This is a genomic window from Sphaerisporangium rubeum, from assembly GCF_014207705.1.
GTDB lineage: Bacteria > Actinomycetota > Actinomycetes > Streptosporangiales > Streptosporangiaceae > Sphaerisporangium > Sphaerisporangium rubeum.
In genome coordinates this window covers 7,104,905-7,220,247 of the sequence record NZ_JACHIU010000001.1, presented here as the reverse complement: position 1 = coordinate 7,220,247, position 115,343 = coordinate 7,104,905, and the positions used below count along the sequence as shown (strand labels likewise).

Below are 115,343 nucleotides of genomic sequence, written 5' to 3'. Positions count from 1 at the left end.
CCCTGAACGATGATGTATCGACTGCTCTTCGACCTGGTGCTCAGGCGGATGGACGCCGAGGCCGTGCACCACGCGACCATCCGGGCCCTGCGTGTGCTCTCGGTGGCGCCGTTCCTGCGGCGCAGGCTGTACCGCGCGCTGGCCCCCGGGGACGAGGCGCTGCGCGTCCGGGCCTTCGGGGTGCACTTCCCGAGCCCGTTCGGCCTCGCGGCCGGCTTCGACAAGGACGCCGGGTGCGTGGAGGCACTCGCGGCGTTCGGCTTCGGCCATGTCGAGGTGGGGACGATCACGGCGCACGCGCAGCCCGGCAACGCCAGGCCGCGGCTGTTCCGCCTCCCCGCCGACCGCGCGATCGTCAACCGCATGGGGTTCAACAACGCGGGGGCCGCGCGCGCCGCCAGGCGGCTGCGCAGGCCCCGATCGGTGCCGGTGGTGGTCGGGGTCAACATCGGCAAGACCAAGGTCATCCCCGAGGAGCTCGCGCGCCACGACTACGTGACGGCGGCCCGCCTGCTGGCGCCTCTCGCCGACTACCTCGTGGTCAACGTCAGCTCACCCAACACGCCTGGCCTGCGCGACCTGCAGGCCGTCGAGCTGCTGCGGCCGCTGCTCAAGGACGTACGGCGGGCCGCGGGCCGCACCCCGGTGCTCGTGAAGATCGCGCCGGACCTCGCCGACGCCGACGTCGACGCGGTGGCCGACCTCGCGGTCGAACTCGGCCTGGCCGGGGTGATCGCCACCAACACCACGATCGCGCGTGCGGGCCTCGCCGACGCGGCGGCCGCCGAGACCGGCGGGTTGTCCGGCCGGCCGCTCAAGGCCCGTTCACTCGAAGTGCTGCGCCGCCTGAGGGCCCGCGTCGGCGACCGGCTGACCCTTGTGTCGGCCGGCGGCGTGGAGGACGTGGACGACGTCTGGGAGCGTCTGCTCGCCGGGGCCACTCTCGTGCAGGGCTACACCGGCATGATCTACCACGGGCCGCTGTGGGCCTGGCGGATCAACCGCGACCTGTCCCGCCGCCTGCGCCGTCACGGCCACACGACGATCGGCGAGGTGATCGGCCGGCTGGACCGGCCCGCCGAGCCCGCCGGGACCGCCGAGCCCGCCGTCGTCGCCGGGGTGCGGGCTCAGGAAGCCAGGTAGGAGCGCAGGCCCTCGGCCAGCGACACGGCGATGCGCTGCCGGAAGGCCGGGTCCTTCAGCCGTGCGGCATCCGTGGCGTTGCGCATGTTGCCGGTCTCGATGAAGATCTTCGGCACCGTGGAGAGGTTGAGCCCGCCGAGATCGTTGCGGTAGTCGAGCGCGTCCTTGCCGATGTAGTTCGAGTACGGCAGACCGGTGCCGTCGTGGAACGCCTTGCGCACGGCGAGGCCGAGGCGCTTGGAGTCGCCGACCACGGGATCCACCGGCCCGCCGATCTTCTTCGGCATGATCACGTGGAAGCCGCGGTTGCCGGCCCCGGCCCCGTCGGCGTGCACGGAGATCGCGGCGTCGGCGCGCGCGTCGTTCCCGATGGCGGCACGCTCGGTGATGCACGGCCCGACACCGTTGTTGTCCTTGCGGGTCAGCTTCACCGTGGCACCCTCGGCCTTGAGCAGCTTGACCATGCGCTTGGCGACGTCCCAGGTGAAGGCGGCCTCGGAGTACCCGTCGTCGGTGGAGGTGCCGGTGGTGTCGCACGGCTTCCACTGGGTGAGGACGTTCACCTTCTTGTTGACGGCCGCGGGGTCGCGGTAGTTGCCGCCGTTGTGGCCGGGGTCGATGACGATCACCTTGCCGTCCAGCGGCCGGTCAGGTGTCGGCGCGGCCTTCCGGGCCGGTGAGGCGGCGGCAGGAGGCGGCGCGGCGGCCGTCTCAGGCGCGCGTGCGGCGGGGCCGGCAGGAGAGGCGTCCGCCGCAGAACTCGGCGTGCCTCCGCAGGCGGCGGCCCCCAGCCCGGCCAGGGCCAGGCAGGCGGCGGCGAGTACTCGGCTGGTCACGAAAGATCCCTCCGCAGGTGACCTGTTCGCATCCAACCTACGCGCCTCGGTCCGATGACCAGGACGCTTCACCGCATCACGACGCTCACCAGGCGCGTTCGCCGAGCGGCTGCCGCTGGAGCAGCGCCGCGAGGTCACGCGCGTCCTCGGCGTCCAGGCCGAGCACCACCCGGGGCCGTCCCCAGGGGTGGTCGATGGAATGGGCGACGTAACTGGCGACGGACTCGGTCGCGCTCTCGCCGTCCTTGCCTCGCGCGGCCCGCCAGTGCGCCCAGGCGCGTTCCAGCTCGGCCGCCGCGCGCTGCGCGCAGGACACCAGTTCTGGATCACGCATGTCTACCCTCCGGTCCGGTGCCGACGCTTCACGTCAGTCAACACCGGCGAAAGGCCGTAGTCGTGGAGGTTGACCTACTCTTGGGGCTCTTGGGGCTCGCTTGGCACCGGGCCGGTGCTGTGCCGGACCACCAGGCGAGGGGTGACCTGACGCAGCCTCGCCGCTTTGCCGGGGTCGGTGATGCGGTCGCTCAGCAGGGAGGCGGCCGACCTCCCCATGGCCCGCCGCGGCTGGTCCAGGCTCGTCAGGGAGATGTGGTGGATCGCGGCGAGATGGGTGTTGTCGTACCCGACGACCGACAGGTCCTCCGGCACCCGCAAACCGAGCTCACTGGCCGCGACGAGCACGCCGAGCGCCGCGACGTCGTTCGCCGCGAAGATCGCGGTCGGCCTCGGGGAGCGCTCCAGAAGCGAACGCGCGGCCCGCCGTCCGCCTTCCTCGGTGAAGTCGCCGTGCTCCACCATGATGTGCGGCGCGAGGCCGTGCCTGCGCATCGCCACCAGGTAACCCTCGCAGCGGAACCGCGCCGACGACGAGGGGGTCCCCTCGATGTGCGCGATCCGCCGGTGACCGAGCTCCACCAGGTGGTCCACCGCGAGCCCGGCGCCGAGCTCGTCGTCGTCCACCACGATGTCCACGCTCTCCAGCTCGACGTCGCGCTCACCCACCACCACCGTGGGGGTGTACGCCGCGGCCTCGGCGAGCGTCTCGCTGGAGGGGGACACGCCGAGCAGCACCAGACCGTCGACCCGTAGCTCCAGGAACGCCTCGACGGCCTCCTCCTCGAACGCCGGGTCCCACCGGCCGCTGCCGATCAGCAGCCGCAGTCCGTCGCCGTGCAGGCTCTCCTGCAACCCGTCGAGGAACTCCGCGTAGAAGGGGTTGTGCAGATCGGCCACCAGAGCCCCCACCAGGTGGGTGCGGCCCTCGACCAGGCTGCGCGCGACCGCGTTCGGCCGGTAGCCGAGCTCTCGCGCGGCCTGCAGCACCGCTTCGCGCCTGTGCTCGCTCACGTGTGGCGACCCGCGCAACACCAAAGAGACCAGCGACTTGGAGACACCCGCCCGCTCGGCCACGTTGCGGATCGTCGGCCGGGGACGCGGCCCACCGGCGTCCCCGAGGGCCGGGGCGGCCGTGCCGAGATCCGCTCTATGGCGGGAGGTCGTCTGCATGGACGGTCCTGACATGGTTCTCCCCACGCTGAGTGGATGTGCACCTGTCAGACCAAACGATCGAGTGGCTCCTAGGGTACGGGTGTGTTGCGCGCCGAGGTGATGGTCGTTCTGTGCGCGTTCGTCCGGCGCCTCTCGGTTAGGGTGCGCAGTGTGGGTGCGACATCACGAACCGCGGACGCGCACGACCATCCACCGCACGGTTCGCGGCCGACGAGGCGGCGGCTCAGCGTGGACCGGCGGCGCGAGGAGCTGATGGCCGCGGCGCTCGAACTGTTCAGCAGGCACGACGCCGAAGACGTCTCGGTGGACGACGTCGCCTTCGCCGCCGGCGCGTCACGCGCGCTGGTCTACCACTACTTCGGCGGCAAACAGGAGCTGTACGTCGCGGCGCTGCGCAGCGCGGCGGCGGAGCTCGAGGCGCGGCTGCGGCCGGCGTCCGGCGGCGGCAGTGCCCTGGAGGAGATCGCCGACGGGCTGACGCGGTACTTCGATTTCGTGGAGGACCACGCGGCCGGCTTCGCGGCCCTGCTGCGCGGCGGCCCGGCCAACCGGACCGGCGAGGTGGGGGAGATCGTCGAGAGCGTGCGCCGCCGCCTGCTGCGGATGATCACCAATCGCATGCGGGTGGAGGAGCCCGGAGCGACGCTGCGGGTGACGCTGCGGTCGTGGATCGCGTCGGTCGAGATCGCGGGGCTGGACTGGCTGGAGAACCGTGACATGGACCGGGCCACTCTGGAGAGCCTGCTGGTGGACCAGATGACGGCGCTGCTCGCCGTGGCCGCCAGGCACGATCATCAGGTGAACGCGCTGCTCGCCGACCTGCGTCCCGCGCAGGCCCAGTGACCCCCCCCGGGTCTGCGGCCTGCCGTCACGTTCTCGTCCCGGTACGGGCCCAGTGAGGTGGCGCCGGCGCGGTCGGCGCCTCCACACCGGCCCGTAGGCCCTGACCTGCCGGCGGGCCGTGAGAAACCGGCCCGCGTGGCGCAGAGCCACGGCTGTGCGGTGTTGATGACGCGCTCACATACGGGACGCGAGCGCGCCGGTTCTCCCCCCTAGCAGGTCCGTGACGGACCTCGCGTCACTCCGACCGCTGCTGCGGGATGCCCGCGAGCAGCGCTCGGACCTCGGTCTCCCGGTAACGCCGGTGACCGCCAAGGGTGCGGATGGACGTCAACTTGCCCGCCTTCGCCCACCGAGTAACGGTCTTGGGGTCGACGCGGAACATGGTGGCGACCTCCGCCGGGGTGAGCAGTGGCTCGGCCTCGGGTGTACGAGCTGACATTTGTGCGGCCTCTCCTCCGTGGACCGGCGACAGCGATCCTGCGACTTGTGTTGGCGCTTCGTCACGGATGTCCCACTGTGGCCCAGTTAGTGCGGATTTTTCTGGACCACATGTGGTATCACCCGATGTGACCATACAGCCACGTAGAGCGATTGGCGAGACCTGAAAGTACAACGCCTTGTCCACGGGTTGATGTCACGCTCGGTGATTCTAGCGACACGGTTCGTGGTATCGCAGTGAAAACGGCAAACTACTCAGTTCGCAGAAGCGAGCTGGTGACTCCCGTTACCTACTTTTGCAGGTCACGTGCATGATTTGCGGTTCAGTTCGCCGATTCGAGGGCTTGTATTGACTTCCAGCGCAGGATCACGCGCTGATACATGGCGAAGGCCAGCTCTTCTTGACCCGTGTCCAAACCGGTCAGCGCCGCGGCGAGCTCGGCGGCGGACTGGTCGGCCTGCAGCGTGGCGTCGTCCATCAGGTGCACCAGGCCGCCGTAGTCGAGCTCGACCAGCGAGTGGGGATGGAAGTCCTCCAGCCACCTGCCGACCTCTTCGACCTCGGTGAGCGTGCTCACCTCACCCACGTGGCGCCGGATCACGACGAGCGCGCGGGCCACCCGCCTGCGGGCCTGCGCCATCGAGGTGACGTACAGCAGGTTGCGCGCCGGAGCGGTGGTCGTGGCGGCCGACGGCTCGGTGGGGTTGTCCTCCTGGCGGCCGAGCACGAGCCAGCGCTCGGCGGAGTCGAACGGCACGAACCACGGCGTCGGGACGTGCCACCTGCTGGTGCGGATGTGCGTGCGCAGCGCCGCCGAGCCGCCGCTCTGCTTGAAGCGGTCGAAGTCGTCCGCGGTCTGCTCGGCGATGGCCCGGGGGACGAACCGGTCGGCCAGACGAGGTGGCGTGCCGCCGCGGAACCTGGCGAACGACAGCCAGGAACGCAGTCGGCTCTGCCACGGACACACGTACAGGGTTTCCTCTATGCGGCGCAGGTAGGCATTGGTGCTCTCGCCTCCCGGCGCGGGCATCGGGGAGACCCCGAGCAGCCGGCGCACCGCCTCGGCGTGCTCTGCCTCCAGAGCGAACGCGCGGCGCGGCCGGTCCTTGGAGTCCGCGTACGCCGCCCAGTAGGCGCGGTCGCGCTCGGTGAACGCGGACAACGGCTCGTAGACACGGAGATAGGCGGCGTAGGGCAGCACATCTCGAATGGTGCCATGGAGCGGTGAGCGGACGCGAGCGAGCACGGCGGGACGAGCGGGACACCAGAGGTGGGGCGGTGCGGCGAGGGGCCTCCAGGGAGGTTTGCGGCGCTCCACGGCGTGCCGGTCCCGGCTGGTGATCAAAGGCGGGGCCGGAGGCCGCTCGATAGGGTGGTCTCCTGGATCCGCCGCGACGGGGCGGCGGACGAAAGATGACTGGGAGTCACCACCGTGACCGACGTCTTCGGGTCGTCCCACAAGGACACAGATCCCTCACCTGACGGACAGGCTCGCCACGAGCAGGTCGTCTTCTGCGCCGACGACCGCAGCGGCCTGCGGGCGATCATCGCCATCTACAGCACCGCGCTCGGCCCCGGCCTCGGCGGCACGCGCTTCTACCCCTACGAGAGCGAGCAGGCCGCGCTGTCGGACGTGCTCAACCTCTCACGCGCCATGGCGTACAAGAACGCGCTCGCCGGGCTCGACCTCGGCGGCGGCAAGGCCGTGATCATCGGCGACCCGGCCAAGGACAAGAGCGAGGCGCTGCTGCGCGCGTACGGCCGCTTCGTGCAGTCGCTCGGCGGCCGCTACTACACCGCCTGCGACGTCGGCACCTACAGCGAGGACATGGACGTCGTCGCCAAGGAGTGCTCGTTCGTGACCGGCCGCACCGTGGCGCACGGCGGAGCGGGAGACTCCTCCATCCTCACCGCGTACGGCGTGTTCCAGGGCATGCGCGCCGCCGCGAGCCACACCTACGGCAGCCCCTCCCTGCGCGGCAGGCGCGTCGGCGTCGAAGGCGTGGGAAAGGTCGGCCACCGGCTGGTCGAGCTCCTGCTCGACGACGGCGCCGAGGTCGTGATCTGCGACGTCAGCGAGCAGGCCGTCGAGCGGGTGCGAACCCGCCACCCCCAGGTGGACGTGGTCGCGGACGCCGCGGCGCTGAAGGCCGCCGACATCGACGTCTACTCTCCCTGCGCGCTCGGCGGGGCCCTGGACGACGAGACGGTCGCCGGCCTGCGTGCCGCCATCGTCTGCGGCGGCGCCAACAACCAGCTCGCGCACACCGGCGTGGAGAAGCAGCTCGCCGAGCGCGGCATCCTCTACGCTCCCGACTACGTCGTGAACTCCGGCGGCGTGATCCAGGTCGCGGACGAGATCGAGGGCTTCGACATGGACCGGGCCAGAGCAAAGGCAACGCAGATTTTCGACACGACATTGAAGATCTTTTCGATGGCGGAGGAAGAAGGTGTTCCCCCGGCGGTGGCGGCCGATAGGCTGGCCGAGCGCAGAATGTCGGAAGTCGGACGGCTTAGGGCCATTTGGCTCGGCCGCTGACCGCGTACGTCCATACGGCGTACCGACTGGAGCGCAAAACAGGTACGGTTGTAGTCGAACGAGAGCTGACGTCGGAAGTCAGGCGGCGTCAGCGCGTGGTGCGTTAGCGACGAGGGGTCGGCCACGACCCCGCATGAGGGGGTCGAGCCGATGGGGCGCGGCCGAGCCAAGGCCAAGCAGGTGAAGGTTGCCCGCCAGCTCAAGTACAACAGCGGCGGCACCGATCTTGACCGTCTTCGCGAGGAGCTCGGAGTCAACCACGACTCCAACCAGGACGTAGACGACGCCGTCGACGATGAGCTGGCCGATCGGTACGCCGATTACGCCGACGACTTCGACGACGACGATGAAGAGGACCCCAGGTCCCGGCGCCGTTAGGCGACCACCGGGTTGAACGTTGGCAGGGCACCCGGCGAGCACGTCTCGCCGAGTGCCTCCTTCGTGCTATCTGAAGAGCTCCTTGCCACCTACCGGCAAGGAGCTTTTCGTCGCGCTTTCCGCACCACGTGACCAAGCTCACCCCAGGCTCACCAGGACTCGGTGCTCACCTGGGGCTCACTCAGTGCTCACCCGGGCTCGAGCAAGATGTGGCCCCCGCGCCACCACCTCACCTGTGCACCGTGACCGGCCGCCACGTGGCCGCTCCCGCCGGGCCGGCTCAGGCCCGGAAGCGGGCCTCGCCGGACCCCGGCACGATCTCGCCGAGCACCCACGCGTCCTGGCCGCGGGCCGCGAGCGTGGCCAGGGCCACGTCCGCCACACCGGCCGGCACGACGGCGCACATGCCGACGCCGAGGTTGAACGTGCGGTCCATCTCCTCCTGCGGCACCCGGCCGTACCCGGCGATCACCTCGAAGATCGGCTGAGGCGTCCAGGACGAGCGGTCGAGCACCGCGTCGGCCCCCGGCGGCAGCGACCGCGCGAGGTTCGCGGCCAGGCCGCCACCGGTGATGTGCGCGAACGCGTGCACCTCGACGGTACGCGTCAGCTCCAGGCAGGCCAGCGAGTAGATCCGCGTCGGCTCGAGCAACTCCTCGCCGAGCGTGCGCGCCAGCTCGGGAAGCTCACGCTCCAGGCCGAGACCGGCGGTGGCGATCACGTGGCGGACCAGCGAGTAACCGTTGGAGTGCACCCCCGAGGACGCCAGCCCGAGCACCACGTCCCCCGGCCGCACCCGGTCGGGACCGAGCAGTTCTGCGGCCTCCACGACACCGGTGCCGGCGCCGGCGAGGTCGTACTCGTCCGGCCCCATCGCCCCGGGGTGCTCGGCGGTCTCCCCGCCGACCAGCGCGCACCCGGCGAGCCGGCAGCCCTCCGCGACCCCGCCGACTATCTCGGCGATCCGTTCCGGCACGACCTTGCCGCAGGCGATGTAGTCGGTCATGAACAGCGGCTCGGCCCCGCACACCACGAGGTCGTCGACCACCATGCCGACCAGGTCGATGCCGATGGTGTCGTGCTTGCCGAGCGCCTGCGCCAGCATGACCTTGGTGCCGACGCCGTCGGTGGACGTCGCGAGCAACGGCCGCTTGAACCTCAGCAGCGCCGACACGTCGAACAACCCGGCGAAGCCGCTGGCGTCGTCCACGACCTCGGGCCGCCGCGACCGCGCGACCTTGGCCTTCATCAGCTCGACCGCGCGCTCACCGGCCTCGATGTCGACACCCGCCGCCGCGTACGAGGCCGTCACCTCAGGGCTCATGCCCGCGCCTCCAGCACGAACTTGCCGACGTTGTCCTGGTCGATGGGGATCGGGTACTTGCCGTCGAAGCACGCGCGGCACAGCCGTCCCGCCGGGATCGTGGTGGCCTCGGTGAGCCCCTCGAGCGAGATGTAACCGAGCGAGTCGGCGCCGATGGACTCCCGGATCTCCTCCAGGGACCTGGTGCCGGCGATCAGCTCCGCCTTGGTGGCGAAGTCGATGCCGTAGAAGCACGGCCAGCTCACCGGCGGGGACGAGATGCGCACGTGGACCTCGGTGGCCCCCGCCTCGCGCAGCATCTTGACGATCGCGCGCTGCGTGTTGCCCCGCACGATCGAGTCGTCCACGACCACCAGGCGCCTGCCCTGGATCACCTCGCGCAGCGGGTTCAGCTTGAGCCGGATGCCGAGCTGGCGGATCGTCTGGGACGGCTGGATGAACGTGCGGCCGACATAGGAGTTCTTCACCAGGCCCTGGCCGTACGGGATGCCGCTCTCCTCGGCGTAACCGATCGCGGCCGGGGTGCCGGACTCCGGGGTCGGGATCACCAGGTCGGCCTCGACGGGGTGCTCCCTGGCCAGCCGGCGGCCCACCTCGACCCGGGTGGCCTGCACGCCGCGGTCGGCGATCGTGGTGTCGGGCCGCGCCAGGTAGACGTACTCGAACAGGCAGCCCTTCGGCTCGGCCAGCGCGAACCTGCGCGACCGCACCCCGCGCTCGTCGATCACCAGCAGCTCACCCGGCTCGATCTCACGGGTGAACGTCGCACCGACGATGTCCAGCGCGGCCGTCTCGGACGCCACCACCCAGCCGCGCTCCAGGCGGCCGAGCACCAGCGGCCGGATGCCTTGCGGGTCACGCGCGGCGTACAAGGTCTTCTCGTCCATGAAGACCAACGAGTAGGCACCCTTGACCTGTGGCAGCAGGTCGGCCGCGGCGTCCTCGATGGACCGGCTGCGGTCCTGCGCGAGCAGCGACGTGAGCACCTCGGTGTCCGTCGTCGCACGGATCGTCGCACCCGTCAGCCGGCTCGCGAGCTGCGGCGTGTTGATGAGGTTGCCGTTGTGCGCGAGAGCCAGCCCGCCACCCTCTGTGGAACTGAGGGTCGGCTGAGCGTTCTCCCAGACACTGGACCCGGTGGTCGAGTAGCGGCAGTGGCCGATCGCGAGATGGCCGCGCAACGTCCCGAGCACCGACTCGTCGAAGACCTGAGCGACCAGTCCCATGTCCTTGTAGACGAGGATCCGGCTGCCTTCGCTGACCGCGATGCCCGCGGACTCCTGTCCGCGATGCTGCAACGCGTACAGCCCGTAGTAGGTGAGTTTGGACACTTCCTCGCCCGGGGCCCAGACCCCGAAGACGCCACAGGCATCCTGAGGCGCGCGGTCACCGGGGTCAAGGTCATGGCCGAGTCGGCCGTCGCCCTTTAGCACGTGCTTCAGTCTAAGTCGGCCATCTCGACCTGTGGTAACCCGGGGCCCGGCGAGCCCTCCCCGCGACCGCGCACCGGCCCGCCGCACGTACGCGCGGACCACCGCACCGGCACTGCTCACGCCGCCGAACGGCCTCGCTCAGACCGCCGTGCCGGCGCCGCTCACGACCGGTACGGGCCTGCTCGCGCCGCCGATACCCACGGTTTCCTGGCGCCATGAGGTAAAGATCCCCGCCTTTTGCCGTTCCCACTTCCTTGGTGACGGTGTGGCGGGGGATAGTAGGTGTTCATCGCTGCCCGCGACCGGCCGGAAGGGCTTGACCACGTGACCACACCTGGTGATCCACACGACCCCCAGTCCCGTCCCGGTGGTTCCCCTTCCTCCGGCGAGACCCCCGGCGGCTACGGCCAGCAGCAGCCCCCGCAGTACGGCGGCCCGTACGGCGAGACCCCTTCGTCCCCGTACGGTGAGCAGCCTCCCTACTACGGCGGCCCGCCGCCGTACGGCCAGTACCCGCCGCCAGGCGGCCAGAGCGGCGGCGGGCTCGGCACCGCGTCCCTGGTCCTCGGCATCCTCAGCATCGTGCTGCTGCTGGTCTGCGGCATCGGCCTCCTGACCGCGATCGCCGGCCTGATCGTGGGCTTCATCGCGCTGGCCCGCCGCTCCAACAAGGGCCGCGCCACCGTCGGCCTCATCCTCAGCGGCCTGACCCTCCTGCTCGGCGTCATCGCCTTCATCTGGTTCGTCAACACGTTCCAGGAGTGCCTCAACGCGCCGACGCAGGCCGAGGCCCAGTCCTGCGTGGAGCGTAAGCTCGGCGTGCAGCAGCCGGTCGGCCCCTAACCCCGCAGCGGCAGGTGCTCTGACAGGTCGGCCCGCGCGCCGCTCGCGCTGATCTTCCCGGCGTCCATGGCCTCGGCCCAGGTCGTCCGGCCGAGTGCGAGCTCAAGCCAGGTGCGCGGGTCGGTCTCCACCACGTTCGGCGGTGTCCCCCTGGTGTGCCGGGGTCCCGCCACGCACTGCACCGCCGCGAACGGCGGCACGCGCACCTCGACCGTCCGGCCGGGGGCCTCGGCCGTCAGGCGGTCGAGCAGGAGCCGCGCCGCGAGCCGCGCCGCGTCCCGTTCCGGCCGCAGCCCCTTCTCGTAGACGCCGAGCACGACGTGCGCCACAGCGTCCGTGAGCCCGTCAGGCGGCCCGTCGTACGGCGGCTCGCCGAGCTCGGCGAGCTGCGCGTCCAGAGCGGCGCGGATCTTCTCGGGGTCGGGTCTCCTGGTTGCCACGATCTCCATCCTGCCGCGCCTCACCATCAGGCAGTTCATTCGATGGGAGGCTTTCGTTCATCTGGTGTTGTGGTGGCGACCGTACGGTCCCGACGACGCGTCTTCTTCCGAACGATATTGGAGGACCTGTGGCGAACCCGTCATCCCGCAGGCTGCCGATTCTCCCCCTTCTGCCCCCCGTCGGGGGCCGCGACGCCATGACCTGCCGGTTCCGCTGCGGTGACGCCTGTGCTCACGAAGTGGCCAACACCAGCGGCAACCCGTACTTCCAGGACCTTCTGCCGGCTGTCATCTCCCGCCGCGGCGCGCTGCGCGCAGGCGCGCTCGGCGCCGTTGTCGCCACCGCGGCCGTCACCGGAGCCGTCCCCGCCGCCGCCGATCCCGCGCCGTCCGGGGCCGGCGGCCGCGGCCCCGGCCCTGGCCATGGTCCCCGTGGCCTGGCCTTCACCCCGGTCCCCCCGAACTCGCTGGACGCGCTCACCGTCGCCGACGGCTACCGCTCCGCCGTCGTGGTCCGCTGGGGTGACCCCGTCCTGCCGGACGCGCCGGCGTTCGACTTCGAGAACCAGTCCGCCGCCGCGCAGGCCGCGCAGTTCGGCTACAACTGCGACTTCGTCACCTTCTTCCCGCTCGGCGACGACCGCGGACTGCTGTGGGTCAACCACGAGTACACCGACGAGAACCTCATGTTCCGCGGCTACACCAACGGCGACACCGCACCCCTTGAGCAGATCGCCATCGCCATGGCCGCGCACGGCGGGTCGGTCGTCGAACTGGAGCGCGCCGGCCGCACCGGCCAGTGGAAGCTCGTCACCCGGGGCCGGCGCAGGTACAACCGCCGCGTCACCGTGCGGACCAAGATGCGTCTCACCGGTCCCGCCGCGGGCTCCGCTCTGCTGAGCACCGCCGCCGACCCTCGGGGCACCACCGTCCACGGCATGCTCAACAACTGCGCCGGCGGCACCACCCCGTGGAACACCGTGCTCAGCGGTGAGGAGAACTGGAACCAGTACTTCGTCGGCGGCGACGGCGTCCCCGAGGCGCAGAAGCCGTACCTGACCCGGTACGGCGTGAGCACCACCGCCGCCGTGCCGAGCGGCAGCCGGCGTTTCGACCGGGTGGAGGAGCGGTTCGACCTCGCCAAGCACCCGAACGAGATCAACAGGTTCGGCTGGATCGTCGAGATCGACCCGTTCGACCCGCAGAGCACGCCGATCAAGCGCACCGCGCTCGGCCGCCTCGCGCACGAGGGGGCCACCACCACTCTGGCGAAGGACGGCCGCGTCGTCGCGTACATGGGGGACGACAGCCGGTTCGAGTACATCTACAAGTTCGTCTCCAAGGACCGCCACATCCCCGGCTTCGACCGCCACAACCGGTCGCTCCTCGACGAGGGCACCCTGTACGTCGCCACGTTCACCGGTGACAGCCCCGGCCAGATCGACGGCGCCGGCACCCTCCCCGCCGACGGCCGCTTCGACGGTACCGGCGCCTGGATCCCCCTGGTCAGCGGCGACCGTTCGTTCGTCGAAGGCATGACCGCCGCCGAGGTCCTCGTGTACACCCGCGTCGCCGCCGACAAGGCCGGCGCCACCAAGATGGACCGTCCCGAGGACATCGAGCGCAACCCCGTGAACGGCGCCGTCTGCGTGGCACTCACCAACAACACCGCGCGCACCGCCGCGCAGGCCGACGAGGCCAACCCCCGCGCCGCCAACCGCCACGGCCAGATCCTGGAGATCGTGGAACGCCGCGACGACGCCGCCGCCACGACCTTCACCTGGTCCCTGCCTCTGGTCTGCGGCGACCCCGCCGACCCCTCCACGTACTTCGCCGGCTTCGACAAGACCAAGGTCTCCCCCATCTCCTGCCCCGACAACGTCACCTTCGACGCCGACGGCAACCTCTGGATCTCCACCGACGGCAACGCACTCGGCAAGAACGACGGCCTTTTCGCCATGCCTCTCTCCGGCCCCGACCGCGGCCACGTCCGCCAGTTCCTCACCGTCCCCTACGGCGCCGAGACCTGCGGCCCCCTGATCACCGAGGACCAGAAGAGCGTCTTCGTGGCCGTCCAGCACCCCGGCGAGATAACCGGCGCGACCCCCGACACCCCCGCCAGTCACTGGCCGGACGGCGGCACTTCCCAGCCGCGTCCCTCGGTGGCCGTCGCCTGGCACCCCCAGGGCAAGAAGATCGGCTCCTGACCCCCAGCCGCTGGGACGGCCCCACCGGACGGGTCCGGTGGGGCCGTCGTCTTTCAGGCCACGGATTCGAGCAGCTTCGGCGGCTCGGGGACGACGGGAGAAACCGGGTGACGGCGTAGCGTGAGCAGGCTCAGGGGTACGCCTACGGCCATGATGGCGGCGGCGATGGTCAGGGCGAGTTGGTAGCCGTCCAGGAAGGCGGTCAGGGGGGTGGCGCCGGTGGTGAGGGACGTGTTCTGGCGCGCGTTGAGTATGGCGCCGAGGACGGTGATGCCGAGGAGGCCGAAGACCTCGCGGGAGACGTTCAATGTGCCTGAGGCGACGCCGGCGCGGCCTTTCTGGAGGGTGTCGAGGATGGCGTTGGTCAGGGGTACGAGCAGGCCGGCGCCTAGGCCGTACATCAGGAACCACGGCAGCAGGTCGCGGTAGGCGCCGTCCGCCCCGGTGAAGGACAGCGCGAGTACCGAGCCGGACATCAGGGCGAGGCCCGCCGCGACGGTGGGGGCGGTGCCGAACCTGGCGGCGAGGCGGGGGGCCACGGTGGCGACGGCCGCCATCAGCAGGGCCATGGGGATGAACGCCGAGCCGGCCTCGATCGGCGAGTAGCCGAGCACGTTCTGCAGCCAGAGCGCGGTGAAGAAGTAGATGCCGAACACGCCGAAGGCCCACAGTCCCATGGCGGTCAGGCCGCCGCTGAAGACCCGCTCGCGGAACAGCGACAGGTCGATCATCGGCTGTGTCACGCGCCGCTCGATCATGACGAACAGTGCGGCGGCCGCGGCGGCCACAGCGAACGAACCGAGGGTGACCGCGGACGTCCAGCCCTGGCTCTCGCCTTCGATGAGCGCGTACGTCAGAGCGAACAGTGCGGTCGCTGAGGCGGCCAGGCCGGGGAGGTCCAGGCTGGAGCCCCTGGAGCGCGCCGAGTCGCGCGGCAGGGCCCAGAGGCCGAGCGCGAGGGTCAGTGCGCCGATCGGGACGTTGATCAGGTAGATCCAGCCCCAGTGCCAGTTCTCGCTGATGAAGCCCCCGGTGAGCGGCCCGAACGCCAGCGCGAGCGCACCGACGGCACTCCACAGGCCGACGGCCGTGTTGCGTTCCCGCGTGTCGGGGAAGATCCGCGGGATCAGGCTGAGCGCGGTGGGTGTCAGCAGGGCCGCGCCGACTCCCTGCACGCCACGGCTGAGTACCAGCATGGTGCCGTCGGTGGACAGTCCGGCGGCCGTGGACGCGAGCGAGAACACCACGAGTCCGAGCACGAAGATCCGCCGTTGACCGAACACGTCGGCGAGCCGTCCGCCTGCCAGGAGCAGACCGGCGAACACCAGGATGTAGCCGCTGACGATCCACTCCAGACCGGAGATGGTCAGCCCGAGATCACGCTGAATGGTCGGCAGCGCCACGTTGACCACGTTGTTGTCGAGATACGTCATGAAGGTGGCCAGGGAGACCGCCACCAGGGCCCACCATCGGCGATTCATCAGAAAAGTCTCCTCTACGGAGTACATGTACGTCGTACAAGTACGGTGTACAGGAGAACCCGTACGGCGTATAGTTGTCAAGTGGCCGCAGACAAGCTCACCCGGGACGCCGTGATCGACCAGGCGATGGCACTGGCCGACGAGGAAGGCGCGGACGCGGTCACCGTCCGCCGGCTCGCCGCGCGGCTCGGTGTCACACCCATGGCGCTGTACTGGCACTTCAAGAACAAGGAAGAGCTGATGGCGGGCCTCGCCGAGCACGTGCTCACCGGGGTCACCGCGGGGTACGCGGCAGGCGACCCGTGGCGTAAGCGGCTGCGGCTGCTGGTCGAGGCCGTGGTGCACGCCATGCGTGAGCATCCCTCACTGCCAGGCATCCTCGCCGCGGTGGGGGACAAGCACTGCGTCGACAGTTTCAACCGCGCCACCGAGGCCGCGCTCGACGTGCTCACCGAGGCGGGGTTCACGCTCAGCGAGAGCTTCCACATCTCGTCATACCTGCTCAACGGGGCCATCGCCTTGGTCAACGGCCGTCCGGAATGTTCGGCCGACCCCGAGGACGGTGCGGCGGAACGGCGACGGCAGCGTGCGCTGCGCCTGGAGGCCATGCCTCGTGACCGCTTCCCGCACGTCGTCGAGTACGGCGCGATCGCCGCCGCGCCGCCGGACGTCGAGCACTACTTCGCCTTCGGTGTCGATCTGCTGCTTCGCGGCGTCGAGGGCCTGGCGGCCGATCGGGGCTAGGCCTCCGGGGCCGGCACTGCCGCCTGCGGTCGAGCGAGTGCGGCGAGGGTCAGGCCGGCGGTGGCGACGGTGGCGAGGACCGCGTAGGTGCGGGTGAAACCGGTCATCAGGTGGTCCACGGCGACGGGGGTGAGGCGGGAGAGGGTGCCGGCGTAGACGAGGTCGCGTAGAGCGGGGGGGAGGGTGCCGGTCAGCACGGTCAGGGTGGTGGCGACGCTCAGCACTATGCCGACATTCATGATCATCAGGCGGAAGCCGTTGACGACGCCGAGGCCGCCGGGGGGAAGTGCGGACATCACCTGGGTGGTGTTGCCGGTGAGGAAGGCGCCGTTGCCGGCGCCGGCGAGGAACAGGCCGAGGCCGATCAGCCAGTACGGGGTGCCGGTGCCGGTCGAGAAGGTCAGCACGAACAGGCCGGCGCAGTTCATGGCGCAGCCGGTGACCGAGAGGGTGTACGGCGAGAGGCGGCGGCCGAGCGCGCCTGCCACCGGGGACGCCAGGGCCATGCCGACGGGGACGGGGAGCACGCCGAGAGCGGCGGTGAAGCCGTCGGCGCCGCGGGCCGCCTGGAAGTACAGCGAGACCAGCAGCACCAGCGCCGACCTCGACAAGGCGGTGCAGAACGATGCCAGGTTGGCGTAGGTCAGCATGCGGTGGCCGAACAGCCGGGGGTCCAGGACCGGGTGGGAGGCGCGGCGCTCGGCGGCGAACAGCAGCGGCAGGAGCACCAGGAAGATCGCCAGACCGGTGAGCGTGACCGGTCCGCCGACGCCGTGCGAGCCCGCGTCGGACAAGGCGGTGAGCAGAGCGGTCAGCGCGGCGAAGACGAGCAGGTTGCCGGCCAGGTCGATGGGGGTGCGCGGGCCGGGTGGCACGCGGCGCAGCGTCGTCCAGGCCCAGGCCAGGCCGAGGACACCGGGGAGGACGTTCACCCAGAAGACCCACTGCCAGCCGAGTGAGTCGGCGATGAGCCCGCCGAGGGCCGGCCCGGCGAGCTGGGCCACCGAGAGGGTGCCGATGTAGACCCCCATGCCCTGACTGAGCCGGTCAGGGGGGAAGGCCGCGGTGATGATGACGGTGCCGTTGGCGAGGATCATCGCCGAGGCCAGTCCCTGGAGCGCGCGCATCGCGATGAGGAAGCCGACGTCCGGCGACAGGCCCGCCAGCAGCGAGCACAAGGTGAACAACGCGAACCCGGCGAGGTAGACCTCACGCCGTCCCACCAGGTCGGCCACGCGGCCGAAGAAGACCAGCGTGGTGGTGTTGACCAGCAGGTACGCCAACAGGATCCACGAGGAGGCGAACGCCGAGGCGTCGAAGTGACGCACGACCGCCGGCAGCGCGACGTTGAGGGTGCTGGCGTTGACCCCGATGAGCACGAGCCCGAGGCTGGTGACCGAGCACACCCGCCACGCGTGGCGGAGCCTCCTGGCGTATTCGGGTGTCCCCGGCAGGGGGGTGCCGGTCTGGGGGAGGACGACCATGAGTACAAGTCTGATGTACGGCGTACTACCGCTTTGATGGGGTTTCGGAACGGCCTGGTCAGCGGGCTCGGCGGCGAAGGGCCTGGAGGTCGTGGATGGTGACCCGGCGGCGGCCGGTCTCTATGAGGCCGCGGTCGCGGAGGGTGCGGAGGGCTTTGCTGACGGCTTCGCGGGAGGCGCCGGTCCAGCCGGCGAGTTCGTCCTGGGAGAGAGGGAGGGCTATCTTGACGGCGGCGCCGGAGGGTTCGCCGAAGCGTTCCGCCAGTTCCACGAGGCGGGTCGCGACGCGGCCTGTGGTGTCGAAGGCGCCGTACTCGACGCGTTTGCGGTCGGAGTCGCGCAGGCGGCCGACGACCAGTTTCAGGAGCAGGACGGCGACGCGGCCGTGGTCGTTGAGGAAACCGGCGAAGTCGCGGACCACGTAGCCCTCGACGGGCTCAAGAGCGGTCACGGTGCCGGAGCGGGGCTCGCCGCTGATGACGGACATGTCGCCGAGCAGGGAGCCGGGGCCGCGGATGGCGAGCACGACCTCGTTGCCGTTCGCGGTGTGCGACGACACCTTGACCCGGCCGGAGGTGAGCACCAGGGCCCAGTCGGAGGTGTCGCCTTCCGACATCAACGTGGCGCCGCGGTCCCAGCGCCGTAAGCGGCCGATCTCCCGCAGGTCCGCGACCTCGTCCTCGCTGAGCAGCGCGAGGAACTCGCCAGGTTCCGGCGAGGACGTCATGGTGCCTCCAGTGTCGTGCGTCCGCGTCTCGCGGCGGTCTCAGTCCAGAGCGGTGAGCACGTACGCCTCGACGCTGTGCTCCTTGCCCTTCAGGGCGAGCGGGCCGAGCGGCCGCACCTTGGCGGCGTCGCCGATCTGCTCACGGGTGGTCGCCCCGATCACCACGGTGCCGGGCTCGGCGAGCGCCTCGAAGCGCGCGGCGACGTTCACCGCGTCACCCATGGCGTTGAAGCCGCGCAGTTCGGGGCTGCCGATGTTGCCGACCAGCGCCATGCCGGTGTTGATGCCGATACGGAACCTCGGGTAGCCGGGGTTGCCGGCGGCGATCCTCTCCGCCGCGGCCTGCATGGCGAGCCCGGCGCGCGCCGCCATCTCGGCGTGCCGTTCCTGGCCGGCCGGCGCGTTGAACAGCGCGAGCAGCGCGTCCCCGACGAACTGCACGATCGTGCCGCCGTGCCGCAGCACACACGGCACGGCGGCGGTGTGGTACCGGTTGAGCATCTCGACGATCTCGCCGGGTGAGACCTTCTCGGAGAAGGACGTGAACCCCTTGAGGTCGGCGAACAACGCGGTCAGCTCGACGAGCGACCCGCCGAGCGCCGCCTGGCGGGGGTCGGCGAGCAGGGACGCCGCGACGTCCGGCGACATGTACTGCCGGAACAGCGTCTCCAGTTCGCGGTACAGCCGCGCGTTCTCAAGCGCGATGGACAACTGGCTGGCCAGGGTGGCGGCGAGAGCGTCGTCCTGGCGTGTCGTGCCGACCGGCACCTTGAGCACCCCGGCGAGCACCCCCTTGACGGTCAGCGGGTGCATCACCGCGCCACCGGCGGCCACCGGCTCGCCTCCCGCGAAGTCCCCGGCCCCGAACGACCGGCCGCCGATCTCGACGCGGCCCTCGTGCACGAGCCCGAGACGCACGTCGCCGTACGCCTGCCGCACCCGCTCCAGCGCGTCGCGCAGCAGGTCCTCCTCGCGCAGCCCGACCCGCGCCTGCCGTCCGACGTCGACCAGCGCTCCGAGCCGCAGTGACAGCTCACGCTCGGCGGCGAGGGCCTGGCCGGCGCGGTCGAGCACGGCCGCCTGGCCTTCGCTCAGCCGGAACTTGCCGGCCAGGCGGGTCGCGAGCGGCGCGTCGTCCGCGCCTCGCTCACCCATGCGGCGCAGGTGGCCGACGAGTTCCTCAAGCGCCTCGTCGTACTGCGCCTGGATGCGCCGCACCGTGGCGGCCAGCGCGACCGAGTCGAACAGGCCGTGGCTCGAGCCCTCGCGGCGGAACTGGATGTAGGCGCTGTACGCGACGAACGCGAACGCCATGGTGAGCAGCAGGTGCCACTCCCACCACGTCAGCAGCCAGTTGGGCCGGAAGAACCCGGCGATCATGGACTCGGACAGCAGCGCGTACGCCGTGACCAGGCTGACCAGCATCGCCGACGGCCGCCGCCGGTGGATGCGGAACATCTGCAGCGCCGCCACCCCGAACAGCGCGGCGCCGGCCCACGACAGCGCGCCGATGGTCGCGCCGCCTTTCGGCGGCGGCGCGCTGAGCGGCGTGAGACCCTCCACCAGCGAGGCGCACCCCCACAGCACCAGCACGACGACGAGGCCGGCCCGCAGCAGGTCGGCCCGGGCTATGACCGCTCTGGCGGCGCGCTCGCCGAGCGGCAGGGAGGAGGTGAAGGCCAGCGCCGACGCCATGAGCAGCCCGACCGGCTGACCGATGTCGAAGCCGTAGCTGCCTCTGGCCAGGATGATCGTGGGGGTGGCGAGCCCGTGCAGGAGGAAGAACCCCGCGCAGGTCAGGAAGACCAGTGACACCAGCAGCAACCGCGCGTCGTCCCGCCGTGCGGCGGCCCGGCTGATCATCAGGCCGAGCACGACGTTGACCCCGGCGATGCCGACGATCAGCGCGAAGTGGCTCACCGGGTGTTCCCACGCGATGTTGAGCCGCTCGGCGTACGCCAGCAGCAGCCACAGCGCGAGCAGCGGCACGAGCATGTGGAAGGCCCACACGACGCCGCGGACGGGCTGGGTGGCGGGGGGGAGGTGGGGGTCCGCGACGGCGACGTGAGCGTCGCCGGCCGGGTGCGCGGCCACATCCGGGTACCCGGTCGATTCCCCCTGCACGTGGCCGATTATCCCGTTCCATCGCACAGGCGGGGAGCACACGGGAAACCTGAGTGGATATCGAGATCCAACCGAGCTGTAGGCGGTTAACGGCCGGACCGAAACATTCGATACTTTTGGCGCGCCGACCGTAACGCTCACCGGCCGGACCGCACGGCGGTGGCTCCGTGGGGGAGCCACCGCCACAGAGGGCTCCGCTCCTAGCCGAGCACGGCCGGCAGCGGCGCCTGGTGCGTCTCGCGCAGTTCGGTCACCGGGACCGTGAACACGTCCTCCACCACCAGCGCGTCCCCGCCGGTGGCGCCGAGCCCGTAGCACGGCACACCGGACGAGGCGGCCAGCTCGGCGAACTCCTCGAACACCTCCGGCCGCACCACGACGATCGCACGGGCCGCGGACTCGCTGAACAGCCCGGTGAACGGGTCGTCCACCGGCAGCCGCACCGAGGCCCCGACCCCCTGCGCCAGCGCGCACTCGGCGAGCGCGACGCCGAGGCCGCCGTCGGACACGTCGTGCGACCCTTCGAGCAACCCGCGCGCGGCGGCCGTGACGAGCACGTCGGCGAGCGCGCGCTCGGCCTCCAGGTCGGCGGCCGGCGGCAGCCCGCCGAGGTGGCCGTGCGCGCGGTGGGCCCACTCGGAGCCGCCGAACTCGTCGTGGGTCTCGCCGAGCAGCAGGACCTTCAGCCCCGGGCCGGTGAAACCGTGACGTACGCGGCGCGCGACGTCGTCGAGGACGCCGAGCACGCCGATGATCGGCGTCGGGTGGATGGCCGTCGTGCCGGTCTGGTTGTAGAACGACACGTTCCCGCCGGTCACCGGCACGCCGAGCGTGCGGCAGGCGTCGGCGAGACCGCGGACGGCCTCGGCGAACTGCCACATCACCTCGGGGTCCTCCGGCGAGCCGAAGTTCAGGCAGTTGGTCACCGCGAGCGGACGCGCACCGGTGACCGCGACGTTGCGGTACGCCTCGGCGAGCGCGAGCTGCGCTCCGGCGTACGGGTCGAGCTTGGCGTAGCGGCCGTTGCCGTCGGTGGCGAGCGCGATGCCCCTGCGGGTCTCCGCGGCCCCCGGCATGACCTCGCCGACCCGCAGCACCCCCGCGTCCGCCGGCATGGCGAGCACGGTGTTGCCCCGGACGTACCGGTCGTACTGGGAGGTCACCCACTCCTTGGACGCGACGTTCGGCGAGCCGAGCAGCTCAAGCAGCGTGGCGCGCAGGTCGGTGGGCCTCGGCAGCCGTGCGGTGTGGTCGGCGTTGAGCGCCGCCTGACCGGCCGGCTCGTGGAAGGGCCGCTCGTACACCGGCCCCTCGTCGGCGGCGGTGCCCGGCGGGATGTCGACGATCGTCTCGCCGTGCCAGTCCATCACCAGGCGGCCGGTGCCGGTGACCTCGCCGATCACGGTGGCGGGGACGTCCCAGCGCGCGCAGATCGCCATGAAGGCGTCGATGTCCTCCGGCGTGACCACGGCCATCATGCGTTCCTGGGACTCGCTCATCAAGATCTCCTCGGGCCGCAGCGACGGGTCGCGCAGCGGTACGAGGTCGAGGTCGACGTGCATGCCGCCGGTGCCCTTGGCCGCGAGCTCGGTGGTGGCGCAGGAGACCCCGGCGGCGCCGAGGTCCTGGATGCCGACCACCACGTCGGCCTCGAACAGCTCGAGGCAGCACTCGATGAGGAGCTTCTCCATGAACGGGTCGCCGACCTGCACGGCGGGCCGCTTGGCGTGCGACTCGTCCTCGAAGGTCGCCGAGGCGAGCACCGAGGCGCCGCCGATGCCGTCGGGGCCGGTGCGCGCGCCGAAGAGCACGACCTTGTTGCCGGGGCCAGGCGCGGTGGCGAGCTTGATGCGGTCCTTGCGGAGCAGGCCCACGCACAGTGCGTTGACCAGCGGGTTGCCGCTGTAGCAGGGGTCGAAGGCCACCTCGCCGCCGATGTTCGGCAGGCCGAGGCAGTTGCCGTAGAAGCTGATGCCGTCCACGACGCCTGGCAGCACGCGCCGCGTGTCGGGTGCGTCGAGCGCGCCGAACCGCAGCGCGTCCATCACGGCGACCGGACGGGCCCCCATGGCCATGATGTCGCGGACGATGCCGCCGACGCCGGTGGCGGCGCCTTGGCGCGGCTCGACGTACGACGGGTGGTTGTGCGACTCGATCTTGAAGGTCGCGGCCCAGCCGTCGCCGATGTCGACCACGCCGGCGTTCTCACCCATGCCGACCAGCAGCGCCTCCGAGCGCGGGGCCTTGTCGGCGAACTGCCGCAGGTGGACCTTGGACGACTTGTAGGAGCAGTGCTCGCTCCACATCACCGAGTAGATGGCGAGCTCGGACGACGTGGGCCGGCGGCCGAGGATGTCGCGCACCCGCGCGTACTCGTCGGCCTTCATGCCGAGCTCGGCGTAGGGCTGGGGCTCCTCGGGGGTCTCGGTGGCCCGCTTGACCGAATCGATCATCTGCTCTCCTCGCGCGCCGGACCCGGTCGTGTGCGCCGGTGCGTTCACAGGTTGGCGAACCTCTTCAAGATGGAGGTGAAGAAGCCGAGGCCGTCGACACCAGGGGCTCCGGTGAGCTCCTCGACGGCGTGCTCGGGGTGGGGCATGAGACCCACGACGTTGCCGGCCTCGTTGCTGACGCCGGCGATGTCGTTCATGGAGCCGTTGGGGTTGCCGCCGACGTACCGGAACAGCACGCGGCCGGACTCCTCCAGCTCGGTGAGCGTGGCGGCGTCGGCGACGTACCGGCCCTCGCCGTGCTTGACCGGCAGCAGCAGCTCCTGGCCCTCGGTGAAGTCGGACGTCCACGGCGTGGCGTTGCGCTCCACCCTGATCCGCTGGTCGCGGCAGACGTAGTGGAGGCCCTCGTTGCGGGTGAGCGCTCCCGGCAGCAGGTGGGCCTCGCAGAGGATCTGGAAGCCGTTGCAGGTGCCGAGCACCGGCAGGCCGGCCCGCGCCGCGGGGATCAGCTCTTCCATGAGCGGAGCGAACCTGGAGATCGCGCCGCAGCGCAGGTAGTCGCCGTAGGAGAACCCGCCGGGCAGGAACACCGCGTCGACGCCGCGCAGGTCGTGGTCGGCGTGCCACAGGGGGACGGCCTCGCCGCCGGCGTTCCTGACGGCCCGTGACGCGTCCTGGTCGTCGAGAGTTCCGGGAAAAGTGACCACGCCCACCCGGGCAGCACCCATGGCTTTCTTACCCCTCCGCACGCGAGCGCCGCTCCGCGCGTCTCACTCATCGGACGGCGGTGTGCGGCGGTACGCTTCAGGCTACCCGCGGCCCGGTGCCACGAGTACACCGCCCCGAGCGGGCCGTGCCGTCAGACCGCCGCCAGCTCACGGTCGTGGTGGGCCAGGAAGTCGGCGTCCCAGTCGAGCTCTTTGCGCAGCAGCACGGTGGTGCCGCTGCCGGGGCTGCTGTGGAAGGAGATCTCGTCGACCACGGCCTGCATGATCATGATGCCGCGGCCGTGCTCGGCGTCGCCGGACGGGAGCTGGCGGGGGATGGTGCCGAGCCCGAGCCCGCCGTCCACGATGCGCAGCTCGCACCGGCCGTCGCCGATGGCGGCGCACACCTCGTACCGTTTGGCGGGCCCGCCGTGCCGAACGGCGTTGGCGCACGCCTCCGACGTGGCGAGGAGCATGTCCTCCACGCAGTCTTCGGACACACCGATGCAGCGAAGCGTGTCTCCCAGGACCCGCCGCACCATGGGGATGCCGATGGCATCCCGCGGCAAGGCCAACGAGAACTCAATGTCCACCGCACCCCTCCGTGGCGCCGAAAGTCACGTTGGGGAGGTTCCCCGGAGAATCAGGGCTAACCGCAAAATCACGCTGCTGTTATTTACTGTTGGTCAGACGCTTGCGTTCAGGTCGACCAAAAGTTCCTTTTGCGGTGATTTGCGTGCGCGGTGGTATCGCTGTGCGCGCGGTCCGCTACTCTTCGACCCGCACAGCGTAGTCCTCGATGACGGTGTTCGCCAGAAGGGTTTCGGCCATCTTCCTGACCTGCGCGAGTGCGGACTCGTCCGCGGGCCCGTCGAGCTCGACCTCGAACCGCTTGCCCTGCCGCACCTCGGCGACCCCGGGGAAGCCCAGCCGGGGCAGCGCGCGCGCGATCGCCTGCCCCTGGGGGTCGAGGATCTCCGGCTTGAGCATGACGTCGACGATGACGCGTGCCACGTGTCCCTCCCAGTTCGTCCAACGTCCTCTGCCTGACCGGCGCGACCAGCCTAACGTGTGCGGAGGGAGCGACCGGGAACGGGGGAAGTGTGGACGACAGCCATCATGGCCTTGCGCAGGGGCCCGTGACTTCTGCCACGATGTCCACAAACGCCTACGTACCACCACCAGCTGGTACTAAGCGCTCGTTAACCGGCCGATTGACGGTGGCGATCCCACTGGTAAGGCCCCGAACGCGCAGGAGCGGCACGTGACAGTCGACGCCTCTCGTGGTGCCGAGGCACCCCCGGAGCTCGTCCAACTGCTGACCCCCGAAGGTGAGCGGGTCGAGCACCCGGACTACGACATCGACCTGACCCCGGAGGAGGTCCGTGAGCTGTACCGCGACCTGGTCCTGGTACGGCGGATAGACATGGAGGCCGTCGCGCTGCAACGGCAGGGCGAGCTCGGCATCTGGGCCTCGCTGCTCGGCCAGGAGGCCGCGCAGATCGGCTCGGCGCGCGCGCTCGCCGACAGCGACATGGCCTTCCCCACCTACCGCGAGCACGGCGTGGCCTGGTGCCGCGGCGTCGACCCGCTGTACCTGCTCGGCCTGTTCCGCGGCGTGAGCAACGGCGGGTGGGACCCGGCCGACCACAACTTCCACCTGTACACGATCGTGATCGGCGCGCAGGCCCTGCACGCCGTCGGGTACGCCATGGGGGTGCAGCGCGACGGCGCCGACGCCGCCACCATCGTCTACTTCGGCGACGGCGCGACCTCGCAGGGCGACGTCAACGAGGCCTTCATCTGGGCCTCGGTCTTCAACGCTCCTGTCGTGTTCTTCTGCCAGAACAACCAGTGGGCCATCTCCGAGCCCCTGGAGAAGCAGTCGCGGATCCCGCTGTACCGGCGGGCCAGCGGCTTCGGCTTCCCCGGCATCCGCGTGGACGGCAACGACGTGTTCGCCTGCCTCGCCGTCACCCGCCAGGCGCTGCGCAACGCGCGCGAAGGCCAGGGCCCCACGCTCATCGAGGCGTTCACCTACCGCATGGGGGCCCACACCACCTCCGACGACCCCACGCGCTACCGCGTCGCGGGTGAGCTGGAGGCGTGGAAGCTCAAGGACCCGATCGAGCGGGTCAAGGCGTACCTGTTCCGGAACCAGCACGCCGACCAGGACTTCTTCGACGCCGTGGACGCCGAGGCCGGCCGCCTCGGCCGCGAGGTGCGCAAACGCTGCCTCGAACTGCCGGACCCCAACCCCCTCGACATCTTCGAGCACGTCTACGCCGAGCCGAACGCACTGCTCGCCGAGGAGCGGGAGCAGTTCGCCGCCTACCTCGCGAGCTTCGAGGGAGGCGAGTCATGACCACGCTGACCCTGGCCAAGGCGCTCAACGAGGGTCTGCGCAAGGCGATGGAGGACGACCCCAAGGTCCTCATCATGGGTGAGGACGTCGGCAAGCTCGGCGGCGTCTTCCGCGTCACCGACGGCCTGCAGAAGGACTTCGGCGAGAGCCGCGTCATCGACACCCCGCTGGCCGAGTCCGGCATCATCGGCACCGCCATCGGCCTCGCGCTGCGCGGCTACCGTCCGGTGTGCGAGATCCAGTTCGACGGCTTCGTGTTCCCCGCCGCCGACCAGATCATCACCCAGCTCGCCAAGATGCCGCTGCGTTCCCTCGGCAAGGTCAAGCTCCCCGTCGTCGTGCGCATCCCCTGCGGCGGCGGCATCGGCGCCGTCGAGCACCACAGCGAGTCCCCCGAGGCGTACTTCACCCACACCGGCGGCCTGCGGGTCGTGGCCTGCTCCAACCCGGTGGACGGCTACCACATGGTCCAGCAGGCGATCCGCAGCGACGACCCCGTCGTGTTCTTCGAGCCCAAGCGGCGCTACTGGGACAAGGCCGAGGTCGACAAGGACGCCGCTCCGCTGCCGATGGGCCGCGGCCGGGTCGTGCGGCCCGGCGCCGACGTCACGGTGCTGACGTACGGCCCGATGGTGAAGACCTGCCTGGAGGCGGCCAACGCCGTCGAAGGTGAGCGGTCCATCGAGGTCGTGGACCTGCGGTCGCTGTCCCCGCTGGACACCGAGCTCGTGTTCGACTCGGTGCGCCGCACCGGCCGTTGCGTGGTCGCGCACGAGGCGCCGATGTACAACGGTCTCGGCGCGGAGATCGCGGCCCGGGTCACCGAGGCGTGCTTCTACCACCTGGAGTCCCCGGTGCTGCGGGTCGGCGGGTTCTCCACGCCGTACCCCCCGTCACGCCTGGAGGACCACTACCTGCCCGATCTCGACCGCGTGCTCGACGCCGTCGACCGCACGTTCGCCTTCTGAGGAGGGGCCGGTGCTGAGAGAGTTCAAGCTCCCCGACGTAGGCGAGGGCCTCACCGAGGCCGAGATCATCAAGTGGCACGTGGCCGCGGGTGACACGGTGGAGCTCAACCAGACCATCGTCGAGATCGAGACCGCCAAGGCCGTCGTCGAGCTTCCCTGTCCCTTCGAAGGCGTCGTCGGCAAGGTCATGGTCGCCGAGGGCCAGACGGTCGACGTCGGCACGCCGATCATCGCCGTGGACACCGGCGAAGGCGCGGACACCACCCGCGAGACGGCCCTGGCCGACGACATGGTGCCGGCCCCGCCGGCGGAGCCGGAAGGCGGCGAGCCCAAGCGCACGCCGGTGCTCGTCGGCTACGGCGTCAAGGCCGGCGCCACGACCCGCCGTCCCCGCCGTACCGGCTCGGCCCCGGCGCGCACCGCGCCACCCCCGGCCCCCGCGCGGCCCGCACCCCAGCCGGCCGTGCAGCCTGCCGTACAGCCCGCCGCACGCACCGGTGTGCTCGCCAAGCCGCCGGTGCGCAAGCTCGCCAGGGACCTCGGCGTGGACCTGACGGCCCTCACCGGCTCGGGCCCGCAGGGCTCCATCACCCGCGACGACGTGCACGCCGCCGCCGAGGCCCCCGCCGCACCCCCGCAGGTGCGAGCCGTCCCCGGCGAGCGTGACGAGCGCGTCCCGGTGAAGGGTGTGCGCAAGGCCACCGCCGCCGCCATGGTGACCTCGGCGTTCACCGCGCCGCACGTCACCGAGTGGCTCCAGGTCGACGTCACCGGCACCATGGACGCCGTGCGGCGCCTGCGCGAGCTGCCGGAGTTCGCCGAGGTCAAGGTCTCGCCGCTGCTGCTGGTCGCCAAGGCGCTGCTCACGGCGGTCCGCCGGCACCCGCTCATCAACTCCACCTGGGCCGGTGACGAGATCGTGGTGCACAACTACGTGAACCTCGGCATCGCCGCCGCCACACAGCGCGGGCTCGTGGTGCCGAACGTCAAGGACGCGCACGCCAAGACGCTGCCTGAGCTCGCCGCCGCGCTGGCCGCGCTCACCGAGACGGCGCGCGCCGGCCGTTCACAGCCGGCCGACCTGACCGGCGGCACCATCACCATCACCAACGTGGGGGTCTTCGGCGTGGACGCCGGCACCCCCATCATCAACCCCGGCGAGGCCGCGATCCTCGCCTTCGGCCAGATCCGCGACCTGCCGTGGGTCGTGGACGGCCAGATCGTCCCCCGCAAGGTCACCACGCTCGCCCTGTCCTTCGACCACCGCGTCGTGGACGGCGAGGTCGGCTCCTACGTGCTGCGCGACGTCGGCGCCATGCTCCAGGACCCGCTGCGCATGCTCGCCTGGGGCTGACCCCGGGCCCACGAGGGCCGGGGGACGCCGTCCCGGCCCTCACGTGTGCCCGTACGCTGTCGGCAGCCGTTCTAAGGAGACATCGTGTTTCGGCATGTCGTGATGTTCACGTGGATCGCGGGGACCACCGAGGAGCAGAAGACCGAGCTCGTGACCGAGCTGAGCAAGCTGCCGGGGGCGATCCCGGAGATCCGCAGCTACGAGATCGGTGCGGACGCGGGGATCAACCCGGGTAACCACGAGTTCGTGGTCGTCGCGGACTTCGACTCCGCCGACGACTACATCGCCTACCGGGACCACCCGGTGCACCGCGACGTGATCGAGCGCGCGATCAGGCCGATCATGGCGAGCCGTGCGGCGGTGCAGTACGAGCTCCAGGCGCTCGGGGAGCGGTAGACCGCCGGCCGGCCGGGACGGCGCCTAGATCGTCGGAGGATTGCGTTCGTGGTCCAGCAGGGAGTCCTCGGACGTCCGGCCGCGGCGGTTCATGAACACGATGCTCAGCAGCAGGCCGACACCGCCGACGACCATGAAGATGATGCCGATGACATTGATCTTCACCGCGCTGCCGAGCACGTCTGGCTCTATGGCGAATGTCAGGATCGCCCCGATGGTCAGGAAGAACATGCTGACCCCGATGCCCATGTAGTCCTCCGGGACTCGACGGTTCGGTAAAGAGCGCCTAGAGGCAGCGTAATACGCCGCCGCTTCGGCTCCCAGCACCGAATTCCCGGCATCCCCGACATTCCCCGCATTACCCGCATTCCCCGGCGCACACGGCGATCCGGCGCGGCGTGCAGCCGCCGCGCCGGATCGGTCGCCGCCGGGGGACGGCCTAGAAGGCGTCCTCCGGCAAATCCATCAGGCTCTGGTCGGTGGCGGCCGCGACGCGGCGCTCGGCGGCGAGGCGCGGCAGCACGGTCTGCGCGAAGAACGTCGCCGCGGCCACCTTGCCGGTGTAGAACGCGGTGTCCTTCGCCGGGCCCGCGAGGGCCTTCAGCGCCACCTCGGCCTGCCGCAGCAGGAGCCAGCCGATGACCAGGTCGCCGAGGGCCAGCAGGAACCTCGTGGTGTTCAGGCCCACCTTGTAGATCTCCGCGGGGCTCTCCATCGCCGAGATGGCCCAGCCCGCCATGGTGTCGGCCATCGCCTTGACGTCGTCGGCGGCCTCCTGCAGCAGGGCCCGCTCCTGCTTGAGCCTGCCGTTGCCGGCCTCGGAGCCGGCGAACGCCGTGATCTCGCCGAGCAGTGTGCCGAGCGCGACCCCCTGGTTGCGCAGGATCTTGCGGAAGAACAGGTCCTGGCCCTGGATCGCCGTGGTGCCTTCGTACAGCGAGTCGATCTTGGCGTCCCTGATGTACTGCTCGATCGGGTAGTCCTGCAGGTACCCCGAGCCGCCGAGCGTCTGCAGCGACCGAGCGAGCATCTCGTACGACCGCTCGGACCCGACACCCTTGACGACCGGCAGCAGCAGGTCGTTCATGGCCTCGGCCGCCGTGTCCTCGGTGCCGGCGGCCTCGGCGATCTGCACGGCGTCCTGGAAGGTCGCGGTGTACAGCACCAGGGCCCGCATGCCCTCGGCGTACGCCTTCTGCAGCATCAGCTCACGCCGCACGTCGGGGTGGCGGGTGATGGGGACGCGCGGCGCGGTCTTGTCGGCCATCTGCGCGAGGTCGGCCCCCTGCACGCGCTGCTTGGCGTACTCCAGTGCGTTGAGGTAGCCGGTGGACAGGGTGGCGATGGCCTTGGTGCCGACCATCATGCGCGCGTGCTCGATGACCATGAACATCTGCCGGATGCCGTCGTGCGCGTCCCCGACCAGCGTGCCGATCGCCGGGTGCTTCTCGCCGAAGGTCAGCTCGCAGGTGGTGGAGCCCTTGAGGCCCATCTTGTGCTCGACGTTGGTCACGTACGCGCCGTTGCGCTCGCCGAGCTCACCGGTCGCGAGGTCCACGTGGTACTTCGGCACGAGGAACATCGACAGGCCCTTGGTGCCGGGTCCCGCGCCTTCCGGCCGGGCCAGGACCAGGTGGAAGATGTTGTCCGACAGGTCGTGCTCGGCGCTGGTGATGAAGCGCTTGACCCCCTCGATGTGCCACGTGCCGTCCGGCTGCTGTACGGCGCGCGTGCGGCCCGCGCCGACGTCGGAGCCCGCGTCGGGCTCGGTGAGCACCATGGTGGCGGTCCAGCCGCGCTCGATGGCCAACTCGGCGAAGCGCTTCTGGTCGGGGGTGCCGACCCGATGCAGCACGTGCGCGAAGGCGGGGCCGCCGGCGTACAGCCACAGCGCGGGGTTGGCCCCGATCATCATCTCGGCGGCGGCCCAGGACACGCTGCGCGGCAGGCCGGGCCCGCCGAGTTCCTGCGGCACGTCGATGGCGGCCCACCCGGCGTCGCGCAGGGTCTCGAACGACCTGTGGAACCCCGGCGGCAGCGTCACCGTGTGGTTCACGGGGTCGAAGACCGGCGGCGTGCGGTCGCCTTCCTCGAACGAGTCGGCGAGCACTCCGGTGGCGAGCCGGTTCACCTCGTCGAGGATGGTCCCGACCGTCTCCTCGTCGACGTCGGCGAAGCGGCCCGTGCCGAGGATCTCCTGGCGTCCGAGCAACTCGAAGAGGTTGAACTCCAGGTCACGGACATTGCTCTTGTAGTGGCCCACGCTCGTCTCCTCCAGCCATCGCAGCCTACTGGCCAGTAACCTTACCCGCTTTCCTACTGGCTAGTAACCCCTGATGGTCCGGTGTACGGGAAGCTCACCTCCGCGTCCGGCCCGGCGGGCTCAGCGAATGAAACTTTCGCGGCGGCTTGCCAGACTTTCGTAGGACATATGAGTATTTGCCGGTGACCGACGGTGGGACGAAAACGGACCTGTCAGAAACCGCGGACGCCGCTCCCGTCACGGAGGCGGACGTCCAGCCGGGTGTCGAGGAGACCCCCAAGCGGTGGTGGCCGCCGAGATGGATGACCGACGCCGGCGACCGGCTGGCGCTGCTCATCTGGCTCGCATCGCACATCGGCTTTTTGATCTACATGTACCTGGCCGGCCCCGGCCGCACCACCGACCCGTTCCTCACCCGGCTCACCCGCTGGGACGCCGAGAACTTCATCGCCATCGCCGAGTACGGCTACGACGGCCCACCCGGCATGCAGGACGCCAGCAAGCTGCCGGCCTTCTTCCCCGGCATGTCGATCCTGATCAGAGCACTGAAGCCGATCATCGACGACGGCCGGCTGATCACCGTCCTGATCTCGCTGGTGGCGAGCGCCGTGGTGGCCGTCGCGATGTCCCGGCTGGCCGAGTCGTACTTCCCCGGCAGCGGCAGGTACGCCGTCGCGGCCCTGTTCCTCAGCCCCTTCGCCGCGTTCCTCCACACCGGCTACTCCGAGTCGCTCTTTCTCGCGCTCGCCATCCCCGCGTGGCTGTTCGCCAGGCGGGGCCGCTGGGAGGACGCCGCGGTGTGCGCCACCCTGGCGACGACCGTCCGCATCTCTGGCCTGTTCCTCGCGTTCGGCATCCTCGTCATGTTCCTGATCGCCGGGAACGGCCTGCGTGCGCGCGGCGGCGTGCGCCGCGCGCCGTGGCTGCTGCTGCCAGGCGTGCCGATCGTGATCTACACGATCTACCAGTGGAGCCGCACCGGGGACTGGCTGGCCTACAACACCGTCCAGGACCAGCACTGGGGCCGGCACGCCGTCTGGCCCTGGGAGGCCTTCCTCAACACCTGGAACATGTCCGACGACATCCCGACGCTCACCGTCTCCTACTACGAGGAGATGATCGCGGCGGCGGTGCTGCTGATCCTGGCGATCGTTCTGGCGTTCCGCCGCCGCTGGCCGGAACTGGCCTACCTGACCCCGCAGGTGCTGTCCTTCCTCACCCTGTCGAGCTTCTACCTGTCCATCGGCCGGGCCTCGCTGACCTGGTTCCCCCTGTGGATCGCCCTCGGCGCTATGGCCACCCGCAGACGCTGGGTCTGGTACCTGAGCCTCGGGATCATGATCCCCGTCATGGCGATCAACGTCGGCAACTTCACGACCGGCGCCTGGATCGGCTGACCGGCCGCCGCTACCGGGAGGGCCCGCCGCGCGCGGGCCCGTCCCCGTCCTCGGTGAAGAACACCTTCCCGGCCCGCCTCTGCGGCCCTTCCTTGATGAAGAACACCTTCCCTGACACCCCCACGGGTCCGTCCTTGGTGAAGAACACCCCTTCGCCCCCGTCCCCGAAGACCCGGACGACCGTCTCGGGCCGGTCGCCGCCGGGAAACACGCGGACCCCCATCGGCGTCCCCCCGACGTGCGTGACCACCACCGGCCCGACGCCGGGGCCGGGCCTGCCGCCACCTCCCGCCTTCCACGCGACGTACGCGGTCACCGGCAGCGCCGCGATCAGGACGAGCGTGACGCACATCGGCCGGCGCACCAGCACGAACACCGATCGCGCCACCCAACCAAGGATCTTGAACATCGGAGCATCCCTTTCTTCAGGCACGCCGCGAGAGGCGTGACGGTCGCGATTCGAAGGTCTGCGCACTCGCCGGCGCGGGCTCCGCTCGACGGGTGCGGTGCCGCCGTACGGTATCCACAAGCCCCGCCGTGCCGAGGGCCGCCGCCAGGCAGGCCACCGGGATCGCCGGCAGCACGTACCGGTGGTCGAAGTCCAGCACGGCCACCGGCCCCACCAGCAGGACCATCGCGGCGGCCCACGGCAGCAGCGCCGAACGCCGCACGATCGCGCCGAGCCCCCCGAGCAGCAGGATCACCGCGATCATCGGCCCCCGCACGTAGGCCGGGTACTGGTAGGCCATGAGGAACCCGGCGTACGGCTCGGCGGACCGCAGCGCTTGCACGCTCGGGCCGTAGTCCCGCCGCACGCGGCGCACCAGCGCGTCGTCACGCAGCGGCCACTCACCCCGGCTGAAGCCGAACGCCGGGGTGACCCGCTCGGGATGCCGGACCGGCGTCCACGGGAACGTCAGCGCGGTGTCACGCGCCACGGCACGCAGGTAGTCCAGCGGCTGGGCCACGATGGCGCGGATCGCGAACGACCGCGCGAGGTCGTTGTTGCCGTCCCGTCCACCCGGCATGCGGTTGAGCGACGCCGCCGGATCCCACACGTACTCCGACGCCGCGCTCTGGTACGCGCCGTTCGGACAGAGCGGCGCCTCCTCCGGCGGCGGCTTGATCACCGAGCAGTCGGCGAACGTCATGGTGCGGGCCCACAGCACCACGCCTTCCCCGCCGGCCAGGGTGAACCTGCCGTTCACTCCGGCGTTCCACGTGGCGTACGCGACCAGTGGCAGCGCCCCCGCGACCGCCACGGCGGCGAGCCGCCGCACCCCGAACCGCCGCACGGCGAGCAGAAGCAGCACCACGATCAGCACAGGCGCCGCGATCGTGCGGGTGAGCGCCGCGAGTGCCAGCGCCGCTCCGCCTGCGGCGCACATCCCCACCGGTGGCCGCCGTGACCACCCGAGCAGAGCGAGCCCCGCGACGACCAGGAAGAGGAAAAGCGTGTCGGACAGCACCGCGTGCTCCAGCCGCAGGAACGACGCGTCGAACAACCCCGGGACGGCGGCGAGCGCCGCACCCCAGGCCGGCAGCCCGTCGCGGCGCAGCACCGCGTAGATCATCAGGCCGATGCCGAGCCCCATCAGGTGCTGCACCCCGACGATGACCGTGACGTCACGCAACGGCCGCAGCAGCCACAGGAACAGGGGATAGCCGCTCGGGTGGAACCCGAGCGAGGGCCGGGGCCGCGCCGCGACGTCCAGGTAGCTGAACGAGTCGTACCAGTACAGCCACGCCGGGCTGTACCCCGCCATGGTGACGGCCCGCAGCACCGCGGCGAGCACCAGCAGCACAACTATCAGGCGGTGACGATCAATCACTGAGAGTAATCGTCTCGGCCATGGTGAAAGCATGCGAAGTCGATCCGTTCTGTCTGGCACGTCCCGTCACGGCGTGACGGGACAGAAGGCGTCCCTCCGGCGCGCCGTCCGCAGGCGGCGCGCCGGCGTCAGGACAGGTCAGCCCGTCGAGCTCGGCGTGACGGGGAACTGGTAGATCTCACCCGGCAGGGCCTCGCGCGCCAGCCACAGCGTGCCTGTGCCTCGGTAGCCGGCCCTGATCAGCATGCCGATCGGACACTCCTCGTCCCTGCAGAACGCCGCCGGCAGGGGGGCGACGTCGCGACTGTCGGGGACGTGCCATGAGGCCGGGGTGTATCGGGTGAACATCAGCGAGCCGCCGCGCACGACGACGATCTGACCCACCGAGCCGGGCCGGCTCGGCACCACGACCATGGTGACCGGCACGCCGCGCTCGGCGAGCTCACGGTCGTACGTCCGCCGGTCGGCGAAGACGTCCTTGACGACGACGCTGAAGTACACACCTCTCCTGTGGATCTCCAGCGCGTCGGCGGGCTGAGGGCCGGGGCCGAGGCCGCCTGGCATGACCCACGTCAGCAGGACGACCGCCACGGTGAGCGGCGCGAGGACCCACTGACGGGTCAGCGGCAGCAGGCGGGCCAGGCGGTCCGCCAGACCTTGGCGCACCCCCGCGGGAGGCGCCGAGGTGATCTCGTCGAGCAGTTCCCTGGCGCCTGGCGTGAGGCCGGGGCCCGCACCCCGTGCGATGGAGCCGACCAGACGGTCGATGTCGGCTGTCCTCATTGTTGCCCCTTCACGAGCGCGGCGGCCCGCGGGCCGTACCGGGTCAGGTCGAGCTGCGCGGCCTGCAGTTCGGCGGCCAGGCGCTTGCGTGCGCGGTGCAGCCGGACGCGTACCGCGCCCCGCGAGCAGCCGAGCACGGTGGCGATCTGCGCCGTGTCCAGGCCCTCCCAGCTCACCAGCGACAACAACTCACGGTCGTCGGGGGAGAGCCGCCGGAACGCCACCCGGATCGCGCCGGTGTCCTCGGCCGGCGCGTCCTCCTCCCAGGCGGACAGCTCCTCACGGAGCCGGGACGCGAGCGCCGTGCGCCGCGAGGCCCCGCGCCGCTGGTTGGCGAGCACGCGCCGTGCCACGCCGTACAGCCACAGCCGTGCGCGTTCCCCTTCCGGCACGTCGGAGAGGCGGCGCCAGGCCGTCGTGAACGTCTCGGCGAGCGCGTCCGCGGCGTCGTCGGCCGACTCGGTGCGCCGCCGGACGTACCCGAGGAGATCCGCGTAGTGCGCGGTGTACATCGCCTCGAAACGCTTCCGGGGGTCGGGTGGTCCCACTCCGCTGTCCTTCCGCTGGGGAGCGTGCGGCCGCTCTCCTCCATGCGTGTCCGGATGCCGCGAAGTGTTTCAAGCGAAGTGTCCGAGGCGGATAAAACGGTGTGCCGGCGACGCGCGAGAGCCCGCTCCCGGCGTGCGGGAACGGGCTCTCCTCGTGAAGGACGTCAGCGCGCGTTCGCGGCCCTCCCCCGGATCGCGAACGTGATCAGACCCGCCGCGAGGTACACCAGCGCGCCTCCCCACAGCGCGTCGAGGGCCGCTCCGAACACCCCCTCGTGGTCGAAGACGAGCTGGACCGGGTACATCAGCACCGCCGCGCCGACGCCGGGGTACAGCGAGAAGCGCCACGGGTGCCGCAGCGACCACACGCGGGCCTGCCGGGTGACCCGGTCCCCGAGGTCGGGCCTGCTCACCGCGCCGACGGCCGCGACGATGGCGAACAGGCTGACCCCGAGGCACAGGGCCCAGCTGACATCGGGCTCCCCGCCGATGAACCCGAGCACCACACTGATCGCCGCGGCGCCCCCACCGGTGATCGCCGCTTTCTTCCATGGCGCGCCACGCAGGGCGGCGCCGGCGAGCGACATCTCGTCGCGCCGAGTCAGTTCTTCCTTCATGCCTCAACAGTGCACTCGCGGGCCACTCCGGCGCATCGGGGGCGAACCCTGATTTCCTCTCCGGGGCCGGCACCGGCCGGGGTCAGGGCCGTCGATAGCCTTCGGTCATGTCTGTGACCTTCCGCGCCGCGCGCCGCGAGGACGTCCCCCTGATCGTGAGCATGCTGGCGGACGACGCGCTCGGGGCCCGTCGTGAAGGCGACCCGCGAGACGAGGTCTACCTGGCGGCCTTCGAGGCCATCGACGCCGACCCGCGGCAGGAACTGGTCGTCGCCGAGCACGACGGGACGGTGGCCGGCACGATGCAGATCACCTACATCCCCGGCCTGTCACGCAGAGGGGCTGAGCGCGCGCTCATCGAGGCCGTCCGTGTCCACGCCGCCATGCGGGGCCAGGGGCTCGGCCGTGCCATGATGCGCTGGGCCGTGGAACGCGCACGCGAACGCGGCTGCCGCATGGTGCAGCTCACCAGCGACAAGGCACGCGCCGACGCGCACCGCTTCTACACCTCGCTCGGCTTCGTCGACTCCCACGTGGGGTTCAAGCTGACGCTGTGACGCCGGCGCCGTCCTCCGGCGCGACCTCCACCAGGTTGTCGTGGTACACGGCGCCGCGGCCCATGTCGGCGTCGCGCTCGTCCACCAGCACGTTGGCGTTGACCCCGCCGGGGCTGAGCTTCGGCCAGTGGCCCTTCGGCGTCATGACCACCCCCGGCGCCACCCGGTCGCTGATCTCCAGCTCGGCGGCCATCTCGCCGTTGTCGTTGAACACCCGCACGCGTGCCCCGTCACGCAGCCCGCGGTCGGCGGCGTCCTTCTCGTTGACCAGGACCTTCGGCGTCCCGGCGCGGCGGGTCAGCTCGGGGTTGTTGCCGAAGATCGTGTTGAGGAACGTGTGCGACGCCGGAGTGATCAAGGCGAGCCGGTACGGCCCGGCGGCCCGCGCGGTGAACGGCTCGACGTACGCCTCACCCGGCCCGGGGAACTCCAGCCTCCCCGACGCCGTGGGGAACCCCTCGGTGAACGGCACGAACGGGTCGGGTACGTTGAGCCGCACCCACCCCTCGGCACGCAGCCGCTCCACGGTGACCCCCTCAAGGTAGGGGTGGCCGCCGGACAGCAACTCCCTGGCGATGTCCAGATCGGAGTCGTACAGCGACGGGTCCGTGAGGCCGAGGCGCCGCGCCACCCGGCGGAACGTCTCGGTCGTGGACAGGCACTCACCCGGCGGCGGCACGGCCGGTTCGTTCCACATCAGGTACATGTGGCCGTACCCGGCGTGCAGGTCGGTGTGCTCGAACTGCATGGTGGCCGGCAGCACGATGTCGGCGTAGTCCACGGTGTCGGTGGGGAACTGCTCCATGACCACGGTGAACAGATCGTCCCTCAGCAGGCCGCGGCGCACACGGTTCTGGTCGGACGTGCTCCCCATCGGGTTGGCCGCGTACACCCACAGGCACTTGACCGGGTCGGCCGTGTCCTCCAGCCCTTCGGCGAGCCGCGTCATGGTCAGCGTGCGCACCGGCCCGGCAGGAAGCAGGCCGGGCCGGGTGTCGGCCTGGATCGGCACGTGAGCGCTGGTGGAGTACGAGACGCCGCCGCCGGGGTGCCGCCAGTCGCCGGTGACCCCCGCGATGGCGGCGATGGTGCGCAGCGCGGTGCCGCCGCCGCGGTGCCGCTGCAGGCCCATCGTGGCGCGGATGCCGGTCGGCCGGGTGTGCGCGAGACGCCTGCCGAGCGCGCGGATGTCCTTGGCCGGGATGCCGGTGATCTCCTCGGCCACCTCAGGCGGATACCGGCGGATCTCCCGCTCGAAGCCGTCCCACCCCTTGGTGTGCCGGTCCAGATAGTCCTGGTCCTGCGCGTCTTCGTCCAGCACCACGTGCAGCAGCGCGAGCGCCAGCGCCGCGTCGGTGCCCGGCCGGATCGCCAGGTGCTCGTCGCACTGGTCGGCGGTCCGCGTCCTGATCGGGTCGATCGCCACCACGTGCGCGCCGTCCGCTCGCGCGCGCTGCACGAACTTCCACAGGTGGTGGCCACTGGTCAGGGTGTTGGTGCCCCACAGCAGGATCAGCCGCGACAGGGCGAACGTCTCGGGGTCCATGCCGCCGGGGGTGCCGTTGGTGATCCGCAGCCCCGTGTTGCCGGCCCGCGAGCAGATGTTCAGGTCGTGGAAGGACGCGCCGAGCGCGTTCCACAGCCGGCGTCCCGCCTGGCCGGTCTCCCCCTGGATGTAGCCGAGCGTCCCGGTCCCCTGGTAGGGCCAGATGGCCTCGCCGCCGTGCTCGGCGACGATGGCGGTGAGCCGTTCCGCGATCTCGTCGAGCGCCTCGTCCCACGTGACGCGCTCGAACCGTCCCGAGCCCTTGGGGCCGGTCCTGCGCATCGGGTACAGGATGCGGTCGGCGGCCTTGCTGTGCTCGACGTAACGATTGACCTTCACGCACAACGAGCCCCGGGTGTACGGCTGGTCGGGGTTGCCTCGCAGGCGCACCGCCTCGCCGTCCCGGACCGTGACCACCCAGGAGCAGGTGTCCGGGCAGTCCAGGGGACAGGCGCCGAGGACGTTCAACTCTGCGGTCATGGATAGACGGTACATAGCGGTGTCCGGCGGCAGGGAAGGGGTGCCGGGGTCACGGGCCGGTGGCGAGTGGTTTTCCGGCTGGGTCCTTACCTGGGTGCGCGCCGTAGAGTGTCAGCCAATGGCCGAGGTACACCGGTTCAGCCGGAGATCGCGCGCCATGCCAGGGGGGTTCGTAGAGTCAATCATGATTAGCGGTGGGATAGACCTTATGACCGGATGTGTGGGTAGACACGGGCGGTGACCGAGATCACGGAACGGGACGAGGCGGACAGGACCGCGGGGGACCAGTCCTCGGTGGGCTCCTCGGTGGGCTCCGTGGCGGGCTCCGTCGCGCTCACCTCCGGCGACGTCCCCGCCACGTCCGCCGGCTCCGCCGAGGACACCTCAGGCGAACGTCCTGACGGTCCGGAGGAGACCGGCGGCCCGCCACCCGGCCGTGCCTTCGGCGAGGCCCCCGTGGTGGTGGTCGAGCCGCTGCTGCCTCAGCGCATCCGCCGCTCGTCCGACGCGCTGCGGTTCCTCGGCACGCTCGGCGCGCTCGCCGGGGTCGTACTGCTGGCCCTGGTCGCCAAGCAGACACTCAACGGCCTGGAGCAGGACGTCACCGACGGCACCAGCCGCGCACCCGACCTGCTGATCGGCGTCGCGGGGTTCCTCGCCGGCGCCGCGGTGCTCGCCGTGCCGGCCGCCTTCGCCGTGGAGCGCGTCTTCCACCGCGACGGCGTGCGCGTCGCCGAGGGCCTGATCGCGGCCATCATCGGCATGCTCGGCTCGTTCGTGCTCGGCGAGTGGCTCGCCGTAGCGGGGCCCGACGACCTGCGGATCCTGCTGACCGGCGACCGCACAGGGGTCGAGCCGATCAACACCCTGCTCACCTCCGTCGTGGCCTACGTCACCGCCGTGCGCCTGTCCCGCCGTCCCACCTGGCGCGGCCTGATGTGGATGGCCATCGCGCTCGACGTCTTCGCGCTGTTCACCGCTGCCGAGGCCACCGTGCTCGGCGTCTTCGTCACCTACCTCGTCGGTCTCGCCGTCGGATACGCCACCTTGTACGTCGTCGGCAGCCCCAACCCCCGGCCTCCCGGCGGCACCGTCGTCACCGCGCTGCGCCGCCTCGGCTTCGTCCCCGCCAAGGCCCACCGCGTCGCCGACGACGCACAGGGCAGCCGCAGGTACGTCGTGGTCACGACCGACGACCGCCGCCTCGACGTCACCGTGCTCGACCGGGACCGCCAGGTCTCCGGGGTCCTCTACCGGCTGTGGCGCCGCATCCGGCTCAACTCCGAGACCCGGCGCCGTGCCATCCGCTCCCTGCGCGCCGAGCTGGAACGCGAGGCCCTCATGGCGTACGCCGCGCAGGCCGCGGGGGTGCGCACCCCGAGGCTCGTCGGCACCAGCGAGATCGGCACCGAGGCCGCGCTGCTGGCGTACGAGCACCTCGACACGCGTCAGATCGCGGACGTGCCGGACGACGAGCTGACCGACGAGCTGCTCGTCAAGGTCTGGAAGCAGGTCGAGCTGCTCCAGGCGCACCGGCTCGCGCACCGCAGGCTCACCGGCGACAGCATCCACGTCGACGCCGACGGCGAGGTCGTGCTCATGGACGCGCGCAGCGGCGAGATCGCCGCCGGCGACCTGCTGCTGCGCCTGGACGTCGCGCAGCTCCTCACCTACCTGTCGCTGCGGGTCGGCCCCCGGCGTTCCGTGGCGAGCGCCGAGCGTGTCATCCCCAAGCAGGCCCTCGCCGGCGCGCTGCCACTGCTCCAGCGCATCGCGCTGACCCGCGGCACCCGCGCCGAGGTGACGCGCGACAAGGAACTCCTGCCGGAACTGCGCGAACAGATCCTCGCGCTCACCACACAGGTGCAGGTCGAGGAGGTGCGGCTGGAGCGGTTCCAGCCGCGCACCCTCGTCACGATCATCGCGAGCGCGCTCGCCGCGTACTTCCTGCTGTCCCAGCTCAGCCGCGTCAACCTCCTGCAGGTCATCTCGACCGCCAAGTGGGGCTGGGGCGGGGTCGCGCTCGGCGCCGCCATGCTCAGCTACCTCGCCGCCGCGCTCATGCTGCGCGGCTTCGTACCGGAACGACTGCCACTCGGCCGCACCGTGCTCGCGCAGTTCGCCGGCTCGTTCGTCAAGCTGGTCGCACCCGCGGCGGTGAGCGGCGTCGCCATCAACTCCCGCTACCTGCAAAAACGCGGCATAGCCCCCGGTCTCGCCGTCGCCAGCGTCGGGGCCTCGCAGCTCGTCGGGCTCGGCTGCCACATCGTGCTCCTGCTGCTGTTCGGCTACATCACCGGCAGCAGGGCCGCGCCGTCGCTCAGTCCCTCACGCGGCCTCGTCATCGTGCTGCTGTCCGCGGCCGTGCTCGTGCTGATCGTTCTCGCCGTGCCTCAGCTGCGGCGCATGCTCACCGCACGCGTCAGGCCGCTGTTCTCCGGCGTCATGCCGCGGCTGCTCGACGTGCTCCAGTCACCCCGCAAGCTCATCGAAGGGCTCAGCGGCACGCTCCTGCTGACCTTCGCCTTCGTGGTCTGCCTGGACGCCTGCGTGCGCGCCTTCGGCGAGTCGCTCAGCTTCACCGCCGTCGCCATCGTGTTCCTCGCCGGCAACGCCATCGGATCGGCCGCACCCACCCCCGGCGGGCTCGGCGCGGTCGAGGCGTCCCTGTCGCTCGGCCTCACCCTGTCCGGGCTGCCGGGCACCGTCGCCACGTCCGCCGTGCTGCTGTTCCGGCTGCTGACCTTCTGGCTCCCTGTGCTCCCCGGCTGGGCCTCGTTCGCCTGGCTCCAGCGCCACGAGGCCCTTTAGCGCTCGTCACACCAGCGGCGCACCCGGCTGCGCGATCTCCTTCTCGATGGCGGCCAGCTCGTCGGGGGAGAACTCCAGGTTGTCCACCGCGGCGACGTTGTCCTCAAGCTGCCGCACACCGCTCGCGCCGATCAGCACCGACGTGACCCGGCGGTCACGCAGGGCCCACGCGAGCGCCATCTGCGCCAGCGACTGGCCGCGGCCCGCGGCGACGTCGTTCAGCGCGCGCACCCGGCGCAACACGTCGTCGGTGAGCTGCGCCGGCCGCAGGAACCGCTCCTTGGCCGCACGCGAGTCCTCCGGGATCCCACCGAGGTAACGATCGGTCAGGATGCCCTGCGCCAGCGGAGAGAACGGGATGCAGCCCGCGCCGACCTCCTCCAGCACGTCGAGCAGGCCGTCCTCGATCCAGCGGTCGAACATCGAGTACCGGGGCTGGTGGATGAGCAGCGGCGTCCCCATCTCGCGCAGCAGCCGCGCCGCCTGCCTGGTCTGCTCAGGCGAGTAGTTGGAGATACCCGCGTACAGCGCGCGGCCCGACCGCACGGCCGTGTCCAGCGCACCCATCGTCTCCTCGAGCGGAGTGTCGGGGTCGGGACGGTGGCTGTAGAAGATGTCGACGTAGTCGAGACCCATGCGGCCCAACGACTGGTCCAGGCTCGCGAGCACGTACTTGCGCGAACCCCACTCGCCGTACGGGCCGGGCCACATGTCGTACCCGGCCTTGGTCGAGATGATCAGCTCGTCGCGGTACGGACGGAAGTCCTGCGCGAAGATCGTGCCGAAGTTGCGCTCCGCCGTGCCGGCCGGCGGGCCGTAGTTGTTGGCCAGGTCGAAGTGCGTCACCCCGAGGTCGAACGCACGCCGCAGCGTGGCCCGCTGCGTCTCGATCGGCTTGTCGTCCCCGAAGTTGTGCCAGAGCCCGAGCGACACCGCCGGGAGCTTCAGCCCGCTCCGTCCCGACCGGTTGTAGGGCTGCCTGCCGTAGCGCTCGTCCGCCGCCGTGTACGTCACTTCGTCTCTCCCGTGTCCGCCGATCCCGCGCGGTCGAGTATCCACGCCAGGGTGAAGGCCTCCTCACGCCAGGCGTCGTACCTGCCGCTGCGGCCGCCGTGACCGGCCCCCATCTCGGTCTTGAGCAGGAACGGGCCACCACCGGCCGTGGCACGCAGCCGGGCCACCCACTTGGCCGGCTCATGGTAGAGAACGCGGGTGTCGTTCAGGCTGGTGATGGCCAGAATCGGGGGATACTCCCGGTCGTCGACGTTCTCGTACGGCGTGTACGACTTCATGTACGCGTAGACATCGGCGTTGTGCAGAGGGTCGCCCCATTCGTCCCACTCGATCACCGTGAGCGGCAGCGTCGGGTCGAGGATCGTGTTCAACGCGTCGACGAACGGCACCTCGGCCACCACACCGGCGAACACCTCAGGCGCGAGGTTGACCACGGCCCCCATGAGCAGCCCACCGGCCGAACCACCTCGCGCCACGACCGGCCCCGACCAGCCGGCCTCCTTCATGTGCCGCGCCACCGCCACGAAGTCGGTGAACGTGTTCTTCTTACGCAGCAGCTTGCCGTCCTCGTACCACTGGCGGCCCATCTCGCCGCCGCCGCGCACATGAGCGATGGCGAACACGAGACCCCGGTCGAGCAGGCTGAGCCTGGCCACGGAGAACGACGGGTCGATCGACGTCTCATAACTACCGTATCCGTACAGAACGGTCGGCGCTGGGCCCGTCGTCCCCTTCCGGCGCACGATCGAGACCGGCACCTTGGTGCCGTCCTCCGCCACGGCCCAGTCGCGGAACTGCTCGTAGTCGTCAGAGTCGTAACCACCGAGCACGGCGCGGCGCTTCAGCAGGATCAGCTCGTTCGAGGCGAGGTCGTAGTCGTACACCGAAGGCGGCGTGACCATGGAGGTGTACGCCAGCCGCAACCTGCTCGTCTGGAACTCGGGATTCCCCGCCGGCGCCGCGCTGTGGATCGCCTCGGGGAATTCGATCTCGTACGCCGCGCCGCCTTGCGGCAGCACCCGGATGCCGGTGAGGCCGTCCCTGCGGAAGTACACCGCCGCATGACCGGCGAACGCCTGCACGTCGAGCAGCCGCGTGTCCTCGCGGTGCTCGATGAGAGGCGTCCAGGTCGCCGGGTCGTCGACGGGGGCCGTGGCCAGCTCGAAGTTGCGCGCGCCTTCGTTGTGCAGCACGAAGAAGTGGCCGTCCGCGTGGTCGAGCGAGTACTCGACCCCGGTGACCCGGGGCCGCACGACCCGGAACTCACCGGTGGGGAACTCCGCGTCGAGGATGCGGACCTCACTGGTGATCTTGCTGCCGGCACCCAGCACGAGGAAACGCTCACTGCGGGTCAGCCCGATGCCGACCCAGAACCGCTCGTCGGTCTCCTCGTAGACCAGCACGTCGTCGCCGGCCGGCGTGCCGACGATGTGGCGGTGCACACGGTACGGCCGCCACGCCTCGTCGATCGTGGTGTAGAAGAACGCGGTGCCGTCCGCCGACCAGGCGCCACCGTAGAAGACATCGGGGATCTCGTCCGGAAGGATCTCGCCGGAGTCGAGGTCACGGAACCTCAGCGTGAAGCGCTCGTTGCCGCTGAAGTCGGTCGAATAGGCCAGCAGCCGAGCGTCCGGGGACACCGACGTCGTGCCGACCGCGAAGAACGGACTGTCGCCGGCGAGCTCGTTGCCGTCCACCAGCACCTGCTCACCGTCGAGCGGCTTGCCGGGGGTGAGCTCGGGCGGCGACTCCGACAGCGCCGGCAGGCGGCACTGGATGCCGTACTGCTTGCCCTCCTCGGTACGGGAGTAGTACCACCACCCGCCCTTGCGGGTCGGCACCGACAGGTCGGTCTCCTGGGTGCGGCTCTTGATCTCCTGGAAGACGTCCTCCTGAAGATCCGCGAGATGACCCGTGACGGCCTGCGTGTACGCGTTCTCCGCTTCGAGGTAGGTGATGGTGTCCGCGTCGTCCTTGACGGTCAGCCAAGAGTACTCGTCGATCACGGTGTCGCCGTGATGCGTGCGCTCGGCCGGAACCTTCTTCGCCACCGGAGGCGTGTCGCTGCTCACCTGGCCGAGTCTATGACCCGGCAGGACGACCTGATCAGCACGCTGATGCCGAAGTGTGCACCGCCACGCCGGAAGGCTGCTAATCTTGATTCGTCGGCACAGCCCGGCACCACCCCACACCAGCCGCGAAAGCGGATCTGGCACGGGTGTGCCCGGGGTCCGACAACCACCCCGTGAAAGATCTTCCTGGTTCGGCTTGTTCTTCGGGTCGGGTTCGGGTAAGTTTGCAGGGTTGCTCTGAGTCAGAGCGGCCACATGCTAGCGGGTTGGCTGGGGTGGAAGTCAAGGCGGCGGGTTTGCCTCCGATTTGCTTCGCCTCTGGCCCCGTGGTTAGGCTTGTGGAACAAGGAAAAACGAACCGCCCCGGCGGGGCCGGACTTCACGGTCTGGTTCGCGGCCGGTGTACGCGTCCGTTTCTTGAGAACTCAACAGTGTGCTAAAAGCCAGTGCATGAAGTTCATGCATAACCCCGTCCCCTAGGGGTTGCTTCCGTTCTTTGTGGCGGGGGTGCCTGGGGATGGTTTCCTTTGATGAGGGGTCCCTCTTTTAGCGGGGGGGATCTTTCGCTGGGGTTTACTTTTTCAGACATTGTTTGGAGAGTTTGATCCTGGCTCAGGACGAACGCTGGCGGCGTGCTTAACACATGCAAGTCGAGCGGAAAGGCCCTTCGGGGTACTCGAGCGGCGAACGGGTGAGTAACACGTGAGTAACCTGCCCCTGACTTCGGGATAAGCCTGGGAAACCGGGTCTAATACCGGATATGACCTGCCACTGCATGGTGTGTGGGTGGAAAGTTTTTTCGGTTGGGGATGGGCTCGCGGCCTATCAGCTTGTTGGTGGGGTAGTGGCCTACCAAGGCGACGACGGGTAGCCGGCCTGAGAGGGCGACCGGCCACACTGGGACTGAGACACGGCCCAGACTCCTACGGGAGGCAGCAGTGGGGAATCTTGCGCAATGGGCGGAAGCCTGACGCAGCGACGCCGCGTGGGGGATGACGGCCTTCGGGTTGTAAACCTCTTTCAGCAGGGACGAAGTTGACGTGTACCTGTAGAAGAAGCGCCGGCTAACTACGTGCCAGCAGCCGCGGTAATACGTAGGGCGCGAGCGTTGTCCGGAATTATTGGGCGTAAAGAGCTCGTAGGTGGCTTGTCGCGTCTGCCGTGAAAGCCCATGGCTTAACTGTGGGTCTGCGGTGGATACGGGCTGGCTAGAGGTAGGTAGGGGCAAGCGGAATTCCTGGTGTAGCGGTGAAATGCGCAGATATCAGGAGGAACACCGGTGGCGAAGGCGGCTTGCTGGGCCTTACCTGACGCTGAGGAGCGAAAGCGTGGGGAGCGAACAGGATTAGATACCCTGGTAGTCCACGCTGTAAACGTTGGGCGCTAGGTGTGGGGTCCTTCCACGGGTTCCGTGCCGTAGCTAACGCATTAAGCGCCCCGCCTGGGGAGTACGGCCGCAAGGCTAAAACTCAAAGGAATTGACGGGGGCCCGCACAAGCGGCGGAGCATGTTGCTTAATTCGACGCAACGCGAAGAACCTTACCAAGGCTTGACATTCATCGGTAACATCCGGAGACGGGTGCCCCCTTTTGGGCCGGTGGACAGGTGGTGCATGGCTGTCGTCAGCTCGTGTCGTGAGATGTTGGGTTAAGTCCCGCAACGAGCGCAACCCTTGTTCCATGTTGCCAGCACGCCTCTAGGGGTGGTGGGGACTCATGGGAGACTGCCGGGGTCAACTCGGAGGAAGGTGGGGATGACGTCAAGTCATCATGCCCCTTATGTCTTGGGCTGCAAACATGCTACAATGGCCGGTACAGAGGGTTGCGATGCCGTGAGGCGGAGCGAATCCCGTAAAGCCGGTCTCAGTTCGGATTGGGGTCTGCAACTCGACCCCATGAAGTCGGAGTCGCTAGTAATCGCAGATCAGCAACGCTGCGGTGAATACGTTCCCGGGCCTTGTACACACCGCCCGTCACGTCACGAAAGTCGGCAACACCCGAAGCCCGTGGCCCAACCCACTTGTGGGGGGGAGCGGTCGAAGGTGGGGCCGGCGATTGGGACGAAGTCGTAACAAGGTAGCCGTACCGGAAGGTGCGGCTGGATCACCTCCTTTCTAAGGAGCACCGATCCCTACCCCACCCCCCGGCCGGGTGACCGGCCGGAACCACGGAGTGCGGGTGAGGGGATCCAGCTGGTGTCGGTGAGCGTACGTCTCACCCACCGGCACGCTCATTAGTGGAGCACTGGCTACTCCGGTCACCAGGCCGGCCTGGTTCAGGTAGTACCGCCACCTCAGACCTTCGCGGGTCGGGGTGGAGTGGGAGTCCTGACGCAGGGGGTCTGGGGGTTGGAGCACACTGTTGGGTCCTGAGGAAACGGACCGTTGGACGCGCCCCGCGACCTGATCCCTGTCACGCACGTTGGTGTGTGAGTGGGTGTGGAAGCGGGGTGTGCTTCGACAGGAGTGTTTTCTCGTCTGCGGGACCGTCCGCCTGTCATACCGGCCTGGTGTCTGTGGTGGTGGTGACCTGGTTCGTCTGGGTTGTTGCTTCACGGCGTGGGTGTTTGGTGACGGTGTTGGTGCGGTTGTCTCGTTTGTTGTTTGTGAATTGCATAGTGGACGCGAGCATCTTTTGTGGCCAAGTTTTTTAGGGCACACGGTGGATGCCTTGGCATCAGGAGCCGATGAAGGACGTGGGAGGCTGCGTTAAGCCTCGGGGAGTCGCCAACCAGACGTTGATCCGGGGATGTCCGAATGGGGAAACCTGGCACCAGTCATGTGGTGTCGCCGCCGTCTGAATGTATAGGGCGGTTGGTGGTAACGCGGGGAAGTGAAACATCTCAGTACCCGTAGGAGAAGAAAACAATAGTGATTCCGTGAGTAGTGGTGAGCGAAAGCGGAGGAGGCTAAACCGGGCGCGTGTGATAGCCGGCGGGCGTTGCGTGTCCGGGGTTGTGGGACCTTGCTTGCAGTTTCTGCCGGGGCTGCGGGGAGTGATAAATCTGTGGGGTAGCCGAGCCTGCTGGGATGCAGGGCCGTAGACCGTGATAGCCGGGTAGGCGAAACTTTGCAGACTTCCTTGTGGGTGTTCCCAAGTAGCACGGGGCTCGAGGAATCCTGTGTGAATCTGCCAGGACCACCTGGTAAGCCTGAATACTTCCTGATGACCGATAGTGGACCAGTACCGTGAGGGAAAGGTGAAAAGCGCCCCGGTGAGGGGTCGTGAAATAGTACCTGAAACCGTGTGCCTACAAGCCGTGGGAGCGTAATCCGCCTTCGGGTGGGTTGTGATGTGACCGCGTGCCTTTTGAAGAATGAGCCTGCGAGTCATGGTGTGTGGCGAGGTTAACCCGTGTGGGGGAGCCGTAGCGAAAGCGAGTCTGAATAGGGCGTTTTTAGTCGCATGCTGTGGACCCGAAGCGGAGTGATCTACGCATGGGCAGGTTGAAGCGCGGGTAAGACCGTGTGGAGGACCGAACCCACCAGGGTTGAAAACCTGGGGGATGATCTGTGTGTAGGGGTGAAAGGCCAATCAAACTCCGTGATAGCTGGTTCTCCCCGAAATGCATTTAGGTGCAGCGTTGCGTGGTCCTTGCCGGAGGTAGAGCACTGGTTGGCTGATGGGCCTTACCGGGTTACTGACGTCAGCCAAACTCCGAATGCCGGTGAAGTGTAGCGTGGCAGTGAGACTGCGGGGGATAAGCTTCGTAGTCGAGAGGGAAACAGCCCAGATCGCCGACTAAGGCCCCTAAGGGTGTGCTAAGTGGGAAAGGATGTGGAGTCGCAGTGACAACCAGGAGGTTGGCTTAGAAGCAGCCATCCTTGAAAGAGTGCGTAATAGCTCACTGGTCAAGTGATTCCGCGCCGACAATGTAGCGGGGCTCAAGCACACCGCCGAAGTCGCGGCACTGTGTGTGATCTTGTATCGCATGTGGTGGGTAGGGGAGCGTCGTGCGTGCTGTGAAGCGTTCTGGTGATGGGGCGTGGAGTGCGTGCGAGTGAGAATGCAGGCATGAGTAGCGATTCGAGGGTGGGAAACCCTCGCGCCGAATGACCAAGGGTTCCTGGGGCAGGCTGATCCGCCCAGGGTAAGTCGGGGCCTAAGGCGAGGCCGACAGGCGTAGTCGATGGATGACGGGTTGATATTCCCGTACCCGCGGGTTCGCGCCAATACTGAGGCCGGTGATACTAAGACTTGCCTGATCCATTTCCGGCTTCGGCTGGGGTGGTGAGGGGGGTTGGCCTGATCTGGTAGTAGGTAAGCGATGGGGTGACACAGGAGGGTAGCCCAGCCCAGGCGATGGTTGTTCCTGGGGTAAGCATGTAGGGATGGAGCGCAGGTAAATCCGTGTTCCCGTTAGGAAGTCCTGAGATGTGATGCCGAGCCGATTGTGGCGAAGTGGGTGATCCCATGCTGTCGAGAAAAGCCTCTAGCGAGTGGACCGGCGGCCCGTACCCTAAACCGACTCAGGTGGTCAGGTAGAGAATACCGAGGCGATCGGGTGAACTGTGGTTAAGGAACTCGGCAAATTGCCCCCGTAACTTCGGGAGAAGGGGGGCCTCTGCTGGTGATGATACTTGCTGTCTGAGCTGGTGGGGGTCGCAGTGGCCAGGGGGAAGCGACTGTTTACTAAAAACACAGGTCCGTGCGAAGTCGTAAGACGATGTATACGGACTGACGCCTGCCCGGTGCCGGAACGTTAAGGGGACCGCTCAACTCAGATTCGTCTGGGTGAAGGTGAGAACTTAAGCGCCGGTAAACGGCGGTGGTAACTATAACCATCCTAAGGTAGCGAAATTCCTTGTCGGGTAAGTTCCGACCTGCACGAATGGCGTAACGACTTCCCCGCTGTCTCAACCGCAGACCCGGCGAAATTGCAGTACGAGTAAAGATGCTCGTTACGCGCAGCAGGACGGAAAGACCCCGGGACCTTCACTACAGCTTGACATTGGTGTTTGGGACGGCTTGTGTAGGATAGGTGGGAGACGGTGAAGCTGTCACGCTAGTGGTGGTGGAGTCATTGGTGAAATACCACTCTGGTCGTTTTGGATGCCTGAACCCGCGCCCGTGGATCCGGGTGGGGGACAGTGTCTGGTGGGTAGTTTAACTGGGGCGGTTGCCTCCTAAAGAGTAACGGAGGCGCCCAAAGGTTCCCTCAGCCTGGTTGGCAATCAGGTGGTGAGTGTAAGTGCACAAGGGGGCTTGACTGTGAGACCGACGGGTCGAGCAGGAGCGAAAGCTGGGACTAGTGATCCGGCGCCGGCGTGTGGAAGCGGTGTCGCTCAACGGCTAAAAGGTACCCCGGGGATAACAGGCTGATCTTCCCCAAGAGTCCATATCGACGGGATGGTTTGGCACCTCGATGTCGGCTCGTCGCATCCTGGGGCTGGAGTAGGTCCCAAGGGTTGGGCTGTTCGCCCATTAAAGCGGTACGCGAGCTGGGTTTAGAACGTCGCGAGACAGTTCGGTCCCTATCCGCTGCGCGCGCAGGAGACTTGAAAGGAGCTGTCCCTAGTACGAGAGGACCGGGACGGACGAACCTCTGGTGTGCCAGTTGTACCGCCAGGTGCATGGCTGGTTGGCTACGTTCGGCAGGGATAACCGCTGAAAGCATCTAAGCGGGAAGCTCGCCTTGAGATGAGGTCTCCCACCCCGTTGTGGGGGTAAGGCTCCCAGGAGATGACTGGGTTGATAGGCCGGAGGTGTACACGCTGTAAGGCGCCCAGCCGACCGGTACTAATAGGCCGAGGACTTGACCACAAAACTTTTATCCGACCTTGCATGCTGCAGTTGCTGTGTGTGTGTTTGGTTGGGTGATGCTCGCGTCCACTGTGTGACTCAGAGACAACAAACCCCCCGCAGGGGTGGTGGTTGTTTCATGGGGTTACGGCGGTCATAGCGGATGGGAAACACCCGGTTACATTCCGAACCCGGAAGTTAAGCTGTCCAGCGCCGATGGTACTGCACCGGGGACGGTGTGGGAGAGTAGGACACCGCCGGACAAACATTCACAGCACACTGCTGCTGTCACGATAAAGCCGCTCAGGCACTGCCTGGGCGGCTTTTCGCGTTCCCGGGGAGATCCGCTTTGTGCCGGGGTTCCCGCGCGGGCTGTGGGGGTTGTCCTGCCGGCGATGCTGGTGGGGGAGGGGTGGCGGCGTTGGTGTGGTGCTGGCGTTGGTGTTGGGGTGGTTGCCGGGGGGCTGGCCGCTCGCGGAGGTGTGGGGTGGCTGTGGTGGGCCGGTTGGCCGTCGTAGGGTGGCGCCGGGTTCGCCGACCTGCGTCCCGCCGTCGCGGCGCCGAACAACGGCGATCATCGTGATGGGTGAGTGGGTCGGCGATCATGCTGATGTAGTGAGCCGGTCGGCAGACCTCGTGACGAGGTGAGCCGGTCGGCAGTCATCGTGACGAAGTGAGCGGGCCGGCCGTCCTGTGATGGGATGAGCCGATCGGCAGTCATGCTGATGGGGTGAGTAGGCCAGTGGTCATCATGATGGGGTGATCAGACCGGCAGCCATCGTGATGGGGTGAGCGGGTCGACGGTCATACGGGTCGACGGTCATGCTGGTGGGGTGAGTGGCCGGCGGTCATCGTAATGAGGTGAGTGAGCCGGCAGTCATGCTGATGGGGTGAGCCGGGATGTCGATGAGGATGTCGATGAGGTGGGTGGGGTAGCGGGTTGGGGTGAGTGGGGTGATGGCAGGGGTGAGTGCGGTAGTGAGTGGGGGTGACGTGCTTTAAGTGGCTTGCAATTAGATGTGTAGATCTCCGGACCAGACTGTGGTTGCAGGGCCGCTCAGGAGGGTTCGGGGAGGTGCGTAGGTGGTGTGGATCTCGCCTCCGCGCTCCGACAGCTGTGCGGCCACCAGGGTGTCTTCGCCTAGTTTGGTGGACCAGTACGGAGAGAGCATGCAATGGGCCGAGCCGGTTACCGGGTCTTCTGGGACGCCGACTTTCGGCGCGAAGAAGCGGGACACGTAGTCGAGGTCTTTCGATGTGGCGCGAGCGGTGACGCAGACGGCGCGTGCGTCGATGCCGGTCAGCGCCGGGATGTCGGGGGTGAGGTCGCGGACGGCCTGCTCGGATTCCAGCTCCACCAACAGGTCCAGGACACCCTTGCCGACCCACACAGGGGTCGCGCCGAGGGCTTGCTCCAGGCCCTCGGGAACGGGGACCTCGGACGGCGGGTAGGCGGGAAAATCCATCGAGATAAATCCGTTATCAAGCATTTTTGTGGTGAGGATTCCACTTCGGGTGGAAAATTCGATGGCACCGGCGGCGGCGCCTGTGGAATAAAGGACATGGGCCGCGGCCATCGTCGCGTGGCCGCACAAATCGACTTCCGTGGCCGGGGTGAACCACCGCAGACCGTAGGGGTGCCCCTGTTCGCGGGGGTCGACGAAGGCCGTCTCGGAGTGCCGCAACTCTCTGGCCAGGGACTGCATCCACTCGTCGGATCGCGAGGATTCCAGCAGGCAGACCCCCGCCGGGTTACCCTTGAAGGGCCGGTCGGTGAACGAATCAACGGTGAAGATACGCATGCTGACGATCCTATCGATCCCCTGATAACCGGTCGAAACGGCCGAGAAATCCGTGCAAAATCAAAAGCATCGGGCGTGTCGCGCAGCCGCAGGCGGCATGTCGGTTACGGTCATTTGTGTCGGGGAACGGCGAAAGCGGCCGGTGCTCGCGGAAAGGACAGCCGATGGGGGCAGTGCGCAGGGTGGTGAGTTACCTTGGCCTGGGCGATGGGGATCAGTACGACGAGCCCTACGAGTACGGCGAGTACGAGGATGAGTGGATGCCCGCGTCGGAACGGGCCGCCAGGCGGTGGAGGTCCGGAGGTGAGCCCGCGCGGATCGTGATGGTCCGTCCGCGGAACTATTCTGATGCCCTCATCGTGGGCCGCCACTTCCGCGAGGGCCAGGCCGTGATCATGGATGTCGCCGGCATGTCCACCGCCGAGGCCACCCGCCTCGTCGACTTCGCCGCCGGTCTGACCTATGGGTGCGACGGACGCATCGAGCGCATCGCCGACAAGGTGTTCCTTCTGGCTCCCGCCGACGTCGAGATCACCACGACCTGATCCCCGTCCCCGTGGGGGCGGGGATCAGGGACGCGGGTCGGCGATGGCGGGTCCGCGGCGCAGCAGCCGGGTGAGGGTGGCGAGGTCGGCGCTCGCCTGGTCGGCGCGTTGGAGTGCTTCCCTGGCGTGGTCGTGTAAGGCCCAGACCGCGCTGTCGGCCTTCGCGTGAAGCTCGGCGATCTCCTGCTGTACACGCCGTGCCTCCGCCTGCTCCCGCTGGCTGCGGCGCCACAGGATGACACCGGCGACGCCGCCGAGCACGAGGCTCGCCACGGCGAACAGCTCCGACACGGTGAAGGCGAGGACGAGCGCCACGATCGGGAGGAGCGCCGGGCCGTACGCGAGCCACCGGCCGGACAGGCGTGCCTCCCCCGCGCTGGTGATGGCCTGCTCCGCGGCGGTGAGGGACGCCGCGTCGGGACCTTCGGGACGCAGCAGGACCGGGTGGCCGTCGATGGGGACGGTGAGCTCGTCCGGCGGGGGGATACGGGTCTCCTCGGCCAGCTCCTCGGCGGCCGCTCTCACGACCGGAGCCGCGACGTGGAAGGCGATGGCGGCGAGGCGGGGGTCGGCTCCATCGCGCACGTCGTCAAGCAGGTGGTCGGTGAGCGAACGGGTCGGCGGGGTCTCCTGTGCGCCGATGAGCGACCTGAGCGCGGTGAGCGGGTGGTCACCGGGGGACTGCGCGGCGTCGGACGGGGTGGTGATCTCGGTGCAGCGGGTCAGCAGAGCGGACAGACGCGCGGCGGCCTGGACGGGACGCGCGATCTCCGGCAGCTCGGCGAGCTGCGGGAGGGTCGTGAGCGCCGGAGACGGGTCGATCACCGGGTCGCCGGGGGTGAGTGCCTTCAGCCATCGGTCAGGCTCGGTGGTGGAGGGGACGGCGGCGGCGTCGAGCTTCCTGAGCACGAAGATCTTGCCGGCCGGTCCGTAGGCGCCGCGCGCGGCGGCGGTCCACAGCGCGCGCTGGCCCTGGGTGACCGGGGTGCCGGTGGTGAGGTCGCCGAAGGCGGTGCCGAGCCATGAGGCGTGGACGCGGTCGCCGTAACCGCCGACGGCGAGCGTGAGGCACAGGAAGAGGGCCGTGTGCTCGTCGTTCAGCTCGGTGGCGTGGTGCAGGGGGACGGTGGGGTCCTCGTCCCTGAGGATCAGGAGCAGGGCCTCGATCGCCGGGGCCAGCCAGTGCGCCGGGGGGTACAGGACGCTCTGCGCCGGCGACGGCGGTGTCTGGTGGGCCGCCAGGTGGTCGATGAGTTCGCTGGCGTACTCGGTGAGCGTCGGCGGCGCGGCGGGATCTTCGGGGGTCGGTGCCGCGAGAGGTGTGACCACACCTTCCGGCTCGGCCGGACTCGCGGCCGTCTGCTCGGCGCTCAGATCCATGCTCAATGCGGGCAGCTCCCCGAAGGCGTGCGGCAGCCCCGGACACGAGGGGCTCCCATGACCGCGCCCAGGTTAGTTCGTCGGCCGCCTCGGCGTGCGGCGGCACGCCGAGATGACCGGAAGCAGCCCACTTCGAGTGGCTCTTCCCTGCCGCGGACCGGTCGCCTACATGCGGGCCGGGATGGGGACGCCGAGCAGAGTGAGACCGGTCTGGAGCGTGGTGAGGGTCAGGGCCGAGAGGGCCAGGCGGGACGCACGGGTCTGCGGGTCCGTCCCCGGCTTGAGGATGGGGCAGGACTCGTAGAACGTGGTGAAGGTGCTGGCGGTCTCGTACAGGTAGGCGCAGAGCCGGTGCGGCTCGGCCGCCGCGGCGGCGGTCTCGAGCACGGTCGGGAACTCGAGGAGCTGCAGCGCCAGCGCGCGCTCCGCCGGGGTGCCGAGGCTCAGTGGCGGCGGCGCGGAGGTGAAGCTTGCCGGGTCCAGCTCCGCCTTGCGGAAGATGGAGCGGATCCGCGCCGTGGCGTACTGCATGTACGGGCCGGTGTTGCCGGTGAAGGACAGCATGCGGTCGAAGTCGAGGATGTACTCGCTGTCGTGGCTCACCGACAGGTCGGCGTACTTGACGGCGCCGATGCCGACGGCGCGCGCGATCTCGGCGCGTGTGGCGTCGTCGTAGCCCCGGTCGGCGATGGCGGCGTCGGCGCGGTCGACCGCCTCGTTGAGCAGGTCGATCAGCTTGATGGACTGGCCGCTGCGCGTGCGGAACCGCCGGCCGTCCGAGCCGAGCATCATGCCGATGACGATGTGCTCGGCCGAGACGTCCTCGGGGAGCCACCCCGCGTGGCGCGCGGCGGCGAACACCATCTGGAAGTGCAGGGACTGCTCGTTGCCGACGACGTAGAGGATGCGGTCGGCCTTGAGGTCGCGCACGCGGTACCGGATGGCGGCCATGTCGGTGGTCGCGTAGCCGTAGCCGCCGTCGCTCTTGCGGATGATCAGCGGCAGGGGCTTGTCGTCGCTGCCGGTGAACCCCGGCGGGAACACGCACAGCGCGCCTTCGCTCATCACGGCGACCCCGGCCTGCTCCAGGTCGTCACAGGTCTCGGCGAGCAGCGGGTTGTAGATGCTCTCGCCGGCGATGTCGTCATCGGTGAGGGTGACGCCGAGAATGGAGTAGATCTTGTTGAAGTAGCGCACGGTGGCGTCCATGAACAGGTGCCACAGCCGCAGCGTCTCGGAGTCGCCGGCCTGGAGGGTGGCGACCCGCCGCCGCGCACGCTCCTTGAAGTCGTCGTCGCCGTCGAATTTGCTCCGGGCCTCCTGGTAGAACTCGTTGCCCTCGCCGTTCTCCAGCCGCGCCAGCGAGGTGGCCTCGCCGCTGTCGAGCAGATACTCGATCAGCATGCCGAACGGGGTGCCCCAGTCGCCGAGGTGGTTCTGCCGGATGACGCGGTTGCCGAGATGCGCCGACAGCCGGGCCAGCGAGTCGCCGACGATCGTGGTGCGCAGGTGACCGACGTGCATCTCCTTGGCGGCGTTCGGCGCGGAGTAGTCGATCACGACGGTGCGTGGCGGCGTGGTGAACCCGACGCCGGCCCGCGGGTCGGTGAGGACCTGGCCGGCCTGCTCGGCGATCCACCGGTCGTCGAGGGTGATGTTGATGAAACCGGGCCCGCTGACCTCGACCTTGGCGAACATCTCGCCGGAGCCGAGCGCGTCGGCGATGGCCTGAGCGACCTCCCGCGGTGCGCGTCGCAGTCGCTTGGCCAGGCTCAGCGCCACGTTCGCCTGGTAGTCGGCGAACTGGGACGGCCGGATCAGCGGGTCTGCGCCTGCGTACTCCTCGCCGAAGGCGGCGCCGAGTGCCTGCTGGACCCGCTCGGCGAGCACGAGCTGCGGATCGGTCATGACCACAAGGATATCTTCAGATCATCACCGGTCCTCGTGGTTATTGGCAGGCCAGCGGCGGCGGTGCGACCGCGACGCCGCGGCGACCCGTTCCCCGACCCGCGCGACCGTGCCCTGCCGCGCCAGGGTCGCGGCGAGCGAGCACGCGGCGGCGATGCCTTCGGCGGTCGAGGAGCCGTGCGCGATGACCACGGTGCCGTTCAGCCCGAGCAGCACGGCCCCCCCGTACGCCTCGGGGTCGAGGCGGCGGCGCAGCGCGCGCATGCGGCTCCGCTGGAGCAGCGCGCCGAGCCTGGCGAACGTGCCGGCGGCGATGGCGTCACGCATCTCGGAGAAGGCGTACCTGACGGTGCCCTCCATGGTCTTCAGCGCGACGTTGCCGGTGAAGCCGTCGGTGACGATGACGTCCACGGCGCCGGACAGCAGGTCGTGACCCTCGATGTTGCCGGCGAAGTCCAGAGCCGGGTCGGCGCCGAGCAACTCGTGCGCGCGTTTGGTGACCTTGTTGCCCTTCTCGGCCTCACCGCCGATGGTGAGCAGCCCCACCCGGGGAGCGGTGGCGCCGAGCGCCGTCTCGGCGTAGGCGGCGCCGAGGTGCGCGAACTGCACGAGGGTCTCGGGTTTGACGTCGGCCGTCGCTCCGGCGTCCAGCAGGACCGTGGGCCGGGGCCTGGTCGGCAGGGGGACGGCGATGGCGGGCCGCAGTACGCCTGGCTGCGCGCGCAGACGGAGCTTGCCGGTGGCGACCACGCCGGCGGTGGACCCCGCCGAGACGACCGCTGAGGCGTCGCCGCGCCGTACAAGGTGGCAGGCGATCGCGATGCTGGAACGTGGCCGGCGCAGACTCGCGAGGGCCCCCTCGTCCATGGCGATGGCCTCCTCGGCGCGCACGATCGGGATCTCACCGCCGGCGTCGTGCGCGGCGAGCGCCTCGGACACGGCACGCGGCGCACCGACCAGGACGACGGGGACTCCCCGTTCCCGTACGGCCTTGACGGCCCCTGCCACGATCTCCCCCGGCGCGTGGTCGCCACCCATCGCGTCCAGAGCTATCGGCGGAATGCCGTCCAAGCGGTCACCTCATGCGGAATCGGTCTGTGTCCCGCATCGTAGGTGGCGGGAGGGGCTAGTCCGCGCGCCAGGGCCAGTGCCAGTCGGCGGCTCCTCGTGACACCACGATCTTCCCGAACGCGGCGCGGCCGGTCACCCGGATCACCGGCGCATTAGGGTCATCCCCCGGCTCACCGCCGGATATGTGACGCTTGGCGAAGACAGCACGCCCCTCGTCGACGACCCGCGCATTGGCCGGCACCCGCACGATGAGCTTGCCGAACGTCGAATTCAGCTCAAGCGTGATCTCCCGGCCCGGTAGCACCGCGTCCGAAAGATCGACGATCAGCGCGCCGAACGTGGACTGCAGCCGCGTGTGCCGCCCCGCGATCCACCGGCCACCCCTGACCACCTTGCTGAACACCGCCGCCACCGCCTGCCGCTCGGCCCCGCCGGCCGCGACCGGCCGCGTGACGGAAGGAAGGTCCCTGGTGAGCGGCACAAGATCGCCGACCGTCACGGCCGAATAGGCCGCCTCCAGCCGATCCGCATGCTCGACACTGTTGAGCCGACCGGTGGCGAGCGCCTCCCCGAGAACCGCGGCCACCTGGTCCCGGTCGGCATCCGACGCACGCTGAGCGGTGTCCCCTGACTCAAAGGGCTGTAGAGAGCTCACGACGACCAGCGTAACCCAACTCAAGATATGTCGCGATAGGTCTGAGATTACGGTCTCGGCTTATGGCTGGAGCGAAACCTCCTTGACCGACCCACGGCCGTCCCCAAGCGTAGGTACGCCTGACCGGTATCTCCACCAGCGCACCGTGGCACACCCCACATGTCCCGTGTGGTCAGCTCCTCCCGCAAACGAGAGACACTCTGGTCCAGTGAGGCCCGCCCCTGGCACACCGGCACCTGCTCAGCTCGAACGGACTTCTCGCAACTCGGTGCGTGCCTTCCGTCCAGGGCCTCGTACGAGACACCCCTCGCGACCGACAAGTCCCGTACATCGCGCACGGCGGACGTATCGCGCACGGCTGCGTCGCCGGTGACGGGAGTCCTTCGTGTCCGACGGGTCCTTCCTCGGCGCCGATACGGCGGGAGGAGGTATGGCGAACCCGGCGCCGCGGTACGGCGGCCGGTCGAGAGACAGTTGGCATCCCGCACGGCCGAGCGCCTCCCCACACCGGCTGGACAAAACAGAACCGGCCGTGCCTTCTGAGAGGTCGGCCGGTTTTCTTCGATGTCGGTGCGGTTCTCTCTCAGGAGTCCGGGTCGCGTACGTAGGTGCGGCGAGCGATCTGGGCCTGCAGGCGGGCCATCTGCCAGTGCAGCTCTATGAGCTGCTCGGCGAGCAGGCCACGTGGAATGTCCGACGGATCCTCGGCGGACAGTTGATCAATCGCGCTCGCCAGCTCCCGCACCCCGCACCCCCACTCCATCACCGTTCCCCTGGTTTCGAATCTCCGTTCGAATCATAGTGGAACAGCGTGCACAGTGTCAGCATCTTTCACGTGTCGTATCAGACTTCTGTACGGTCTAGCCGTCTCACACCTCGGCGGGCCGCCGTACCGCGGCGCCGATTTCGCCGTACCTCATCTCGCCGTACCGGCGCCGGAAGGATCCCCTGGACGAGGGGCGGGAAGCGTCCTGGCGCACGAGCTCTCCTCCGAGCCGGACGGCATCCGGCCGGCAAGGGAGGGGCCATCCTGGACCGGAGTCCTATGTCACCGGAGGTGCCTGGCCGCATGGGACGTGTCGGCCCTGCGCGGAGCGCTTCGCAGGGCTCCGGACTGTGGTGTGGGGGCCGGGTCGGACGGGAGGTACAAGGGGCCCCGGCGCCGCCACCACCGAGCCGACCGGGTCGCTCGGCTGTTTCCTGCGGGACGTCATCGCCGCCGACCTCGGGCCGCCGACCTCGGGCCGTGGGGCGCTGGGGCGCCCCTGCGGCCCTTGGGGGTCAGGTTTGGTAGGTGGGGGCTATGTAGCCGCGGGCCAGGGTGTTGGCGGTGATGTTGAAGCCGATCACGGCGGGGGAGGCGTCGGGGGGGACGCTCAGGGATTCGACGCTCAGAGCGTGGACGGCGAAGATGTAGCGGTGGGGGGTGCCGGGGGGTGGGGCGGCGCCGCCGTAGTGCTGGAGGCCGTAGTCGTTGCGGCCGTGGGTGGCGGGCTTGGGGAGGTCGTCGGGGGTGGTGCTGCCGGCGCCGGAGGGGAGTTCGGTGACGGTGGCGGGGATGTCGTAGACGAGCCAGTGCCAGAAGCCGCTTCCGGTGGGGGCGTCTGGGTCGTAGCAGGTCACGGCGAAGCTCTTGGTGGCTTCCGGAGCGCCGGACCAGCGCAGGTGCGGTGAGACGTTGCCGCCGGTCATGCCCCAGTCGTTGAAGACGTGGGTGTCGGACAGAGGGTGGCCGTCGGTCACGTCGTCGCTTTCGACGGTGAGCGCGGGGACCTCTGGCAGGTAGTCATACGGAATCGGTGGCTGCTTCGGCACGATCGACCTCCGATGAGTAGGCGTTCTGGGTCGCCACCCATCTTGCCCCGTCCTCGGAGGTCAGGCGTGCCGGGCCACACCGCCGCGGCTGGGTCCCCGTCCGTCCGCTCGGTTTCCGCGGTACCAGTCGTGAACGGGTCGCCGGTCGTTCGCTCGGTTACGGCGGTACTGATTGTGAGCGGTCGCCGGTTGTTCGTTCGGTTCGGCGGTACCGATCGTGAGCGGGTCGCCGGTTGTTCGCTCGGTTGGGGGGGATCGTGAGTGGGGTGTGGCGGCGGACGGGTTCTCGGGTCAGGAGTTGTAGGCGGCGAGGACGGTGGTGGGGTCGCCGTCCATTTTGATCTTGCCTTTGTGGAGCCAGATGACGCGGTTGCAGGTTTCCTCGATCACGTCGAGGTTGTGCGCGACCAGGAAGACCGTGCCGGCTTCCTGGCGCATCTGCTGGATGCGTTCCTGGCTCTTGCGCTTGAAGTCGCGGTCGCCGGTGGCGAGGGCCTCGTCGATCAGCAGGACGTTGTGGGTCTTGGCTGAGGCGATGGCGAAGCGCAGGCGGGCACCCATGCCTGAGGAGTAGGTGGACATGGGGAACTGGACGAACTCGCCGATGCCGGAGAACTCGACGATCTCGTCGTAGCGCTCCTTGACCTCGGCCGGCGTCATGCCCATGGCGTAGCAGCCGAGCACGATGTTGCGCTCGCCGGTGAGCTCGCGCATCAGGGCCGCGTTGACGCCGAGCAGGGACGGCTGGCCGTCGGTGTAGACCGAGCCCTTGTGCGGCGGCAGCAGTCCGGCGATGGCGCGCAGCAGCGTGGACTTGCCTGAGCCGTTGCGGCCGATGATGCCGATCGCGTCGCCGTTCCTGGCCACGAAGGAGACGCCTTTGACGGCGTGCACCTCGCGCATCTTGGGACGGCCCTGCCTGCGGATGACGCGCAGCAGCGCGTTGGCGGCGTTGCCCTTCTCGGCGGCGCTCGCCGCACCGTACACGCGGTAGACGATGTGCAGGTCGTCGACCACGACGGTGGGAGCGCGCAGGTCCTCTGGCTCCGGCTGCGGGACGGCGGCCGGAGCGTCCTGCTCCTGTGGTTGGGTCACGCGGGACTGCTCCTTGGTCAGCTCAGCCACGGCCGTACCTCTCCTCGGCCCGCCAGAAGTACCAGAAGCCGCCGATCAGTGCCACCGCGGCCCAGATGCCAGCGTATAGCCATAGTTGCCCCATGCCCGCGTGTGGGAAGCCGTTGCGCACCAGGTCCTGCCGGTAACTGCTCATGAGCAGGCCGCGCATCAGGTCGATGAAGACCGACGGCGGGTTGAACTCGAGCAGGAAGCGGGCCCACTCGGGCTGGTCCTTCATCTTGGCCGGGATGCTGTAGAACACACCGGAGGTGTACAGCCAGGTGCGCAGGATGAACGGCAGCAGTTGGTTCATGTCGCGCACGAACGCGCCGACCCGCGCGAGCAGCAGGCTCACACCGATGTTGAAGATCGTCTGGAGGAGCAGCGCGCATGGGATGAGCAGCCACATCAAGGTGAGCGGCTCGCCGGTCACCAGCACGATGACGAACAGGACACCCATGGAGATGGCGAGCTGCTGGAACTCCTGGATGGTGTACGCCAGTGGCAGCGCGGCCCGCGGGAAGTGCAGCGCGCGGATCAGCGACAGGTTGCCGGAGATCGCCTTGGCGCCGCCGGTGAGCGACCGCTGGGTGTAGGAGAAGACGAACACACCCGTGATGAGGAACGCCGTGTAGTTGGTGAGGTCCCTCTTCTGGCCGAGGATCAGGCCGAACATGAGGTAGTAGACCCCGGCGTTCAGCAGGGGCGTGAGCACCTGCCAGAGCTGGCCGAGCGCGGAGCTGGAGTACTTCGACACGTTACGCGACGTGGCGTACGTGATCACGAAGTGGCGCCTGTCCCACAGTTGGCGCAGGTAAACGGGAAGTTTGGGGCGCGCTATGGCGCGTCGCAACCCGTGGCGCTCGGCGAGCGCGGACAGTGGTTCCTTCCCGCGTTGGGAGGAGCCGCCCGCCCGGTCGCCCGCCCGGGAGTCCGCGACAGCGGATTCCGGCTGACTCATGGCAAGGACTCTATTGGATAGCGGTGAATGAGATGCCTACGGCGGTTCTGCCGGATCCACGTCACACTGCGGGCAGCGTGACCAAGCATAGCCGATCACCCCACTGCACGTAGTCACCAATGGTCAGAGGCCTTGTCCGCGTCTCTCAGGAGCTCGCCGACGGCTCGTCCCGGTGCGAGCATCACTAGAAGATGTGTACGTTAGGGGGGCGTTTATACCGCGTTTGGGTATTACCGCGGGGCCCAGTTGGTATGTGTGTGACGTCCGGCTGGGCTACGTGTGACCGAACTGCAACGTGCCAGAGACTCGCTGGTGAGAAGTAGTGAGGGATGCTCGCGGTCGAATGGCAGGGCGCGACTGAGCGTGTCCGCGGTTTCGGGGACAGATCCCTCGAAGCGTGAGACATGAACGGCTCAGTGCTCCACGCCCACCTTAGAGGGAGGATTAATCCACGATGCGTGTGACCAAGGGCGCACAGATCGTCGTCGGCACCGCGCTGCTCGCACTCGCGGTCGCGGCGTGTGGTGGAGGCGGCGGCGACACGTCCGGTGCCGGCTCCAGCGCCGGGACGGGGGCCGCCGGGGCGGTGCGGGTAGAGATCGCCGAACCACAGCACGATCTCATTCCCGGCAACACCACGGAGACCAGCGGCGCTGAGGTGCTGAACGCGCTCTTCGTCGGTCTTGTCGACTACGACGCGGACAAGAAGCCGTACAACCGTGTGGCCGAGTCCATCGAGTCGGAAGACTCCAAGACGTGGACGATCAAGCTCAAGACCACCTATAAGTGGCACAACGGTGAGCCTGTCGTCGCGCAGAACTTCGTCGACTCCTGGAACTACACGGCGAACGGCGCCAACGCTCAGGAAGGCAACTACTTCTTCGGCAGCATCGCCGGCTACGACGAGCTGAACCCGGGCGAGGGCAAGACCGCGTCCGCGACCACCCTCTCGGGCCTCAAGGTCGTCGACGACACGACGTTCACCGTCGAGCTGAAGAACCCGTTCTCCGGCTTCCCGACCATGCTCGGCTACACGGCGTTCTACGGGCTGCCGAAGGCCGCGTTCGAGTCCGAGGGCAAGCTGAAGGCCGACTTCGGCTCCAACCCGGTCGGCAACGGCCCCTTCAAGATGTCGAAGCCGTGGAAGCGCGGCTCGGACCAGACCATCTCGACGGTCCGCAACGACGACTTCAGCGAGGGCAAGGCCAAGATCGACGCGGTCGACTTCAAGATCTACACCGACCTGAACACCGCGTTCAACGACCTGCGCGCCGGCAACCTGGACATCATGGACCAGCTGCCCGCCGAGGCGATCTCCACGGCCAAGAACGAGTTCGGCGACCGGTACATCGAGCAGCCGTCCTCCGGTGTCGGCTACATCGGCTTCCCGATCAAGAACGGCGCCGACTACGCCAAGAACAAGGACATCCGCAAGGCCATCTCCATGGCGATCGACCGTAAGACGATCACCGAGACGGTCTTCTCCGGCACCCGTGTCCCCGCCGACGACTTCATCAGCCCCGTCGTCTCCGGTTACCGCCAGGGCGCCTGTGGCGAGGCCTGCACCTATGACCCCGCCAAGGCCAAGGAGCTGTTCACCAGCGCCGGCGGCGCGTCCATGGGCCCGATCGAGATCGGCTACAACGCGGACGGCGGCCACAAGGAGTGGATCGAGGCCGTCGCCAACAACCTGCGCACCAACCTCGGTGTCGAGGTGACGCCGAAGCCGGTGGAGAAGTTCGCGACCATCCTCGACGACCTCGGCGCCAAGAAGTGGTCCGGCTCGTTCCGCATGGCGTGGATCATGGACTACCCGTCGCCTGAGAACTACCTGCGGCCGATCTTCGGCTCCGGCGCCAGCTCGAACTACTCGGGCTACGCCGACAAGAAGTTCGACGACCTGCTCACGCAGGGCGACTCGGCCAGCAGCATCGAAGAGGGCATCAAGTTCTACCAGCAGGCCGACGACCTGCTGCTGCAGGAGATGCCGTACATCCCGGTGTACTTCTACCAGACCAACGGTGCGTACTCGAACCACGTGAAGAACGTGAAGATCGACCCGTTCGAGCGGATCGACTTGTTCAACGTAGAGAAGGCCTAGAGTTCACCCACTCCGGGTGATTCGATACATTCGAATCACCCGGAGTGGGCGACGACCCCATGAGGGCAGCCCAGGGTTGCGGCGGGCTGCCCTTTGTAATGATCGGGAGACTGAATGGGCCGCTACGTCATAAGGCGCCTGCTCCAGGCAATCCCTGTGCTGGTGGGCACCACGTTCCTCATCTTCGCCATCGTCTACGCGCTGCCTGGCGACCCCCTGCAGGCACTGGCGGGCGAGAAGCGTGTCGACCCCGTGTTCGCCGCGGCGTTGAGGGAACAGTTCCATCTTAATGATCCGCTGATCGTGCGCTACGGATATTACGTGCGCGACATCCTCAGCGGCGACTTCGGCACCACGTTCCGCGGGCTGCCGGTGTCGACCATCTTCGAGGGCAAGTTCGTCGTCACCTTCAAGCTCGCGATGACCGCCCTCATCTTCGAGGCCATCATCGGTGTCGGCCTCGGCTTCTGGGCGGCGCTGCGGCGCGGCAAGTGGGAGGACAAGGCGATCCTCGCCTGGACGCTCCTGCTGGTGTCGATCCCCACTCTGGTCAGCGGCTTCGTGCTCCAGCTCGTGCTCGGCGTGAGCCTCAAGAAGGCACTCGGCTTCGGGCTCTTCCCCGTCGCCGGCGTGCAGGACGGGTGGCGCAGCTATCTGCTGCCGGGCTTCGTGCTCGCCACCGTCTCGATCGCGTACCTCACCCGGCTGACCCGTACGAGCCTGATGGAGACGCTGCGTGCCGACTACGTCCGCACCGCGGTCGCCAAGGGCATGCCCCGGCGCCGGGTGCTCGGACGGCACGCGTTGCGCAACTCGCTGATCCCCCTGGTCACCTACCTCGGCGCCGACCTCGGCACCTTGATGGGTGGCGCGGTCATCACCGAGACGATCTTCAACCTGCCCGGAATCGGCCAGCAGCTCTTCCAGTCCGTCTACCTCCGCGAGAACGACGTGGTGGTCGGCATCGTGACGGTGCTGGTGCTCATCTACATCCTGGCCAACCTCGTCGTCGATCTGCTGTACGCCGTCCTCGACCCCAGGATCCGCTATGAGTAACGAGACCGTCACCACGGCACCTGCCCCGGCTGCCAAGCCGCCGGGCAAGAAGGAAAAGCCGGCGAGCCTGTGGACGGACGCCTGGTACGACCTGCGCCGCAACCCGGTGTTCATCATCGGCGCCGCCATGGTCTCGCTGTTCATCGTGATCTCGGCGTTCCCCGGCCTGTTCGACAGCGTCGGCGTCGAGCCCTCGACGTGTTCGCTGGCCCGCGCTCGGCAGGGCATCACGTCCGAGCACTGGTTCGGCAGCGACAACCTCGGCTGTGACGTCTACTCGCGCGTCATCCACGGCGCTCGCGTGTCGATCATCGTGGGTTTCGTCAGCGCCATCGTGACCGGCGTCGTCGGCGGCGCGCTCGGCCTGCTCGCCGGTTTCTACGGCAAGTGGGTGGATGTGATCCTCTCCCGCGTCGCCGAGATCTTCTTCGCGATCCCCTCCATCCTCGGCGCTCTGCTGATCCTCGCGGTCATCGGCCGCGACAACGCCGGCATCGCCAGCGTCGTGCTCGCCCTGTCGATCCTGGCCTGGCCGATGATCCTGCGCATCATGCGCGCCGCGGTCATCACGGCCAAGCACCAGGACTACGTGATGGCGGCCCGCGCGCTCGGCGCGAGCCCGGGACGGATCATGAGCAGGCACATCCTGCCGAACGCCGTCGCTCCGGTCATCGTGGTCTCCACGATCAACCTCGGCGCGTTCATCGCCGCCGAGGCGGCGCTGTCCTTCCTCGGCGTCGGCATCCAGTCGCCGCAGATCTCCTGGGGCCTGATGATCGCCGACGCGCGCAACAGATTCCTTGAGGCGCCGCTGCCGTTGCTGTTCCCCGCGTTGTTCCTCAGCCTTACCATCCTCAGCGTCGTCATGCTGGGTGACGCGGTACGTGACGCGCTTGACCCGAAGCTGCGGTAGGAGAGGGCACCGAACGTGAGCAACCCGACAATCGATACGCAACTCGACGCGGCCGACGCCGCGGCGGAGCCGCTGCTCGCGGTGGACGACCTGCACGTGGAGTTCGTCACCCGGCAGGGCCTGGTCCGCGCCGTCAACGGCGTCAGCTACACCGTGAACGCCGGGGAGTCCCTCGCCGTGCTCGGGGAGTCCGGCTCAGGCAAGTCGGTGACCGCGCAGGCGATCATGGGGATCCTCGACATGCCGCCGGCGCGCATCCCGAAGGGGGAGGTGCGCTTCCGCGGCACCGACCTGCTGAAGCTGTCGGACCAGGCGCGCAGCCAGGTCCGCGGCCAGCGCATCGCCATGATCTTCCAGGACGCGCTGTCCGCGCTGAACCCGGTGTTCACCGTGGGCTGGCAGATCAGCGAGATGTTCCGCGTGCACCGCGGCATGGCCAAGCGCGACGCCATGAAGAAGGCCGTCGAGCTGATGGACCGGGTCCGCATCCCGGCCGCCAAGCAGAGGGTGAACGACTACCCGCACCAGTTCTCCGGCGGCATGCGCCAGCGCATCATGATCGCGATGTCGATCGCGCTGGACCCCGAGGTGCTGATCGCCGACGAGCCGACCACCGCGCTCGACGTGACGGTGCAGGCGCAGATCATGGACCTGCTCGCCGAACTGCAGCGCGAGAGCAACATGGGCCTGATCCTGATCACGCACGACCTCGGCGTGGTGGCCGACGTCGCCGACAAGATCGCGGTGATGTACGCCGGACGCATCGTCGAGCACGCTCCGGTGTACGAGCTGTACAAGAACCCGGCGCACCCCTACACCGAGGGCCTGCTGGAGTCGATCCCCCGGGTCGACCTCAAGGGCCAGGAGCTGTACGCGATCAAGGGTCTGCCGCCGAACCTGCTGGACCTGCCGTCCGGCTGTTCCTTCCACCCCCGCTGCCCGTACCGCAAGCCGAACTGCGTGAGCGACGTACCCCCCCTGTACGAGATCGACGGGTCGCGCAGCAGTGCGTGCCACTACTACCGGGAGGTCCTCGATGGCACAGCCGGCTGAGCCGATCCTGCAGGTACGCGACCTGGTCAAGCACTTCCCGCTGACCCAGGGCATCGTGTTCAAGCGCCAGATCGGCGCCATCAAGGCCGTGGACGGCGTCAGCTTCGACCTGCACCGCGGCGAGACACTCGGCGTGGTCGGCGAGTCGGGGTGCGGCAAGTCCACCCTCGCCAAGCTGCTGATGGCGCTGGAGCGGCCCACCTCCGGCGAGGTGCGCGTCAACGGCCAGGACATGGCCAGAGCGCACGGCGCCGAGCTGAAGCGCATGCGCCGCAACATCCAGATGGTCATGCAGGACCCCTACACGTCGCTGAACCCGCGCATGACGGTCGGCGACATCATCGGGGAGCCGTTCGAGATCCACTCCGAGGTCGCACCCAAGGGTGACCGGCGGCGCAAGGTCCAGGAGCTGCTGGAGGTGGTCGGGCTCAACCCCGAGCACATCAACCGGTACCCGCACCAGTTCTCCGGCGGCCAGCGCCAGCGCATCGGCATCGCCAGAGGCCTCGCGCTCCAGCCGGAGATCCTGGTCTGCGACGAGCCGGTGTCGGCGCTCGACGTGTCGATCCAGGCGCAGGTGATGAACCTGCTCGACCGGCTCCAGACCGAGTTCAACCTCGCGTACATCTTCATCGCGCACGACCTGTCGGTGGTGCGGCACATCTCCGACCGGGTCGCGGTGATGTACCTCGGCAAGATCGTCGAGCTGGGGAAGGACGACGCGATCTACGAGCGGTCGGCCCACCCGTACACCCAGGCGCTGCTGTCGGCGGTGCCGGTGCCTGACCCGGTGGGACGCGAGCAGCGCGAGCGGATCATCCTGCAGGGTGACCCGCCGTCGCCGGCCGACCCGCCGTCCGGCTGCCGGTTCCGCACGCGGTGCTGGAAGGCGCAGGACATCTGCGCGGAGAAGGAACCGCTGCTGGAGATCAGGGACGGCAACCACGCCAGTGCCTGCCACTTCGCCGACGCGCAGGACGTCATCCACGTCTGAGGTGGTCACATGACGGGACCCTCCACGGGCCTTGCCTGTGGAGGGTCCCGCGCGTCCCGGACCCCGCGCCTGGCCGGGACGCGGGCCGGCGCGGGTGCTTGCCGCGCCGACGTTTCCTCACCCGGACGTCTGGCGTCCGTAGTGACCACGTCATGTGAACGCTGCGACAGTACCCACCGGCGGTCCACGAAAGGGCACGCGGAAGGTCGGCGGAGAGTAATGATCGCCTGGCGCGTGCGCGGGACGCGGCGTACGCGGTGGCGCTTTCCGAAGTGTCTCGACTGTCATGAACGGCGGCGGTTTCCCGACTACGATTGCCACGCACGCGCGCCGTGGCCCCGGCGTGCCGTCCGCGTCCCGCGTGTGCCCGACCGAGGAGGACACCATGGACACCGCCCCCGAGCGCGGTGACGGCGACCCCGAGGTACGTCCCGTCTCCGCCGCCGCGGAGCAGGTTCCTGACGCGCAGGCCGACAACTCCGGGGAGCTGACCGACCGCGAGCGTGAGCTGCTGGGCTTCGAGCGCCAGTGGTGGCGGCATCCCGGCGCCAAGGAGCAGGCGATCCGCGAGAGGTTCGATATCTCGGCCACCCGCTACTACCAGTTGCTCGGCCAGTTGATCACCCGGCCGGAGGCCATGGCGTTCGACCCGATGACGGTGAAGCGGCTCCAGCGCCTGCGCGACGCGCGCCGCCGCGAGCGCGCGGCCCGCCGGTTCGGCATGCGTCCGTAGCCGGGGCCGTCCGGTCCCCCGTGCTTGAGGACCCGTGCTTGAGGACCCGTGCTTGAGTAACCGTCCCTGAGGAGACGTACGGCCGTGGCATGCGGCCGTGGTGCGAAGGGTAGAGCTGATCGAGTGAATCCTCATGGTTTGCCGGACATCCCCGGTTTCGCCGCCATGACCGCGGACCCCGCGGGTGCGGTCATCGGTGTGGACTTCGACGGCACGCTGTCCCCCATCGTCCCCGACCCCGCCGACGCGCGCGTCGACCCCCGCGCCGCGGCGGCGCTGGCCCGCCTCGGTGCCCTGGTCGGCGCGGTGGTCGTCGTCACCGGCCGTCCCGCGGCCACCGCGGTCGCGTACGGCGAGGTGGCCGGCGGGCCGGGTCTCGCCGACGTGCCGGGTCTCGTGGTGCTCGGCCAGTACGGCCTTGAGCGCTGGCAGGACGGCCAGGTCACCTCGCCGCCACCGCCGCCAGGCGTGGTCCGGGTGCGCGCCGAGCTGCCGGCCCTCATCGAGTCGCTCGGCCTGCCGATCACCAGGGACGGCGACTCCGGCGTCGGCATCGAGGACAAGGGCCGCGCGCTCGCCGTGCACACCCGCAGGGCCGCCGACCCCGAGGGTGCGCTGCGCCTGCTGCGCGAGCCGCTCGCCGAGCTCGCCGACGAGACCGGTCTCGCCGTCGAGCCGGGACGGCTGGTCATCGAGATCCGGCCCACCGGCATGGACAAGGGCCGCGCGCTCGGCGCGTTCCTCGACGAGCGCGGGGCCCGCTCGGTGCTTTTCGCGGGGGACGACCTCGGCGACCTCGCGGCCTTCGAGGCCGTGCGCGCCTCGGGGCTGCCAGGTGTGACGGTGTGCAGCGCGTCGGCCGAGGTGACCGAGCTCGCCGGCCGCGCCGACGTGGTGGTGGAGGGCCCCGCCGGGGTGGCGGAACTGCTGTCGGCCCTCGCCTCGGCCATCGAGCACCGCGCGCGGTAGGCCGCGACCGCCGGGTCCGGTGCTCCGGCGCCGGACGGGCCGCGCCTGCGGGTCAGTGCTCCAGCGCGGTGAGCTGGTCGGCGAACCAGCGGCTCGGAGGCAGTGCCGTGGCGGCGGCGCGCAGGCGCGCGCCGCGCTTGGCGCGCTCCTCCTCGGGGAGCAGCAGGGCCTCGTGCAGCGCGTCGGCCGTGCCGGACACGTCGTAGGGGTTGACGACCAGCGCGTCCGCGCCGAGCTCGGCGGCGGCGCCGGCCTCCCTCGACAGTACGAGCGCGCAGTGCGGCGACAGGATGGGGCCCTCCTTGGCGACGAGGTTCATGCCGTCCCTGATGGGGTTGACCAGCAGCACGTCGGCCATGCGGTACGCGGCGAGCGAGCGCGCGTAGTCGTCGTCCACGTTGAGTATCAGCGGGTCCCAGTCCTCGCTGCCGAACTCGTCCTCGATCTCGGTGGCGCACCGCTGCACGGCCGCCGTGTACTCGCGGTACTCCGGCAGGTCGTGCCGCGACGGGTAGGCGAAGGCGAGATGCACCACTTTGCCGTGCCACTCGGGATGGTCGGCCAGGAACTGCCGGTAGGCGTACAGGCCGCGCACGATGTTCTTGGACAGCTCGGTGCGGTCGATGCGCACGATGAGCCGGCGGTCACCGACCCGCTCGCGCAGCGCGTGCATGTGCGACTCGACGTCCGGTTCGAGCGCTCGGGCCCACAGCGCGTCGCCGTCCACCCCGAGCGCATGCACCCCCACGCGGGTGGTGCGGCCGTCGTACGTCACGGTGCGCGCCGCGCGGTCGACGTGCGCGCCGAGCAGCTCCTCGCAGCAGTCCATGAAGGACGCGGCCCAGCGACCCGCGAGGAACCCCGCGCGGTCGGCGGCCAGGATGCCGGACAGCAACTCGGCGGCGATGTCGTCGGGAAGCAGCGAGAAGTACTCCGGCGGGGCCCACGGGGTGTGGGAGAAGTGGCCGATGCGCAGGTCGGGCCGCTCGACGCGCAGCATCGCGGGGGCGAGGGTCAGATGGTAGTCCTGGATCATCACGCGGGCCCCGTGCGCGGCCTCCTCGGCGAGCGCCAGCGCGAACGCGGCGTTGTAGTCGCGGTAGGACTCCCACTCGCGGCGGAACCGCATGTCGAAGTGCGGGGAGTTCGGGATGTCGTACAGCAGGTGGTTGACGAACCACAGCGTCGAGTTGGCCACCGCGTTGTAGGCACGGTGGAAGGTCGCCGGCGGGATGTCGAGCATGCGCACCGCACCGGTGTCGTACCCCGCCTGGTCCAGGCGGCCGCTCGGCGCCAGACGCACGGCGCTGCGGTCGCCGTCGCTCAGTGCCGCGCACACCCACAGCAGGTCGGAGGTCCTGGCGACCTCCTGCAGCCCCGAGACCATGCCGCCACCGCCGCGGCGCATGGTGAGTGTGCCGTCGTCCGCGAGAATGAACGACACGGGACCCCGGTTCGAAGCCAGTAGGACTGTGTTCATGCGAGCATCACCATTCCTCGTCCGCCGTGCGGCGGTCGTCCCCTCGCCGTTCCTCTCCGCTGCGCTGCGCGCGTGGTCACCGGGTCAATAAAATTTACGCCTTCAATAAGATGGATGGGTGGCCAGGCGGGGACAACGCTCGGGTTGCCGGGAGGGGCTCAGGCATGGTGCTTGACGAGACGACCGAAGAGCTGGCTCGTGCCGCGGCCCAAGGCGACCACCGTGCGCTCGGTGAGCTTCTGCGCCGTGTCGAGCCTGAGGTCATGCGCCACTGTTCACGGTTCCTGCCTTTCCGCCAGGACGCCGAAGAGGCTTGCCAGGATACGTTGCTCGCGGTGGCGCGCAACATCGCGCGCTTCGAGGGCCGAGCGCGTTTCTCCACCTGGCTGCACATCGTGACGGCCAACTGCGCGCGCACCACCTACCGCGGGCTGAAGCGCCGCGCGGCCGAGCAGTCGTCGGAGGAGCTGCCGCAGATGAGGGCCGATCCGCGGCGGGTCAGCGTCATCGCCGGGTCCCGGCTGGACCTGCTGGACGCGATGGAGGCGCTGGAGGCGGACAAACCGGATCTGGCCCAGGCGTTGGTGTTGCGTGACTTCTGCCAGCTCGACTACAACGAGGTCGCCGAGCAGCTCGGCATCCCGCTCGGAACGGCCAAATCACGCATCCACCAGGCGAGGAAGTACATTCAGGCGGCGCTCGGCGACGCCTACGGCGGCCCCGCCTGACGACCCCGGCACCACCCCGGCGTGACCCCTCCGGTGCGTCTCGTTGATTGAGACGCCTGGTCAGGGGCATGGACGTCCGAGGTACAGTGCTAGTGGCGCTCGTCCGGCCCTGCCGCCGGACAGGCCGACAACTTCATATGTGCTCATCCAGAGGGGTGGAGGGACCGGCCCTGCGAAGCCCCGGCAACCCTCCCGGCTGTGGTCATCCGCGTCTGCCGAACGACGCGTGTCCGACCCGTAGAGACCAGCCGGGACAGGTGCCAATTCCGGCCTGCGGCCACGGTGGCCGCAGGTGCAGATGAGGAGAAAGGCCTCTTCTTCATGGTGCTCGCGACCGCTGAGACAACGACCACCCTCGACTTCGGACCCGCCGTGGCGCTCTCGTGCCGCGAATGCGGCACCCGGTACCCACTCGGCCCGAGCTTCGCCTGTATCGAGTGTTTCGGGCCACTCGAAGTGGCCTACACCTGGACTTCCCCCGGCGACGGCCCCGCGGCCACGGTGACGCGGCGCCAGATCGAGGCGGGGCCGGCGAACATCTGGCGGTACCGTTCGCTGCTGCCGGTGCCGTCCGACGTCCTGACCAAGCGCAACCTCGCCCCCGGGTGGACCAAGCTCGTCAAGGCCGACAACCTCGCGCGCGAACTCGGCCTGCGCAGCCTGCACGTCAAGGACGACTCGGGTAACCCCACCCACTCGTTCAAGGACCGGGTCGTGGCGATCGCCCTTGAGGCGGCGCGCACCTTCGGGTTCCACACCCTGTCCTGTTCCTCCACCGGCAACCTCGCCGGCGCGGTCACCGCCGCGGCGGCGCGGGCCGGGCTCGACGCCTGCGTGTTCATCCCGGCGGACCTGGAGGAGGCCAAGATCGTCATGGCCTCGGTGTACGGCGGCAGGCTGGTCGGCATCGAAGGCACCTACGACGACGTCAACCGCTTCTGTTCCGAGCTGATCGGCGACCCGCTCGGCGAGAAGTGGGGTTTCGTCAACGTCAACCTGCGGCCGTTCTACGGCGAGGGTTCCAAGACACTGGCCTTCGAGATAGCCGAGCAGCTCGGCTGGCGCATCCCGGACCAGATCGTCATCCCCATCGCCTCGGGGTCGCAGCTCACCAAGGTCGACAAGGGCTTCCGGGAGCTGATCAAGCTCGGTCTCGTCGAGGACAAGCCGTACAAGATCTTCGGTGCGCAGGCCGAGGGCTGCTCGCCGGTCGCGGCGGCGTTCAAGGCCGGCCACGACATCGTGCGGCCGGTCAAGCCCGACACGATCGCCAAGTCGCTCGCCATCGGCAACCCCGCCGACGGGCCGTACGTGCTCGACATCGCGCGCCGCACCGGGGGAGCGGTCGAGGACGTCACCGACGCCGAGATCGTGGACGCCATCCGGCTGCTCGCGCGCACCGAGGGCATTTTCGCCGAGACGGCAGGCGGCGTGACCGTCGGCGTGCTGCGCAAGCTCGCCGAGAACGGCGTGCTCGACCCGGACGCCGAGACCGTGGTGCTCAACACCGGCGACGGCCTGAAGACCCTGGACGCGGTCTCCGCGCACGCCAGGCCGACCGCCGTCATCCGGCCGTCTCTCAACGCATTCCGCACGGCTGTCGCGGACAACTCCTGAAAGGTCATGGGTAAATGAGCGTTTCTGTGCGGATTCCGACGATTCTCCGTACCTACACCGATGGCGCGTCGGAGGTGAACGGTGAAGGGGCGACCCTTCGTGAGGTGTTGCAGAAGCTGGACGCCGACTTCCCCGGAATCGGAGCTCGTATTCTGGACGAAACGGGCAAGATCCGTCGTTTTGTCAACGTGTATGTCGGAGAAGAGGATGTCCGTTTCGCGGACGGTCTGGACACTGTGACGCCGGACGGCGTGCAGATCTCGGTTATCCCCGCTGTGGCCGGAGGCTGACTCTCCGCGACCTCTCCCCGCCCGTGCACCTTGGGAGGTGCACGGGCGTTCGCGTGTCTTGGGCCCCCCATCAGGCTCACTATCATAAAAGAAGTCGATACGGGCCGACCTCCCTCCAGGCGTGTAGTGCAATTGTCAACCAACTAAAGTCCGGCAAAAAAGAGTCGCGTCCAGCCGACAGCGAACGTCAAGACGCATTCTGCGGATTGACTCTGTTGCGCCAACCCTCGTCACAGGTATGGTCGATAACGATCGACGCAGCCGAGAGTTCGCATGTACTCGGCTCCGAAGGTCACGGACCCCGCGGAGGAGTGGGCGAGGTCCGGAGCCCAGCAAGAGGAGTCGGAAAGTGGCGCAGGGCACCGTCAAATGGTTTAACGCGGACAAGGGCTACGGCTTCATCGCGGTAGACGGTGGTAAGGACGTTTTTGTCCACTACTCAGCGATCCTGGCCGAGGGATACCGGTCGCTCGAACAGGGCCAGCGAGTGGAGTTCGAGATCACACAGGGTCAGAAGGGCCCGCAGGCGGAGTCGGTGCGCACGGTGTGACGCCCCGGCCGGCAGCGTCCGGCCGCCGATGAGGCCCTCTGGCTGCCGCCGGCGGGCATGGGGGTTCGGCCCGCCTGACGACGCGGGCCGAACCTTCCGTCATGTCACCCTCATCCCTCGTGTCCTCCATGGACCCATGCCCAATATTCGGCATACGGCCGGGGAAATCCGCGCGCGGCCCAGGTCATAGGGGTTGCCGCTTGCACTCGGCAGGGTAGAGTGCTAAACAGTTCGTTGGCACTCTCACGTCGGGAGTGACAACCTGGATCGAGGCGATGGGGCTTGCCGATCCACGGCGACAGGTGTCGTGGTGGCGCGGGTCTACGCCGTCGCGGGCGTCGGCTCGATCCGCTGCACGCCACCCTGTATCTGGGAGGTCTAGCCGTATGGCAGCCAAGATGATCGCGTTCAATGAGGACGCCAGGCGCGGTCTTGAGCGTGGCATGAATCAGCTCGCTGACGCCGTGAAGGTGACTTTGGGTCCCAAGGGCCGCAACGTCGTGCTGGAGAAGAAGTGGGGTGCTCCCACGATCACCAACGACGGTGTGTCGATCGCCAAGGAGATCGAGCTGGAGGATCCTTGGGAGAAGATCGGCGCGGAGCTGGTCAAGGAGGTCGCCAAGAAGACCGATGACGTGGCCGGTGACGGCACCACGACGGCGACGGTGCTGGCGCAGGCGCTGGTTCGTGAGGGTCTGCGCAATGTCGCGGCGGGTGCGAACCCGATGGCGTTGAAGAAGGGCATCGAGGCGGCGGTCGAGCGGGTCAGCGAGGAGCTGTCCAAGATCGCCAAGGATGTCGAGACCAAGGAGCAGATCGCGTCGACGGCGTCGATCTCGGCCGGTGACACGCAGATCGGCGAGATGATCGCCGAGGCGATGGACAAGGTCGGCAAGGAAGGCGTCATCACCGTCGAGGAGAGCAACGCCTTCGGCCTGGAGCTCGAGCTCACCGAGGGCATGCGCTTCGACAAGGGCTACATCTCCGGCTATTTCGTCACCGACTCCGAGCGCATGGAGGCCGTCCTCGACGACCCCTACATCCTCGTCGTCAACTCCAAGATCTCCGCCAACAAGGACCTGCTGCCGCTGCTCGACAAGGTCGTGCAGTCCGGCAAGCCGCTGGTGATCATCGCCGAGGACGTCGAGGGCGAGGCCCTGGCCACCCTGGTCGTCAACAAGATCCGCGGCCTGTTCAAGTCCGTGGCCGTGAAGGCCCCGGGTTTCGGTGACCGCCGCAAGGCCATGCTGGCGGACATCGCGACCCTGACCGGTGGTCAGGTGATCAGCGAGGATGTGGGTCTGAAGCTGGAGACCGCGTCGCTCGATCTGCTGGGCCGGGCTCGTCAGGTCATCGTGACCAAGGACGAGACGACCATCGTCGACGGCGCCGGCGACCCCGAGCAGATCGCCGGCCGGGTGAACCAGATCCGCGCCGAGATCGAGAACACCGATTCCGACTACGACCGTGAGAAGCTGCAGGAGCGGCTGGCCAAGCTGGCCGGCGGCGTCGCGGTGATCAAGGCCGGTGCGGCGACCGAGGTCGAGCTCAAAGAGCGCAAGCACCGCATCGAGGACGCCGTGCGCAACGCCAAGGCCGCCGTCGAGGAGGGCATCGTCCCCGGTGGCGGTGTCGCGCTGATCCAGGCCGGCGCCAAGGCGTTCGACAAGCTGGAGCTGTTCAACGACGAGGCCACCGGCGCCGCCATCGTGCGCAAGGCCCTGGAGGAACCGCTCAAGCAGATCGCCGTCAACGCCGGCCTCGAAGGCGGCGTGGTCGTCGAGCGCGTCCGCAACCTGGAGCAGGGTGTCGGCCTCAACGCCGCCACCGGCGACTACGTCAACATGCTGGAGTCCGGCATCATCGACCCCGCCAAGGTCACCCGCTCGGCCCTGCAGAACGCCGCCTCCATCGCGGCCCTGTTCCTCACCACCGAGGCCGTCATCGCCGAGAAGCCCGAGAAGACCCCCGCCGCCCCCGCCATGCCCGGCGGCGGCGACATGGACTTCTGAGCCGCACGGCACCTGGGCTCCCTGAGTCCGCAGCACGCGAAAGGGCCATCCCCGGCATCACCGGGGGTGGCCCTTCGGCGTTCCGCGGCGACGCCGTCCGGTGACGGTGCGGAGCCCGTCCAGGCCGGTTTCGCGCGGCACGATGTCAACGATCAGCCGGTCTGGTGGCCGCCGGTCAGGGGTTTGACCCAGCGGGAGGCGTGGTTCTGCTGCCGATAGCCGAGCGCGGTCCACGCCTGGTGTGCGAGGACGTTCTCGTTGATGACCATGGCGTCGGAACGCAGGCCGCCGAGCTCGGCGAAGCGCTCCTCGGCGGCGGCGAGCAACGTGCGTGCGACGCCGCGGCGGCGGGCCTCCGGGTCGACCGCGAGGCGGTACAGGTGGCAGCGCCACCCGTCCCAGCCCGCGATCAACGTGCCGACCATGCGGCCGTCCAGCTCGGCGATCACCAGCGCCTCGGGGTCTCGTGCGATCAGCCGCCTGACACCGTCGGCGGTGTCGTGCCGATCGGTGTTCTCCCCCGCGACCAGCCAGAAACGCAGCACCGCCTCGACGTCGCCTTCCACGGCGGGACGCAGCACGAGATTCGATTCGCTCATGTCGTAGAACGTAGCAAGAGCCGCGATCGGGACGATCAGCCCAACAGGCCCGGCAGGGGCCGGGTGTGCAGCAGAGTGAGGGTGGTCACCGCGCGGGTGAGCACCACGTACAGCCGCGCGAGGCCGCGCAGTTCGGCGTCGGCGATGTCGGCCGGTTCGAGCACGACGACGTGGTCGTATTCGAGGCCCTTGGCGAGTGAGGCCGGGATCACGCACACCCGGTGCGCCGGCGTGCCGTCGGGGGTGAGCACGTCGTGCTCCACCTGCGCGGTGGTGAGCGCGGCGGAGGCGGCGGGGGCCGCGGCGTCGGCGGTGATGACGCCGACCGAGCCCTCGTGGCCGAGCACGCCGCGCACGGCGGCGGCGAGGTCGGTGAGGACGTCGGCGGACGGCCGCACGGTCAGCGAACCGGCGCCGGGCCGCAGCGAACGGGGTGCGGCGAGATCGGGAGCGATGGACGGCAGCAGGCGCGCGGCGAAGTCGAGGACCTCGCGCGGCACGCGGAAGCCGAGAGTCAGCTCGGTGACCACGCCTTCGGTGCCGAGGTGGGTGAGGACGTCGGTCCACGAGCGGGCCGACCACGGTGTGGTGCCCTGTGCGAGGTCGCCGAGCACGGTGGCCGAGCCGGTGCGGCAACGGCGGCCGAGCGCGCGCAGCTGCATCGCGGAGAGGTCCTGCGCCTCGTCCACCACGAGGTGGCCGATGGTCGGGGTGCGCTCGATGAGGTCGGCCAGTTCGTCGAGCAGCGCGCCGTCGGCGGCGGACCACTTGGCGGACTTCCAGGAACGTGGCGGCTTGCGCCACAGCAGCGTCTGCCGTTCCTCGGCGGTGAGGTCGTTCTTGGCGGCGGCGGTGAGGAACGCCTCGTCGGAGAGCAGGCGGAACAGCACCTGCGCGGGGACGAGCTTCGGCCAGACCTGGTCGAGGAGTCGCTTGACCGGCGCGGAGCGCGCGACCGCGTCCTGCACCCGGTCGTCGGGGGACTCGCCGCGCTGTTCCATGCGCACCAGCACGGTGTGCGCGAGCCGCTGCGCGAGCGCGGCGCGGCCGGGGCCGTACCGGGTGGTGCCGCGCAGCGAGGCGACGATCTCGCGTACCTCGTGGTCGGCGACCCGGAAGCGGCTGGCACCCCGGGTGATGAGCAGGCCGTCCTCGGGTTTGTTGATGTGCAGCCACAACGCGCGGCGCAGCACCGGCGCCATGCGCGCGTCACCCTTGACGGCGGCGACGGCGGGGTCCTCGGGGGCCGCGTGGCCGCCGAGCATGCCGGTCACGGTGGTCTGGTCGACCTTCACCTCGCCGAGCGCGGGGAGCACCGAGGAGATGTACGACAGGAACGCGCCGTTCGGGCCGACGATCGTGACACCGGACCTGGCGAGCTTCTCGCGGTGGGTGAACAGCAGGTACGCGGCCCGGTGCAGGCCGACGGCGGTCTTGCCGGTGCCTGGGGCTCCCTGCACGCACACCGTGCGGCCGAGGTCCTCGCGGACGATCTCGTCCTGGTCGGGCTGGATGGTGGCGACGATGTCGCGCATGGGCCCGGTGCGCGGCCGTTCGATCTCCTCGGTGAGGATCCTTGACTGCTCGATCGGCGCACCCTCGTCCAGCGGCTCGTCCTCGAACGCCGTCAGCTCCCCCCCGCGGAAGCCGAACCGGCGGCGCAGCCGCACCCCCATCGGGTCGGCCGGCCTCGCCTGGTAGAAGGCGCGGGAGATCGGCGCGCGCCAGTCGATCACCAGGGGCCTGCTGCGGTCGTCGTGCACGTGGCGGCGGCCGACGTGGACGGTGCCGGGGAGGTCGTCGGCGGCGAACCGGTCGAGCCGGCCGAAGAACAGCGGCGTGTCGGCGTGGTCGGCGAGCGCCGCCACCCGCTGGTCGAGCAGGTTCTGCAGAACCTGCTGCGACACCCAGTCTCCCGCGGCGTCGGCGGACAGCGACTGCGCGTGCTCACGCATGGCCCGCAGAGCGGCCCGGGAGGCGGCGAGGTGCCGGCGTTCGCCGTCGAGCACGGCCACGGGATCGCCGGTGTCGCCGAGCGTGTCCCGGTCGCCGGTGTCGCCGGTGCTGTCGAGCGTGTCCCGGTCGCCGGTGTCGCCGGTGCTGTCGAGCGTGGACCGGTCACCGGCGTCGCTTCGGTGTGCGGTCTGGTCGTCGGGTATGTCGGGGGCCAGTCGATGTCCCGGCATGCTGAAGTGCTCCTTGGGAGGGGTGGATTCGACGGATGCGCGAACCCACCAGCCTACGCGCCGCTGGTCGCACCGGCATCTGAATATCGGCCGGGTCCACCTGCGGCCGGTCGATCCAGTGCTTTTCTGGAGTTTGCCCGCTCTTGGCTTTTGGGTACGCCGTGGAGGTGACGACGCGCACCGAGAAGATGACGGTCTCGCCGGTCATCCCCGCCATGGCCAACCTGGTGCTCGGCGGGCTGTGGACGCTCTCGGTCCTCGCCGGCTGGGGGCTGTCGGCGTTCTGCGGCCGGACGGAGTCGCCGCAGTCGTGCGTGGACCGCCTCGTGGTGGTCTCCACGCTGTCCGGGCTGTTCGCTTTCCTCGCGGCGACCTGCACGGTCATCGGCTTGCTGCCGCCGCTAATGCGTAGATATCCAGAAAAGTCGTTCGTGCTGATGATGGTCGCGACCGCTTCTTGGCTTTTGGCGTTGGGTGTGCTTTACGTCGGCGGGTTAGTCGGTCGGTGATGTCACCGACACGGTCCGTTAGTACATACCAAAATCCCCAAAAAGCGGGACAAACCTTGTGATTTGGTTAGATCATGGGGTATGTCGCAGTTGGCGTGCGTGGCAGCCAATACGCGAGGGGGTGACGCGGTTGAACAGGGCCTACGGTATTTCCTGGACCTGAATGCCCGCCGCCCGAGGGGGGAATTCCACGGGCGGTGTCCGGGGGGAGCCGGCGACGTGCCGCGCAGCGAGCATCATTCGCTGGCGAGCACGTCGTCCGCGTCGATGATTTCGTAGGCATAACCCTGTTCGGCCAGGAACCGCTGCCGGTGCGCCGCGAAATCCTGGTCGATGGTGTCCCGGCTGACCACGCTGTAGAACCGCGCGCCGCCGCCGTCCGCCTTCGGCCGCAGCACCCGGCCGAGGCGCTGCGCCTCCTCCTGGCGCGACCCGAACGTCCCCGACACCTGGATCGCCACCGACGCCTCCGGCAGGTCGATGGAGAAGTTCGCGACCTTCGACACCACCAGGACCTGGATCTCCTTGTCGCGGAACGCCTGGTACAGCCGTTCCCGCTCCTTGATCCGCGTCTCTCCCTTGATCACCGGCGCGTTCAGGTGGTCGGCGAGCTCGTCGAGCTGGTCGATGTACTGGCCGATCACCAGCACCTGCTCACCGGCGTGCCGCCGCACCAGGTGCTCGGTGACCCGCGTCTTGGACGGCGTCGTGGCGCAGAAGCGGTACCGCTCCTCGGCCTCGGCCATCGCGTACGCCAGCCGCTCGTCGTCGGTCAGCGTCACCCGCACCTCGACACAGTCGGCCGGCGCGATCCACCCCTGGTTCTCCATCTCCTTCCACGGCGCGTCGTACCGCTTCGGGCCGATCAGCGAGAACACGTCACCCTCGCGGCCGTCCTCACGCACCAGCGTCGCGGTCAGGCCGACGCGGCGCCTCGCCTGCAGGTCGGCCGTCATGCGGAAGATCGGCGCCGGCAGCAGATGGACCTCGTCGTAGATGACCAGGCCCCAGTCGCGCGCGTCGAACAGCTCCAGGTGGCGGTAGGTGCCCTGCCGCTTGGTCGTCATCACCTGGTAGGTGGCGATGGTGACCGGCCTGATCTCCTTCTTGTTCCCGGTGTACTCCCCGATCTCGTCCTCGGTCAGCGACGTGCGGCGCAGCAACTCCTGCTTCCACTGGTGCGCCGACACCGTGTTGGTCACCAGGATGAGTGTGGTGGCCTGCGCGTGCGCCATCGCCGCCGCGCCGACGATCGTCTTCCCCGCGCCGCACGGCAGCACCACGACCCCCGAGCCGCCGTGCCAGAACGCGTCCGCCGCCTCGCGCTGGTAGGGACGCAGATCCCATGTGTCCTCGTTGAGCGCGATCCGGTGCTTCTCGCCGTCGACGTACCCCGCGAGGTCCTCGGCCGGCCAGCCGATCTTCAGCAACGCCTGCTTGATGTTGCCGCGTTCACTCGGATGCACCACCACCGAGTCCTCACCGATGCGCTCCCCGAGCATCGGCTGGATCTTCCTGGCCCGCAGCACCTCCGCGAGCACCGCCTTGTCCGTACTGGTCAGCACCAGCCCGTGATGCCCGGTGTTCTCCAGCCGCAGCCGTCCGTACCGCGACATCGTCTCGGCCACATCCACCAGCAACGCGTGCGGCACCGGATACCGGCTGAACGAGATCAGCGCATCCACCACCTGCTCCGCGTCATGCCCCGCCGCCCGAGCGTTCCACAACGCCAGCGGCGTCACCCGATAGGTGTGCACATGCTCAGGAGCCCGCTCCAACTCCGCGAACGGCGCGATCGCCTTCCGGCAGTCGTCCGCCCTCGCATGCCCGACCTCCAGCAACAAGGTCTTGTCAGACTGCACGATCAACGGCCCATCAGACACGGTCCCTCTCCTCCCCGGCGCCGCCGAAGGACCGCAACCCGGCCCACCCGCTATCCAACAAGACTAGAAGCCGGTTCAGTCCCGTTTGCCGATCCCTTGACCGACACCCGCCGCACACGCGTTACTCGGGTTCCGACGCCGTGTCTTCCGCTCGACGACCACTCCCCGTACCCCGGGGGTGCCGGAATCGGCGGCGGGACGGTGTGCGGTGAGGCCGGCGCCGTCGTGCGGTGGGTCAGCTGGAGAGGCCGTCGGGGGTGAAGGCGCCGTTGACGCCGAGGAAGACGATCAGCGCGATGCCGACGATCAGCAGGACCACGTTGATCCCGATGGCGATCCAGCACCACTTGAGCAGGGAGCGCGCACGGTGGGGCTCGGTCTCGGCCTTGCCGAGTGCTATGCCGGAGAGGATGGCGCCGGCGATGCCGCCGAGGGAGACGTAGCAGCTCAGGGCCAGGATGATGCTGATGACGAGTGCGACGATGGCGTGCGTGCGGGGGCCCTGGTCGCCGTACTTCGGCGGGCCGTACGGCTGCTGGTAGCCATATCCGGGCTGGCCGTACGCGGCGTACTGCGGGTCGTAGGACTGGCCGTAGCCGGGCTGGCCGTAGTCAGGGGCCGACGCGTATCCGGGCTGGCCGTACCCAGGCTGACCGTAACCCTGCTGCTCGTGAGGCTGTCCATAGCCCGGCTGACCGTATCCCTGCTGGTCGTATCCCTGTTGACCGTAAGCGGGCTGGTCCTGAGGCTGGCCGTACCCCTGCTGGCCGTACCCATGCTGGCCGTAGCCACCCTGGTCCTGGGGCTGGCCGTACGAGGGCTGACCACCGTGGTTGCCGTACTGGCCGCCGTAGGGGTCCTGGGGGGTCTGGGGCTGCCAGCCGTGGTGCTCCGGGGTGCCGCTGCTCACGTTCTTCTCATTTCCTGGCCGGTCCGAGCGGATCTACAAATACCACGACCACATGCGGGCAAGAGGGAGGATTCAGGTTACGTCCGCCACACCCGTTATGCGATGAAGCGCGAACCGATGGACGGCGGCACGGGTCTCGTCGTACGCCGTGAGGTACCCACCCTCCATGCGCGCCGGCTCCAGGATGCGGCTCGTCGCCTGCCCCTGCGCGTCGAGGTACCCGATCCACACCCGTGATCCCTGCCGGATGGCGTCCTGCAGCGCGGTGATCGTGCTCGAAGACGGCGACCGCGGCACCTGTCCGTCAGGCTCTGGCACCGGCCGCCGTCTGGCCCGGTGCGCCTCGTCCCCGGCGCGGATGGCGCGTACGGCCGCCGACACCACGTCGGCGTCGGGGCCGAGCGCGCCGGGTGCGACCCGCGCGGCAGGCGGCCGTTCGGTGCGCTTGGCGTCGGCCCTGGTCACCAGCACGTCACCCTCGGACGACTCGGCCACCGGCGCGTAGCCGAGCGCGCGCAGCGTGTCCACGACGGCCGTGCGGGAGCTGCGCGAGGCCACCACGGTCGGCGCGAGCCGCCGCAGCCGCAGCGGCGCCGCGCGCCGGTCGGCCATGACCTCGTCGAGGATCGCCGGGTCGTCGCACCGCACGTACGCGCCGGCCGTGCCGACCCGCACCCGGCCGTGCCGCCTGGCGACGTCCGTCACGAGGTACCGCAGCGGCTGCGGCACCGGCGTCGTCGAGTGCTTCTCCAGCATGGACAGCAACTCGTCCGCGCTGGACCCGGCGTCCAGGGCCCGGCGGATCGACCCCTCGGCGAACCGGTAGACCGTCGCGCCGCCTTTGGACTCGATGTCGGCGGCGAGCGCCAGCCACCGGCCGAGGTCACTGGTGAGCGGGCCGGGTGCCACGGCCGTCAGGTCGGCCTGCAGCACCACGTGGTCGACCGGTTCAGGCAGCAGCGGCGCGAGCAGAGTGGCGGCGTCGCCGCCGGGCTCCCCCGGCAGCAGCGCGCGGCCGAACACCGACAGCGCGCCGAGACCGGTGACACCGAGCTGCTCGGCCTCGCGCAGGGTGAACCCCACGAGCTGGTCGCGGTACGCGGCGCGGCGGCGCGGCTGCTCGTACGCCAGCCGCTCGTGCACCGACGCCGACGACGGCGCGAGCCCGGCCGGCGCGCAGGCCAGCACCCGCAGGGTGCGCAGACGCACCTCGGCCGCCACGGGCCGGCGCAGCTCGGGGTGCAGCACGTTGAGCAGGCGGTCGCGGTCGTCCCGCTCGCCGACCAGGCCGGGGACGCGTTCGCCGGTCAGCCAGGACGAGGCCAGCACCTCCCAGCGGTCCTCGGTGGCCCGCACCCGCCACATGTCGTAGGCGGTCGTCGGGGTCCACTCGCCGTCGGCCTGGCCGCTCGCGGCGATCAGCCCGGCGCCGGCTGCGACCTCGATGACCAGTGCGGCCGTCCACTCGGGCAGGTCGAGCGACTGGGCCGTGCGCTTGAGGTCGCGCACCGACAGGCCGCCGGTGCGCAGCACCCCCGGCGGCTCGACCCCCCACTGCTCGCAGAGGTCCTCCACGGTGCGGGTGAAGGTGAACGCCTGGCCGGCGGCGGTACGGCCGGCGAGCTGCCGGTCGCGCTCGGTGCCGGTCAGCGGCGGAGGCCAGGGGCTGAGGTCGCGGTGCACCCGGCCGCCGCGCAGCACCAGGCCGACCTCGCGGGGAAGCGCCACGCTGTCGTCGCCGGTGGCGCCGAGCAGGCCGCGGGCCAGGAGCTGCTCGATGGGGGACTGCGCGGTGGCGAGGGTCACCTCGCGCCGAGCGTTCGGCACCCGGCCGGTGGCCGGTCCCCAGGTCAGTTCCTCCAGTGCGGCACGCGCCTGCGGGCCGACGTCGGCGAGCAGCCGTTCCACGACTCCGCCTTCGGCGAGTGCGAGCGCGAGCCGTTCCACCACCCCGGTGTCCCCGTCCGGGGTGTGCTCGTGGCTGTGGACGGCCGCGATGAGGCCGCTGAGGCGGTCAGGCGGGTGGTGCCGGAAGAGATCGGCGGCGGGTGGGCCGAGCCCGGCGGGGGCCTCTGTGACGTCGCGGACGCCGGGGGCCACGCGCAGGCCCCGGTCGTCGCCGTAGATCAGCGCGGCGGTCGTGAGCGCGTCCACGGCGCGGCGCAGCGCCTCGTCCAGGCGCGCGGTCTCACCGGGTGGGACCGAACGCGCGACGGCCGCGCGCAGGTTCTTGTAGGTCAGCACGGGGCCGTCGTCCTCGGTCAGCACGACGAGGGTCTCGATCACGGCGAGCGTGAAGCGGTCGAGGCGGTCCAGGGCCCTGCTCGTGGCGGACGGGCCCGCGGCGCGGATCGCGAGGCCGTCCACGTGCGCGGGGACCGGAGTGATCAGTTCGGGACGGGTGGACGCCAGAGCCCGGAGCCGGTCGTCGGACCGGCCGCGCAACCACTCAGCGAAGTCGGTGTTCACCACGCTCCACCGGACCCCCTGTCAGCCGTCACCGCGTTCCTCTTCCGGATCGCGGCATTCTCTCCATCGTAGGAGGTGGGGCCGACAGAGCGGGATCACCATCGCGTGAACTCCGTCATTCCTGACATCTCGCCGAGGTGGTTAGTAGGAGGTCATTACCCCTAATAACCCTCCATACGTCCGAACGGATGCGAGGGACGGACGGCTGGGGCAGTATGACGAGAGTGATCGAGCGCGCCGACCAGCTCGTCCTGGAGTACGTCAGCAAGGTGGCCGACGCCGCTCACGGCGTGCTCCGCACCGAGCAGCGCCTCGACTTCGTGCGGCGGCTGCGCGACCGCATCGAGGAGGAACGCCGCGGCAGCGACGACCCGGCGGCCGTGCGCAGGGTCCTCGGCCGTTTCGGCGACCCGGCCGTGCTCCTGCGCCGCGAGATCGACCGTCTCACCGCGTCCGGCCAGCCCTTGGCAGCCGCCGCGGCCCGTTCCCTCCCCGCGGCCCGCCTCACGTCCGCGCGTCCTTCGAGGGGCCTGGCGGTCACGGCGCATTCCTCCGACGACCCGCCGCCGGGTACAGGTGGCGCGCGACCCGCGGACGGAGCCAAGGCCGTCACCCCGCAGGCCGGCGAGCCCGAGGTGACCACGGACGATTTCGGCGACGCCGCCACCCAGGTGATTCCCGTGGTCGACGACGGCGCCTCAGCTGAGGGTCCGCCTACGGCGGTGCAGCCACCTGTGCCGAGCGAGCCGGATCAGGGCCGGTCAGAGGCGAAGGGGTCAGCGATGGAGTCCGATGAGGCCGGCGGCACGGACGGCTCCGGCGGGGACGGAGGGCTGGACGAGGCGGAGGGGCGGATGCGTGCGGGACGGCCGCCGCTGAAAGGCACCTGGGGTTCGCCGCCGCCGGGTAAGCGGCGCGCGGGACGGGTGGCCTCCCCGGGTGCGCGGCGGGTGTCTCCGCTGGGGGGAGGCAAGGTGCCTCCCCAAGGTGGGGGCCGCAGGCCGTTGCCGTCGGCGACGCCGCGGATGGCGCGGGGGGCCGCGCGGGGGCCGGTGGCCTCGGGGCCGTTCGGGGAGCGGTTGCGGCGGGCCACGGGTGCGGCGGACGGCCGTGATGTGGGGACGGTGCTGCGGCACGAGCGCCGTGAGGTGGCCGGCATGGCGCTGCTGGTGCTGGCGGGGCTGCTGATCCCGTTCCCGCTGCCGTACCTCGCGATCTTCCCGGCTCCGGTGCTGTGCTGGGCCCTCGGCGCGCTGGTCGTGCTGGCGTCGCACGGGTGGGTGTTCGCCGACCGGCTGACCGGCATCGCCGCGCCGATCGGCGCCTACGTGGTCGGCGGGGTCGTGTTCGGCGCGTTCAGGTCCTCCGAGGAGCAGGGGACGGCGCTGGAGGCGTTCGTCACGTCCTTCTTCCACGTCAGCGGGCTGATGTTCATGTTCGGCGCGGTGGGAGGGGTGGGGTGGCTCGCCTACCGGCTGCTCAACCCGCCACCTCCGCCACCTCGGCGGTCGCCCCCCGGGACGGCACGCTGAGCAGGCCGAGCGACAGGCGCACCCAGGACGCCACGAACCGGTCAGGGTCGGTGCGGCCCGGCATGTCGCCGACGGTGTCCTGGAACAGGCGGTAGTGCACGACCGCTCCGCCGAGCACGGCGCCGATGGCCGGCCAGTCGACGTCGGCCTCGGCGTACTCGGGTTGCGCGCGGAACCACGTGGTGATCGCGTCGAACATCGGCTGGAGCAGGCCCTCGCGCACCAGCGCGACCAGCTCGGGGAACTGGCTGAGGTCACGGAAGAAGATGCGGGTGAGCCGGCCCTCCTCGTGCACCTTGGCGAGGCCGGCGCGGCAGATGTGCGCCAGCCGCTCCTCCAGCGGCGCGGCCGTGCCGGGGGAGCTCGCCTCGGCGAGCGTGTCGGTGATGTGCGTGCGGGTCCGCGCGGCGTGCTCGGCCACCGCGGTGGCCAGCACCTCGTACTTGGACCTGAAGTGCCGGTAGAGCCCACCGGCTCCGGGGGACAGCCCCGCCGCGGCCTCGATCTCGGCGACGGAGGTCGCCGCGTACCCTCGCTCGGCGAACAGCCGCAGGGACTCACCGACGATGCGATCGCGCGTGGATCTGGTCATGTCGCCCCACACCTTCCTCGGCCGATCGGCGCCCCGAGATAAGCGACCCCTTTCTTCGGTGCCTTCAAGGGTCCCACACGCGCACCGGGTACGCGCGGTCCTCGTTCGTTTGGCATCCTGCAATGGTGTGTTCGGTGGGATTCGATCTCGATCTGACGCTGGCCGACACCCGCGCGGGGATCGCGGCGGTGTACGACGAGGTGGCGTCGCGGCTCGGTGTGCCGATCGACAGCGCCGAGGTGGTGAGCAGGCTCGGCCCGCCGCTCGAACAGGAGCTGGCGGTCTGGCTGCCGGAGGAGGACGTCCCGGCGGCCGCGGCGCTGTACCGCTCCCTGTACGCGGAGATCGCCGTGCCGCGTACGACACTGATGGCGGGTGCGGCCGAGGCGGTGGCCGCGGTGCGCCGCCACGGCGGCCGGGTCATCGTCGTGACGGGGAAGAACGGTGTGTCGGCCAGGGAAACCGTCGATTTCCTCCGGCTTGATGTGGACGAAGTGGTCGGTTCGGTGTTCGGAGCGGCTAAAGGGGTCGCCATCCAGCAATTCGGGGCCGCCGCCTATGTGGGGGATCACGTGGCCGATATAGCCGCCGCGCGGGCCGGTGGCGCGCTCAGCGTGACGGTCACCACAGGGGCCTACCCCAGTGAGGCGATGCACGCTCATGGCGCCGACGTCATCCTGCGCGATCTGACAGAATTCGCCTCGTGGTTCTCGGTGTGGTGCGTCCCGGAAATCGGGGCCGTTTCGACGGTCATCCGACGTCCCGGACGGGCATAACCTGAGTCCATTACTATTCATGACAGTCTGAACGAGGTCATCCTGTGCCTACTGGCAAGGTCAAGTGGTACGACGCTGACAAGGGCTTCGGATTCCTGACCCGCGACGACGGCGGCGAGGTGTTCGTGCACTCCTCGGCGCTTCCCAAGGGTGTCGAGGCGCTCAAGCCCGGTCAGAAGGTCGAGTTCGGTGTGGCCGAGGGTCGCCGTGGCCAGCAGGCGCTGTCGGTCCGTGTGCTGGAGCAGCCCCCGACGCTCGCCAAGACCGTGAAACCCAAGGGCAAGCGCAAGACGCCGGATGAGCTCGTCGTCATCGTGGAAGACCTGATCAAGCTACTGGACGACGTCTCCAACTCCTACCAGCGCGGCAAGCACCCCGACGTCGCGCACGCCAAGAAGATCGCGACCGTCCTGCGGGCCGTCGCCGACGACATCGACGCCTGAGCGCCGTCCCTCTGCCGTGTGACTGTTTCCCGGCAGGGGACGCTCAGCCGTACGGGTTGGTCAAGGGCTTGGTCGTTCCTGCGCGCGGCTGACCGCCTTCCGTCCCCGGCCGGTCACCATCCGTCGCTCCGGGGGTTCCGGCCGGCCCGCCGCCGGGTTCCGGTCCCGCGGGACCGGTGACGTCCGGCCCCGCGGCGTCCGGCCCGTCCCGGCCCTCGGCCATGGCCGGGACGACGACCGTGGTGCGCACGCGTTCCTCCTGCGCGCGCAGCCGGCGGCGGCGGGCCACGACCAGCGCGGCGAGCGCGGCCACCATGGCGGCGGCGATGACCGCGAGGCCCGTCGGCCCCGCGGCGCGTCCCGACAGCAGCGACAGCAGCAGGCCGGCCAGCCCGCCGGCCACCCAGGCGATCTGCAGCACCGCCTCGACCACACCGAACGTCGAGGAGCGCACCTCCTCGCCGATCTCCCGCTGCACGATGGCGTCCAGGGCCAGCTTGCCGACCTCCTGCGCGAACCCGGCCACCGCGGCGACGGCGACCGCGGGCCACAGCGAGAAGAAGAACGCGCCGGCCACGGCGGTCGCCGTCGCGACGCCGAGCGCGATGAGCACGATCACCTGCGGCGAGTGGCCCCGTAGCCACGAGGCGACCACCGCGCCGAGCAGGCCGCCGGCCCCGGCCCCCGCCGCGAGCGCCGCGAGCAGCACCTGCGTGGACAGGCCGCTCTCACGCAGGTGCCCCTCCTGCACGAGGAACAACAGGAAGAAGATCAGGAAGCCGGACAGGACGCGGAGCGCGGCGTTCGCGCGCATCGCCTCGGTCACCACGGGGCCGAGGGTGAGCAGCGTGCGCCAGCGCCGCTTCTCGCGCGGCGGCCTGCCGTCTTGGCCGTCCTCGTCTTCCTCGCCGAAGTCGAGGTCCGGAGCGTCCACGTGCCGGGGGAGCCGCATGGCCGACACCCCGGCCGCCAGGAACACGATCATGGTGCCACGCAGCACCCACTCGCCGCCGATCCAGGCCGCGAGCCCCGCGCCGGCCGCGGCCGTCACCCCCGCCGACACCAGCGAGAACAGCGCCACCCTGGCGTTCGCCGTCACCAGGCTGATGTCGGCAGGCAGCACGCTCGGCATGGTCGCGGCCCGCGACACGTTGTAGGCCTTGGACAGCACGAGCACCGCGAGCGCCGCGGGGAACAGGGTGAGACCGTCGGCGGGGCCGATGGCCGCCGCCATGGCCCAGCACAGCAGGCCGCGCGCGAACAGCGTGCCGGCCATCACGAAACGGCGGCCCGAACGGAAGCGGTCGAGCACCGGTCCGACGAACGGCGCCACCACCGCGAACGGCACCATGGTGATCAGCAGGTACAGCGCCACCTGGCCGCGTGCCTGGTCCACCGGCAGGCCGAACAGCAGCGTGCCGGCCAGCGACACCGTGATCAGCGCGTCTCCCGCGCTCTGCGCGGCGGTGAGCTCGATCAGCCGGCCGAGCCCCGTGCGTCCCGCGCCTTGCGCGTGCGTGAGCCTGCGCGTGGCATGGCCGACCCCCTTGCCGGCCCGCACCACCCCATTGGCGCCGGCCTGTCCGGCCCGCGCCGCCTGAGTGGCCGCCGTACGGCCGGCGCGCAACGTGCCGCGACCGGCACCGGCCACGGCGCGGCCCGCCTGCCGTGCCTTTTCCCAGCCGTTCCCCATCAGGAACGCATGGACGGCACCCCACCCCTGGCCCGGCCCACGCTCCCTCCTTCCACGCTCGATTTCCGCGTCGTTGATCTCCCTGGTCCGGTCTGCCGCATCGGTTTACAGTCCTACCCCACCGATAGGCGTGATGTCCGCTCGTGACATGGGTGAGAATTGACAGTGTGAGTCGCACTCGTTCCCGCACCTTCGCCGTCGACCAGGCCTGTGCCGAAGCCGTCGACCTCGCCCGTGCCGCGGCCGAGCAGATCGCTCGTCCCGGCGAGGTGGGTGAGCACCTCGGCTTCGCGAGCGAGGCCGAGCGCGTCGTCACCCATTACTTCGCGTGCCTCGACCGCGCCTACAGCGGCTGGCGCTGGGCCATCACCGTGGCCCGAGCGTCCCGCGCGCGCAACGTCACGGTCAGCGAGACCGTGCTGCTGCCCGGCACCGGCGCGCTTCTGCCTCCCGACTGGGTGCCGTGGAGCGAGCGGTTGCTCCCCGGTGACCTCGGCGTCGGCGACCTGCTCCCCGCGTCCGACGACGACGACCGGCTCGCCCCCGGGTTCACGCAGATCGACGACGACCCCGACCACCAGATGTTCTTCGAGTACGGCCTCGGCCGGGCCCGCGTGCTGTCGGCCATCGGCCGTGACCGCGCCGTGCACCGCTGGCACGCCGGGGAGTCCGGCCCGCACACCCCGATCGCGCACGCCGCGCCGGCCCAGTGCTCCACCTGCGGCTTCTACTGGCCGCTCGCCGGTTCGCTGCGCCTCGGCTTCGGCGTCTGCGCCAACGAGTTCGCACCCGACGACGGCAAGGTCGTCGCGGCCGACCACGGCTGCGGCGCGCACTCGGAGGCCGTGGTCGCGCAGGCCGGCGGTGAGGCGGCGACGCCGATCCTCGACGACCTCGGCTACGACCTGATGGACGACGGCGCACCGGCCGCGGGCTCGGTGCCCGACGAGGGGGACTCCGAGCCTCTCGGCCACTCCTGACCCCTACCCGGCCCGCCTTTCCACAAGGCGGCCGGTCTTCCGGCGACCCGTCGCGCGATCGTGCGTCGCGACGGGTCTTCCCGACCATTGGACGTGACTGGTGACCGACACCTTTGGCACAGAACATCTGCGCACGACCGTCCTCGCCGCCTGGGCCGCCTCCCCCGCGAGGTTCCGTGAGGACGCCAACGCCGAGGAGGACTTCGCGCTCGGCGGGTACCGCGACCGTCTGATCGTCGAGCTGGCGCAGAACGCCGCCGACGCCGCGCTGCGGGCCGGCGTGCCGGGACGGCTCAGGCTGAGCCTGTCCGGTGGTGTGCTCACCGCCGCCAACACCGGGGCACCGCTGGACGCCGAGGGGGTCGAGGGCCTGTCCACGCTGCGGGTGTCCGGCAAGAGGGACGAGGAAGGCGCCACCGGCCGGTTCGGCGTGGGGTTCGCCGCCGTCGTGTCGGTCTGCGACGAGCCGTCGATCGGGTCCCGGGCCACCGGGACGGTGCGCTGGTCGCGCGCCGAGACCGCCGCGCTGGCCGGCAAGGTCCCCGAGCTGTCCGGTGAGCTCGCCGAGCGCGGCGGCCACGTGCCGATGCTCCGCCTGCCGTTCGAGGCCGACCCGGTGGACGTCCCCGAGGGGTTCGACACGGTGGTCCGGCTGCCGCTGCGCGACGAGGCCGTCGAACAGGCCGTGCGCCGCATGCTCGACGACACCGGTCCTGCGCTGCCGCTGGCCATGCCGGCCCTGCCGGTGATCGAGATCGAGGTGGACGGCGTGTCGCGCGCGGTCACCGCCGACGGCTGGCGGGTGGTCGAGGAGTCGGGCCGGTTCACCGCCGAGCAGGTCGCCGAGCTGTACGCCGGCCGGCCCACCGAGGAGCGCGCGCGGCCGTTCTGGCTGGTCCGCTGGGCCGTGCCGGAGACGCTCGGCCGCCTGCCGAAGGACGTCGCACCCGTGGTGCACGCGCCGACCCCGAGCGACGAGCCGCTCGACCTTCCCGCGCTGCTCATCGCGACCTTCCCGCTGACCACCGACCGGCGGCACGTCGCGTCCGGGCCGCTGACGACGTTCCTGGTGGACCGGGCCGCCGAGGTGTACCTGCGGCTGCTCGGCACGCTGCCGAAGACCCCGGCGCTGCTCGACCTGGTGCCTGGCCTCATGGGTAAAGGCGAGCTCGACGCCGCGATCCGCCGCGCCATCCTGCGCCTGCTCCCCGGCACGCCGCTGCTGCCGGCGCTCTCGCCGGCCGCCGACCCCGGCTCCCCGCCGGCCCGGCCCGAGCCCGGCGCCGAGTACGTCGTGGCCGGACGTGAGGCGTCCGCCGTGGCCGGACCCGCCGAGTTCCTGGACAAGATCGCGCACGCCGTTCCCGGTCTGCTCCCCGCCGGCTGGGCCTCCCGGCACCCGGCGCTCGCCACGCTCGGCGTCACCCGGATCGAGCCGGCCGACGTGATCGACCTGCTGTCCGGCGAGGCCGTGGACGACGTCACCCCCGCGTGGTGGCGCGACCTGTACGAGGTGATCCCGGGGGACGACAGGGAGGCGCTCGGCGCGCTCCCCGTCCCGCTGGCCGACGGCCGGCTGGTGCGGGGGCCGCGCGGCACGCTGCTGCTCACCGACGGCTCGTCACTGGACGCCGGGTTGCTCGGCCCTCTCGGGTTGCGTGTCGTGCACCCCGAGGCGGCCCACCCGCTGCTGCTGCGCCTCGGCGCCGCCGAGGCGACCCCGCGCAGCGTGCTCGAAGACCCGCTGACCCGTGCCACGGTGTCGGAGTCGCTGGACAGCGCCGACCCCGAACCGGTGGCGCAGGCCGTGCTGGCGCTGGTCGACGCCGCGGGGCTCACCCCCGGCGAGGCGCCGTGGCTGTCGGCGCTGGCGCTGCGCGGCGCGGACGGTGAGCTGTACCCGGCCGGGGAGCTGCTGCTCGGCGGCGGGTCGCTCGCCGGGCTGATCGACCAGGACGTGCCGTTCGGTGTGGCGGCCCCCGACCTGGTCGAACGGTACGGCAGCCGTGTGCTTGAGGCGGCCGGCGTGCTCGACGGCTTCGCCGTGGTCAACGACGCCGACGTGCTGCTCGACCCGGAGGAGTGCGACCACGACCTCGACGCCGAGGACGACTGGCTGGACGCCGTGCTCGACGTGCTGCCGGAGGCCTCGGTGCCGCCGGTCGCACGTGAGTTCACCGCCGTCCGCGACCTGGAGTACGTGGCCGACTGGCCGTCCGCGCTGACCCTGCTCACCCGGCCTCCGCTGCGTGCCGCGCTCCAACCTCTGCGGGCCCTGGTGGACGGCGAGATCGCCGAGGCCCCTTCGTACACGGCGTGGTGGCTGTCCCGGCACCCGGTGCTCGACGGCCGCCTCCCCACGTCGCTGCGCGTCCCCGACGGCGACCCACTGCTCTACGGCCTGTACGGCGACGCGCCGGCCGGCCTCGACGCCACCGCGCTCTCCATGATCGGCGTGCGCACCACCCTCGCCGACCTGCTCGCCGGCCACGGCGGCCCCGACGAACTGCTCGACCTGCTGGCCGACCCGTCCCTTGAGGTGGACCGGCCGCAGCTCCGCGCTCTGTGGGTCGCGCTGGCCGCCGTCGAGCCGTCCCGGGTGGCCCCGCCGACGGCGGTCCGGGCCGTGCTGCACGGCGAGATCGTCGTCGCGGACGCCGAGGACGGCCACCCGATCGGCGGCAACGGCGCTCCCCTGCCCGACGGCCTGACCGCCACCGGCGGCCCCGTCGTGGTCGAGGCCCCCGACCTGCTGCCGGTCGTGGCGGGCCGTCCCCTCGTGCTCGCGCCGTCCGAACTGGCCGAGGCCCTGTCCGAGCTGCTCGACCTCCCTGTGGCCGGCGAGGCCGTCCCCGGCGAGGTCACCTCCTCCGGCCAGGAGCGTGCCGTACCCCCGCAGGTGCGGTCACTGCTGCCGACGGCCCCCGCGACGTACGTCGAGCACACCGAACTGACCGTGGACGGTGTGCGCGTGCCGTGGCGCTTCTACGAGGGCACCGTGCACGCGGCCACCGTCGAGGGCCTCGCCCGGGGCCTCGCCTGGGCCACCGGCCAGTGGGGTGACCGCCTGGCGGTCGCCGCGCTGCTCCGCGACCCGGACGCCGTCCCCGTCCTGCTCGCCGAGTCCGACCTGGACTCCTGAGCTCACTGCGGTAGGGGCCGGAAAATCCGTCCAGCCCCGGCCGAACCGGTCGTTCCGTCCTCGATCGCTCAATCGCGAGGACGGAACGGCACAGGTCCGCCGCTCTCCTCGTGCTGCGCCGCCGGCTCGCTCACAGGTGTCACGCTCGGGACGACGGGGTCACCCTCACCAGGCTGGACGGCCGGCTCGCCGCGCCGGTCGCGCCGCCGCACGTACCAGACGCCGAACAGCCCGAGACCGACCCCGGCCACGCACGTCCATATCCACCACTGGCGATCGGGTCCCGGCTGCACGATCAGCAGCACGACGAGAGCGACCACCCACAGGCCGGTGCCCGCGAGAATGGTCGCCGCGTCGTTGGTCCGCAACGGCGTGAGATCCGGGGGGCGCGGCTCGTTCACGCCTCCACCCTAGGCGAGAACCCCCCGCTCGGTGCTCGGTGGGTCGTCGCAGCTCCGGCCTGATTCTCGTCAATGAGGGACCTAGGCTCCGAACCGCGTACAAGTTGGTCTCGATCGGACCACGGGGTCGCAAAGGGTCTTTCACCGCAGGTGTACGACCTGACACTCTGCCCGCGTGAGCGAGACTACCTCCCCCTCAACGCACCCCACGGGCCTTATGGGGTGGATTGACCGCTTCTTCGGAATCACTGAGCGTCAGTCGACGCTGAGCCGTGAGATCCGCGGCGGCCTGGCCACGTTCTTCACCATGGCGTACATCGTCGTACTCAACCCGCTGATCCTCGGCGGCGCCAAAGACGCCGACGGTCAGCACCTCGGCGACGGCAGCACGCCGAACTACGCGCTGATCGCCGCGGCGACCGCGCTGGTCGCCGGCGTGCTGACGATCCTCATGGGATTCGTCGGCCGTGTCCCCTTCGCGCTGGCGGCGGGCCTCGGCCTGAACGCCTTCGTCGCCTTCGGCATCGCTCCCCTGATGTCGTGGGAGGACGCGATGGGCCTGATCGTGCTGGAAGGCATCGTGATCACGATCCTGGTGCTCACCGGGTTCAGGACCGCCGTCTTCCACGCGATCCCGATGCAGCTCAAGACCGCGATCAGCGTAGGCATCGGCCTGTTCATCGCGCTGATCGGCTTCGTCGACTCCGGTTTCGTCCGCAAGGCCGCCGGCACCCCGCTGGAACTCGGCATCGGCGGCGCGCTGACGAGCTGGCCCATCTTCGTCTTCGTCGTGGGCCTGCTGGTCACCGCCGTGCTCGTCGCACGCAAGGTCAAAGGCGCCATCCTGATCGGCATCGTCGGCACGACCGTCCTCGCCATCATCGTCGAGGCGATCGCCAAGGTCGGCCCGTCCAAAGGCGGCGAGAACCCCCTCGGCTGGAACCTCGTCGTCCCCGTGTTCCCCGAGCGTGTCGTCGGCACCCCCGACCTGAGCCTCATCGGCCAGTTCAGCCTGTTCGGCTCCTTCACCAAGATCAGCGTCGTCCTCGCCGTCCTGCTGGTCTTCACCCTCCTCATCACCGACTTCTTCGACACCATGGGCACCATCGTCGGCGTAGGCGGCCAAGCGGGCCTCGTGGCCTCCGACGGCACCCTCCCCCGCACCCGCGAGATCCTCCTGGTCGACTCGGTCGCAGCCGCCGCCGGCGGCGCCGCCGGCACCTCCTCCAACACCACCTACATCGAATCGGCCGCCGGCGTAGGCGAAGGCGCACGCACCGGCTTCGCCAGCCTCGTCACCGGCATCCTGTTCCTCCTGGCCGTCTTCCTGTCCCCCTTGGTCGACATCGTCCCCTACGAGGCCGCGGCCCCCGCCCTCGTGATCGTCGGCTTCCTGATGATGACCGCCATCAAGGACATCGACTTCACCGACTACGAGATCGCCATCCCGGCCTTCCTCACCATCGTCCTGATGCCGTTCACCTACTCAATCTCTACCGGAATAGGTAGTGGGTTCATCACGTACGTCCTGATCAAGCTGGTCAAGGGCAAGGCCCGCGAAGTCCACCCACTGCTGTGGATCGTGTCCGCGCTCTTCCTGATCTACTTCCTCATCGGCCCACTCAAGATCCTGCTAGGTCTCGCCTGACGATGCCCGTGAGGCCGTCGCCATGATCTGAACGGTCATGACGACGGCCTTAGTCGTTTCAACAGGGTCCAAACGAGACTTGCCCCTGCTCGTCATTTCGTGGCGGTGGCTATGTCGCGCTTACTCGTGAACTTCAGCCCCCACCCAACCGGTCGATCAGTCAGGACTACTTCATCCGGCCGTCGCTGTACATGTTCGGGGTCTACTTGGCCTATAAGGAAGGGAACGCTGCCCATGGGCCAAGACTCGCAATCTCAAGGGATTTGGCTTCTGGCGTTGCTAACAAAGCTGCCTGTATCTCCCTAAAACTGTTCCATCGTTCGTTGCGTTCGCGCGCGACAGCGGTTCTCACAATCTGCACCAGCTCGTATGAACCGGGAATGCCGTCTGTGTTGATACCGGCATTGGTGATCGCCTCGGCAACATCGTGGAATTTGCCACCGAAAGCACGCTTTCCAGTGAGGCATTCGTATAGCATCACTCCAAACGAGTAAATGTCCGCACGAATATCAGGCCCTGCGCCTAGAAACACTTCGGGTGCCATATAAATTGGCGTTCCCATGATCGTTCCCGGGTCGGTAGTCGTGTGATTAGCATCTCTCACGAGGGCTAGGTCAATAACGAGCGGCCCTCTGAGAGGGCTAATCATTATATTGGCAGGTTTGATATCGAATCGGATCAGGTTTTCGCCGGCTAGATATTCCAGGGTTTCGGCGACCGGAATGGCCAATCGAACAGCCTGAATAGGCGGTATCTCCCCGAATTCGTGGATCACTGCGTCGAGAGAGGGGCCGTCTATAAGTTCGCTCACGATATAGAAGCCCTCTCGATCACGATCGATAACATCGAACGTCGGAACGAGTCCGGGATGTTGGAGACGTGCTGAAATCCTAGCCTCGTTTCGGCCCAGCCGTAGTAGCTGATCGCCGCCGCCGTAGGCTATAAGCCGCTTTATTGCAACGTCTCGTCGCAATAGTCGATCATGCCCCCGCCATACCTCGCCCATTCCTCCTAGTGCAATCCGCTCTATTAGCTCATAGCGATCACTAATAACATGTGAGGGCTCAGGGATGCCTCCCCCCGAGGCTAGATAGATAGCTGATATTGACAGTGCTGCTCGTTCAGCCTCGTTTTCAATGGCAATACCCAGGAGCGAGCGCTTGATGTCATCGGCAAGCTTGAAAATAGGTAGTTGTACTTCGGGTGCGTGCTCGATGACACGATCTTCGACACCAGGAGTGTGGACAAGGTCAATAACACCATGCGTAACTAAATGATTAAGAAGTTGCTCGATCTCCCGCTGGCGGATTCGCAGTAATGGGTCTAGGCCTTGATCGTTGGAGCTTACAGCAATGTCAGACACCTTGAAGGTGCTTCCTTCGCTACGGAGGATCCAATCGATTGCGTAGTAGCATCCCAGCCGCCAGCGATCATCATCGATCGGAACTGGAAATAGCTTGGCAATCTCGGCCGTGCTGAAGAATTCGTCGACTATCTGCTCAAGGCGCGCATAGAACCTTATGCGGTCCTCGTCGCTTTTCGTAATAGATAAGATCGGTCCATCTTCGCTCCAGTGTACGAAATCGCCGAACTCTTGTAGGAGTTTACGTGGCACGCCCCTGGCTTTGTAGCGAAGGTAGTTAGTAAAGTCCGTCAGTTGGGAACTTTGGTCGCCTACTTCTCCGGTTGATAGTCTCGCAGTGGAGGTGATCCCCTGTATGAGCTGATCGGGAGCGTTCCAATTGCAAGGTACATAAGCACGCCATGCGAAAACGCTTTCATAAACGCTGTTCCCCCGGCTCGCATCCTTCACTACTTGATCATGTAGGTCTGGGCCCGCAACCACCACAAAGTGAATGCCGCTAGTAGCCATGATGTTCTTCAAGCCGCTGATCAACGATTCTACTTCGGCTAGTCCAGAGGGGCCGACAGTCAACTTATCAATTTCATCTAAGATAACGATCAGGCGCACAGGCTTACTACGGGGAAGACGTAAAATTCGTCCGATCCATGCCCCTCTTTCGCTGTTCTCGCGGTCCTGACTTATGAGTCCTACTACTCGCTGTAAGTCGTGCTCGACGTCTGCTTCAGAGTAAGTTAAGTAGGACATTTCATGGGCCAGAGATCTAGATCGCTTTGTGGATGCCGATAAATTCGGGGAGAGATACCCTGCCCATCCTGCGACTTTTTGATCACCCTTGCCTAAGCCGAACGTGAGACCTCGTTCAGATGATTGACCTTGCGTCTGTTTAATTCCCATGGAAGTGCGGATATAGGCTAGTGAAAGAGCGCGCCGTGTGACAGGATGGAGACGATGAATAACTCCCGAATCTTCGAGAGCTTCGAACAGGCGACGAACGACTGTGAAGAGTAAGCGTTCAGAAGTCGTTGGCCGGGCAACTGTTAGGACTATGGGAACAATAATTTCGCTACTCTGCGACGCGTGTCGAGTTTTTTCTAGTGCCCGCAATGCAAGCGTTGTTTTGCCGACCCCGCGGAACCCGCTAACAAGAAATGCGCCTCCCTTGGAGTAAGTTAAGCGGTGGCCAAGTTCTGAAATCAAATTCTCGTCGCCCAAGTATGGGAGTGTGCTTTCATTTGCATGGAGTGGTTCATGAATGTAGCGGAATTCTCGGCTAAGTGATATTCTTAGCACTCGATCTCCTTGGTTGAGCTAAGGTGGTTCATCCCTGTATCGAGATCTTGAGCAAGCTACAGCGCCAGGAGCAGAGGAGCCAGTGTGGAAGGGTATGCACAAGTCCTAACGACTGTGCCTAGCAGAGCTGCGGCGGCAGCGCTGGCAGGCAGCATCGTTAATGCCAGATTGGCTGCCTGCGTTCAAACCGTAGGACCTATCCACTCCCTATACTGGTGGAATGGTAAGCCGGAAGACGCCGAAGAATGGCAACTCTTGATAAAGACAACCATGACACACCTTTCGGCTTTGGAAAAGCATATCAAAGAAAATCACAGCTATGACATACCCGAGATCATCGTGACGCCGATTGTTGGCGGTAGCGCTGATTATCTACGCTGGATTAGCGCTGAGACAAAGAGAACTGACGCTTCGTCATAGCTAGGTCTTCCATGAACGCTCGAACCATCGGCTGTGTCTGCCACCGTCGCAAGCTTTCTGCCAGGACTTCAAACCGGGGGAGCCAAAGGGCATACTCTGTCTCTCGGACTGCGGCGAGGCCGTCTCTTGCGACTTTGGCTGCCGCGTCGATGGAGCCTTGGACGATGTGGGCTGTGGCGATATCGGCGAGTATGATGGCGGCTCGTTTACGCTCTACCTGTGGGAGTCGCGCGATAACAGCGTGAGCCATCTCTTCGGCTTCGTTAAGCCTTCCCATGCGTGAGTAGGTCGCGATGCGGAAGGAGTCGAAGCGGTCTTGGTCGAGGAAGCGGGTCCAGACGCGGTCCTCTTCGGGGTCGGAGATGCTGAAAGCTTCTTCGGCGCGGGCCCAGGAGTGGATGGCGCTTTCTTTGTCTCCTAGGGCTGCGCTCTCTTCCGCGTGTCGTGCGGCGAGCCATGACATCGTTCCTGGGGAAGAGGACGGGGGAAGTACTTCTAACGCGCTCGCCAGGAGTGCTCTTGCTCTCCCGTGAGAGCCTTTCGCGCTGGGGATGTAGCTGCGGTAGGCGTAGGCACACGCGATGATGCTGGGGTCGTTGGCCTCTTTGGCGGCTCGCTCGGCAGTGGTGTAGAAGTTGCGCGCGGTCGTCGGGCTGCCCATGTCGCTGGCGATCCAGCCGGCTAGGACGCTGCTCTCCGCTGCTACGACGATCAAGCGTTGTCTCAGCTCATCCTTGGGGTCGGTGGCTGTGCCGTTGAGGATCGTCCCTACCTCTCTGAGGTGGAGGGCAAGTCCCTTGTAGATGCTGTTTGCGGACATGATCTCTTCGAGGCGATGGAAGCCGGCGGATCGTGCTTCCATCTCGCGGACCACGGCTTCGTCCAGGGCTGACGGCTTGGTCAGCGCGTAGGCGAGCCGCTCCCATACCTCGTTCTGGGCCAGTGTTGTGGTGGCACCAAGTCGCGCGATCATGCCGAGGAGTTCACGGCGTTTCAACGCGTCACCCCGCTTCCCGACTTCTTCCGCTAGGAGCTGCAAGTCGAACGTGTCTGTGGCGATCTGGAACTCACCGTTGATCACTTGAGCACCGCTAGCACCGGTAGCGTCATTGGCTGGGGAAAGCCCCAGATGGTGACGCAGATGTGCAGGCATGTCCAAGCCATCAGCGATCGCCTCAAATGTAGACTTTGCGGTCGGTATTCGCTTGCCTGTCTTGTACTCGCTTATGCGCCCCTGGGTGATCCCTGTCAGGCTGGCGATCTGCCCTTGGGTAATACCGAATTTGCCGAGGATGCGGATGATGCCTCCGACATCGTGTCGCCGGCACACGTCGTCCATATCCTGACGTGCGAAGACGGCATCGAGGATCTCTCTTAGGTGGCGCTGATCCATCGCCATGGCGCGCGCTCCGCTCCTCTGGTCATCGGCCTCGTTGAAAGGTCAGTACCGACAAGTCCATCACACCGTGAGATATCACGGTGAGATTAGCGAGAAGACGTTTGCTTGGAAACCTCGCCCTAAGGCAAGACCCCGGTCAGAGCCAGAAGGGGAGGTCAGGCGTTTTTCTTCCTAAACGACGCAATGTGGACGCTAGTCGATGGATCGCGACCTGTAGAGGTTGGTGCGCGAGCAGCCTCGAAGCATGGAGGCGCGCAAAGATGATCAGAAGGACACAAGACGACTCTCCTGTGGCTCTGGCCGCAACACGCTTGTCGCGAGCGTTGGAGAGCCACGGAATCACGGCCGATGTGCATCCCGGCGACAGAGTGGCAGCGCTGTCCGTCCGATGTGGCCTGGTTGTCTGGTGCGAGCACGTACCTGACGGACCGCGCTTTCGTTGGTGGACCGGACGCTGTTCTGAGAGCACAGGACGCAGGGTGTACGCCTTCTCCTCGATCAATGCCCTGGAGACGGCGGCGCGGCGCATAGCCATCCTGTACTGGGAGATGGTGCAGGAACAGTGGCTTCCGGATGCTGTACCGGAACCACAGGAAGCCACCGCATTGATCCCTGAGCAGCGGACCAGCGCGGAGAGTGGGTGCGCCGATGACTGAACCAGAGATCACTTGGGTGCAGTCGCCGAAGATCCCCGCCTTCAGGCACGGCATGGTCGGTGGGGTCCGCGCCTTCACTCTGGACGTGGTCTCCCGTCCGTTCGAGCTGCACTGCAAGTTGCCCGGTCCACTGGGATCACAGTTGATCGAACGCCTGCCCTCGGAGGAAGCCGCCTACAAACGCGCGCATGAGAAGGTCATCGAATTCCTGCAACTGTTCAACCAGACATCACCGCCATCCTCGGCGTAGGCCTTCCGTATGTGATGTCCGCCGCCCCCGGTAGAGCCAGAGCGTTCCCCGCTCCTTCCCCGGCTCTTCCGGGGGCTCTTTCATGCCAGATCAGCGCTTCTACCTGCGGTTTATCTCACTGCGCGATCCGTTTGATCTCATCACACGATCTCACCTCGTGATGGGGGCGCCCCTTGCGCCGAACCTACCTTCGCTTCACAAGGTTCCGACGGCGAAGGAAGTGATCCCCATGGCGTATCTGATCATCATGCTTCTCGCGTTTGTTTTCGCTCTTGGCGGGTTCGTCGTGTTCCTCGCGATGGCCGTCAGCATTCGCCGGCAGGACCGGCACATGAGCCTGTCGGGTACGCCACGCACCCCCATCGACGGCGCGACGCGCCGCCTCGTCGGCGTCCACGTCCGCCGCTGAACACACGACACGAGGAGGTGAGCAACGTTGCGTATTCCCCGCCTGTTCGGCCGGCGCTGCCCCTGCGGTGCCCTCACTGATCCGGGCACCGTCCGGTGCCGCAAGTGCCGAGCGCGTGCCCGCTGGCACCGTCGCAAGGCTCAGCAAGACGGCATCTGAGCTGAGGACCCTACGGCTTGAGGAATGAGAGGAGGTGAGATTTCATGACGGTGTCGATTCCCCTGGTGGTGCTCCTGGGTGCGGTGGTTTTCATCGCCTGGCGCTACCTGGGCCTACGGCTTTGGCAGGCCGTGACGTGTTTGCTGTTCGGCTTCTTCCTGGCCGCTACCGCCGTCGCACCCGACATCCGGCGTGCCGTAAGCGCAGCCCTGAGCTGGTTCACCGGCTCCTGACCCCTTGTCCCCAACTGAAGGAGTTGATGCCTAGTGCCACACACCAACCCGTACCCCGATCCAGCCCTCCAGGAGGTCACCAACCGCAACCGCAACGCTCGTCAGCTCATCACCGCTTTTTCCTCCTCCACTCTCGCCCTTGCCGAAATTTGGCAGCACGTCACCACTGCCCTGGACGACACCCTTACCCTCGTAACGCAGCTCACCAAGCTTCAGGCTGAACTCTCCCGAATCCGCCGCCAACGCGCTGACATGGTCGCCGCAGCCCGTGCCACCTTGGCCGCGCACCACGACGGTGAAGCCGACCCGCTCTTCTACCTGCGCGACGAACTCACCGCACAACGCGCCGACGAGGCTTGGCCAGGTGAGAGGGGATGACGAGGCACCGGCACTCTCGGCACCGGTTGCGGCGCAACGCTCGCCGCATCCGGCGCGACGGCATCGAACCGATGATGATCCTTTCCGATGATCTGGAGTTCGCGCCTATCGCCCTGGTGACCATCGCTCGCGGGATGTGGCGCTACCGCTCCGAACTCGCGCCGGTCACTGCGGCGCTTCTCACCCTCACTAGTGGGACGATCCTGCACGCGGCATACGCCGTATGGTGGCCCATCGTGCTCATCCTCGCTGCGCTGACCTCGTGGGTGCTCGCGTTCTTCGGCCGATGGGTCAACCTCACTCGACCCGCGGAACGCGGTTACGCCGCGGCGACCGTTCTTCTGGCAGGCGGATGGACGGCAGCCGCGACAGCCGTAGGGCCGTCGGCCGTGCCGCTTCCTCATGTGCTCGCCATAGGCACGTTTGTGACCGGCTTGCCATGGTGGGCACACCGCCGGCGCCGTGCCCGCGTACGTGTGGAACGCACGCTCGCCGCGTGGCCGGAGATCTCTCAGGCCATCGGTCTGGCCGGTTCGCGCATCCAATCGGCGGTCGTGGACCTGTGGGGATACCGCGCTCGCGTAGCCCTGGCGCGTGGTCAGACGGTGGAGGACGTCGTTTCCAAGCTTCCTGCTTTGGAGTCGGCTCTCGGTACACGGCGGGGTGCGGCGCGCGTGCAGCCGGTTCCCGAACGCGCCAACCGTATGGAACTGCGGGTGATCGAGAACGATCCGCACGCTGACGCCATCGCTTGGCCGGGTCCCTCCGTCACCTCGATCACCCAACCCGTCAAGTTGGGTCTCTTCGAGGATGGCAGCCCGGTACGGGTTTCCCTGCTCCGGCGTCATGTCCTGGTGGGTGGCGTGGCCGGCGCCGGCAAGAGCGGCGGAGTCAATGTCATCCTTGCCGACCTGTCCGCCTGCCCGGACGTGGTCATCTGGGGTATCGATCTCAAGCGCGGGATGGAACTCCTCCCGTGGGCATCCTGCCTGGATCGTGTCGCCACCACCGCACAGGAGGCCCAAGCCCTGTTGCGCGACGCCGTGGCCGTCCTGGACGGCCGTGCCGACGTGCTCGCTCAGCAGGGACAACGGGTGTGGCAGCCACGTCCGGATGCGCCTGCCCTGGTCATTCTGATCGACGAGTACGCCGAACTCGTCGACGAGGCACCGGAAGCCGTCCGACATGCCGACTCCATCGCCCGACGTGGACGTGCCGTCGCGGTCACTCTCGTAGCCGCGACACAACGTCCCTCACAGAAGGCCATGGGGCAAGGCGCGGTGCGCTCACAGATGGACGTGCGGATCTCCTTCCGGGTACGGGAACGGCGTGACGTGGACCTGATCCTCGGCCAAGGCATGTTCAAAGCCGGCTGGCACTCCCACAGTCTCAACGCACCCGGCAAGTTCCTCGTCAGCGCACCGGAGCACGACATCCCTCGACGCGCACGAACCTTCCTCCTCACCGACGACGCCGTACAGTGCACCACTGGCCGGCACGCATCCAACCGTCCGCCACTGGACGAAATCTCCACCGCTGCCCTCGAAGCGACACCCACGAGTGCCGACGAGGACGCACCGGCCATCGCCTGCCATGGACACACGACGGCCTCGCATGACGCTGAAAACACCCTGTGGACAGCCCTACGCGACGCTCCTGGAGAGGGAATGTCGATCGAGGACCTGATGCGCCAGACCGGCATGGGGCGCTCATGGGTCTACTACCGGTTGCAAGAGCACGCACGATCAGGACGAGTCGCACAAGTCAGCCGGGGACGCTGGCGCGCACATCCTGATAGCTGACAGTGCGTAATCGTCCACGTCCACGTCCACGCGCGCGCCTGCACGTAAGGGGCATACGGCGATCCATGGACGAACACGTGGACGGTTACCAAAGGTGACGGTGAAGGGGGGTGATGTCCCAACGACAAGACCCAGGAGAACACGCATTCCGTCGCCAGAGGAGTGGGCTGAAGAGCAACTGAGGCATGCGCCGCCACGCTCCAGAGAGTGGGCACAACGAGTTGCCCGCATCTACCAGCTCGATATCGATGAAGAGGACAGTCTCTGACCACTGGAGAGGCCCGCTGACTTCAGTCAGCGGGCCTCTCCCTCTTGCCGTAAACGCACTCGCCAGCTTGGGGATTTAGGACAACCCGCAATCCCCTGTTATGGGCTTAGTGGCGATGTTGGGTTGATCACAATTAGGTAGCAAGTGCACACAAACCGCTACTCGTAATGTTAGCGTCCGTTTGTGGGCACTCTGGATACCTCGGCATGCAAAGAGTGGTTCAGCGTATCTTACGTCCAAGCTTTAGCTTATGCGGCGGGTTACACGGTAATGATCGACACCGTTGACCATCTGGGCGTGGATCTCGAAATCAAGGATCGTGCCATGCGCGTAGACGTCCAGATGAAATGCACTGAGGAGTCCGCTGCGGCTGAGGACTACTTGTCCTATAACTTGGACGTGCGCACTTACAACTTGCTGAGCGATCCAGGACGAAACGTTCCGGCTTACTTGTTTGTCGTGGAAGTTCCGGAATTGCGAGAAAACTGGATAAGTGCACTCGAAGACGGGATTCACCTGCGCAAGTGTGGTTACTTCGCCAATATGTCCTTATTGCCACCTACCGGTAATCGAGTCACCAAGTCGGTTCGATTATCTCGCACCAACAAGCTTACGGTCGAATCTCTCGATCGGCTCATGAAGGAAGCTCGAGGTATGGCATGATGCACAGCATGGTCCTGCCGCCACGGGTATCACCCACAGGGTTGAAGGCATACCTTAAAGCGAACTCGTGGCAGCTGAAAGAACGGCCGCTACCTCGGGTGGAGATCTGGGAACGGGATGACCATGAGGTACTAGTTCCCTTAAATGTGGATGCATCAGATTACTTGAGGCGCGTCCGTAATTTCATCGAAGATGTTGCCAGTGAAAGTGAGTCATCGGAAGAAGATGTAACTCGCGATTTGCAATACGTCGAAGATGATGTGATTAGTCTGAAATTCGAGGACGAGCGGCCTTATATTCCCCTTGTGGATGCATCCAAGATGCTCAACGGCGCTCGCGAATTCGCGATTGCAAATGCCTGCTCGGCGATTCGGCGCAAATCGTACCATGGTCGATCGCGGCCGGCCGAAGCAAGGAAGCATGCCGACATCGTGGGCATGGGTCACACTGTACGAGGAAGCTTCATTATTCCCATCGTTAGTCCAATCGGAACTATGAAGCCGGTTGTGGCCGACGGCGACCAGGAGCCTCTTTTAGACGTTCAGGCTGAACGTGACTACTTCCCTAGACGGGTCACCGGGATGATGGCTGATGTCTTGCGGCAGTTGCAAGAGTTAGCCGTTGAAAGAGACGCTATCCCATCTCGCGGCGAACTTCGCCAGGCAGTGTTTGGCGGCTTATCGGCAGACGCATGTTCAGCGCTTGCGACGATGGTGTCCGCTCCCGAAGTGGGAGACCTCGATATAACGGTGAGATGGGCGCTCACTTCTGCACCCCCTAGGGCAGGAGGGGATGACTTAACATTTCCAAAAGAGTCTGCCGGCGCGATCCGCGAAATCGGTCATATTCTTCGTAAAGACGTGAAGATATCCGACACGGTGGTGTACGGATTCGTGAGCTCATTGGATCGCGATCCTGACGACGATGAAGGGGTCGTGAAGGTTAAGGCGCTGATAGGCGGACGTGTCCGGCCGATCAAGATGGCTTTAGGGCCTGACGACTACCATGTAGCTGTGGAAGCAAATGACCTGAAGCTACGTGTCGTAGTGGCGGGGACATTATATAGAAGCGAGGCGGGAAGGTACTCGATGCCCACGGTTGACCTCTTCCGCGTCGACGACTACTTACCTCTGGAGTTCGGAAACGGTGGCACACAGGGGCGTTGATGGGGAGTAGCTCTACCGTGCGGAATTGGTGATGGTGATCCGGCGTTATGTTCGCGGGCCACGATCTATCTTCCAGATAGGTTCGATCAGGTTCGGGTCGAAATGTCGCTGTCCGGGACGGGTCGGGTGAATCACCACAGCTTGTAGGCTCTGTGCGATCGCGGCTTGCCGCTGGTCCAGGGTGAAGTTCGGGTCTTTCCACTTCTCGGCCAGGTTCGCGACTCCCTCAGTGCGCCGTACTCGCGCCGTCTGGTGTCTACGCTGGTCGGCTTCAAGGCGGCGCTCTTCGGCTTCCAGCTCCTCTAGGAGCGTGAAGTAGCGGCTTCCCTTGATGCGCCGTTCCTTGTACGCGGTCGTGATCTCCTGGAGCTGCCCTCTTATCGCGGTGAGATCGTCTTCCTTGTCCCACTCCGGCAACTCGCCGATCTCGCGGAACTGGACACGTTGATGGTCCGCGATCACTAGGGCCGTGATGTACTCATCAACCTTCTCGGCGATTCGAGCGCAGCCTCCGCAGCCTCCCTCTGTCTTGTCGCGACACGCGTAGATGGCGGTCTTGGCGCCGTTCGCGCCAGGCCGCATGCCGCCGCGCATGCGGCTGTTGCACTTGCCGCAGCGGACGAAGGGGGAGAGGAGGTACTTGGTCGGATGGCCACGACCGTCACGTCCGTAGTCGCGCTTGTAGACCTTGAGCGTCTGGACGAGGGCATTGTGCTGTTCTTCCGTGATGATGGCGTGCCACACACCCCGTACCGGTTGGCCTTCCTTGTCCTTCAGTACCTCGCCCTTGTAGGTCTGGAGACCACAGAGACGCGGGCTCGTGAAGATCTGCTCAATGGTGCGGGTGGTCCATTGGCCTCCGGCAACGGTGGGTACACCTTGCTCGGCCCACTCACGCGCGATCGTGCGTGCCTTCACCCCGGCAATGATGCGTGCTGTTGCCTCCCTGATCAGGGCCGTCTCACGCGGGTTGAGGTCGATCTTGTTGTCCTGCCAGCCGAACGGCCGGAGCCGGCCACCCATGGCGCGTCCCTTGAGTGCGGCGCGGCGCTTGCCAGTCGTGATCCTGCGGGAGAGGTTGCGGGATTCCAGGTTGCGTTGGTTGACCTCGTTGCGCGCCATGGCGATGCCCGCGTCCGTGGTCAGGTCCAGGTAGCCGGTCATGCCCATGACCAGTACGCCGAAGTGCTCTACAAGATCGATCAGGTCTTCGAGGTCCCGAGGGTCGCGCATGCCACGGTCGATGTTCGGGAGCGCGAGCGCGTTGTAGGTGCCTTTGCGTAGCTCCCGTAGCAGCTCATCCCACACGGGTCTGACGACCCGGAACGCGACGGTGCCGTCTTCGAGGCGGACCCGCACCTTCTTGAAGGCTGACGTGTCGTTCTCGGCGTACTCCTTGCCGATCTTCCCGCCGATCTCGCCGACGAAGGTACGGAGATCATCGAGCTGGTTCTCTACCTGCTCTTTCTCTCCATCGGCATCGAGCGACTCGCGAGCGTACAGTGCCCAGACAAGCTGGTCAGGGACGATGTCCAACTCTGTTCGACCGCCGACACGGCGGGGGTTCCATGCCATGCCTCCGATCGTTACCCAACTTGATAGTGAAGTCCATCAGCAACGGCATCGGCGCCGGCTTCATCTCCTACGTCCTCATCAAGGCCGTGAAGGGCAAAGCCCGCGAGGTCCACCCCTTGCTCTGGGTGGTCGCCATCCTCTTCGTCATCTACTTCGCCATCGGCCCACTGAAGATCCTCTTCGGCCTCAGCTGACTCTCGGCCGTTCCGGGACCACCACGTCCCGGAACGGCCTTTCCGTAGGTCCGATCAAGGATGGATCGGCGCGCTGAGGTCGGGCTCAGACTCGGGTGCAGGGGACGCCGTTCACGCTGATCTTGGAGGGGGCCGGGGGGGTGCCGGTGTAGGAGGCGTTGAAGCCGAACTGGATGGTGGCGTTCGGGGGGATGGTGCGGTTCCAGGGGAGGCTTGCGGCTTTGAGTTGGGGGCCGGACTGGGTGATGGTGGCGGACCAGCCTTGGGTCAGGACGGGGCCGGGGGAGGGGTAGTCGATGGTGACGACCCAGTCGACTATGGGGGTGGTGCCGGTGTTGCGGATGGTCACGTTGGCGGAGAGGCCGTTGTACCAGGTGGTGGCGGTGTAGGTGGCCTGGCAGGAGAGGGACGGCGTGGGGGTCGGGGTGGGGGTCGGCGTGGGGGTGGGGACGGGGAGGCCTTGGCGGGCCAGAGCGCTCAGGGTCGACGAGGGGGTGCTCAGGTTGCCGGCGGCGTCGCGGGCCACGACGACGTAGTTGTAGCGGGTGCCGGTCACCAGGCCGGACTCGTAGAAGTGCAGGAAGCTCGCGGGGGCGGGGATGGTGCCGACCTTGAGCCAGGCGGTGGGGGTCTCGCGGTAGACGTCGTAGGCGGTGACGCCGACGTTGTCGGTGGAGGGCTGCCAGCAGAAGGAGACGCCGGTGTAGTCGGCGAGGCAGGGCTCCTGGAAGCCGGTCGGCTGGGACGGCGGGGTGACGTCACCGGGGGCCGGGGTGGGGGACTGGACGATGCCGGTGGTGGCGGTGACGGTGATCAGGCTGGACGGGGGGCTGGTGTTGCCCGCGGCGTCCCTGGCCACCACGTACATCGTGTACCTGCGGCCGTAGTCGCCGGAGAAGCCGCCGACCGTGCCGGTCGTGGTGGTGGCCTTGACGAAGCCGGTCTGGGTCAGCCGGTAGATGTCGTACGCCGCGACGCCGACGTCGTCGGTGGACGAGGTCCAGCAGATGGAGGCGTAGCCCTGGACGCTGGTGCCAGGCGCGGACGGCGGCGGACAGGGAAGCAGGTTGGTCGGCCGCGTGGGGGGTGAGGTGTCGGCCGTGGCCGCGAGTGCGGCGGGGACGAACGCCAGGGCCGAGGCGAGCAGAGTCGCGGTGAGGACGGATCTCCGTAGGGACGGAATGCCGAGTTTCATGACGTACCCTGCCTCGCGGTTTCGTGCCGGCACATGTTTGTCCGCCGATGGTCGGATGAGCTGGGGCTGGAGTAAAGCACCAGGGTCCGTTCGGGGGAGGAGACGCTGGTCGGCTGTGAACGGTTCAGGTGGGTCGTCGCGGAGGGCCGGGCTCGGGAGGTGTGAGGGGTTCGGGGTGGTGGGGAGGCGGAGGGTGAAGGTGGAGTCCTGCTCCTGACCGGCGTGGGCTGTGTGAAGGCGCACGCGCGCCTGGACGTGGCCGGTCAGAATGTCGCGGCCGTCGGCCGGACCCCGGTGCCTGTCGTAAACGGATTGCCGCCGCGCGAGCGGATCGCCTAGCGTCGGAGGGCCTCCTTGACCTCTGCCGGGTTCGGCGTGCTCATCCACCCCTTTCCGGGGACGATCGGACGGTAACGATGTTCGGCCTGGACCTGTACCGGCGTTTTCCCGTGCTCGCGATCCGTGACTTCAGGATCTTGCTGGCTGATCGGCTGCTGGCGCCGGGGGCTGTGGCGTTCTCGACGGTCGGGGTGTCGTTCGCGGTGCTCGATCTCACCGGGTCGACCGCGGATCTGGCTTATGTGCTGGCGGCGCAGATCGCGCCTTCGCTGGTGTTCACGCTGATCTCGGGGGTGTTCGCGGATCGGGTGCCGCCGCAGCGGGTGATCATCGCGGCGAACGTGCTGATCGCGGCCAGTGAGGGTGCGCTCGGGCTGCTGGTGCTGACCGGGAAGGCCGTGCTGTGGCACATGATCGTGCTGGAGATGCTGACGGGGGTGGGGCTGGCGGTGTTCTGGCCGGCCTCGCAGGCGTTGCTGCCGCGTATCGTGCCGGACGGGTTGCTGCAGGACGCCAACGCGCTCAGCAGGCTCTTCATGAACATCGCGACGATGGGTGGGGCCGCGGTGGCGGGGCTGGTGGTGGCGGCCGTGGGGCCGGGGTGGGCCATGACGGTGTGCGGGGTGGGGTTGTTCGGCACGGTTCCGCTGCTGCTGGCGATCCGCGCCGGAGGCGCGCAGGGGGTGCCGGGGACCGGCATGCTCAGGGAACTGCGGGACGGCTGGTCGGAGTTCGTGAGCCACACCTGGCTGTGGGCCATCGTGGCGCAGTTCGCGGTGGTGCTGATGGCCTGGTACGGCGGGTTCCAGGTGCTCGGGCCCGCCGTGGCCAAGGCGCATCTCGGCGGGCCTGCCGCGTGGGGGTTGATCACGGCGGCGGAGGCGGCGGGACTGATCGTCGGAGGGCTGGCCTCGTTGCTGTTCACGCCGCGGCGGCCGATGCTGTTCGTCGTGTGCATCGGCGGGCTCATGGCGATCTCGCCGCTCTCGCTGGCGATGCGCTGGCCGTTGGTGGCGATCTGCGGCGCCGCGGTGGTGCTCGGCGTCATGATGGAGATCATGATGGTGCAGTGGAGCGTGGCGCTGGCCCGCAACATCCCGCAGGGGAAGCTGGCACGGGTGTCGGCGTACGACGCGCTCGGTTCTGTCGTCGCCATGCCGCTCGGCGCGCTGGTCGCGGGGCCGCTGGCCGACCGCGTCGGGTTGTCGGCCACGCAGTACGGCGCGGCGGGGCTGATGGTGCTCGCCGCGGCGTTCACCTTGCTGTCCAGGGACGTGCGCACCATGCGTTCCCCTGAGACGGCGGGCCTCACGACCCCGGTGCCTGCCGTCAAATGACCTCGCGACCTCCGCGCCTGCCGTCGATCGGCCACGGCACCCCTGTCCCTGCCGCCGATCAACCCCCGGACCCCTGTGCCTGCCGTCGGACGACCCCGAGACCCCGGAATGACGACGCGTCCGATATAGTTAGCAAAGGTAATGACTCATGCTAACGAATCCCAAGAACCCGCGCGCCTCGGACGTGCGCAGCGACGCAGGGCTGGCCTCGGCTCTGCGCGTTTCGCTGGCACGCCTGAACAGACGCCTGCGCAGGCAGGCGGGAGCAAGCTCGCTGACACCCACGCAGCTCGCGGCACTCGCGGCCGTCGAACGTCATTCCGGGATCACCCCTGGCGAGCTCGCCGAGCACGAAAAGATGCAACCTCCTTCGATGACCAGGGTGATCTCGGCCCTGGAGGAGCGGGGTCTGCTCGTACGGTCACCGCACCCGACCGACAGGCGGCAGGTGACCGTGAGCGTGACCGAACCCGGTCATACCCTGCTGGCCCAGGAGCGCCGCAGCAAGGAGGCGTGGCTCGTGCACCGGTTGAAGGAACTGACGCCGGAGGAACGAGCGACGCTACGGGCCGCGGCGCCGATCCTGGAACGGCTCTCGCAGATGTGAGCCCCCCACAGGGTGTGGACGGGGAGGGTGCCGACCCTCTCGAACCCGCCACGCCTGCGGCCCGGAACCCGGAAGGGGCCGGAGGCCCGGGGCCGGCCAGGTCCTCGGAAGGGGCCGGAGGCATGGTGGCGGCCGGGTCCCCGGAAGGGGCCGCGAGTGCCGAGCGGGACGCGGTCGAGGAGGCCGGGCTCGCCGAGGTGCAGGCCACGGAGATCCGGGGGGCCGATCCGGTCGGGGAGACCCGTGGCGGCATGTTCCGGTCGCTGCGCAACCACAACTACCGGTTGTTCGTCTCCGGCAGCGTGATCTCCAACGTCGGCACGTGGATGCAGCGCACCGCGCAGGACTGGCTGGTGCTGGAGCTCACCCACGGCAGCTCGGCCGCGCTCGGCGTCACCACGGCGCTGCAGTTCCTCCCCATCGGCCTGTTCGGCCTGTGGGGTGGCGTGCTCGCCGACCGGTACTCCAAGCGTCACCTGCTCATGGCGGCGCAGTCGCTCCTCGGGGTGCTGTCCCTGACGCTCGGCCTGCTCACCGTCACCGGACACGCGCAGGTCTGGCACGTCTACGTGATGGCCTTCCTGCTCGGCACGGTGTCCTGTGTCGAGGTGCCGACCCGGCAGTCGTTCGTCGTCGAGATGGTGGGCCGCAGGGACCTGCCGAACGCCATCGCGCTGAACAGTTCCACCTTCAACCTCGCCAGGGTCGTCGGCCCGGCCGTCGCGGGTGTGCTGATCTACGCGCTCGGCGGCACCGGTCCGATCTTCCTGCTGAACGCCGCGTCGTTCGCCGCGGTGATCGCGGGCCTGTCGGTGATGCGCAAGTCCGAGCTGCGCACCCCCGAGCGGGTGGCCCGCGCCAAGGGCCAGCTCCGCGAGGGCCTGCGGTACGTGTGGCGCAGCCCCGAGCTGCTGATGCCGATCCTGCTGGTGGCCTTCGTCGCGATGTTCGCCACGAGTTTCACGATGAGCATCGCGGTGATGGCGAAGCAGGTGTTCGGCCAGGGTGCGTCGTCGTTCGGCGTGGCGTCGAGCGCGTTCGCGGTCGGTGCGCTCGGCGGCGCGCTGCTCGCCGCGCGGCGGATCCGGCCGAGCAGGCGTTTCCTGATCGGCGGGGCCATCGCGTTCGGCGTCTTCGAGGTCGTCGCGGGGCTGGCGCCTGGCTACGTGTCGTTCCTGTTCCTGCTGGTCCCGGCCGGTGTCGCGATGATCACCACGAACACCACGGCCAACTCCACCGTGCAGCTCGCGGCCTCACCCGAGATGCGCGGACGGGTCATGGGTATCTACGTGCTGGTGTTCACCGGCGGTGCGCCGATCGGCGCGCCGTTGATCGGCTGGGTCGGTGAGCTGGCCGGGCCCCGTCTCGGTATGGTCATCTGCGGTGTCATGTGTCTCGTCGGCGTCGGCCTGGCGATGCTGCTCACCCGGTTCGCCGCGGGAAGGACGCAGGGTGCGGTTGTTCGTGGCGTTGTCACCTCCCCCGGAGGCGCTCGCTGAGGTGAGCGGAGCCGTGGGCCGGGTCAGGGAGGGGTGGCCCGAACTGCGGTGGACGGCCCCCGAGCTGTGGCACGTGACGCTCGCCTTCCTCGGCGAGGTGCCTGACGACAAGCTGCCGTCCCTGTCGGTGCGGCTGGCCCGCGCGGCCGGCCGGTACCCGCCGATGACGCTGGCGTTCGCCGGGGCCGGGGCCTTCCCGTCCGCCAAGCGGGCCAACGTGCTGTGGCTCGGCCTGCGCGGCGGCGAGGCCACGTTGCCGAAGCTCGCCGCCTCACTCGCGGCGGGTGCGCACCGTGCGGGAGCGCGGGAGCCCGAGCGGCGGCGGTTCCATCCCCATCTGACGCTCGGTCGCGCACGGACCGGCCTGGACCTGCGGGAACTGGTCGATTCGCTCGCGGCGTTCGACGGCACGCCGTGGCACGCCGGCACCGTTCATCTGGTGCGCAGCCACCTCGGGCCGCACGTGCGGTACGAGCCGGTGGATGCGTGGCCACTGGCCGGACGCGGCTAGGCTCCTCAAGCGTGGACCGTCCCCGCCGCTGGCTGCTGCCGCTCGTGCTCACGCTGCTGGTGCTCATCGTCGTCGCCGGCGCGCTGCTGCGCTGACGGCGGGGAGCCGAGACCCCCCGCCGCAGAGGTCCTACCAGGCGTACGCCTCGGGTGCGGTGCCGCCGGGACCGGGGAAGATCTCGTCCAGCAGGTCGAGCGTCTTCTCGTCCAGTTCGATCTCCAGTGCGCGCAGGCTGCCTTCGAGCTGTTCCGCGGTGCGCGGGCCGATGATCGGCCCGGTGACGGCCCGCTGCCTGAGCAGCCAGGCGAGCGCGACGTTGGCCGGGTCCTCGCCGAGCTCGTCGCACAGCCCTTCGTACCGCTCGATCTTGTCGCGGTGCTTGTCCAGCTCGCCGAGCATGCGCTCCGACGCCGAGCGGCCCTTGTCGATCTTGCGCAGGACGCCGCCGAGCAGACCGCCGGCCAGCGGGCTCCACGGGATCACGCCGATGCCGTAGTCCTCGCACGCGGGAAGCACTTCGAGCTCGACGGTGCGGGTGAGCAGGTTGTAGTGCGATTGTTCCGACACGAGGCCGCCGAAGCCACGGCGCCGCGCCGTCTCCTGGGCCTTGGCGACGTGCCACCCGGCGAAGTTGGACGACCCCGCGTAGATGATCTTGCCTTGCTGCCGGAGGGTCTCCATGGCCTCCCAGATCTCGTCGAACGGGGTGTCCCTGTCGACGTGGTGCATCTGGTACAGGTCGATGTGATCGGTCTGAAGACGCTTCAGTGAGGCGTCGCAGGCCCGGCGGATGTTCAGCGCGGACAGTTTCTCGTCGTTCGGCCAGTCACCCATCGACCCGTACAGCTTGGTCGCGATGACCGTGCGCTCCCGCCGTCCGCCACCCTGCGCGAACCAGCGGCCGATGATCTGCTCGGTTACCCCCTCGCCCTTCTTCCAGCCGTAGACGTTCGCCGTGTCGAAGAAATTGACGCCGAGCTCGTGAGCCCTGTCCATGATCGTGAAGGAGTCCTCTTCCGAGGTCTCCGGCCCGAAGTTCATGGTGCCGAGGCACAGGCGGCTCACGGAGATGCCGGCGCGTCCGAGGTGCGTGTACTCCATGGACCCACCCTAGGCACCTGGAGTGCGCTCCAGCCCAGCCCTCTTGGTGAGGATCTTTCACAGCAGACCGGTGTCATCCCGGCGCGTGACCGGATCCGCACGTCCGCCACCGGCGCGGCGTGTGACGTGCCGGGGCATGATGTGCGGGTGGGGACTCTACGGGTGGTACGTGTGCTGGCGGTCCTGGCGCTGGTGGCGGTCCCGGCCGCGCCTGCGGCGGCGGGGACGGCCGGCGGCTCCGGCGGCCCGGCCGCGGCGGGGGCCGAGCGGGTGCTGTTCCACTTCAAGGATCCCCGCATCACCGAGTCGAGCGGCCTCGCCGTCTCACCCACCCATCGCGGCGTCTACTACACCCACAACGACAGCGGCGCGGGCCCGGTTTTCTACGCCGTCGGCGGCGACGGCCGCACCAAGGCCGCGTTCACCGTGGCGGGAGCGGCGGCCCGCGACTGGGAGGCCATGGCGGCGTCCGTGGACCCCGCGACGGGCCAGGGGGTGCTGTGGTTCGCCGACATCGGGGACAACCTCAACGGCGCCTGGCCCGACTACTCGATCTACAAGGTGCCTGAGCCGCGCACCCTGCGCGACGCCACCGTGCAGGCCACCCGGTACCGCT

The 115,343-nt window shown here is 68.6% G+C and carries 98 protein-coding genes, 3 rRNA genes and 1 riboswitch (1 of these 102 cut by a window edge); of the genes, 52 read left to right on the top strand and 49 right to left on the bottom strand.

All coding sequences use genetic code 11. The features are described from left to right. Positions 1–9 precede the first annotated feature (9 nt). Complete coding sequence (locus BJ992_RS30655) at positions 10–1,143, top strand: quinone-dependent dihydroorotate dehydrogenase (protein WP_221475046.1); 1,134 nt, start codon at positions 10–12, stop codon at positions 1,141–1,143. Here BJ992_RS30655 and BJ992_RS30650 read toward each other — a convergent pair. From BJ992_RS30650 to BJ992_RS30640, 3 genes are all read right to left on the bottom strand, one after another. Further along, a complete protein-coding gene (locus tag BJ992_RS30650; protein WP_184986908.1) occupies positions 1,128–1,979 on the bottom strand; it encodes an N-acetylmuramoyl-L-alanine amidase in 852 nt (283 codons plus the stop codon). The genes BJ992_RS30655 and BJ992_RS30650 overlap by 16 nt on opposite strands. 85 nt (positions 1,980–2,064) lie before the next feature. Continuing rightward, the gene (locus tag BJ992_RS30645; protein ID WP_184986906.1) at positions 2,065–2,313 is read right to left on the bottom strand and encodes a hypothetical protein; all 249 of its coding nucleotides are present in this window, start codon (positions 2,311–2,313) and stop codon (positions 2,065–2,067) included. A 74-nt stretch (positions 2,314–2,387) separates the two neighbouring features. Further along, the gene (locus BJ992_RS30640) at positions 2,388–3,500 is read right to left on the bottom strand and encodes a LacI family DNA-binding transcriptional regulator (protein ID WP_184986904.1); all 1,113 of its coding nucleotides are present in this window, start codon (positions 3,498–3,500) and stop codon (positions 2,388–2,390) included. A gap of 138 nt (positions 3,501–3,638) precedes the next feature. On the opposite strand from BJ992_RS30640, the gene BJ992_RS30635 reads away from it, so the two are divergent. Then, complete coding sequence (locus BJ992_RS30635; protein WP_343072943.1) at positions 3,639–4,331, top strand: TetR/AcrR family transcriptional regulator; 693 nt, start codon at positions 3,639–3,641, stop codon at positions 4,329–4,331. A 235-nt stretch (positions 4,332–4,566) separates the two neighbouring features. Here the strand turns inward: BJ992_RS30635 and bldC are convergent, their stop codons facing one another. Both bldC and BJ992_RS30625 read right to left on the bottom strand, forming a co-directional pair. Next, the gene (bldC, locus tag BJ992_RS30630; protein ID WP_013133571.1) at positions 4,567–4,770 is read right to left on the bottom strand and encodes a developmental transcriptional regulator BldC; all 204 of its coding nucleotides are present in this window, start codon (positions 4,768–4,770) and stop codon (positions 4,567–4,569) included. 322 nt (positions 4,771–5,092) lie between these two features. Then, a complete protein-coding gene (locus tag BJ992_RS30625; RefSeq protein ID WP_184986902.1) occupies positions 5,093–5,971 on the bottom strand; it encodes a DUF8083 family protein in 879 nt (292 codons plus the stop codon). Positions 5,972–6,202: 231 nt separating this feature from the next. Between BJ992_RS30625 and BJ992_RS30620 the strand changes: the two genes are divergently transcribed. Both BJ992_RS30620 and BJ992_RS30615 read left to right on the top strand, forming a co-directional pair. Then, positions 6,203–7,309 (top strand): Glu/Leu/Phe/Val dehydrogenase dimerization domain-containing protein, encoded by a 1,107-nt coding sequence (locus BJ992_RS30620; protein ID WP_184986900.1) that lies wholly within the window; start codon positions 6,203–6,205, stop codon positions 7,307–7,309. A gap of 150 nt (positions 7,310–7,459) precedes the next feature. After that, a complete protein-coding gene (locus tag BJ992_RS30615) occupies positions 7,460–7,687 on the top strand; it encodes a DUF3073 domain-containing protein (protein ID WP_184986898.1) in 228 nt (75 codons plus the stop codon). 280 nt (positions 7,688–7,967) lie between these two features. On the opposite strand, the gene purM is transcribed toward BJ992_RS30615, so the two are convergent. Both purM and purF read right to left on the bottom strand, forming a co-directional pair. Then, the gene (purM, locus tag BJ992_RS30610; protein WP_184986896.1) at positions 7,968–9,011 is read right to left on the bottom strand and encodes a phosphoribosylformylglycinamidine cyclo-ligase; all 1,044 of its coding nucleotides are present in this window, start codon (positions 9,009–9,011) and stop codon (positions 7,968–7,970) included. Further along, on the bottom strand, positions 9,008–10,444 hold the full coding sequence (gene purF, locus BJ992_RS30605) for an amidophosphoribosyltransferase (protein WP_184986894.1): 1,437 nt from the start codon (positions 10,442–10,444) through the stop codon (positions 9,008–9,010). Before purF ends, purM begins: the two co-directional genes overlap by 4 nt. A 282-nt stretch (positions 10,445–10,726) precedes the next feature. Between purF and BJ992_RS30600 the strand changes: the two genes are divergently transcribed. Further along, complete coding sequence (locus tag BJ992_RS30600; RefSeq protein ID WP_184986892.1) at positions 10,727–11,287, top strand: DUF4190 domain-containing protein; 561 nt, start codon at positions 10,727–10,729, stop codon at positions 11,285–11,287. On the opposite strand, the gene BJ992_RS30595 is transcribed toward BJ992_RS30600, so the two are convergent. After that, positions 11,284–11,727, bottom strand: coding sequence for a sterol carrier family protein (locus BJ992_RS30595; RefSeq protein WP_425503714.1), 444 nt, complete (start codon positions 11,725–11,727; stop codon positions 11,284–11,286). The two genes, BJ992_RS30600 and BJ992_RS30595, sit on opposite strands and share 4 nt — an antisense overlap. A 128-nt stretch (positions 11,728–11,855) precedes the next feature. Between BJ992_RS30595 and BJ992_RS30590 the strand changes: the two genes are divergently transcribed. Continuing rightward, positions 11,856–13,934 carry a PhoX family protein gene (locus BJ992_RS30590; protein WP_425503713.1) on the top strand — a complete coding sequence of 693 codons (2,079 nt, stop codon included), beginning with the start codon at positions 11,856–11,858 and terminating at the stop codon, positions 13,932–13,934. A gap of 53 nt (positions 13,935–13,987) precedes the next feature. Here BJ992_RS30590 and BJ992_RS30585 read toward each other — a convergent pair whose 3' ends face one another. Then, positions 13,988–15,415 (bottom strand): MFS transporter, encoded by a 1,428-nt coding sequence (locus tag BJ992_RS30585; RefSeq protein ID WP_184986887.1) that lies wholly within the window; start codon positions 15,413–15,415, stop codon positions 13,988–13,990. An 81-nt stretch (positions 15,416–15,496) separates the two neighbouring features. Here BJ992_RS30585 and BJ992_RS34075 point away from each other — a divergent pair, with 81 nt between their 5' ends. Then, a complete protein-coding gene (locus tag BJ992_RS34075; RefSeq protein ID WP_343072942.1) occupies positions 15,497–16,159 on the top strand; it encodes a TetR family transcriptional regulator in 663 nt (220 codons plus the stop codon). On the opposite strand, the gene BJ992_RS30575 is transcribed toward BJ992_RS34075, so the two are convergent. The 7 genes from BJ992_RS30575 to purS all read right to left on the bottom strand — a co-directional run bounded on the left by BJ992_RS30575 (position 16,156) and on the right by purS (position 24,668). Next, positions 16,156–17,643 (bottom strand): MFS transporter, encoded by a 1,488-nt coding sequence (locus tag BJ992_RS30575; protein WP_184986886.1) that lies wholly within the window; start codon positions 17,641–17,643, stop codon positions 16,156–16,158. The genes BJ992_RS34075 and BJ992_RS30575 overlap by 4 nt on opposite strands. A gap of 58 nt (positions 17,644–17,701) precedes the next feature. Next, positions 17,702–18,370 carry a Crp/Fnr family transcriptional regulator gene (locus BJ992_RS30570; protein WP_184986884.1) on the bottom strand — a complete coding sequence of 223 codons (669 nt, stop codon included), beginning with the start codon at positions 18,368–18,370 and terminating at the stop codon, positions 17,702–17,704. 39 nt (positions 18,371–18,409) lie between these two features. Further along, positions 18,410–20,494 (bottom strand): adenylate/guanylate cyclase domain-containing protein, encoded by a 2,085-nt coding sequence (locus BJ992_RS34475; RefSeq protein ID WP_343072941.1) that lies wholly within the window; start codon positions 20,492–20,494, stop codon positions 18,410–18,412. A 200-nt stretch (positions 20,495–20,694) separates the two neighbouring features. Next, complete coding sequence (gene purL, locus BJ992_RS30560) at positions 20,695–22,947, bottom strand: phosphoribosylformylglycinamidine synthase subunit PurL (RefSeq protein ID WP_184986882.1); 2,253 nt, start codon at positions 22,945–22,947, stop codon at positions 20,695–20,697. A 44-nt stretch (positions 22,948–22,991) separates the two neighbouring features. Then, the gene (purQ, locus tag BJ992_RS30555) at positions 22,992–23,675 is read right to left on the bottom strand and encodes a phosphoribosylformylglycinamidine synthase subunit PurQ (protein WP_184986880.1); all 684 of its coding nucleotides are present in this window, start codon (positions 23,673–23,675) and stop codon (positions 22,992–22,994) included. A gap of 131 nt (positions 23,676–23,806) precedes the next feature. After that, entirely contained in the window at positions 23,807–24,247 is a 441-nt protein-coding gene (locus BJ992_RS30550) for an ATP-binding protein (protein ID WP_184986878.1), read from the bottom strand. Positions 24,248–24,422: 175 nt separating this feature from the next. Continuing rightward, positions 24,423–24,668, bottom strand: coding sequence for a phosphoribosylformylglycinamidine synthase subunit PurS (gene purS, locus BJ992_RS30545; RefSeq protein ID WP_184986876.1), 246 nt, complete (start codon positions 24,666–24,668; stop codon positions 24,423–24,425). A gap of 250 nt (positions 24,669–24,918) precedes the next feature. Between purS and pdhA the strand changes: the two genes are divergently transcribed. From pdhA to BJ992_RS30525, 4 genes are all read left to right on the top strand, one after another. Beyond that, positions 24,919–26,019 carry a pyruvate dehydrogenase (acetyl-transferring) E1 component subunit alpha gene (gene pdhA / locus BJ992_RS30540; protein ID WP_184986874.1) on the top strand — a complete coding sequence of 367 codons (1,101 nt, stop codon included), beginning with the start codon at positions 24,919–24,921 and terminating at the stop codon, positions 26,017–26,019. Beyond that, a complete protein-coding gene (locus BJ992_RS30535) occupies positions 26,016–26,987 on the top strand; it encodes an alpha-ketoacid dehydrogenase subunit beta (protein WP_184986872.1) in 972 nt (323 codons plus the stop codon). Before pdhA ends, BJ992_RS30535 begins: the two co-directional genes overlap by 4 nt. Before the next feature lie 10 nt (positions 26,988–26,997). Further along, complete coding sequence (locus BJ992_RS30530; protein WP_184986870.1) at positions 26,998–28,341, top strand: 2-oxo acid dehydrogenase subunit E2; 1,344 nt, start codon at positions 26,998–27,000, stop codon at positions 28,339–28,341. An 84-nt stretch (positions 28,342–28,425) separates the two neighbouring features. Further along, the gene (locus tag BJ992_RS30525; protein ID WP_184986868.1) at positions 28,426–28,737 is read left to right on the top strand and encodes a Dabb family protein; all 312 of its coding nucleotides are present in this window, start codon (positions 28,426–28,428) and stop codon (positions 28,735–28,737) included. Positions 28,738–28,761: 24 nt separating this feature from the next. On the opposite strand, the gene BJ992_RS30520 is transcribed toward BJ992_RS30525, so the two are convergent. Beyond that, positions 28,762–28,986 (bottom strand): DUF6458 family protein, encoded by a 225-nt coding sequence (locus BJ992_RS30520; RefSeq protein WP_184986866.1) that lies wholly within the window; start codon positions 28,984–28,986, stop codon positions 28,762–28,764. 190 nt (positions 28,987–29,176) lie between these two features. After that, positions 29,177–31,000, bottom strand: a complete 1,824-nt coding sequence (locus BJ992_RS30515) for an acyl-CoA dehydrogenase C-terminal domain-containing protein (RefSeq protein ID WP_184986865.1) — start codon at positions 30,998–31,000, stop codon at positions 29,177–29,179. Positions 31,001–31,182: 182 nt separating this feature from the next. Between BJ992_RS30515 and BJ992_RS30510 the strand changes: the two genes are divergently transcribed. Then, positions 31,183–32,397: a mannosyltransferase family protein gene (locus tag BJ992_RS30510; protein ID WP_184986863.1), complete on the top strand. Its 1,215-nt coding sequence runs from the start codon at positions 31,183–31,185 to the stop codon at positions 32,395–32,397. 10 nt (positions 32,398–32,407) lie between these two features. Here the strand turns inward: BJ992_RS30510 and BJ992_RS30505 are convergent, their stop codons facing one another. From BJ992_RS30505 to BJ992_RS30485, 5 genes are all read right to left on the bottom strand, one after another. After that, a complete protein-coding gene (locus BJ992_RS30505; RefSeq protein WP_184986861.1) occupies positions 32,408–32,806 on the bottom strand; it encodes a hypothetical protein in 399 nt (132 codons plus the stop codon). A 16-nt stretch (positions 32,807–32,822) separates the two neighbouring features. Next, positions 32,823–34,229 (bottom strand): phospholipid carrier-dependent glycosyltransferase, encoded by a 1,407-nt coding sequence (locus BJ992_RS30500; RefSeq protein WP_184986859.1) that lies wholly within the window; start codon positions 34,227–34,229, stop codon positions 32,823–32,825. A gap of 138 nt (positions 34,230–34,367) precedes the next feature. Then, on the bottom strand, positions 34,368–35,012 hold the full coding sequence (locus BJ992_RS30495; protein WP_184986857.1) for a hypothetical protein: 645 nt from the start codon (positions 35,010–35,012) through the stop codon (positions 34,368–34,370). Beyond that, positions 35,009–35,560 carry a sigma-70 family RNA polymerase sigma factor gene (locus tag BJ992_RS30490; protein ID WP_184986855.1) on the bottom strand — a complete coding sequence of 184 codons (552 nt, stop codon included), beginning with the start codon at positions 35,558–35,560 and terminating at the stop codon, positions 35,009–35,011. Before BJ992_RS30490 ends, BJ992_RS30495 begins: the two co-directional genes overlap by 4 nt. Positions 35,561–35,724: 164 nt before the next feature. Further along, complete coding sequence (locus BJ992_RS30485; protein WP_184986853.1) at positions 35,725–36,177, bottom strand: hypothetical protein; 453 nt, start codon at positions 36,175–36,177, stop codon at positions 35,725–35,727. A 107-nt stretch (positions 36,178–36,284) separates the two neighbouring features. Here BJ992_RS30485 and BJ992_RS30480 point away from each other — a divergent pair, with 107 nt between their 5' ends. Beyond that, positions 36,285–36,734, top strand: a complete 450-nt coding sequence (locus tag BJ992_RS30480; protein WP_184986851.1) for a GNAT family N-acetyltransferase — start codon at positions 36,285–36,287, stop codon at positions 36,732–36,734. Here the strand turns inward: BJ992_RS30480 and BJ992_RS30475 are convergent. Further along, on the bottom strand, positions 36,718–38,760 hold the full coding sequence (locus BJ992_RS30475) for a molybdopterin-containing oxidoreductase family protein (RefSeq protein WP_184986849.1): 2,043 nt from the start codon (positions 38,758–38,760) through the stop codon (positions 36,718–36,720). The genes BJ992_RS30480 and BJ992_RS30475 overlap by 17 nt on opposite strands. A 237-nt stretch (positions 38,761–38,997) precedes the next feature. On the opposite strand from BJ992_RS30475, the gene BJ992_RS30470 reads away from it, so the two are divergent. After that, positions 38,998–41,571, top strand: coding sequence for a lysylphosphatidylglycerol synthase transmembrane domain-containing protein (locus tag BJ992_RS30470; protein ID WP_343072940.1), 2,574 nt, complete (start codon positions 38,998–39,000; stop codon positions 41,569–41,571). A 6-nt stretch (positions 41,572–41,577) separates the two neighbouring features. On the opposite strand, the gene mgrA is transcribed toward BJ992_RS30470, so the two are convergent. Together mgrA and BJ992_RS30460 are read right to left on the bottom strand one after the other, a co-directional pair. Next, positions 41,578–42,585, bottom strand: coding sequence for an L-glyceraldehyde 3-phosphate reductase (gene mgrA / locus BJ992_RS30465; RefSeq protein WP_184986847.1), 1,008 nt, complete (start codon positions 42,583–42,585; stop codon positions 41,578–41,580). Then, entirely contained in the window at positions 42,582–44,657 is a 2,076-nt protein-coding gene (locus BJ992_RS30460) for a prolyl oligopeptidase family serine peptidase (RefSeq protein ID WP_184986845.1), read from the bottom strand. The genes mgrA and BJ992_RS30460 overlap by 4 nt, the downstream gene beginning before the upstream one ends. Before the next feature lie 589 nt (positions 44,658–45,246). On the opposite strand from BJ992_RS30460, the gene BJ992_RS30455 reads away from it, so the two are divergent. The 3 genes from BJ992_RS30455 to rrf all read left to right on the top strand — a co-directional run bounded on the left by BJ992_RS30455 (position 45,247) and on the right by rrf (position 50,661). Beyond that, positions 45,247–46,770 (top strand): 16S ribosomal RNA (locus BJ992_RS30455). Between the two features lie 524 nt (positions 46,771–47,294). Beyond that, positions 47,295–50,419 (top strand): 23S ribosomal RNA (locus BJ992_RS30450). Between the two features lie 125 nt (positions 50,420–50,544). Then, a 5S ribosomal RNA gene (gene rrf, locus BJ992_RS30445) occupies positions 50,545–50,661 on the top strand. Together the 16S, 23S and 5S rRNA genes form the textbook arrangement of a ribosomal RNA operon. A gap of 750 nt (positions 50,662–51,411) precedes the next feature. Here the strand turns inward: rrf and BJ992_RS30440 are convergent. Then, positions 51,412–52,200 (bottom strand): PhzF family phenazine biosynthesis protein, encoded by a 789-nt coding sequence (locus BJ992_RS30440; RefSeq protein WP_184986844.1) that lies wholly within the window; start codon positions 52,198–52,200, stop codon positions 51,412–51,414. A gap of 164 nt (positions 52,201–52,364) precedes the next feature. On the opposite strand from BJ992_RS30440, the gene BJ992_RS30435 reads away from it, so the two are divergent. Next, positions 52,365–52,745, top strand: coding sequence for a cell division protein SepF (locus BJ992_RS30435; protein ID WP_184986842.1), 381 nt, complete (start codon positions 52,365–52,367; stop codon positions 52,743–52,745). Positions 52,746–52,769: 24 nt separating this feature from the next. Here BJ992_RS30435 and BJ992_RS30430 read toward each other — a convergent pair whose 3' ends face one another. The 8 genes from BJ992_RS30430 to BJ992_RS30395 form a co-directional block, all read right to left on the bottom strand. Further along, entirely contained in the window at positions 52,770–54,125 is a 1,356-nt protein-coding gene (locus BJ992_RS30430) for a hypothetical protein (protein WP_425503741.1), read from the bottom strand. Between the two features lie 165 nt (positions 54,126–54,290). Then, a complete protein-coding gene (gene argS / locus BJ992_RS30425) occupies positions 54,291–56,033 on the bottom strand; it encodes an arginine--tRNA ligase (RefSeq protein ID WP_184986838.1) in 1,743 nt (580 codons plus the stop codon). Between the two features lie 24 nt (positions 56,034–56,057). Beyond that, positions 56,058–57,104, bottom strand: a complete 1,047-nt coding sequence (plsX, locus tag BJ992_RS30420) for a phosphate acyltransferase PlsX (protein ID WP_281390498.1) — start codon at positions 57,102–57,104, stop codon at positions 56,058–56,060. 55 nt (positions 57,105–57,159) lie between these two features. After that, positions 57,160–57,759 carry a DUF1707 domain-containing protein gene (locus tag BJ992_RS30415; RefSeq protein ID WP_184986836.1) on the bottom strand — a complete coding sequence of 200 codons (600 nt, stop codon included), beginning with the start codon at positions 57,757–57,759 and terminating at the stop codon, positions 57,160–57,162. A gap of 583 nt (positions 57,760–58,342) precedes the next feature. Continuing rightward, complete coding sequence (locus BJ992_RS30410; RefSeq protein ID WP_184986834.1) at positions 58,343–58,522, bottom strand: hypothetical protein; 180 nt, start codon at positions 58,520–58,522, stop codon at positions 58,343–58,345. Between the two features lie 518 nt (positions 58,523–59,040). Further along, the gene (locus BJ992_RS30405) at positions 59,041–59,574 is read right to left on the bottom strand and encodes a YbhB/YbcL family Raf kinase inhibitor-like protein (protein WP_343072939.1); all 534 of its coding nucleotides are present in this window, start codon (positions 59,572–59,574) and stop codon (positions 59,041–59,043) included. Between the two features lie 291 nt (positions 59,575–59,865). Then, the gene (locus tag BJ992_RS30400) at positions 59,866–60,690 is read right to left on the bottom strand and encodes an ABC transporter ATP-binding protein (protein WP_221475875.1); all 825 of its coding nucleotides are present in this window, start codon (positions 60,688–60,690) and stop codon (positions 59,866–59,868) included. Between the two features lies 1 nt (position 60,691). Beyond that, complete coding sequence (locus BJ992_RS30395; protein ID WP_184986830.1) at positions 60,692–61,651, bottom strand: ABC transporter permease; 960 nt, start codon at positions 61,649–61,651, stop codon at positions 60,692–60,694. 454 nt (positions 61,652–62,105) lie between these two features. Between BJ992_RS30395 and BJ992_RS30390 the strand changes: the two genes are divergently transcribed. The 7 genes from BJ992_RS30390 (at position 62,106) to otsB (ending at position 69,470) form a co-directional block, all read left to right on the top strand. Beyond that, a complete protein-coding gene (locus BJ992_RS30390) occupies positions 62,106–63,752 on the top strand; it encodes a peptide ABC transporter substrate-binding protein (protein ID WP_184986827.1) in 1,647 nt (548 codons plus the stop codon). Positions 63,753–63,866: 114 nt separating this feature from the next. Further along, the gene (locus tag BJ992_RS30385; RefSeq protein WP_184986825.1) at positions 63,867–64,808 is read left to right on the top strand and encodes an ABC transporter permease; all 942 of its coding nucleotides are present in this window, start codon (positions 63,867–63,869) and stop codon (positions 64,806–64,808) included. Continuing rightward, on the top strand, positions 64,801–65,721 hold the full coding sequence (locus BJ992_RS30380; RefSeq protein ID WP_184986823.1) for an ABC transporter permease: 921 nt from the start codon (positions 64,801–64,803) through the stop codon (positions 65,719–65,721). Before BJ992_RS30385 ends, BJ992_RS30380 begins: the two co-directional genes overlap by 8 nt. 15 nt (positions 65,722–65,736) lie before the next feature. Then, positions 65,737–66,774, top strand: a complete 1,038-nt coding sequence (locus BJ992_RS30375; protein ID WP_184986821.1) for an oligopeptide/dipeptide ABC transporter ATP-binding protein — start codon at positions 65,737–65,739, stop codon at positions 66,772–66,774. Next, positions 66,758–67,768 carry an ABC transporter ATP-binding protein gene (locus tag BJ992_RS30370; protein WP_184986819.1) on the top strand — a complete coding sequence of 337 codons (1,011 nt, stop codon included), beginning with the start codon at positions 66,758–66,760 and terminating at the stop codon, positions 67,766–67,768. The genes BJ992_RS30375 and BJ992_RS30370 overlap by 17 nt, the downstream gene beginning before the upstream one ends. A 385-nt stretch (positions 67,769–68,153) precedes the next feature. Then, positions 68,154–68,501 carry a DUF3263 domain-containing protein gene (locus tag BJ992_RS30365; RefSeq protein WP_184986817.1) on the top strand — a complete coding sequence of 116 codons (348 nt, stop codon included), beginning with the start codon at positions 68,154–68,156 and terminating at the stop codon, positions 68,499–68,501. Between the two features lie 165 nt (positions 68,502–68,666). Then, positions 68,667–69,470 carry a trehalose-phosphatase gene (otsB, locus tag BJ992_RS30360; RefSeq protein ID WP_184989344.1) on the top strand — a complete coding sequence of 268 codons (804 nt, stop codon included), beginning with the start codon at positions 68,667–68,669 and terminating at the stop codon, positions 69,468–69,470. Between the two features lie 52 nt (positions 69,471–69,522). Here the strand turns inward: otsB and BJ992_RS30355 are convergent, their stop codons facing one another. Beyond that, positions 69,523–70,950: an alpha,alpha-trehalose-phosphate synthase (UDP-forming) gene (locus tag BJ992_RS30355; RefSeq protein ID WP_184986815.1), complete on the bottom strand. Its 1,428-nt coding sequence runs from the start codon at positions 70,948–70,950 to the stop codon at positions 69,523–69,525. Between the two features lie 164 nt (positions 70,951–71,114). Between BJ992_RS30355 and BJ992_RS30350 the strand changes: the two genes are divergently transcribed. The 5 genes from BJ992_RS30350 (at position 71,115) to groL (ending at position 76,147) form a co-directional block, all read left to right on the top strand. Continuing rightward, complete coding sequence (locus tag BJ992_RS30350; RefSeq protein ID WP_184986813.1) at positions 71,115–71,678, top strand: RNA polymerase sigma factor; 564 nt, start codon at positions 71,115–71,117, stop codon at positions 71,676–71,678. Between the two features lie 140 nt (positions 71,679–71,818). Continuing rightward, positions 71,819–71,983, top strand: a riboswitch (SAM riboswitch). A 16-nt stretch (positions 71,984–71,999) separates the two neighbouring features. Then, positions 72,000–73,295, top strand: a complete 1,296-nt coding sequence (gene thrC / locus BJ992_RS30345) for a threonine synthase (RefSeq protein WP_184986811.1) — start codon at positions 72,000–72,002, stop codon at positions 73,293–73,295. A 14-nt stretch (positions 73,296–73,309) separates the two neighbouring features. After that, a complete protein-coding gene (locus BJ992_RS30340; RefSeq protein ID WP_184986809.1) occupies positions 73,310–73,585 on the top strand; it encodes a MoaD/ThiS family protein in 276 nt (91 codons plus the stop codon). A gap of 349 nt (positions 73,586–73,934) precedes the next feature. Further along, positions 73,935–74,135 carry a cold-shock protein gene (locus BJ992_RS30335; RefSeq protein ID WP_114033242.1) on the top strand — a complete coding sequence of 67 codons (201 nt, stop codon included), beginning with the start codon at positions 73,935–73,937 and terminating at the stop codon, positions 74,133–74,135. A gap of 386 nt (positions 74,136–74,521) precedes the next feature. Next, positions 74,522–76,147 carry a chaperonin GroEL gene (gene groL, locus BJ992_RS30330; RefSeq protein WP_184986807.1) on the top strand — a complete coding sequence of 542 codons (1,626 nt, stop codon included), beginning with the start codon at positions 74,522–74,524 and terminating at the stop codon, positions 76,145–76,147. Between the two features lie 152 nt (positions 76,148–76,299). On the opposite strand, the gene BJ992_RS30325 is transcribed toward groL, so the two are convergent. Further along, positions 76,300–76,746 carry a GNAT family N-acetyltransferase gene (locus BJ992_RS30325; protein WP_184986805.1) on the bottom strand — a complete coding sequence of 149 codons (447 nt, stop codon included), beginning with the start codon at positions 76,744–76,746 and terminating at the stop codon, positions 76,300–76,302. A gap of 35 nt (positions 76,747–76,781) precedes the next feature. After that, complete coding sequence (locus BJ992_RS30320; RefSeq protein ID WP_184986803.1) at positions 76,782–78,932, bottom strand: HelD family protein; 2,151 nt, start codon at positions 78,930–78,932, stop codon at positions 76,782–76,784. A 167-nt stretch (positions 78,933–79,099) separates the two neighbouring features. On the opposite strand from BJ992_RS30320, the gene BJ992_RS30315 reads away from it, so the two are divergent. Next, positions 79,100–79,441, top strand: a complete 342-nt coding sequence (locus BJ992_RS30315; RefSeq protein WP_184986801.1) for a hypothetical protein — start codon at positions 79,100–79,102, stop codon at positions 79,439–79,441. A 236-nt stretch (positions 79,442–79,677) separates the two neighbouring features. Here the strand turns inward: BJ992_RS30315 and BJ992_RS30310 are convergent, their stop codons facing one another. The 3 genes from BJ992_RS30310 to BJ992_RS30300 form a co-directional block, all read right to left on the bottom strand. Continuing rightward, the gene (locus tag BJ992_RS30310) at positions 79,678–81,324 is read right to left on the bottom strand and encodes a DNA repair helicase XPB (protein WP_184986799.1); all 1,647 of its coding nucleotides are present in this window, start codon (positions 81,322–81,324) and stop codon (positions 79,678–79,680) included. Positions 81,325–81,559: 235 nt separating this feature from the next. Next, complete coding sequence (locus BJ992_RS34070) at positions 81,560–82,234, bottom strand: energy-coupling factor transporter transmembrane component T family protein (RefSeq protein WP_281390497.1); 675 nt, start codon at positions 82,232–82,234, stop codon at positions 81,560–81,562. Between the two features lie 72 nt (positions 82,235–82,306). Beyond that, positions 82,307–84,703 (bottom strand): helicase-associated domain-containing protein, encoded by a 2,397-nt coding sequence (locus BJ992_RS30300; protein WP_184986797.1) that lies wholly within the window; start codon positions 84,701–84,703, stop codon positions 82,307–82,309. Positions 84,704–84,918: 215 nt separating this feature from the next. Between BJ992_RS30300 and BJ992_RS30295 the strand changes: the two genes are divergently transcribed. Next, positions 84,919–86,235 (top strand): hypothetical protein, encoded by a 1,317-nt coding sequence (locus BJ992_RS30295; protein ID WP_184986795.1) that lies wholly within the window; start codon positions 84,919–84,921, stop codon positions 86,233–86,235. On the opposite strand, the gene BJ992_RS30290 is transcribed toward BJ992_RS30295, so the two are convergent. Continuing rightward, complete coding sequence (locus tag BJ992_RS30290; RefSeq protein WP_184986793.1) at positions 86,183–86,827, bottom strand: TetR/AcrR family transcriptional regulator; 645 nt, start codon at positions 86,825–86,827, stop codon at positions 86,183–86,185. The two genes, BJ992_RS30295 and BJ992_RS30290, sit on opposite strands and share 53 nt — an antisense overlap. Positions 86,828–86,961: 134 nt before the next feature. On the opposite strand from BJ992_RS30290, the gene BJ992_RS30285 reads away from it, so the two are divergent. Together BJ992_RS30285 and BJ992_RS30280 are read left to right on the top strand one after the other, a co-directional pair. Beyond that, a complete protein-coding gene (locus BJ992_RS30285; protein ID WP_343072937.1) occupies positions 86,962–87,603 on the top strand; it encodes an HAD family hydrolase in 642 nt (213 codons plus the stop codon). A gap of 44 nt (positions 87,604–87,647) precedes the next feature. After that, on the top strand, positions 87,648–88,046 hold the full coding sequence (locus BJ992_RS30280) for a cold shock domain-containing protein (protein ID WP_184986789.1): 399 nt from the start codon (positions 87,648–87,650) through the stop codon (positions 88,044–88,046). A 43-nt stretch (positions 88,047–88,089) separates the two neighbouring features. Here the strand turns inward: BJ992_RS30280 and BJ992_RS30275 are convergent, their stop codons facing one another. Next, positions 88,090–89,739 carry an MFS transporter gene (locus tag BJ992_RS30275; RefSeq protein WP_184986786.1) on the bottom strand — a complete coding sequence of 550 codons (1,650 nt, stop codon included), beginning with the start codon at positions 89,737–89,739 and terminating at the stop codon, positions 88,090–88,092. Between the two features lie 167 nt (positions 89,740–89,906). Here BJ992_RS30275 and BJ992_RS30270 point away from each other — a divergent pair, with 167 nt between their 5' ends. Together BJ992_RS30270 and BJ992_RS30265 are read left to right on the top strand one after the other, a co-directional pair. Then, positions 89,907–90,719 (top strand): DUF3027 domain-containing protein, encoded by an 813-nt coding sequence (locus BJ992_RS30270; RefSeq protein WP_184986784.1) that lies wholly within the window; start codon positions 89,907–89,909, stop codon positions 90,717–90,719. A 100-nt stretch (positions 90,720–90,819) separates the two neighbouring features. Beyond that, positions 90,820–93,861, top strand: coding sequence for a sacsin N-terminal ATP-binding-like domain-containing protein (locus BJ992_RS30265; RefSeq protein ID WP_184986782.1), 3,042 nt, complete (start codon positions 90,820–90,822; stop codon positions 93,859–93,861). A gap of 68 nt (positions 93,862–93,929) precedes the next feature. On the opposite strand, the gene BJ992_RS30260 is transcribed toward BJ992_RS30265, so the two are convergent. Beyond that, positions 93,930–94,262 carry a DUF2530 domain-containing protein gene (locus BJ992_RS30260; RefSeq protein WP_184986780.1) on the bottom strand — a complete coding sequence of 111 codons (333 nt, stop codon included), beginning with the start codon at positions 94,260–94,262 and terminating at the stop codon, positions 93,930–93,932. Positions 94,263–94,479: 217 nt separating this feature from the next. Between BJ992_RS30260 and BJ992_RS30255 the strand changes: the two genes are divergently transcribed. Beyond that, the gene (locus tag BJ992_RS30255; RefSeq protein ID WP_184986778.1) at positions 94,480–95,910 is read left to right on the top strand and encodes an NCS2 family permease; all 1,431 of its coding nucleotides are present in this window, start codon (positions 94,480–94,482) and stop codon (positions 95,908–95,910) included. 211 nt (positions 95,911–96,121) lie between these two features. Here the strand turns inward: BJ992_RS30255 and BJ992_RS34065 are convergent, their stop codons facing one another. After that, positions 96,122–98,566: a protein kinase domain-containing protein gene (locus BJ992_RS34065; protein ID WP_184986776.1), complete on the bottom strand. Its 2,445-nt coding sequence runs from the start codon at positions 98,564–98,566 to the stop codon at positions 96,122–96,124. An 84-nt stretch (positions 98,567–98,650) separates the two neighbouring features. Between BJ992_RS34065 and cutA the strand changes: the two genes are divergently transcribed. Then, positions 98,651–98,986 carry a divalent cation tolerance protein CutA gene (gene cutA / locus BJ992_RS30245; protein WP_184986774.1) on the top strand — a complete coding sequence of 112 codons (336 nt, stop codon included), beginning with the start codon at positions 98,651–98,653 and terminating at the stop codon, positions 98,984–98,986. Here the strand turns inward: cutA and BJ992_RS30240 are convergent. Then, entirely contained in the window at positions 98,949–100,385 is a 1,437-nt protein-coding gene (locus tag BJ992_RS30240) for a helix-turn-helix domain-containing protein (protein WP_184986772.1), read from the bottom strand. The two genes, cutA and BJ992_RS30240, sit on opposite strands and share 38 nt — an antisense overlap. A gap of 479 nt (positions 100,386–100,864) precedes the next feature. Between BJ992_RS30240 and BJ992_RS30235 the strand changes: the two genes are divergently transcribed. From BJ992_RS30235 to BJ992_RS30200, 8 genes are all read left to right on the top strand, one after another. Then, complete coding sequence (locus tag BJ992_RS30235) at positions 100,865–101,041, top strand: hypothetical protein (RefSeq protein WP_184986770.1); 177 nt, start codon at positions 100,865–100,867, stop codon at positions 101,039–101,041. Next, entirely contained in the window at positions 101,034–101,291 is a 258-nt protein-coding gene (locus BJ992_RS30230) for a hypothetical protein (RefSeq protein ID WP_184986767.1), read from the top strand. The genes BJ992_RS30235 and BJ992_RS30230 overlap by 8 nt, the downstream gene beginning before the upstream one ends. Before the next feature lie 82 nt (positions 101,292–101,373). Continuing rightward, positions 101,374–101,700 carry a hypothetical protein gene (locus BJ992_RS30225; RefSeq protein ID WP_184986766.1) on the top strand — a complete coding sequence of 109 codons (327 nt, stop codon included), beginning with the start codon at positions 101,374–101,376 and terminating at the stop codon, positions 101,698–101,700. Positions 101,701–101,903: 203 nt separating this feature from the next. Next, positions 101,904–102,092: a hypothetical protein gene (locus BJ992_RS30220; protein ID WP_184986764.1), complete on the top strand. Its 189-nt coding sequence runs from the start codon at positions 101,904–101,906 to the stop codon at positions 102,090–102,092. Between the two features lie 33 nt (positions 102,093–102,125). After that, the gene (locus BJ992_RS30215; RefSeq protein ID WP_184986762.1) at positions 102,126–102,470 is read left to right on the top strand and encodes a hypothetical protein; all 345 of its coding nucleotides are present in this window, start codon (positions 102,126–102,128) and stop codon (positions 102,468–102,470) included. 26 nt (positions 102,471–102,496) lie between these two features. After that, a complete protein-coding gene (locus BJ992_RS30210; protein WP_246496828.1) occupies positions 102,497–104,272 on the top strand; it encodes a cell division protein FtsK in 1,776 nt (591 codons plus the stop codon). Positions 104,273–104,723: 451 nt separating this feature from the next. After that, a complete protein-coding gene (locus BJ992_RS30205; RefSeq protein WP_184986758.1) occupies positions 104,724–105,203 on the top strand; it encodes a DUF4365 domain-containing protein in 480 nt (159 codons plus the stop codon). Further along, on the top strand, positions 105,200–106,369 hold the full coding sequence (locus BJ992_RS30200) for a hypothetical protein (RefSeq protein WP_184986756.1): 1,170 nt from the start codon (positions 105,200–105,202) through the stop codon (positions 106,367–106,369). The genes BJ992_RS30205 and BJ992_RS30200 overlap by 4 nt, the downstream gene beginning before the upstream one ends. 45 nt (positions 106,370–106,414) lie before the next feature. On the opposite strand, the gene BJ992_RS30195 is transcribed toward BJ992_RS30200, so the two are convergent. After that, entirely contained in the window at positions 106,415–107,944 is a 1,530-nt protein-coding gene (locus BJ992_RS30195; protein WP_184986754.1) for a recombinase family protein, read from the bottom strand. A gap of 26 nt (positions 107,945–107,970) precedes the next feature. Between BJ992_RS30195 and BJ992_RS30190 the strand changes: the two genes are divergently transcribed. Continuing rightward, on the top strand, positions 107,971–108,138 hold the full coding sequence (locus tag BJ992_RS30190) for a hypothetical protein (protein ID WP_281390494.1): 168 nt from the start codon (positions 107,971–107,973) through the stop codon (positions 108,136–108,138). Between the two features lie 85 nt (positions 108,139–108,223). Here the strand turns inward: BJ992_RS30190 and BJ992_RS34060 are convergent, their stop codons facing one another. Next, complete coding sequence (locus tag BJ992_RS34060; protein WP_184986753.1) at positions 108,224–109,333, bottom strand: cellulose binding domain-containing protein; 1,110 nt, start codon at positions 109,331–109,333, stop codon at positions 108,224–108,226. Positions 109,334–109,749: 416 nt separating this feature from the next. Between BJ992_RS34060 and BJ992_RS30180 the strand changes: the two genes are divergently transcribed. The 4 genes from BJ992_RS30180 to thpR all read left to right on the top strand — a co-directional run bounded on the left by BJ992_RS30180 (position 109,750) and on the right by thpR (position 113,626). Further along, on the top strand, positions 109,750–111,009 hold the full coding sequence (locus tag BJ992_RS30180; protein WP_184986751.1) for an MFS transporter: 1,260 nt from the start codon (positions 109,750–109,752) through the stop codon (positions 111,007–111,009). Between the two features lie 148 nt (positions 111,010–111,157). Further along, positions 111,158–111,616, top strand: a complete 459-nt coding sequence (locus BJ992_RS30175; RefSeq protein ID WP_184986749.1) for a MarR family winged helix-turn-helix transcriptional regulator — start codon at positions 111,158–111,160, stop codon at positions 111,614–111,616. Between the two features lie 251 nt (positions 111,617–111,867). Next, the gene (locus tag BJ992_RS30170) at positions 111,868–113,115 is read left to right on the top strand and encodes an MFS transporter (protein WP_184989340.1); all 1,248 of its coding nucleotides are present in this window, start codon (positions 111,868–111,870) and stop codon (positions 113,113–113,115) included. Continuing rightward, positions 113,069–113,626, top strand: coding sequence for an RNA 2',3'-cyclic phosphodiesterase (gene thpR / locus BJ992_RS30165; protein WP_184986747.1), 558 nt, complete (start codon positions 113,069–113,071; stop codon positions 113,624–113,626). Before BJ992_RS30170 ends, thpR begins: the two co-directional genes overlap by 47 nt. Positions 113,627–113,755: 129 nt before the next feature. On the opposite strand, the gene BJ992_RS30160 is transcribed toward thpR, so the two are convergent. After that, entirely contained in the window at positions 113,756–114,727 is a 972-nt protein-coding gene (locus BJ992_RS30160; RefSeq protein ID WP_184986745.1) for an aldo/keto reductase, read from the bottom strand. A 147-nt stretch (positions 114,728–114,874) separates the two neighbouring features. Between BJ992_RS30160 and BJ992_RS30155 the strand changes: the two genes are divergently transcribed. Next, positions 114,875–115,343, top strand: partial view of a hypothetical protein gene (locus tag BJ992_RS30155; protein WP_184986743.1) — the start only. It continues 584 nt past the right edge of the window; the window shows 469 of its 1,053 coding nt (coding positions 1–469); its start codon is at positions 114,875–114,877; its stop codon lies beyond the right edge, outside the window.

What these genes read in the sequence shown, in the direction of transcription:
- BJ992_RS30655 (WP_221475046.1), top strand. Translation starts at nt 10, where the DNA reads ATGATGTATCGACTGCTCTTCGACCTGGTGCTCAGGCGGATGGACGCC.
- BJ992_RS30645 (WP_184986906.1), bottom strand. Translation starts at nt 2,313, where the DNA reads ATGCGTGATCCAGAACTGGTGTCCTGCGCGCAGCGCGCGGCGGCCGAG.
- BJ992_RS30640 (WP_184986904.1), bottom strand. Translation starts at nt 3,500, where the DNA reads ATGTCAGGACCGTCCATGCAGACGACCTCCCGCCATAGAGCGGATCTC.
- bldC (WP_013133571.1), bottom strand. Translation starts at nt 4,770, where the DNA reads ATGTCAGCTCGTACACCCGAGGCCGAGCCACTGCTCACCCCGGCGGAG.
- BJ992_RS30615 (WP_184986898.1), top strand. Translation starts at nt 7,460, where the DNA reads ATGGGGCGCGGCCGAGCCAAGGCCAAGCAGGTGAAGGTTGCCCGCCAG.
- purM (WP_184986896.1), bottom strand. Translation starts at nt 9,011, where the DNA reads ATGAGCCCTGAGGTGACGGCCTCGTACGCGGCGGCGGGTGTCGACATC.
- BJ992_RS30585 (WP_184986887.1), bottom strand. Translation starts at nt 15,415, where the DNA reads ATGAATCGCCGATGGTGGGCCCTGGTGGCGGTCTCCCTGGCCACCTTC.
- BJ992_RS30575 (WP_184986886.1), bottom strand. Translation starts at nt 17,643, where the DNA reads ATGGTCGTCCTCCCCCAGACCGGCACCCCCCTGCCGGGGACACCCGAA.
- BJ992_RS30570 (WP_184986884.1), bottom strand. Translation starts at nt 18,370, where the DNA reads ATGACGTCCTCGCCGGAACCTGGCGAGTTCCTCGCGCTGCTCAGCGAG.
- purL (WP_184986882.1), bottom strand. Translation starts at nt 22,947, where the DNA reads ATGATCGATTCGGTCAAGCGGGCCACCGAGACCCCCGAGGAGCCCCAG.
- purQ (WP_184986880.1), bottom strand. Translation starts at nt 23,675, where the DNA reads ATGGGTGCTGCCCGGGTGGGCGTGGTCACTTTTCCCGGAACTCTCGAC.
- BJ992_RS30535 (WP_184986872.1), top strand. Translation starts at nt 26,016, where the DNA reads ATGACCACGCTGACCCTGGCCAAGGCGCTCAACGAGGGTCTGCGCAAG.
- BJ992_RS30520 (WP_184986866.1), bottom strand. Translation starts at nt 28,986, where the DNA reads ATGGGCATCGGGGTCAGCATGTTCTTCCTGACCATCGGGGCGATCCTG.
- BJ992_RS30505 (WP_184986861.1), bottom strand. Translation starts at nt 32,806, where the DNA reads ATGTTCAAGATCCTTGGTTGGGTGGCGCGATCGGTGTTCGTGCTGGTG.
- BJ992_RS30495 (WP_184986857.1), bottom strand. Translation starts at nt 35,012, where the DNA reads ATGAGGACAGCCGACATCGACCGTCTGGTCGGCTCCATCGCACGGGGT.
- BJ992_RS30485 (WP_184986853.1), bottom strand. Translation starts at nt 36,177, where the DNA reads ATGAAGGAAGAACTGACTCGGCGCGACGAGATGTCGCTCGCCGGCGCC.
- BJ992_RS30480 (WP_184986851.1), top strand. Translation starts at nt 36,285, where the DNA reads ATGTCTGTGACCTTCCGCGCCGCGCGCCGCGAGGACGTCCCCCTGATC.
- BJ992_RS30475 (WP_184986849.1), bottom strand. Translation starts at nt 38,760, where the DNA reads ATGACCGCAGAGTTGAACGTCCTCGGCGCCTGTCCCCTGGACTGCCCG.
- BJ992_RS30440 (WP_184986844.1), bottom strand. Translation starts at nt 52,200, where the DNA reads ATGCGTATCTTCACCGTTGATTCGTTCACCGACCGGCCCTTCAAGGGT.
- BJ992_RS30435 (WP_184986842.1), top strand. Translation starts at nt 52,365, where the DNA reads ATGGGGGCAGTGCGCAGGGTGGTGAGTTACCTTGGCCTGGGCGATGGG.
- BJ992_RS30430 (WP_425503741.1), bottom strand. Translation starts at nt 54,125, where the DNA reads ATGGATCTGAGCGCCGAGCAGACGGCCGCGAGTCCGGCCGAGCCGGAA.
- argS (WP_184986838.1), bottom strand. Translation starts at nt 56,033, where the DNA reads ATGACCGATCCGCAGCTCGTGCTCGCCGAGCGGGTCCAGCAGGCACTC.
- BJ992_RS30410 (WP_184986834.1), bottom strand. Translation starts at nt 58,522, where the DNA reads ATGGAGTGGGGGTGCGGGGTGCGGGAGCTGGCGAGCGCGATTGATCAA.
- BJ992_RS30395 (WP_184986830.1), bottom strand. Translation starts at nt 61,651, where the DNA reads ATGAGTCAGCCGGAATCCGCTGTCGCGGACTCCCGGGCGGGCGACCGG.
- BJ992_RS30390 (WP_184986827.1), top strand. Translation starts at nt 62,106, where the DNA reads ATGCGTGTGACCAAGGGCGCACAGATCGTCGTCGGCACCGCGCTGCTC.
- BJ992_RS30385 (WP_184986825.1), top strand. Translation starts at nt 63,867, where the DNA reads ATGGGCCGCTACGTCATAAGGCGCCTGCTCCAGGCAATCCCTGTGCTG.
- BJ992_RS30380 (WP_184986823.1), top strand. Translation starts at nt 64,801, where the DNA reads ATGAGTAACGAGACCGTCACCACGGCACCTGCCCCGGCTGCCAAGCCG.
- BJ992_RS30370 (WP_184986819.1), top strand. Translation starts at nt 66,758, where the DNA reads ATGGCACAGCCGGCTGAGCCGATCCTGCAGGTACGCGACCTGGTCAAG.
- BJ992_RS30365 (WP_184986817.1), top strand. Translation starts at nt 68,154, where the DNA reads ATGGACACCGCCCCCGAGCGCGGTGACGGCGACCCCGAGGTACGTCCC.
- otsB (WP_184989344.1), top strand. Translation starts at nt 68,667, where the DNA reads ATGACCGCGGACCCCGCGGGTGCGGTCATCGGTGTGGACTTCGACGGC.
- BJ992_RS30355 (WP_184986815.1), bottom strand. Translation starts at nt 70,950, where the DNA reads ATGAACACAGTCCTACTGGCTTCGAACCGGGGTCCCGTGTCGTTCATT.
- BJ992_RS30350 (WP_184986813.1), top strand. Translation starts at nt 71,115, where the DNA reads ATGGTGCTTGACGAGACGACCGAAGAGCTGGCTCGTGCCGCGGCCCAA.
- thrC (WP_184986811.1), top strand. Translation starts at nt 72,000, where the DNA reads ATGGTGCTCGCGACCGCTGAGACAACGACCACCCTCGACTTCGGACCC.
- BJ992_RS30340 (WP_184986809.1), top strand. Translation starts at nt 73,310, where the DNA reads ATGAGCGTTTCTGTGCGGATTCCGACGATTCTCCGTACCTACACCGAT.
- groL (WP_184986807.1), top strand. Translation starts at nt 74,522, where the DNA reads ATGGCAGCCAAGATGATCGCGTTCAATGAGGACGCCAGGCGCGGTCTT.
- BJ992_RS30325 (WP_184986805.1), bottom strand. Translation starts at nt 76,746, where the DNA reads ATGAGCGAATCGAATCTCGTGCTGCGTCCCGCCGTGGAAGGCGACGTC.
- BJ992_RS30320 (WP_184986803.1), bottom strand. Translation starts at nt 78,932, where the DNA reads ATGCCGGGACATCGACTGGCCCCCGACATACCCGACGACCAGACCGCA.
- BJ992_RS30295 (WP_184986795.1), top strand. Translation starts at nt 84,919, where the DNA reads ATGACGAGAGTGATCGAGCGCGCCGACCAGCTCGTCCTGGAGTACGTC.
- BJ992_RS30290 (WP_184986793.1), bottom strand. Translation starts at nt 86,827, where the DNA reads ATGACCAGATCCACGCGCGATCGCATCGTCGGTGAGTCCCTGCGGCTG.
- BJ992_RS30275 (WP_184986786.1), bottom strand. Translation starts at nt 89,739, where the DNA reads ATGGGGAACGGCTGGGAAAAGGCACGGCAGGCGGGCCGCGCCGTGGCC.
- BJ992_RS30255 (WP_184986778.1), top strand. Translation starts at nt 94,480, where the DNA reads ATGGGGTGGATTGACCGCTTCTTCGGAATCACTGAGCGTCAGTCGACG.
- BJ992_RS30240 (WP_184986772.1), bottom strand. Translation starts at nt 100,385, where the DNA reads ATGGCGATGGATCAGCGCCACCTAAGAGAGATCCTCGATGCCGTCTTC.
- BJ992_RS30230 (WP_184986767.1), top strand. Translation starts at nt 101,034, where the DNA reads ATGACTGAACCAGAGATCACTTGGGTGCAGTCGCCGAAGATCCCCGCC.
- BJ992_RS30225 (WP_184986766.1), top strand. Translation starts at nt 101,374, where the DNA reads ATGCCAGATCAGCGCTTCTACCTGCGGTTTATCTCACTGCGCGATCCG.
- BJ992_RS30220 (WP_184986764.1), top strand. Translation starts at nt 101,904, where the DNA reads ATGACGGTGTCGATTCCCCTGGTGGTGCTCCTGGGTGCGGTGGTTTTC.
- BJ992_RS30200 (WP_184986756.1), top strand. Translation starts at nt 105,200, where the DNA reads ATGATGCACAGCATGGTCCTGCCGCCACGGGTATCACCCACAGGGTTG.
- BJ992_RS30195 (WP_184986754.1), bottom strand. Translation starts at nt 107,944, where the DNA reads ATGGCATGGAACCCCCGCCGTGTCGGCGGTCGAACAGAGTTGGACATC.
- BJ992_RS34060 (WP_184986753.1), bottom strand. Translation starts at nt 109,333, where the DNA reads ATGAAACTCGGCATTCCGTCCCTACGGAGATCCGTCCTCACCGCGACT.
- BJ992_RS30180 (WP_184986751.1), top strand. Translation starts at nt 109,750, where the DNA reads ATGTTCGGCCTGGACCTGTACCGGCGTTTTCCCGTGCTCGCGATCCGT.
- BJ992_RS30175 (WP_184986749.1), top strand. Translation starts at nt 111,158, where the DNA reads ATGCTAACGAATCCCAAGAACCCGCGCGCCTCGGACGTGCGCAGCGAC.
- BJ992_RS30170 (WP_184989340.1), top strand. Translation starts at nt 111,868, where the DNA reads ATGTTCCGGTCGCTGCGCAACCACAACTACCGGTTGTTCGTCTCCGGC.
- BJ992_RS30160 (WP_184986745.1), bottom strand. Translation starts at nt 114,727, where the DNA reads ATGGAGTACACGCACCTCGGACGCGCCGGCATCTCCGTGAGCCGCCTG.